The organism is Flavobacterium zepuense (assembly GCF_007097145.1).
Lineage (GTDB): Bacteria > Bacteroidota > Bacteroidia > Flavobacteriales > Flavobacteriaceae > Flavobacterium > Flavobacterium zepuense.
On sequence record NZ_VJVZ01000004.1, the window covers coordinates 57,672 to 173,014 of the forward strand.

Consider the following 115,343-nt stretch of genomic DNA (forward strand, 5'->3'; position numbering starts at 1 on the left):
ACCCTTTACAACGAGGTGTTTAAAAAACTGATTGACCTTGGCGATTTTGTAGGTGTTAAAGGTGAGCTTTTTACTACGCAGGTAGGTGAAAAATCAATCCGTGTGCATGAGTTGTCGCTACTTAGCAAAACACTACGCCCACTGCCAATGCCTAAAACAGACGCAGATGGTAAAGTATTTGACAGCTTTAGCGACCCCGAACTGCGTTACCGCCAGCGTTATGTAGACCTTGTGGTTAACCCGCACGTTAAAGAGGTTTTTGTAAAAAGAACCAAACTATTTAATGCCATGCGTAGCTTTTTTAACGATAAAGGCTATTTTGAGGTAGAAACGCCAGTATTACAACCTATACCGGGCGGCGCCGCTGCAAGGCCTTTTGTTACCCACCACAACTCGCTGGATATACCGCTTTACATGCGTATTGCCAACGAATTGTACCTAAAACGCCTTATTGTAGGTGGTTTTGACGGTGTGTATGAGTTTTCTAAGAATTTTAGGAATGAGGGTATGGACAGGACACATAATCCTGAATTTACCGCCATGGAAATATATGTAGCTTATAAAGACTACAACTGGATGATGGAGTTTACTGAAAACCTGCTGGAGCATTGCGCCCTTGCGGTTAACGGCACTGCAGATGTTACTTTTGGAGAGCACCATGTAAGCTTTAAAGCACCTTATGCACGTGTTACCATGACCGATGCTATTAAACAATTTACAGGTTTTGATATTACAGGCAAAACCGAACAAGAATTGTTTGAAGCCGCTAAAGGCATGGGCATTGCCGTAGACGATACTATGGGTAAAGGCAAGCTTATTGATGAGATTTTTGGCGAAAAATGCGAGGGTAACTTTATACAGCCTACGTTTATTACCGATTACCCTAAGGAGATGAGTCCGCTTTGTAAAGAGCATCGCGATAACCCTGAACTTACTGAGCGTTTTGAACTTATGATTTGTGGTAAAGAGGTGGCGAATGCTTACTCTGAACTTAATGACCCGATAGACCAGCGCGAGCGTTTTGAGGCTCAATTAAAGCTGTCTGAGCGTGGCGATGTTGAAGCTGCGCAATTTATTGATAATGACTTTTTACGTGCCCTGGAGTACGGTATGCCGCCTACAAGTGGCCTTGGTATTGGTATGGACAGGCTTATTATGTTCTTAACCAACAATGCATCGATACAAGAGGTGTTATTCTTCCCGCAAATGAGGCCGGAGAAAAAACAGGTAGAACTTACTGAGGATGAAAAAGCTATTGCCGAGATACTTAAAGTGAGCAGCCAGCTTGCGCTTGATGCCCTTAAAACACAGGCAGGACTAAGCGGTAAAAAGTGGGATGCAGCCATGAAAGGCCTTGCTAAACACGGCCTTGTTAAAGTAACCCTTGAGGGCGAGACTAAAACTGTTGAGTTTAAAGGATAATTCCTATTAGATATTTTATTAAAAGCTGCTATAAATTATAGCAGCTTTTTTTGTTTTAAACAATCTATAATTAATATCTTAGAAAAACATTTAAAACCATGATATGGCTATAAGCAACGAATATACATACTGGCATTTAACACCGCACGGCTGGGTAGACGGCAACTCTAAAACCGACTCCGGGAGCTGGTCAAAATCGGTGCCGTTTGATACTTTTGTTACTGTAAGGTATGAAGAGGTTTTAGAAGATGATTTCAGCATTTCCAAAAACATTGGACGTGTAGAAGTACGTAATGATGCTGCCCGTATACAGGAGCTCGAAGCTAAATTTCCGTTTGAATTTCATATATAAACTAAAGGCTGCCCATGGGCAGCCTTTAGTTTATAATAATGTATTATCTAAAAACATCTTCATCTAATGTATCCTTCTGCTTTATCTTAACAACCAGCTCTGTAATGGCTATAAGCAGGAACACGTACCCAAAGGTCTGCACGTATTCAATCAGCATTTCGCCAAAGCTTCCCGGCATCTCATTTAAGTGTGAGTGCATAAATACATCATCGTTAAAAAAGTAAGGCAGCAGTACTATAGTAAGTATTGCAAAGCAGGCAACGCCGTAACTTTTGGTTTTAAAGTACATTTCAAAATCATGTGCCAGGAACAGCCTGTTCCTGTACAGCTGCAATAGCGTAAAGGATATAATTCCTGTGGCTATTGCCGACCAGATGGTGTAATCAAAATCGCTTACAAAGTAGGTGCCTTGCTCTACAAGAAGCACATAAGCCGATACGCAAAATAACAGCGCGAATATGCTCTGAAAACTATCCGCACGCTTAGAAAGGCTGTATCTTAACGCCGCAAGGCAGCAAATTATAAGCACGATGCTTTGCATGGCATCTATAAGCGAATGCCCGGATGCTGCCTGTCCTGAAAATGCCAGTACCGCATCTTCTTTTATAAAATAGATGGCCATAAATATAAGCAGCATGTAAAATATAGCTTTCTCAATATTCTGGACGGCCTGCTTTCGCGTATCTATTAATCTATCTGAATATGTGGTTTTTTCCTTGGCCCCTGCTTTTGTAGCAGTAATGGTTTCTTTAGTAACAACAGTTTTGTCTTTACTTACCGAAACCTTAGTAATAACCCTGGTAGCCATAGTATTAGTTAATATTTAGTATGTTAAATTGGTAGTGCAAAGATAACCAATATTACACTACGTTAACAAAAACCTAACACAACTATACTATTAGATAGCCACCTTAAAAATTGCTGTTAGAGGCTGTAATTAAGGTTAACCGACCAACGATAATTTGCTTCTACCCTACCGCCCGTAAGGTTTTGGCTTATAGGGAGCATTCCGTTTAACCCTATAGAGAAATTACCCAAACCGGCCTCTACCCCTATCTTGCCAAAAAGTATATCGCCTTTGGTATCGGGCAGTTCTTCGTTAAACTGCCTGTTAGTTGCATATACCTCACCCGCAATGCCAAGCTGGGGCACAAGGGTAAGCTTGTTAGCCTGTATATGGTAAAATAAAGTACCGGCATAATTAAACTGGTTGCCAAACTGGTAATGCTGGCTGTTCTCTGTCTTAAAAACATAGTTAGCCATAGCGTTTAACCCCAGATTGCCATGTTGAATAACATATTCGGCTGCCAGGATATAATCCCAACTGCCGGTACCCACCTGAAAGCTTGGGTTAACACTGCCGTTGTTGGCGCCATCATACTTACCTGTAGGTGCCTTTACACCCCCGCCCACCTGCAGGGTATGGGTAAATGACGTGCTATCGGTTTGGGTTTGAAAGGCAGTGTATAGCCCTAAAACGGTTATATCGCCCAAGCCGTTAATTTCCTGATGCCCTGTGGACAGGTCGCGGTTGTGAAAATGGTATGGCACCTGCGCCGACACTTGTATTTTTTTAGTTACCGGCACCCTTGCCCAAACCTGCATGGTGTTGAAGTTTTCGTCTATCCACGGAGAGTTCCTAAAAATACCGTCGCGGCTGGTATAGCTTTGGTAAAAATAGCGCACTCCAACAAAATTTTTATCTATCATAGAGCTAAAGCCCATGCCCCCGCCGCTTGCCGAGCAGCCACAGGCATCGCAATCGTCAAATTCATACAGGTACTTGGAAAAATTGGGTGGTAGTGTAAGGGTGTCTTTATCGGCAGCAGCTAAAACCTGCAAGGCGGTAAGGGCTATAAGCAAGCCCATTACCGTTTTTACAAAATTAGTCTGCATGCTCTGTACCGCTTTCGTTATGTACATGGTCTACACTAAAAACAGCATCTGTATTTCCCGCTATTTTTACCAAATTGTCGCCGCCATCAATAACAGCAGCCGAGCCATCAGCAGTAAGATTATTAGCCAGTACAATTTTATTCGCACCATCTAAAAACAGGCTTACATCGGTTTTAAAATGTATGCTGGGTGCAATATCATGCCTTACACGTGCGGTGTTGGGCAGGTTAAATGTAATTTCATTGTAGTTATCGTTCCCGTTAGTATTTTGCTGATACATACTAAAGGCCTTAGCCAGTGGTACTGTGGCCGATGTAAACGTACCCTCTGTATTTACAAAACGGTAACCATTAGCCCAAACCGATGCCATGTTATTGGTTATCGCCAGACTCCAGAAGTCCTGCTGGGCTTCCAGACCCAACTGGTATTGAGCAGTATCTACCCCTACCCCAAACCTAACTTTAGTATAATCGCCGGCAGGCAATTGCTCTAAGTGCACTGTAAAGCTTCCGGCTTCTTCACTCACAATAAAGTAACTATCGGCTTTAGGGTATGTATATTCGGTACCATCAGCCTTAATAAATACCACATTACTAATAATGTAGTTAAGCCTGTTAATGGTAATGGTTTCGCCATTACCGTTAATATAAGGAGCACCGAGGTTAAATTCATTTCCGGCAAATCCGTTTTCAAAGAAAAGCTCTGCATCGCCAAAAGTACCTTCTAAATTTTGTGAGCTATCATCATCATCATTACACGATACCAAAGAAGCAGCCATGGCCATAACAGCCACAATATGTTGTAGTTTAAATTTCATTTTTGTTTGAGAATTATTAATTAAAGTATAGTTATGCGCATGCTTTACTGTAAAGCAGGCATGAGTGTATTGATAGAATTATCCATCAATAAAAAACCGAATTACTTTAAGAAATAATGAGCGGGGGATGAAAAACCGCGCTGCAATTTAACTTAGAATATAAATTGCTGTACACGGGCAGGTTTTGTTTTGTGGCTGCGGGTAAATAACAGGCAAAGCTATAATGCGCAACAGCCTGGCAAAACAAGACCTCTACCTCTGTGTGTACTGATTTTTTTTCAGATAATGGCTTTTCCTGCTCGGCGGCTTTGGCAAGCTCTTTCATTAAATGGCACTTACCGTTGCAGTGCATTTGCGGCTTTGCCTTATTTACACAAAGCTCTTTTGCTATATACTCATAATTAACAACGTAGCTAACAACCGGCAGTACCGGCTTTAGTAACATTAAAAGGGCAATTAGGGTTATAAGCTTTTTCACAGGGCAAAAGTAGTAAGCCAAAAGGGTATGATTATTATTGCGGCCTACCTATTGCAGTGCCTTTTACGAAAAGCAAAACAAATAGATTGATTATCTAAACCGATAGTGACTCCATACATATAACACTGCATCTAATATTTTTTTACCACTAATACACAAAGTATAATCCATCACCAAAACACAAAAGGCACAAGGCTTTGTGGTTAACTTTAAGCATTTTGGCTACGGCGGAACATCTCCGGGGTTTGATGGGTTTGCTTTTTAAAGAAGGTCACAAAATAAGAGGCATGCCCAAAACCCAGCTTATCGGCCACCTCATTTACCGAATAATTGGTGTAATGCAGCAGCCTGCGGGCTTCGGTTATAATGTGCCGGCGTATGATGTCGCCTGCGGTTTGCCCGGTTTCTTCCTTACATATCTTATTAAGGTAATTGGGGCTTACGTTAAGCATACCGGCATAGTCTGACGGAAGTTTCTTTTCCTTAAAATTCCGGTCGATCAGTTTTTGGAACAGGTGCATCTTTTCCTGCCGCAGCGTGGGGCTTTTGGTTTCCTGTAGCGGATTGTACAGCCGCTCCATCTCAAACAAAAAGATGTTAAGGTACGAACGCATTACTTTTTCGCTCTCCCTTCGCTCCTCTAAAAATTCGCCTGAGAGGAACTCCAACAGTTTTTGCAAATGGCTGTGCTGATGGTGCGTAAGTGCAATATCAGGTTGGGCATCCCTGTTTAAGAAAGAAAACTGACTAAGGATATTATTGTTATAGCGCAGCGAGAAAAACTCTTCGGCAAAGCATATCAGCGTTCCTGTGGTATCTTCTGTGAGCGCAAAACTACTAATGCAACCCGGTTTTATTATAGCAATCATTGTATTGCCCACGGCAACGGCCTGCCCGTCTATGCGTACTTCTCCACCGGCATTATCCAGTATCAAAAACGTGTAAAAATCGTGCTTGTGCGGCTTTGCCATGATGGGGTACTGCTGTGTGATATTGCGCAGGCTGCCCATCCAGAACTTTTTTGAATGATTACCAAATATACCAAGGTTGCAAACGGGTACTTGTACTGTTTGCATATAATAGGTATTAGTTAATGTTTTAAAACGTATGTGTTTTATACATTAACCGGCGGCCTGAAAACAGCAGATAAATTTTGCGAGGTATAGAAATTGCTATACACTCCCACGCTGCTTTTATTATTAAAAACAACTGGCAGGACTTTAAAAGTATATTCAATATCAAAAGTAAAAAACAAAACTTCAGCCTGTTGGGCAGCCGTTTTTTTATCGGAGTCAGATTTTTCTTTTTCGGCGGCTTTGGCAAGTTCTTTCATTAAATGGCACTTACCGTTGCAGTGCATTTGGGGCTTGGCCTTGTTTTCGCATAGTACTTTTGCTATATAGTCGTAATTAAGCGCATACTCCAATATTGGCAGCACCGGCCGGGCCAGCAACATAAATACGACTATAAAAACAAGGTTTTTCACATTGCAAATGTAAGTCAGCCATCAAAGTTTAAAAAATTTTAATGCACTTAATTAAACCATAGGCATTATAAAATGTCTTATAGCTATAACAATTAAAAATTAAATTATGAAAACGTTAATTTTAGCAATGGCAATGATGATGGGTGTAACAATGAGTGCGCAGCCGGGTGGCGGAAGGCATCATGATGGTAAGCACATGGAAAGGGAGCAGCGTGAACAATTAACCCCCGAGCAACGAAGCGAACTTAAAGCAAAGCATATGGCACTTACCTTAGACCTTACCGACAAGCAGCAAAAAGATGTGCAAAAACTTATGTTAACACAGGCCAAGGAAAAGCAACAGTTTATGGACCAGCATAAAGCAAATAAAGAAGCCGGTAAAAAACCTACAGACGATGAACGCTTTGCTATGCAGACCAAAAGGCTTGACGGGCAGATTGCAATGAAAAGGGAAATGAAGAAAATATTAACCGAAGAACAGTTTAAAAAGTTTGAAGCCCAAAAAGAGAAAAGGCACGAAAGAATGGGGAAACATGCAAAAAATATCAAAAGACATGATAAAAGATAAATTTTTGATGTTAAAGTTTTGTGATGTTTTGTAAATTAATTAGATTTGGAGTTATAAACACTAAACAAATATCGTTTATCATGAAAAAAATAATTGCTCTTTTCGTTATGATGGTTGGATTTGGCTTTACTGCTAATGCCCAACAAAAAAAAGCGGCTGTAAAAGCTACTGCTGCTACAACTTCTAATGTTGATGTTAAACAACAGAAAATCCAGGCAGATGCAAAAGCAGACCTAAATGCTTTAAATGCTGTTGTTAAACTTTCTGATGCTGACAAACAAAGTATGCAGGGTTTATTTGAGTACAAATACCGCGCTCACAGCGAAGGCCTAAGCCAGGAGCGTAAAGATGTACTTTCTCAAACTATAGATGCTAAAATCAGGGCTACACTAAGCGCTGACCAGGTAGCTAAACTTGATGCAAACCCTAAATTGCTTAAGCAACTTACGCACTAAGATCTTTACACCTATATAATACGAAAAAGCTCCCTTGCGGGAGCTTTTTTAGTTTTTATAATGTTGCGGCCACCTTTTGTATGGCACTTAATGTAAAATCGAGATCATCATACGTAAGGGCATCGGTTATAAACCAGGTTTCGTAGGCCGATGGCGCTATGTATACCCCCTCGTTAAGCAACCCGTGAAAGAACTTTTTAAACGTTGGATTATCGCCGTTAGCTGCCGATTTAAAGTCGGTTACCGGGTTGGCATCAAAATGAACCGATATCATAGAACCAACCCTGTTTATGGTATAAGCAATAGTAGCATTATCTAATATTTTACGGATACCGGTTTCCAGGTATGCCGTTTTTTCTTCCAGCCTTGTAAATATGGCTGCATCATTATTTAATGCCTTAAGCATTTCTAAACCTGCTGCCATCGCCAATGGGTTACCCGATAAAGTACCTGCCTGGTACACGGGCCCTACAGGTGCAAGGTAATTCATGATCTCGTTACGGGCAGCAAAAGCGCCTACTGGCAGCCCTCCGCCAATAACTTTACCAAAGGCTACTATATCGGCTTTAATGCCGTAAAGCTCCTGAGCGCCGCCCTTTGCAAGGCGAAAACCCGTCATTACCTCATCAAAAATAAGCAGGGCGCCGTTTACATCGCAAATTTCGCGTAAGGCTTGTAAAAACCCTTCAGCCGGAGGTATGCAGCCCATGTTACCCGCTACGGGTTCTATTATTATTGCAGCAATATCATTAAGGTTAGCAGCGAATAATTCTTTTATACTATCAATATCATTATATGTAGCCAGCAGGGTATCTTTAGCTGTGCCCTGGGTTACACCCGGGCTGTTTGGTGTACCAAACGTTACCGCACCACTACCCGCCTGTATTAGGAACGAATCAGAGTGGCCGTGGTAGCAACCCGCAAATTTCATTATCTTTTCGCGGCCGGTAAAGCCACGCGCAAGCCTTATGGCACTCATACACGCCTCTGTACCGCTGTTTACAAAACGTATCTTATCTATATTAGGAACCATTGCAACCGCAAGCTTTGCTATCTCGGTTTCAAGCGCGGTAGGAGTACCGAACGACGTACCTTTTTTAGCCCGCTCTATAACCGCATTTACAACAGGCTCATAAGCATGGCCCAGTATCATAGGACCCCATGAGTTGATATAGTCTACAAAGCGGTTACCATCTTCATCATAAATGTATGGGCCTTTTGCTTCTTTTATAAAAATTGGTGTTCCTCCTACCGACTTAAATGCACGTACAGGAGAGTTTACGCCGCCGGGTATTACCTGTTCTGCTTCGGCAAACAGCTGGCTGCTTCTTTGGTATAGCATAATTATTTTACTTTAAGTACCTGGCCTATAGAAATTGCGTTGCCTGCAAGCCCGTTTAATTGTATAAGCGCATCTACGGTGGTATTGTGTTTTTTAGAAATTGAGTACAGTGTATCGCCTTTAACTACAGTGTGAGAGCCATCGGTTGCGCCAACGGTATTCTCTGTTGCACTTGTTGCCTGTGCTACCGATGGCGTTGTGGCTACCGGAGCTGGAGTAACCGCAGTTTGCGTAGTATTAGCAACCGGTTTAGGGGTTGCAGGCGCTACAACCACAGCTTGTGGCGTTGTGGTAGTTGTTACCGGCTTAACCGTAGGCGTAAAATCTTTGCCTAAAACTTCGGCATCATATTGCGCCAGGTCATAACGCTCTATAAGGCCAACCAGTTTATCCGGATATTTAGGATCGGTTGCATAACCGGCTGCACGAAGCCCTTTGGCCCATGCTTTGTAATCGTCTTTATCCAATTCAAAAAGTGAAGCATAACGCCCTCTTGTGGTTAGGAACAATGAGTGATCATTAAACGATTCTGATGCCTTTGCATATTTCCTGAAACATTCCTGTTCTGAGTCATCATCATGGTATACTTTATCGCCTGTCCAGTCGGTATGGCATTTAATCCCAAAGTGGTTGTTAGCGCTAACACAAAGCGTGCCCTGCCCTGCCCCACTCTCTAATATACCCTGAGCCAATGTAATACTGGCGGGTACACCGTGGTTTTTCATGTTTTGCTGTGCTATACCTTTATAATCCATCACATATTGTTTTACCAGTTCTGAGTACACTACCGTTTTAGAGGTACTTTCCAGTACCTCAACCTGGCGGTCGTCATTCTTTTTAGTTGTACCGGCAGTTGCGGTTTTAGTTTTTACAGGGGTAGATTTCTTTTTACGGCTGGTTTTTGCCGTGCCGTTTTTAGTGGTTTGTATGTAGTGTTTTTTAGATGTACAGCTTGCCATTATAACACTAAGTAATACAAAAGCTAAAATTTTTTTAAACATATCTATCTCGTTTTTATTAGGGGTAGTTTTTTTCTTAGCAGCTCTTTGTTCATACCTGCATTGCCCTGAAGCCCGCCGGTATGTATGAGCAATATCTTTGAATTTGCAGCAAAATGGCCTTTATTAACCTTATCTATAACGCCAAAAAACAGCTTTGCCGTATAAACCGGGTCTAACAGTATGGCAGTTTTAACAAAGAAATCGTTCATAAACGTTATCAATTCTTCGGTTACCTTGCCATAGCCTCCAAAATGGTAGTCTTCTACCAGTTGCCAGTTGCCATGTGGGGCAAATTTACAAATATCATTTAATAAACCCGCACCTTTAAGGGCAGGAAAACCCATAACTTTTTGATGCCCCAATGCCGAATTTATTATACCCGCAATAGTGCCACCTGTACCCACGGCACAGCAAATGTGGGTAAAACCGGCATCTGTTTCATCTAAAATCTCTTCGCAGCCCTTAACGGCCAGTGTATTAGTGCCGCCTTCCGGCAACAGGTAAAAGTCGCCAAATTGTGCTTTAAGCCTATCTATAAAATTAACGTCGGTTTTATTGCGATAGGCTTCACGGGGTATAAAATGCAGCTGCATGCCGCATTGCTGCGCAAAGCTTAGTGTAGGGTTGTCATTTATTTTACCGGCAAGCTCTTCGCCACGTATAATGCCAATGGTTTTAAAACTATACTCTTTGCCCGCCGCCGCGGTTGCTGCAATATGGTTGCTGAATGCCCCACCAAAAGTGAGCAAAGATGCCTTACCTTCGGCTTTAGCCTGCAGGATATTGTACTTTAGCTTCCTAAACTTATTGCCCGATATGTGCGGGTGCAGCAAATCTTCCCGCTTTACGGTAATGGTAATATTATCAGGCAATAAAAGTTGCAAGGGCTGGTTCATAATGCAAAATAAACATAAATTACCCGCAGCTGCAATGGTATTGTTATAAAAAAGCCTGCACCTGCTATATCTTGTTATAGATTAAGATTTCTAATTTAAAATTTAATTATCTTTGTAGCCTTATTTGCAAGGTGATGAAAATTGAAGATGAACATTACAGCAGTCCGCTTATCGCAAAGGTCTCCTTTCATAAGGTGCTGGAAACACTGGAGGAAATTGCAGAATCTGACGTAGATTATAGATCTGATTACGCCAAGGCACTGCTACGCCATACGGCCCCCTTTCCTGAGTTACGTGACGGTATTACCGATCTTTCCTTACTGGACAAGCACGAAAAACTGATTAAAAACCTCTTAGCCGACCTTTTCCCGACCGCGCTAACTAACAACGAAATTAAGGCAGCAACTATACCTTTTTTCAACATTACTTTTAACCATTCGGAACGCTTTAAAAAAATACTTACCGATGCCGGACAGGATTTTAATATATCCATCCGTAATTTTGATGAGCACCAGTTTTACGTTTTTTGCGGCTGTCTCATATTAAACAGCTACTACGGCTATCATTTTGATTTTAGCCAGCCGTTGTTTTATGATATACCCGATGCCGATGGTGTTATGAAACATTACCGCATTATGTATAACGGCGACTTTATGGAATTTATCCCCACAGATAAAGTTGTTGATATTACCGATGAGGATGTTAAATTACTGATGGATAACTTTGATGATCTTGAGCTTTGGAAAGAAAAATTTCCTGAAGAAAGCTGGATATCTAAAGGTTTTGCCATTGTGTCGTTATTTGATGCCACTACCGAAAGTGCGATATCGAGCCTTAAAAGCAACCTGCTGGTAAGCGATGATTTTGCCGAGGTAAATGTTAGTAATTTTGAAGCGATATTCAGGTCGATCTATAAAATACCCGACCTGCGAATTGGCTTTACGGAAGTAAGCACCGATGATAACTTATTTAAGCTCGCACCTTTTGAAGGCATTAAAAGCCACCTGTTGGCCGATAAAAAAGAAATTAACTGCAATACCATGTTTTGCAGCAACACCCTTGACAGCTTATTAGAACAGCGCAAATACCTCATCATATCGGATGTTGATACATACGAGTTAAAGAACCCCGAAGAATGTGATTTGGTGCAGCATCTGCGCCAGCAAAACATTAAAAGCATTATTCTTGCACCCATCATAAAAAACGACAAATTATATGGGTTTATAGAGTTGGTATCATCCCGGGCAAAAGAGCTTAACAGCATTAATGCGAACAAGCTAACCTACATACTGCCATTTTTAACCGATACGCTCGAAAGGTATTACTCTGAGCTTCAAAATGAGGTGGATGCTATTATCCAGAAAGAATACACTGCCATACACCACAGCGTGTACTGGAAGTTTAGGGAAGAAGCGCTTACCCACGTTAATAAGCGTAATAACCGCGAGAATTTTAAAGAGATCGTATTTAAGGAAGTATACCCGCTTTATGGGCAGATAGACGTAAAAGGATCGAGCACGGCGCGTAACGAGAGTACCGAGAAAGACCTTGGTACCCAGATACAAAAACTGCTTACTCTTTTCAGGTTTATATTTAAACAGGACAAACTGCCGCTTATAGAGCAACATATTTATGAGCTGGAAGGCATATCTGAAGAGCTTACAAAAGAATTAAAAGCTGATACCGAAGCGACAGTACAAAATTACATTATAAACGAGGTACATCCCGTTATACAGCATTTTGACACGGCTAATAGTGTTATACACGATAAAATTGCCGAATACTTTAGCTCGCTGGATAATAAGGTAAAAATGGTGTACGAAAACCGTAAGGATTTTGACGACACCCTTTCTATCATTAACAAACAGATGGCCATAATCCTGGATGAAAAGCAAACCGAGGCCCAAAAGTTCTTTCCGCATTATTACGAGCGCTTTAAAACCGATGGTGTAGAGCACAACCTGTATATTGGGGCATCTATATCGCCTAAGCATACCTACAGCCCTATTTACCTAAACAACCTTAGGTTGTGGCAGTTACAGGCTATGTGCGAAATGGAGAACGCCTACTATAAGCTAAAACCATCGTTACCGTATGAGCTTGATGTTACATCGCTTATACTGGTATTCAGCTCGCCTATATCGATACGTTTCCGTATGGATGAAAAACGCTTTGATGTAGATGGCACGTATAACGCACGTTATGAAGTGGTTAAAAAACGTATCGACAAATCGAATATTAAAGGTACTAAAGAGCGTATTACCCAAAAAGGTAAGATAACCATTGTGTATACCCAAAAGAAAGAAGAGGTAGAATACAGGCGGTACATACAGTTCTTACAGCACCAAAACATGTTGGGCAACCTGATAGAAAGTTTTGATGTAGAAGATCTGCAAGGTGTAACCGGATTAAAAGCCTTACGCGTAGAGGTAGCCTACAATAATGCCGATAACGCAATAGGCAGTTACAGCTACGAAGACCTTTTAAAAGAATTATCGTCTAAGTAAAGACATGATTTCTATAACAAGAACGGCAGCCAAATGGCTGCCGTTCTTGTTTTTATAATGTTTAGGGATTAACGCATCCTGAAAGCAATAACAAATGCCGCTACCGATACCAGTATGCCTAACATAAAAATGTTATAGGTTATACGCAGCAGGTTGTATTTGCGGTTGAGCACTTTACCAAGATAGTAAAGGTCTCTTATAAGGGCGTTATACAGGTAATCCCTTTCCTTCATCATATCGTTAATTGCCCACTCGTATTCTTCTAAAGGCATTTTATAAAAATTACCAAAAAACAGCAGGTTAACCTTGCGCTCCTCTATATCCTTACGGGTAAACGTACCCGTGGTAACCTTAGGCCTTGTAGACAATATAGCAAACACAATACAGGTTGTGCTAAATGCCATCATTATAAAGGTAGGCATTATAAGGTGGGCATTAGCAGGCGCATCAAGCTTTGGTATGATACTACCCAAGGCAATAGAAATAATGATCGCATTAACCGATAGCAGTATGTTGGCCTTACTGTCGGCTATTTCGCTCAGGCGGGTATGGTTGTTAAGCGTAACCCTAAACATGGTATCAATACCACGATCTGGCCTGTCCAGCTTTTCAAGTTTCTTTTTATTCAGCTTGTCTTTAGGTACTTTTTTCTTGCCTTCTTCAAGGTCATTTATCACACCCTGCAATGCTGCAATATTGGCTTCTTTTAGGGGTTGAAGCTTTTCTTTACCATACTCGGTAAAAAAGCGGTGGTGCATCAGGAGCATCTTGCGGTTGCCTTTAGCCCACTCTAAGTCGGTAAATATCCTTTGCTGGGTTAATTTCCATTCTTCCCTTAAAAGTTCAGAAAGCAACGCATAATTATCATCGGCAAAATGCGAGCAGTCGGCATCTTTAATAATTTTTTCAAGCTGGGTTTCGGGTTCCACACCCATTTCTGTAATGCGTATAAGCTTTGCCACAGTAGCGGCCTTATCTGCCGGGTAGCCCTTTTTAAGCAGGTGCTCTTCGGCCATCTGGGCACTACGTTTTTCATGCTTCTCGGGCCCATCAATATACCCCAGGTCATGAAACCATGCAGCAAGCACAACCATTTCGGTCTCTTCCTCGCTTATACCTTCTTCTTTAGCTATAATTGCAGCGTTGTTAACCACACGCAAAGTATGGTTAAAATTATGGTATATATAATCAGGAGATAACTTATCTTTGAACAAATGAAAGGCATAGCTTTCGGCATTTTCAACAAAATTCATGGGCTAAGAATTAACACCACCAATTTATGAAATTCTTTTGGGTAAACTATAGTTCTGTAAGAAATATTAAACCTTTCTTATTCCTCTTAATTTTATCCGTTTTATGCTCCTGTGCAACCCACCACGCGCAGTATGGCAAAGAAGCCATTGCACCCGTGCCGGACAGCCTTATACCCGGCGCTTTTGAACACCGGTTCTTTCTTGTGGGCGATGCAGGTTATGCCACACACCCCAACTCGCAGCAGCTGCTTGCCATAGTAAAACAAAAAATGGCTGCTGAAGGCAAAAATGCAACCCTGCTGTACCTTGGCGATAATATTTACCCGCTTGGCATGCCCGAAAAAGGCCATAAAACCCGCGAAGCATCGGAAGCATCATTATACAGCCAGCTTGACATTGCTAAAGACTTTAAGGGCAAAACCTATATGATTCCCGGTAACCACGACTGGTACCACGGATATAAAGGATTGCAGGAAGAAGCAAAACTTACCATTGAAAGGCTAAACGATAAAGATGCTTTTTTACCCCGCAAAGGCTGTGGTATTGATGATCTTGAGATTACCGATAATATTACCCTTATTACCATAGACAGCCAGTGGTTTATTGAAGACTGGGACAACTACCCTACCATAAACGACGACTGTAAAATTAAGACCCGCGATGCCATGTTCGTGGAACTGGAAAGCCTGCTGAACAAAAACCAGGACAAAACGGTAATACTTGCCCTGCACCATCCGCTTATGAGCAATGGTACCCACGGCGGCGAGTTCTCTTTTAAAAAACAGTTTTACCCATTAAAATATAAGATACCCATGCCGGTTATAGGTTCGCTTATCAACCTGGCACGCAAGGCATCGGGTTACAGTACGCAGGACATTCAGAGCCGTGTGTACAAAACTTTAAGCAACCGCATTAAAACCCTTATACAGGATAAAACCAACGTAGTGGTAGTATCGGGCCACGACCATAACCTGCAATACCTGTTTAAAGATAACATCCACCAAATTATTAGCGGGTCGGGCTCTAAAGAAGAGGCAGCACGTGCCGCAAACCCACAGGATTTTAGTTACGGCGGCAACGGCTATGCCACGTTGGATGTGTATAAGGACGGGCTTGCAAAAGTGACTTACTATAGCACCAAAAACGGCAAGGAAGAAAAGCTATTTGAAAAAATGATGCTGCAAAAGATTCCGCCGGTTATTAACCAGTATCCTGAGAGTTTCCCTGCTACCACAACCACATCAGTCTACACGCCGGAAATGACTAAAAAGAGTGCCGTTTACCGGTTTTTCTTCGGTACCCATTACAGCAACATATACAGCAGGCCTGTTACTGTGCCTAACATTACTATAGATACGCTGTATGGCGGGCTTATTCCCGGCCGTGCCGGTGGCGGTCACCAAAGTAACTCACTCAGGATAGCAGATAAAGACGGTAAGGAATATGTTATGCGCGGCCTTAAAAAGAGTGCCACGCGTTTTTTACAGGCAGTAGCTTTTAAGGAGCGCTATGTGGGCAACGAATTTGAGAACACCTTTGCCGAAAGCTTCCTGCTTGATTTTTATACCACAACCCACCCCTACACCCCGTTTATTATAGACGATCTTGAGGAAACCGCCGGCATTTACCACACCAACCCTGAGTTGTTTTACATACCAAAACAAAACCCGCTTAAAGAGGGTAACGAACGTTTTGGCGATGAACTTTATATGGTAGAAGAGCGCCCTATAGACGAGTTTAAAGATATGGCAAGCTTTGGTAAACCTGACGGTATAGACGGCACCGATGATGTGTATGAAAACCTGCGCAAGGATGCTAAATACAAGATGGATGAACGCGCTTATATTAAAGTGCGGTTGTTTGATATGCTTATAGGCGACTGGGACCGACACGGCGACCAATGGCGCTGGGCACGCTACAAAGAAAAAGACAGTGTGGTGTACCGCCCTATCCCCCGCGACCGCGACCAGGCATTCCCTAAGTACGATGGGGCTTTGCTTTCTATATTAATGAACATTCCCGCCCTGCGCCACATGCACACGTACAGGGCCGATGAACGCAATATAAAATGGCTTAACCGTGAGCCCTACCCACAGGACCTTGCCCTGATAACCAAATCGGGCGAAAACGTATGGCTGGAAGAAGCTAAAGCATTACGGGAAGCCCTTACCGATGAAGCCATAGATAAGGCATTTGCCGCCCTGCCGCCGGAAGTTCAGGATGAAACATCAGAAGATATTAAAGCTAAAATGAAGGCAAGGCGTGCCAAACTGGAGGAGTTTGCCTTAGATTACAGGAAAGTGCTATTACGAACCGTATTGATAGTTGGTACCGATAAAAAAGAGCGCTTTGAAATAACCCGCCTGCCTAAGGGTGATACCGAAGTTAAGGTGTACCGCGTTAAAAAGGGTGAAGAAACACTGGTACAATCGCAAATATACAACCGTAAAAAAACCAAGGAGATATGGATTTACGGCCTTGATGACGATGATGTTTTTGAAGTAAAAGGCAAGGCTGATAAAGCCATTATGGTTCGCCTTATTGGCGGGCAAAATAACGACACCTACGCTATTGAAGAGGGTAAAAAAGTAAAAATATACGATTTTAAAAGCAAGGAGAATACTTATAACAATCCCGGTAAAGCAAGCCTTAAACTTACCGATGATTACGAAACCAACAGCTACTATCCCGAAAAACCGGCGTATAATGTTGTTGCAGGATACCCGTCTATAGGGGGTAACCCCGATGACGGACTTAAAGTGGGTGTACTTGTAAACTATACCGTTAACAATTTTAACCGCAGGCCGTTTTCGCAAAAACACAGCCTTAAGGTAAACGGCTATACCGCAACCGAAGGTTTTGACTTTGCCTACCGCGGCACGTTTATGAATGTGGCCAGCCGCTGGAACTTTGCTTTAGATGCGCGCTATACCAGCCCTAACTTTAGTATTAATTATTTTGGGTTGGGCAACACCACACCAAACTTTGATAAAGACCTGGGCATGAACTACAACCGCGTAAAGCTGCAACTTTTTAGCATTAGCCCGTCGTTTTTTAGCGAAAGCAGGAACGGCAGCTTTTTAGAATTTAAGGCCCCGTTTGAAACTATTGAGGTAGATGGCACCAATAACCGTTTAGTAAATGAGCCAGGGGCTATACCTGCCCGACTGTTTGAGCACAGGCAGTACGGCGGCGTACAGGGTTTGTACAGTTTTTCTAATTATGATAATGCATCATTGCCGGCATTAGGCATGGCTTTTCACCTGTCATTGGGCTGGAAAACCAGCCTTGATGAAATTAAGCGCAATTTTGCCCACATGGAAACGGGTATCAATTTTGTACACAAACTGGTGCCTGATGAGTCGCTTGTGTTTTCATCTACCGTTAAGGTAAAAATGATCTTTAACAACAACTACGAGTTTTACCAGGGGGCAACCCTGGGTGGCGATACCGATTTGCGCGGGTACAGGCGCGAGCGCTTTACCGGCAGGCAGTCGGCGTATCACAGTAACGACCTGAGATATACACTGGGCAAGGTAAAAAACAGCTTTTTACCCATGACGTATGGTATACTGGGCGGCTACGATTACGGCCGCATTTGGCTGGATGGCGAATCAAGCGATAAGTGGCATCAAAGTGTAGGTGGTGGCCTGTGGCTAAGCGCTGTGGAAGCCTTAACCGCAAGGGTAACCTACTTTAAAGGATCGGATGAGAGGGGGCGTATTGCCTTTGGGGTATCGTTTGGACTATAATTCGGATAGTTTTATACTGTACAGTTTCTTACCCTCCTTACCATCTTTTTCATCGGCAATATAAAGGTTATCATTGTCTTTAAAACAAATAGCCTCTTTTTGAGAGTAATGGTTAAGGTTGAGTTGCTTCATATCGCAACCTGCAAAATTATCAGTACCAAAGTTAGTAAGCAGCCAAATTTTATCACCACTAAGCAAAACAACTTTAGTGCCGTCGGGACTAATATCGGCGCTTGTAAGTGCGCAGGTGTGGTAGTCACCACAGGTTTTTATTGTGCCTAAAAGTTTAGCCGCATGATTGCCCGCTTTGTTGGGTACACGGTAAACGCTCACGGTGCCGTCAAAACCTTTGCTGCGGTTTTTTGTAAACAGGTAAAAGTTACCGTTCTGCACAAAAAACGATTCTACATCATAAATCCATTCTGACTTTTTAGGAGGAAACGCCTTTTGTTCCGAGTAATAAAATGTAATTTTATCTGCAGCGGTACCTAAATTACCGGCAGCCAGCTTATAAATAGCAAGATCCTTACGGTCGTTATTGTTATTTCCAAAATCGCCTATGTAAATGTTACCCTCTTTATCGGCAGCCATATCTTCCCAGTCGGTATTGGTGGCATTGGTAATGGTTACTTCTTTTGCTACGCTGCCATCATCGGCAATTTTATAGATTTTATTGTCGTTGCCGCTGTCTTCTAACGCCCATAGTTCGCCGTTAATGTATTCCATGCCTGAGACTTCTTTCAGGCTAAGTGAGGCAATTTCTTTAAGTTTTGTGGGCTCAGAAGATGAGCATGAAAGTAAGAGTATGGTAGCAGGTAATAAATAACTGAATTTCATTTGTAGGTATTTTTTGTAAAATTACTACACAAAGTAACAGCAACGCTAAACTTTATATTGTATTTAAGATTATAACGTTACTTTATGCTTCTTATTGGAGCAAACTACCAACATGCATCAAAAAAAACCATCGGTAATCCCGATGGTTCTCCACTACTAAAAAAATCAAAGTACTAAAAAAGTGTTATGCCATACTGATTAAGTATATATGTTTATGTGCCCGCGTACTGATTAACGGTGTATTAAACTGCACTAACAATCATTTATTAAAACAAACATAGTTATGTTTTAAATAAAAACAATGCGAAATGCTAAAAAAACGTTAAAATACACTTTTTACAGGACAATCTGCATATAGAACATGCTGTTAATCATGCGTTAATTGTAAACGGATTGCCGCAACCTATTGGTAACTTTATAATATAAAACCGCAAACATGAAAAAGACATCGTATTTAAAAGCTGCATTTTTTGGTATCCTTATCCCTGCCCTGCTTATTGCGTGTAACGAAAAAGATGAGCGCAAAGAGCTGGAGGCCCGCGAGGAAGCAAAAATAGGTAAGGTGTTTAACCCGGCCATACAGGGAAATGAACACGAAAACCAAACGAACCAGTTCCCATCCAGCCGAAATAAAAACGATTATAGTACAGCCGAACCTGCTGTGCCGGCAGGCGCAGATACGGCTGCTGCCCCAACTACTAACCCGGATAAGCCAAAAACAAACAGTGCTAATGCTACCACGCCTACACCTACGAGTGCTACAAGTGCAAAGCCTACAAAAGAATAGGTTATGCTTGCAAACACCGTAAAAGAAGAATATAGCGAAGCGCGCGAACTGAGAGGCCTGTTTGAAAAACAGCTTAAGGAATTGTATTGGGCTGAAGGCATTATGGCCGATATGCTTGCCGATGTAGTTGCAGAGGCATCAAGCAAAGACCTCGTGGCATTGCTGGAAAACCATTTGGACGAGACCAACCACCATATTGTAAGGCTGGAGCGGATATTTGAGTCGATTGGCATTCCTGCCGAAGAGTTGCCTTATGAAGCCGTAAGCTGCCTTATAAAAGAAGCTGAAAGCTTTATTGATAACTCCATGCAGGGCGTTGTGCGCGATGCGGGCCTTATAGCGGTACTGCAAAAAATAAAGCATTACGAGATTGCCTGCTACGGCACCATGAGGGCATACGCCCTGGCACTGCGCGAAGAGGATGTTGTTGTGTTGCTTGAGCAGACGCTTGAAGAAGAGAAAGGCGCCGATTTGCTGATGTCGGCCATTGCGGAGTCGCATATTAATATTGAAGCCGCCGATAAAGAAATATAAATTAAAAAGAAGAATTATGTCTAAACCAACTGAATTGCCTGCACAAAAACAGAACGATCAGCCGGGTGACGAATATAAAATGCACCCTGAGCCGGAGGTTATACGCCCCGGTTACAAGGGCAGCGACAAACTTAAAGGTAAAATAGCCCTTATTACAGGTGGCGACAGCGGTATAGGCCGAAGCGCAGCTGTACACTTTGCCCGCGAGGGCGCCAGTGTAGCCATTGTGTATTTAGATGAACATAAAGATGCCGAAGCCACCAAAGCCCTTGTAGAAAAAGAAGGCCAAAAATGCCTGCTGATAAGCGGCGACCTAAAGGACGAAGGCTTCTGTAAAGATGCGGTAGTCCAAACTGTGAACGAGCTGGGCGGACTAAACATTGTGGTTAACAACGCCGCGGTACAGTTTCCGCAAACTGAATTTAAGGATATTACCGGCAGCCAGGTTCGCGAAACGTTTGAGACTAACATACTGCCGTTTTTTTATATTACGCGCGAGGCTCTTAACCATTTAAAAAAAGGCGACAGCATTATTAATACCACATCGGTAACGGCATACAGGGGCAGCGAGCACCTTATAGATTACAGCAGCACCAAAGGGGCAATCGTGTCTTTTACGCGTTCTACCTCAGCCATGCTGGCCGAAAAAGGCATCCGTGTAAACGGTGTGGCGCCGGGCCCAATATGGACACCGCTTATACCGGCAAGTTTCCGACCACAGGATGTGGCTAAATTTGGGCAGGACACCCCAATGAAACGCCCCGGCCAACCCAGCGAAGTAGGCCCTGCTTATGTGTTCCTTGCCAGCGAAGATGCATCATACATTACCGGGCAGGTACTGCATGTAAACGGCGGGGAAATGACGGGGGGATAATTTTTAGTTAACGGTTGACAGTTTTCAGTTTACAGAAAGAACAGGCAACAGGCAAAATTCTAAATTACAAATTGCAAATCTCAAACAAGAAGAAATTCCAAATGAGGAAAAATTCCAAGTTCCAAATTACAAATCTCAAACAAGGAGAAATTCAAAATGAGGAAAAATTCCAAGCTCCAAATTACAAATTTCAAACAAGGAAAAGTTTAAAATTATAAATCAAACAGAGGAAATTCTCAATACTAAAGTATAATATCTCAATACACAAATAATATTAATTAATAAAATTTAGAAATCATGGAAAATAATCAGAACGACCACAATGACAATATCATAAGGCCAAATACCAATAACACTAACAGTGTTGTAAGGCCTGCCGAGGATATTAACAGGGCACATAATGAAAACAGGAGGGTTCAGGGTGACCTTGACTTAACTCCGTTTGACCTGCCGTATGAAGACCCGGCTGTTACCAACCCGGAAGAACTGGCATCGTTTCCTAAGCCGGCCGAGATCGTGAGCCAGCAGGACATTGATAATGAGAACGAAACGCATTTAATTAATACTAAAAGATCGCCCGTAAGGGAAGGCAGGAATATTATCAGTACTGATAATAACCCCAACCGCGACGGTTTTATGTAGAATTTTAAGCCATAAATATTGTAAAGAGCCTATGTGGCTCTTTTTTTATTGCCCGAAACACCTGTAAACACTACAGCTATTACGATATATTGATTTTTAGGCAGTTATATTGATAATTTAACAAAAATTACGTAACTTTATACTAATAAAATCATCCACTTATGGCAACCGATCTTAATTTCCGCCAGGATCAGGCAGATCAGGGCGTAGCAGTACAGTTAGCATATTACAATGGTATTATGCCTTATGAAGACCCTGCAATCGTTAACCCAAACGAATTGGCAAGTTTTCCTAAACATGTTAGAAGAGATGGCCACCACCACCATGAAAGCCACCTTAATCACAGGACTCCCGTTACCGATGGGCGCTACATAACCCGTACCGATAACCAACCAGGCAGGTATGGATTGTAACAACTTTACTCTAAAAAACAAAGCCCTCTTATTTGCATAAGAGGGCTTTGTTTTTTAGTAGCACGGATAACTATTTCTTATCGGCCGTAGCAACTTTTTTATCGTTAGCAATAACTGCTTTCGGGTCGTTAGCAACCTGTGGCACATCGCTTGTAAATTCGTCTACACGGGCGCGCTCCTGTTTTTTAGCAGCGGTTGCCTTTGTAGTTGTAGCTGGAGTAGTCGTTGTAGTTTCAGTTTCAGTTTTCACTTCTGTTGCAGGAGCCGCTTTTTTAGTGGCTTTGTACTCTACAACATTGTAAGTAGTTGGGTCCGGTTGTTTTATGTAACTCTGGGCAGAGGCTACGCCTATTGTAAATAGAGCCGCTAGCGATAAAATAATCTTTTTCATGATCTTTGCTTTTTTGTTATTTCAAAGATACCCCACTAAAACAGGCTTGTATGTTGTTGTTATCCTAAGACTAAGCCAAAAGCTGTTAAAAATATTCAAGTTTTAACTACCATCTGTTAAAAAATTATTCTAATATATTTTAACACTACTGCATTTTGAATATAAAAAATCGTTAAATTTACATATAACACCTTGTATATTATGGATTTAACACCGCAGATAATTATGCTGGCGCAGCGCTGGCTAAATTTAAAAAATCTTGGTGCCGGCACCGCAGATGGCATTATAGGAGACAAAACAAAAGCCGCGCTTAATAAGGCATCGGAACTCCCTAAAACCTGGACGCTGGAAAAAAAGATAGTGGGCGCCGTACAGCTTTTTGCCAAACAGGAGGGTTTTGTGCCCGGCCCTATTGATGGGCTTTGGGGTACGCAAACCCAAAGCGCTTATGACCAGCTGCGGTATAAACTGCTTTACGGACAGGAACCCGAACCCTGGCGGCCGGAAGACCGTACGCCCGTTAACCCCAACAACTGGCCGGTACAAAGCCAAAGTGCGCTAAATGCGTTTTATGGCGTGGCTAAAGAGACAGGCAATGCAAACCTGGTATCGGTAGCCGTGCCCTACCCGTTGGTTATAGCGTGGGATACCTCTAAAAAAGTAACTAAGATTACCTGCCACAAAAAAGTAAAGGACAGCCTTATACGTGTGCTTACCAAAACATTGCAGCATTATGGCCTTGCCGAAATTAAACGCCTGCGGCTGGATTATTTTGGCGGATGCTTTAACTACCGCATCATGCGCGGCGGTACATCGCTTAGTACGCACTCATGGGGTATTGCCATTGATTTTGACCCTATAAACAACCAATTGAACTGGGGCCGCGACAAAGCAACTTTTGCCCGCCCCGAATATAATAAGTGGTGGGAGTTTTGGGAAGAAGAAGGCTGGGTTAGCCTGGGCCGCGACCGCAATTATGACTGGATGCATGTGCAGGCGGCTAAGCTGGTTTCCTGATTTTATTTGATGATTGCCTGTAACAAAAATCGGCTACTGCATTCTAATTAGTTAATCAATCTAAAAAATCAACAATTACAATGACAGCACACGAAATAGATTACCGGATTTTTGGCGAAGAAATGCAGTATGTAGAGATAGAACTGGATCCGCAGGAGGCCGTTGTAGCCGAAGCAGGTACTTTTATGATGATGGAAAACGGCATACAGATGGAAACCATTTTTGGCGATGGCGGTAACCAGAACGAAGGCATTATGGGCAAGCTTTTTAGCGCAGGCAAGCGTTTGCTAACCGGTGAGAGCCTGTTTATGACGGTTTTCCTTAATCAATATAAAGACAAGCGTAAGGTTAGCTTTGCATCGCCTTATCCCGGCAAAATAATACCTATAGACCTTACCGAGGTGGGCGGGCGTTTCATCTGCCAGAAGGATGCTTTTTTATGCGCAGCCAAAGGAGTTACCGTGGGTATAGAATTTTCTAAAAAATTAGGCCGTGGGCTTTTTGGCGGCGAAGGCTTTATTATGCAAAAGCTGGAAGGCGACGGTATGGCGTTTGTACACGCAGGCGGTACACTGGCGCGCAAAGAGTTGGCAGCCGGCGAAGTGCTTAAGGTAGATACCGGCTGTATTGTGGGCTTTACCAAAGAGGTAGATTATGATATTGAGTTTATAGGCGGTATTAAAAATACGGTTTTTGGCGGCGAAGGGCTGTTTTATGCCACACTGCGCGGGCCGGGAGTTGTATTTATACAATCGTTGCCGTTTAGCAGGCTTGCCGGCAGGATATATGCAGCGGCGCCACAGGGAGGCGGGCAACAGCGCGGCGAAGGCAGCATACTGGGCGGCCTGGGCAATTTGCTTGATGGCGATAACAGGTTTTAAGCAATTAAAAACATACGACAGTAAAAAGGGCTTTGGCCCTTTTTTTTTGGCTCATAATTTGATAACTTTCCCAACACTAACCAACTGCTTATGAAATTACTTTTTACCCTTATTACCGTGCTTGGCATAAGCACACTTTTCGCACAGGAATATAAAGGCCTTGCCCAGGGCCAGCCTGCACAAAAAAATTACCTTACCACAGTACCCTATACTTTTAAGCGGGACAAGATGATCGTACAGGCATCTATTAACAACAAAACCTATAATTTTTTGTTTGATACCGGCGCACCTATGGCAATCACGGCAAAGGTGGCAAAGGAGCTGGGCATTACATCGGTAAATAAATTACAAATTCAGGATGCTAACGGTGCGTCAGACAGCCTTGCAGTGGTAAACCTGAATAATATAAAAATAGGTACCGTTACCTTTAATGGCGTGCCTACCCTGGTTGTTGATAAACTGGGGCCTTTAGAATGCCTTAATATAGACGGCTTTATAGGCAGTAATGTATTGCGCAACTCGATAGTGCAAATTTTACCGGGCAATAAAACCATTATCATAACCGACAGCCCGAAAAGCCTGAAGTTATCACGCAAAAATTCGGTTAAAATGTTTGTTGAGCCGGGGCAGGCCAGCCCGCTTGTAAGCATCAGCCTTCTTACCGATAAGATGGATGCCGATGAAACAGTGCTGATAGACACGGGGATGTCCGGCTTTTACGACCTTTCTACGGCAGTATATAAAAATGCCCAGCAATACGACTTATTTAAAACGCTGGCACAAGCTACCGGATTTTACACCCTTGGGCTTTACGGCAACTCAAAATCAGAGCTGCAATATCAGGTTAAACTACCCGAGCTTGCCATTGGTAAGTTCGGCTTTAAAAACATTACCGCCACTACCACATCCGACCTGCGCTCTCGCGTGGGTATCGAATTATTAAAGCACGGCAATATTACGCTGGATTACCTTAACGGCAGGTTTTACTTTGAGCCTTTTGGCGATAAAAAATCGGTAGACTTAGCCGAAAAGTCATGGCCGTTTAAACCCGTAGTTAAAGATGATAAAATAATAATTGGTATTGTTTGGGACGCTGCCCTTGCCGGTAAAATTGATGCCGGTGATGAGATACTAAGCTTTGGCAACCTTAATTTTAACGGAATGGATGTTTGCCAAAAATTGTTATCCGACTTTAAAGCAGTCGCCGATAATGTTGCACTGGTTATTAAAGATGCTGAGACGGGCGAGGTTAGGACGTTGCAGGTTAGCAAGGAGTAATATTCTTTTGTCTAATAAAACCACCCCACCCTGCGGGCACCCCTCCAAAAGAGGGGAAACCACGATTGCTCTCCCCCCCTATACTAAGTTTGAGTAAGCATATTTGAGTGAAGCTAAGGCCTTAAACTTCGTTGCGTTAAGCAAAATAGAAGTGGAGGCGTTAAAAATCATTTGCTGTTTGAGCGCAGCGAGTTCAAATGATTTAGCCGAGACTTCTATTTTGTAGCATAAGAAGTTAGAGCCTTGAATTTTTGGTTCTTTTGTTTCAAGACAAAAGAACAATCCTTATCTTTGAACTTTGGCTTTAGGGGTATTCTGAAAAGAATTGAGAGAGTCCCTTTGAACCTGACACAGTTTATACTGTCGTAGGGAAAAGCGTAGCATTACTACACTGTTTCAAAATCTTCCTGTTTTTTTTGGGAGACTCTATAGCCATATTTTACTTAACACCTTAAAAATATGAAAGAGTCTCTTTGGGAATCCATCCAGTTTGTAAAGAAAAATTCGCCCCTTGTACATAACATTACCAATTATGTGGTAATGAATAACACCGCCAATGCCCTGCTTGCCGCCGGTGCATCGCCTATTATGGCACACGCCCACCCTGAAGTTACCGATATGGTTGCCATTTGCAGTGCCACCGTTATTAACATTGGTACACTTGATGAGTATTGGGTAGAAAGCATGGTGCAGGCCGCTGCAAAGGCTAGCCAGATAAACAAACCGTGGGTGCTGGACCCTGTTGGGGTTGGTGCTACAAACTTCCGTAACGCTACAGCCGCGCAATTACTTGTTTTTAAGCCAACGGTTATTCGCGGCAATGCCTCCGAAATTATGGCGCTGGCTAATGTTAGCCTCTCTAAAACCAAAGGGGTTGACAGCGTACACCAAAGCACCGAAGCCATTGCCGCCGCACAATGGCTTAATCAAACTACGGGCAGTGTAGTGTGTGTATCGGGCGCGGTAGATGTTATTGTAAACGACAACAGTCAAATTCACCTAAAAAATGGGCACCCGCTCATGCAGCAGGTTACGGGATTGGGTTGCACGGCATCCGCATTAATTGGCGCTTTTGTGGGCAATAATCCGTCTGACCCTTTTATTGCTACTGCCGCCGCCATGGCATTGCTGAGTATTGCAGGCGAAATTGCCCAAAGGCAGTCGGCGGGGCCGGGAAGCCTTCAGGTGAACCTGCTGGATAAGCTGTACAACCTTACGCAGGAAGAGTTTTACCACCACTTAAAGCTGGAAGAAATTAATGGATAACCATTTTCCTTACCGGCTGTATTTAGTGGTTAGCGAAGATGCCTGCCTTGGGCGCGACATTATTTGGGTTACCGAACAGGCTATAAAAGGCGGCGTAGATGTGGTACAGCTTCGCGAAAAGCACCTTAACACACCCGACTTTACAACTTCAGCCCTCCGGCTAAAAGAAATGCTGGACGGTTATAACGTTCCGCTTATAATTAACGATACTATAGCAGTTGCACAAGCCAGCGGCGCAGCGGGAATACACGTTGGCAACAGCGACACTCCCCCCTCTAAAATTAGGCAGCTGTGGCCGGAGTGCGGCACAGTGGGCTACTCTATAGAATATTTAGAGCAGTTATATAGTCCCGAAATTCAGCACAGCGATTACCTTGGCATCAGCCCGGTTTTTAGTACACTGACCAAGACCGACACGGTTACCGAATGGGGCCTTGAAGGCATCCTTAACATACGGGCACTTACCTCTAAACCATTGGTTGCCATTGGGAATATGAACGCCCATAACGCCCGCGACGTTATCCGCGCCGGTGCCGATTGCCTTGCGGTGGTTTCGGCCATTTGCAGTGCCGATGATCCGGCGAAAGCCGCCGAAGCGATTCGCAATCAAATAGAAAAAGCATTATGAAACACTATACCTACCCTGCCGTGCTTACCATTGCAGGATCTGACCCCAGTGGCGGTGCGGGCATCCAGGCCGACCTAAAAACATTTTCGGCCCTGGGCTGCTACGGCATGAGCGTTATTACCGCCCTTACCGCCCAAAATACCCTTGGCGTAACGGGTATACACAGCATACCGCCCCATTTTGTAGCCGAACAACTGGAAACGCTTTTGCAGGACATTACCCCACTTGCCATAAAAATAGGCATGGTACACACGCCACAGTTAGCCGGTGTAATTGCCGACTGCCTGCTGCAATTCCCCAACATTCCCGTGGTGTTAGACCCGGTTATGATAGCCACCAGCGGCGACCGTCTTATAGAAAATGAAACTGTTGCCGCAATTATCCAAAAACTATTTCCGCTGGCTACCGTTATCACTCCAAATATGGATGAGGCGGCGCTGCTGGCAGGCACCCCCGTAACATCGGTGGCCGATATGCAGGCTGCCGGTAAAACAATACTCGGCCTGGATACCAATGCAGTATTGGTAAAAGGCGGGCATTTACCATCGGAACAATTAACCTCGCTGCTGTTCACTTCCCAAAGCCATCGGGTAACCGAATATACCTCTCAAAAAATTGCGACAAAGAACATGCATGGGTCGGGCTGCACCTTGTCGTCGGCCATTGCTGCCTGCCTTGCTTTAGGAGATGCTTTGCCACAGGCTGTACAAAAAGCGCAGGACTATGTGCACGGGGCAATTCTACACGGTGCCGACGTAATTACCGGCAAAGGCCACGGCCCGCTAAACCATTTTTATAACCCGCAAACCCTTAAAAAACATGAGCTGGAGTAAGCTTGCATGGCAGGAAGCCCTGCCTATATACCACAACATTATCGCAATGCCTTTTATCAAAGAACTGGCCGACGGTACACTGAACATTGAAGCCTTTAAATACTACCTGCAACAGGATGCCCATTACCTGGAATATTTTGCGCGCACCCTTGCCGTAATTGCAGCTAAGGTGCCCGATGTGAATACCATGCTGGATTTCATCCGCTTTGCCGAGGGTGCCATTATTGTAGAGCGCGCGCTGCACGACTCATATTTTGCCGAATACAATGTAATTGAAAGGGCACCGCTATCGCCCACCTGCCACCACTATGTGCATTTTATGCAAAGTACCGCTTATGCTGCCGATGTTGCTGTGGCTATGGCGGCCGTACTGCCCTGTTTTTGGATCTATAAAGAGGTGGGCGACCATATTTTACAACACCAGGTTAAGGGTGCCAACCCGTACCAGGGATGGATAGACACCTACGCCGGTGAAGAATTTGGTATAATAGTACAAAAAGCCATTTCCCTATGCGATGCCGCCGCGGCGGATGCCTCGCCCCAGCAACGCCAAAAAATGACGGAGGCTTTTGTAACGGCAAGCCGCCTGGAGTTTGCCTTTTGGGATAGTGCTTACAGGCTGGAGCGGTGGTAGTGTTTTGAATGCCTGTCAGCACTAACGCAGACTGCCTTACGGTAGTCAGATGTAACAATCTCACTTAAGGGATCAACAATATAATTACTGCGATACGAGTGAGATCGCTTCGTTGTGCCTTCTCGCGATGATGTTGCGTGAAGAATGAGTTTTACGCGTTCCATACCCACAACAGTCATCGCGAACGCAGTGCAACGGAGTGTGGCGATCTTACCCAGGATATCAACAATATAGTTACTGTGATGCGAGTGAGATCGCTTCGTCGTGCCTTCTCGCGATGACATTGCGTGAAGAATGAGTTTTACGTTCCATACCCGCAACAGTCATCGCGAACGCAGTGCAACGGAGTGTGGCGATCTTACATGTAGCCCGGTGCACCTTCTTATGGTCAAATGTAATATCACGTCCCAACGCCTACATCGTACTTGGTTTACTTAATACGCCTGTTGTTTTATGCCGGGCTGTGCGTTATTTACTATTTTATTGGGTTAGAAATTAATAAGCGAAATATCAAAAATTAAAGCTACTGTACACACCTGCAAGGATTAAACTACATTTAATCTCATAACATTATGGTTTTAAAATGAAATTATGAAACCAACTTAATTTGTATTTTTGTAAAAAATTTCTACTACTACATGAATTTAAACGGAGATATAATTATAATTGAGGACGATTACGACGACAGGGAATTTCTTGTTGAAATAATTGAGGAAGTATTAAAGAATAATGGTTACCACAACAAGATCGTGACGATTGCCGATAGTGGCAGGGTTATCGACTTTTTAAAGGAAGCGCAGGATTCGCCTTTTTTAATAATTTCGGATATTAATATGCCGGGTATGGACGGTTTTCAGCTAAGGCAGCAAATTTTTGAAGACCAGGACCTGAACGACAAGTGCATTCCGTACATATTTTTAACTACATCGGGCGATAATGTAGACCTGATGAAAAAAGCGTATGGCCTATCGATACAGGGTTACTTTACCAAGCCGAATGACTATTCCGAATACCAGGTTTTAATGTCGGATATTATCCGCTACTGGAAGGTTGCCAAGATTGCCAACAGGGTTGGCTATGACGGATAACCATCTTAAAATATTTTATAAATTGAACCGGCATTAGCCGGTTTTTTTATGCTATACATCCTACAATAATTTTTTATGTAAACAAATTCCAAAAAACAACTATCAAATTACAAACTACTTATTTCGCATTCTAAACTCACAACTCCAAACGCTGCACCCATTTACTACTTTCCCGGTGCAAAGTTACAACAGGTTTTTAGGTGCAGTACTGAAGTGGTTCTTGCAGTAAATTTTACCTGCATTTTGATTTTTGATATTTCACACCACTATTTCCGTTTTTAGCTAAAAATACGCTTTTGGGTAGTTTTAGAAATACCAAAAGTGAAACATAAAAATTAAATTATTGAAATTCAGCATTATAAAAATTCGTAAAAAAGTGATTTCAGAATCCGAAAGTGAAATATTAAGCCTTTTTACAACCGCACATTATTCCAAAAGTGAAATATTAAAGCAAAAAAGCATCAGTTTACACTGATGCTTTTAATTACAAAATTGTAGTATTTTATTTACTTTAATTCGAATTCGGTTTCCTGAACATTATTGCTTGCGGTACCTACAAAAACCTTGAAGGTTCCCGGCTCTACCAAATAGTTACCGTTATTATCGTAAAAACCTAATTCATAATTGGTTAGCATAAATGTGACGGTTTTTGTTTCGCCTTTTTTAAATGACACTAACTCAAAGCCTTTCAGCTCTTTAACAGGCCTTGAGAGGCTTGCCGAAACATCCTGAATGTACAGCTGCACAACTTCTTTACCATCATAACTACCTGTATTACTGACATCTACACTTACTTTAACCGGTTCGCCTTTGGCATATACCTTTTTATCCAGCTTGGGTGCTCCATATTTAAAGGTGGTATAGCTAAGTCCGTGGCCGAAAGCATATTGCGGGGTTTTTTCTACATCGCCGTAATGCGACCAAAACACGTTTTTGTCAGCATTTACAGGCCTTCCGGTGCTATGCTGGTTGTAATAGATGGGCACCTGCCCCACATTTCGAGGAAAGCTCATGGGCAGTTTGCCGCTTGGGTTGTAATCGCCGTAAAGTATCTGAGCCACAGCATGTCCGGTTTCGCTACCCAGGTGCCAGGCCTCTACAATTGCCGGGATGTGCTCTGCAGCCCACGGTATGGTTAGCGGTCGGCCATTATTGAGAACCAGCACGATACGCGGATTTACCTTGTAAATTTCCTCTAACAGCTCCTGCTGAAGCCCCGGCAGGTCGATATTGGTACGGCTACGGCCCTCCCCACTCTGGAAGCCATGCTCACCCAGTACCATTACCACCACATCGGCAGCTTTGGCGGCTTTCTTAGCAGCCTCAAAACCAGACCTATCCGTAACATTTAGCTGCACCTCATCTAAAAAAGTTGCCTTGCCCACTATCAGGTCGGCGCCCTTTTCGTAGGTTAGCGTGTTGCCTTTATACTGCTGCATCCCTTCTAAAACCGACACTGCCGTGTTGTCATCGGATGCTATCCTCCAACTGCCCAACGGACTGTTTTTATCGGTGGCTAGCGCCCCGATCAGGGCTATTTTCTGGCCAGTTTTCTTTAACGGAAGCAGGCTCATATCGTTCTTTAACAGCACTATAGACTTCTTAGCAACATCCAGCACTGCCTCGTGGTTGGCCTTGCTGTTTATAGTTGCTTTTTCGCGTTTTTCATCGCAATAGCGGTAAGGGTCGTCAAAAAGGCCAAGCTCGTATTTTACCCTCAGGATACGTCGCACCGAATCGTCTATCAGGGCCACATCTACCTTGCCCTCGTTAACCAGCTTAACAAGCTCGTTTACATATAGGTACGATTCCATATCCATATCCGCACCTGCCTTTACAGCCTTTTCAGAAGCCTCGGCACCGTCTTTAGCAAAGCCCCAGGTAATCATCTCCCTGATTGAGGCCCAGTCGGTTATCACAAAACCATCAAAGCCCCATTTGCCTTTAAGGATGTCGCGCTGCAAAAAGCTGTTGCCTGTTGCCGGAACGCCATTCAGGATATTGAAAGAGTTCATAAACGTGCGCACACCGGCATCTTTAGCGGCCTTAAACGGCGGAAGCACAGTATTATACAACGTAGCGTTACCGATATCTACCGTGTTGTAATCGCGGCCCGACTCGGAAAAGCCATAACCGGCAAAGTGCTTGGCACAGGCAGCGATGGTATTGGGCAACGACAAATCATCGCCCTGGAAGCCTTTTACGCGCGCTGTAGCCACTTTTGCCCCCAGATATGGGTCTTCGCCCGCTCCCTCCATTACGCGGCCCCAGCGGGCATCCCTTGAAATATCTACCATAGGCCCGAACGTCCAGTTAATGCCCGATGCCGATGCTTCATCTGCCGCTACCTGCGCCGAGTGCTTTATAGCCTCCAAATCCCAGCTTGCAGCCTCGGCTAACGGAATAGGTGCCAGCGTTTTATATCCGTGAATAACATCAAAGCCAATAATAAGCGGTATCCCCAGGCGGGTTTCTTCCACCGCTATTTTTTGTACGGCGCGCACCTGGTCTACGCCTCTCACGGTAAGCATACTACCCACCCAGCCTTTGCGCAGGTGCTCATATTTTAAGGCGGCATTACCCTCTTTAGGCGACGGCCCCGTAACATCCCAAAAGCCGTTATACTGGTTCATCTGGCCTACCTTTTCTTCAAGGGTCATCTTCGCCATTAAGGTGGTGATCTTCTGCTCGATATCCTGTTTTTTGTCCATAGTTTTCTTTTTCTGGGCCTGTGCCGTGCCTATTGCAAACAGCGCCAGCGCCACTAAAATTGGTTTATGTTTCATTTGGGTTTTGGATTATTCACTTATAAAAGAACTGGCAGGCAGGTTGGCACCGTTAAACAGGTTAGCACGCCCGGCACTGTGCCATGCAAAGCGCACATGCACAGGCTTTTCCACTTTATCACTGGTAAGCACAACGGCATCGTTTACTATTTTAGCAGTTGCCTGATGATACTCTCCATCCTGCCCCGCAATCTCAAACATATTGGCTTTGTCTTTAAAATACAGCCCTTTAGCGTTATCAAAATGCACTGTTAGCTTCCTGCCTTTTGTTTCGTGGTTTTTATATAGCGGCCCATTTACTACGCCTTTGTTTATTTGGTAATGATCATTCAATGCAAGGTTGGCAAGGCGCTCGCCCACAGGGCGTTTGTTTCGCGGATGGATATCATTTACCGGGCTAACATCGCTAATAACTACCATACCCGTTTTAGGAATCTGCTGCAAAACAAGGCGTTGCGAATTCCGTATAACAGCCCCCTGCCGCATATCACCTTCATATTTATAGGGCGCTATCTGAACATAATAAAACGAGAAATCATCCTTCCATGCACCTCTCCATGAAGCAATTAGCCCGCCTAAAGTCTTATCATACACGCTGCTGCCCACATTGCTTTCGCCCTGGTACCAAAGTACCCCGGCAAGCTTAAAGCCCACAAGCGGGTTTATCATGGCATTGTATGCCCGCCCTGCCTCTATAGGCCCCCATTTGGCGGGGGTATGTTTCGCAGCCGCAGCAGCAAGCACCTCATCTTCAGCAATATAATCGGCTGGCATCCAAATCTCTGCCGGGGTGCCTCCCCAACTGGAGTTGATGATGCCAATGGGCACATTCTTAAGGTCTTCCTGAAGGTGCTGCGCAAAGAAGTAGCCCACTGCGCTGGCGTATTTCATGGTTTCGGGCGAGCACACCTGCCAGTTGCCCTCTAAATCTAATTGGGCCGATTTTGCAGTACGTTTAGCAACTGTAAAAAACCTGATATTAGGGTAGTTAGCAGCAGCAATTTCTGCCTCGGCATTATCAATACCGGAGTTGGCTGTCCACTCCATATTGCTTTGCCCGGAGCACAGCCACACCTCACCCAGCATCACATTTTTAAATGTAACCTCGTTATAGCCTTTAAAATTAAGGGTATACGGGCCGCCCTCACCGGGAGTACTGATAGTCAGCTCCCAATTGGCCTGATTATCCGGCGTTACCTTGTATTGCTTGTTGTCCCAGCCGGTGGTAATGGTAATCTCTTCGTTTGGGCTGGCCCAACCCCACAGTTTTACCTCAGCATTGCGTTGTAATACCATGTTATCGGCAAAGAAAGAGGGCAGCGATACATTGGCTAAGGATGAGCCTGTAACCGCTAAAGCAAATAGCCTGAATAAGCGGCTTAATCTATTACTTTTCATTCAATACATTTTTTAGGAAAGAGGCCAGTTGCGCCGCCATAAGCTTATCATCTTCAATTTCGGGGTGCGAACCGCAACCATGAGGAATTACCGATTTGAATATAAACACCTTAACCTCTTTATGCCCCTTTTTGGCATTAACCAGGCTCTTAACCCTGTTAAGGCATTTTACAAACTTTTCGCTTTTATCTCCCGTAACCATTGGGCTGGTTAACAGCACTATTTGCGTGTTAGGCGCATGTTTGTAAACCGTTTGTATAAAATTCACATAGTTGGTTACATACTTATCTTCGTTAAACGGAAGGCGTGCCTTTTTCCCATCGCCCAGGCTAAAATCGTTGGTACCCAATGCAATACAGGTAACATCGGGGTTATAGCCAAATTTATAAGGCTTAGCATTGTCTTTATTCAGGTACAGGTTTTCATAAACATCGGGCATAATGGCCTCTTTATCATGCTCATCGTTCCAGTTGCGGTACATACCAATGCCCGATACAGAACTCAGCACATAATCGGCATCAACAGCCCTTGCCGCAATGGGCGCATAGGAATAATAAGCATTATGCTGATCGTACCATTCGCCTTTACCACAGGGTATTGCAAGGGTATCGTTCCCCATGCCACAGGTAATGCTGTCTCCAATAAACTCGATTTTCTTTTTAGGTTTTTCATCCTTTACCTTAAATAATTTACCATCAGCACCCTTAAAAATTACGGTGCCATTGGCAGCCTCCGTAGCTTTATAAACCGTTATGGTATGTGATCCCTCCTGCTTAACCTTTATAGCTATAGCGGTGCCTCCGGGCTTTATGGTTTCACGGCTGTAGTATTGACCATCTACCTCAATAACAGCATAGTTGTTATGCACAAAGGTATCTTTTGTGTCGAGATTTACCGTGCAGGTTGTACCCCTAAACCCAAATGTTACCGATGACGCCGACCCAATAAGCCCGATTTTATTGGCATCGAGCTGTTCGGTACGGCCCTTTGTGGTATAAACGGAGGTATCTGTAATTGTTGATGTGCCGCCTATACAGGCAAAAGCAGTCACTATTAAAAGCGATAGTAATTTGTGAGGAACAGGCATAAATGCGATAGTTAAATTTTGAGGATGCAAATTATAAAAAATCGTTTGAGTAAGCCGATATAATTACATCAAAATATAATGCAATTTAAACACTGTAGGGGCACTTAACACCATTTAACAAGCTATGCCAAAGTGTAGTTAAACCAAGGTTAATTAATACAAAAACAGACAGTTAATCCAAATAGCGTTATCTAACTTTATAGTATAATATAAAAGCAACGATTATGAAAAAGTCATTTTTAACGCTGGGAGCAGTACTGGCCTTTGGTATTGCATCAGCTCAGATTACGCCAACTACAGATCCTAACAGGACAACAGTACCTACAACTACCACGCCTACAACAACTACGCCAACAACAACAGGCACACAGGCGGATAGGGCAAGAACCGCTGCCGACAGGACACGTACAAATTCCACAAACGACAGGCGCTCACTTAGCCCTACCCCCCGTACCGATGGTGCCCCAAACACAAATGGGATAACACCAAGTACTACCACACCACAAACTACTGTGCCTCCTACTACGCCTTTAAATGTGCCAAGTACGTCGCCTACCAACCCAAACAACAATTACAGGGCAGGTAACCCGGGTACGTCTACTAATTCACAATCAGGAACTACAGGTTCACCAACAACCAATCCGGGATCACAGCAGCCTACAACTGTTACACCAAGGCCTTAATCAGCAACAAGTAATTCAAAAAACATACTGTCATGAAAAAAGTATTTTTAACGTTGGGCGCTATATTGATCTTCGGTATAGCATCGGCACAGACCGATACCACAAGTACAAAGACAACCAGTACCAAGACCACTAAAACAGAGAAGATGCGTACTGATCCTAAAAAGGATAAGAAGTCTAAAACTACGACTACTACCAGCAGCAGTACTACGGTAGCGCCGCAGGACCAAACGATGCCTGAAAAAAAGAAAACAAAGAATACCAACCCGGCAACCTCTCCTACATCTACAGGAAACACCACCGGTACAGGTACTACCACTACTAAGCCATAAGGCAATTGAGTTGAAGCTGAGAAACCCCTTTATGGGGTTTTTTCATGCCTAATTGTAAGGTAGTGTTAAAGTACACGCTACATACCTTTAGGTTTCTTATTTTTAAGTTAGGATAACCAATCAAAATTATACCGGTTTTATGGAAAAGTTAGAGAACCTTATAGTAACACCAAGTGAAAAAACGATAAGCCAGGTAGAGCGTGCCGTATCTGTTGTGGGTGGCGCTTATCTTATGTATGATGCCTTAAGAAAGGAAAAGAAAAGCCTGCTGCAAATTGCTGCAGCCGGATTTATGATATACCGCGGCATTAAAGGCTTTGTTGCCGATGTGGATGTAAAGAACGGTAGCAAGTTGTTTAAGAAACCGGCTAAACCGGCCGACTCGAACATAAACATTCATGCGAGGCTTATTGTAAAACGCCCCGTGGCCGATGTGTATAATTTTTGGCGCCATTTAGGCAACCTGCCTTTGTTTATGGAGCATTTAGAAAGTGTTACCGTTTTGAGCGATACAGCATCGGAATGGAAGGTTAAAGTGCCTGCACTTGGCAATATTGTTAGCTGGAAGGCTGAGATAGTGGCCGAAGAACCGCACCGCTATATAGGCTGGAGGTCGTTACCGGGATCTGGGATTTACAATGCTGGGAAAGTAGAATTTAAAGATGCCGGAGAATTGGGTACTTTGGTGCATGTAGTGTTCTCTTACCATTCGGCACTTGGCCATGCAGGCGAAGAAGTGGCAAGGCTGCTGAACCCCGTATTTGAAAAGATGGTACGCAATGATATCATGGGCTTTAAACGCTATATGGAAACCGGTACTCCGCAAAAGCTACAACAGGAAACGGTGGCTATATTTACTTAATAGTTATAAGTTTTAAGTTAACAGTTTACGGCTTTAGTACTCTAACCCCTCTGTAAACTGTTAACTTAAAACTGTTAACTCTCTATTTATCCCATGATATTTTTTTGATGAAAGTTTCGTGCTGAAGTTCGTCTACGATTTCCATGAAACGCTGATTGCCCGGCTTTTCCAGGATGATCTCTATGATCCAGACCTTGGATGTTTTAGTAACCGAAAAATTGGCAAAATCTACCTCTTCAGTTTCAAGCAATGTATTGATGATCTTTCGCGGGTTGGCTTTAGCCTTTGCCGTTATCCTGAGTATCTTTTTTTGGAATTTACTGGAAAATTTTCGCTGTAAAGGCTGCATCCCCCATAAAATTATGATAGAAAAAAGTGTAGTGATCCCGGCTGCAATATACATACCCCCACCTGTTGCCATACCTATACCGGCTACCGTCCACAACCCCGAAGCTGTGGTTAAACCCAGCACTGTTGCGGGTTTCCTGAACAGTATGGCACCCGCCCCAATAAACCCAATACCGCTTACAATTTGGGCTGCCACACGGGAGGGATCGAGTTCGGCATAATCCTCACCTACAATATCCATAAAACCAAACGACGAGACCAGCATAATTAATGCCGACCCCATGCATACCATCATGTGGGTACGGGTACCTGCGGCCCAGTCTTTACGCTCGCGTTCAATACCAATTACACCGCCAAAAATGGCAGCAAGGGCAAGGCGAAGCGCTATTTCTGTCCACGGTAACATCATGACGATGGGGTTTTACTATCTAAGATTTTGTAGGTTGAAAGTGCAAATAGGGTAAAGATGAGATGTGCAATTGCCAATTGCCTGTAATAGCCGTAACGATTATTATCGGGCGGATTAGGGCTTGCAGAGAACATGATTTTCCACGCGCCTACTGCCGTTGCAGCACTTGCACTGCCTACCAGCAATACCTTTACAGGCCCCGGCGAATGCAACGCCCTGCGATACAGCACCCAATAGGCTAAAACAAATAGCATCCCAACGCCATAGTGGGCAACCCACCCTGCAGCGTGTTTTTTGTTCACATCTACATCAACAGCATTGTTGCGGTCTATAAGCTTGTTAAGCAGCTCAGGCTCCTCATACTGTTGGTTCTCTTTTTTAGCCCTGTAATAGCTGTAAAGCGTCATGAACGATGTGCCCACAATACCGGCAAGGATTATCTTTAGCGGCGCTTTCATGATGCTTTATTTTGAGTGGCAGAATCATCGATGGTATCCGAATCTAATTCATCTACAAGCTTTATAAGCAGTTCTCCGGTGCGCTCAATAGTTTGGGAGATTATGTTTTCGGGCACGCCATCAAAAACCTCACGGTGGGCACAATAACGATTACCCGGCAGCTTTATATGTATAAACATAGTACCTACAGGCTTATCGGCGGTTTCGCTACCACCGGGGGCAGTAAGGCCGGTTATGGCCACGGCAATATCACTTTTAAAGAATTTGCTAAGCCTTTCGGCAAGAAGCCGTGTAACTTCAGCCGATTCCGGGGTGTACTTTTCAATGATCTCGTTTGGGATATCAAAAAGCTCTTCCTTGGTACAGGCATCATAACACACGATACCGCCCAACAGCACACCACCCGATGTTGGCGTAAGCGAAAACTCCGATGCCAGCCATCCGGCAGTGGCACTCTCGGCAAGCGCTATTTTCAGGCCTTTTTCGGCCATGCGCCTGCTGCTTATAATAATACTTTCTGAGGCCATAATAGTTAGGTTTAGTTACATTTAATTACATCAAACGACTATTAAACCAGGCCTTAGTCTGTGGCAATCCGGATTATATTGCTCTGCCTCTCCGGGGCTAAATTTGTCATCCTCTTTTTCATCGGCAGAAATTTCTTCATTATGTTCCTGCTTCAGCTTTTCTTCAGATGGTGTGGTTTCATGGCGTTGGCTATCCTGGTCGCGCTGGCTTTGATGATGGTTACTTTCCCCATACTCCTGCCCGCCGCGATTTCCTTGTCCGGGGTTATCGTTTAACTGGCTCATAGTAAAAAATTAATGAGTTAACTGGTCTTTTTTAGTTGTAACCCTTGAGTTGTTACCTGTGCTGCCGGTACCGGTTCCCTGGCCTGTACCCGATGTACCACCGCTATTAACAGGTTTACCAACCTGGCTGCTACTGTTCTCTACCTTATCGGTAATTTCTTCCTCAGTAAGGCCTGCTTTTTTAGGTTTGGCTGTACCAGAAGCTGCTGTGGCATTATTGTTTGAAGACGACCCCGCATTAGATGACGTTGCTGCATTAGCACGAATACTCCTGCCCGATGCTCCTGTACCATCATAACCCATTGCCACGGTATCATGAGGTGTCATACAGGTATCTATATAAACCGTGTCAACCCTGCCTTCGGTAGTGGTCATAGTATCGCTTTTTCGGCTACAGCCATCGCATGATGTTACTATTTGCATACCCGCAACCAACGCTGTGGCTAACAGGCTATTTTTTATGATGTTTGACTTTCTCATACTATTTGATTTTTTGGTTTGTACTACTAAAGTTATCAATACAAAACACTAAAGTGTCTTAACATTTAGGTAATTAGCAATTATATAACATTTTTAAGAAGCCGTTAACTTGTCTCATTACCACGGAATTTTGCCAGGCATTTAACCGTTAAAATAGTACCGCATAGGGCTGCTGCAATGCTGTTAGCCATTATAATAGGCAGATCGTCTTTATAAATGCCGTAAATTACCCACAATACCATGCCTACAAACAGCATGGCATAGGTGATAGCCGATATACTTTTTGTAGACCTTGTTTTTACAATTTTTATGGTTTGCGGTATGTTTGCCACGGTAACAAAACCGGCAGCTATAAGGCCTAAAATCTCAACGTTATCCATTTAGTTATCCATTTAGTTATTGTTTGTAGTTTTAGGAGGGTATCACGGTATCTTATCTTCAAACTTTTCTTTAACCTTGCGGCTTATATAGGTACTCAGGCCCTTACCGGCGGTTGCCAGCTGTTTCATTTTTTCTATAACGCGCTTACCGGCACTGGCATAGGTATAGCGGTATACGGCATTATTGTTAAACTGTACGGCAATAGCATCAGGTGTAATTTCATACCCTGTTACCCCGCTGTGGCCTTCTAAGTTTTTATACCGTTTCATAAATCATTTATAGTGCTGCTGTATAAAGTTACAGCACTTAACAGCCATGCAATAGCTTTTAACGCTTGATTAACTTGGAGTTAACAGCAGTACCCGATTTTAAAGGGTAACTTCATAAAATATTAAAACATAGATAGCAAAACAATTAAAACTCAAAACCATGAAAAAGATATTTTTATCGCTTGCTGCACTGTTTGCCTTTGGCATTGCACAGGCACAAACCACACCGGCGCAGGAACAGCCTGCTAAACAGGTACCCTCTAAAACTACCGAAGAGGTAGTGCAGAAAAACAAAAAAGAAATGGAAATTAAGCCTGACGCGGCCCATAAAAACGAACGGAAGCTTGATGGTACACAAACCCGTAAGGACGAAATGATAACCAACGATCATGTTAAGAGTACCTCTGCCCCTGAAAAGGTTACGGATACCACACAAACAGCGACTAAAAAAGCGCGAACCGCTAAAAAGTCGGCGGTAAAGAAAGCATAATTGTAAGCTGCGGCGGAGCGTTATATTTATAGCTACATAGCAAAAAAAATCAGAACTCCGGAGGAGCGGCATACGGTATGCCGCTCCTCCGGAGTTCTTGTATCAGGATGTATTCTATTTCTATAGATGTCGCTCCGCCGGAGCTTTTGAACGCTTAATTAATACGTTCCATCTTTATAATACCAACTATCCTGCTCTTTTATAAAAGTAGATGTTTCGTGGTGCACCTGTGCCTTTAAGTTGCTATCCAGGTAATACGCTTTAAATTCTACTACAGTTTCTGTAGCTGTAAGGATTTCCAGCTTGAGCCACTGGTTGCTCTTTGCCCACTCTAACATGGCTGCTTTACTGTGGTATTTGCGCTCCTTAGGCGCGGTGGTTTCCCATAAATAATCGGCTGCATGTACAGCATAGGCGCTATAGCGCGAACGCATTAACGCCTCGGCTGTTGGCGCTTTTTTTATACCTTTTATATAGGGTTCGCAGCAGGTTGTATAAGGTTGTGATGAGCCGCAATAACAATAAGCCATAATTTTATTTTTACGAAGCGCAAAGATAACTGAATATGAAATAGTATTTTAGCCATCATACTATCCATAGTTAATTTTAAGATACATGAGCAAATTATTACTTTTCGTTGTAAGCCTTTTTATACTTAGCTGCAACTCTAAAACAAAACCGATTAATGAATCTAAAAGTAAACAAACGGTAACTACTGTAAAACTTACCGGTAAGCAAATTGCCGATGGTTTAGATAAACGACATTTTTTTGACCTTACGGATGCTATCGATATTACAGAAACAAAACTTGCTGTTGAGGAATCTTATAACACCCTGCATTTTTTTGATGGAAAGATGAAAGGTGAAACGACACAATATACTGATAACCGCTTTTATGTTGTTGATTGCGAAGAGCTTTTTGAAATTGGCGGCCTTACAAAGTATCTCGATGTTGTAAAAATTTCATTCGAAAAACTTGATTTAAAGTTAGAATATTCAAACGAGAAAATTATTCAGGCTGAAAAGCACTGGAAACACACAATAATCCTTAACGGAAAGCAATACACCGCTTATGACGAAGATTTTAATGATACTGACTGGGATTTAGCATTTATTAATTTTATTGAAATGCTAAACGATCAGTTATCACGGCAGGGCAGTAACGAAGCATTTTATCCAATAAATAGTGGTAATGGCGGGAGAATGGTTTTGCTTACTCCTGAGCAATTTCAATTTGTACAGGCTAATTTTCCAAGCGATGAAAATCTCCCAAAATCCCTAAATGAATGGAGAACCATGTATAAATTTTAAGTGAGCAATTACCTAAGTCGCCATATTATATCCCACAAAAAAAGAGCCTTGCGGCCCTTTTTATTATTTCCTTATCTTTTTATTGAAGTCTTTTATCATATTAAGTGTTGACGTGTCGGTTGCAAAAACCGAGTTAAGCCCTTGTGGTTCCTGCGGCGGGTCGGCGGTAAAGGCATCGCCTTCTTTCCATTTGCCGTTAGTGGGATCGTTGGCCCCTGTGCCTGCAAAACCCCAAAAATTAAGGGCGGCAAAAGCTTCTTTATTGGCTACACTTTTTGCAAGCCTTTCAAAAATAGCTTTGTAAAAGGCATCCCTCTGGGCAACCGATGATTTCTTGTCTAAACTCTCGTTTTCCCTTGGTAACCCGAATTCCTCTAAAACTATTGGCTTGCCTAAATACTGTGCAACAGCAATATGATCATCTATATAGCCAATAGTTTTATTAATGGCTGTGGGCAATGTTTCTTTAGCCGCATCATGCTTGTACCAGCCCCAGTTTTTAGGCCATATGTGCATGGTTAAATAATCTATTTTAGGGTTGTTGTGGGTGCGCTCGTAAATGGCAATATCATCTGCCGAGCCCGCCTTACCTTCACTACCGGTACAGATAAGGTGGTTACCATCAAGGCGGTCTATAACATTTACCACATCATTAAGCCATGTTGTAAAAGCCTGCTCATTATCAGCCGTAAAAACACGCGGTTCATTAGCTATTTGCCAGGCCATGATGGTGTTATCATCAGTGTACTTAACTCTGCTATACGCATTGGTGCGGCCTAAAATGTACTCTATGTGTTTTTTAAACGCCTCCTGACAGGGCTGGCATTTATGAAATTGCTTTACATAATCCATAAACTGCGGCCATGTATTGGGCTTAATGTTAGGGTTAGGCAATGGTCCCTGGCCATTCCACTCCAGGTATTGCGCCATACCGCCACTCCACTCCCAGTTGTTGTTAAGGTACAGTACCGCATACATATTACGCTTACGCATTTCAGAAAGCAGATAATCCAACCCATCTAACTGGTTGTTATCATACTCGCCCTGCTTAGGCTGAAGCGCCGGGGTAACGGTAAAATCCTGGGTTCCTGCTTCGGCGCCAACCAATATGCGCAGGTTATCAATGCCATCGGCTTTAAGCTGGTCTAATTCGGTTGCCAGTCGGGTACGGTCACCACCGGTTTTAGCAGCCAACAGTGCCCCATACCAATAGTTGGCACCAATATAATGGTAGGGTTTATCACCTTTATAAAATTGCGTGCCCTTCACTGTAATACGCTGCGGCTCCTGTACTTTTTGTGCTGTACAAGCCACACCCGTTTGCAGAACCGCTGCACATAGCAACATCTTAAATGTATTCTTCATGTTGGTTTTATCGAATTGTTACTTTTCATTTTGGCTGAATACTAAATACTGCGACTGAAAACTATTCCGCCGGCATGGTATACATATCCGGGATATTATTTTGCAGCACCGACTCTGCCCTCTTTGTAAAATCTATAAAATCCTGGGTATTGCTTTGCCCTGCCGGGGGTACATAGTAGCCTGTAGCGGTATTATTCCAAAACATTACAAAGGCAAGCTGTACATCATTAGCCGTCATAGCGGTGTAGATATTGGTGTTGAAAAACGTAGGTATTACCGGATTGCCCGACGATACCTGCCAGCCGGTCTCGGTCATTGCGGCAACTTTGACTTTAGCGTGCGCAATGTCCGATACCATTTTAAGCTTGTTGTTTGCCGTTACGATACCATTGCTTGCCCCTATTGCAAAATCGCCGTAGTTATCCATGCCTAAAACATCTATATAATCATCGCCGGGATAGCGGCTCAGGTAATTGGCCTCGGTAGTGTAGCTGTTATCCGGTGAAAAAGCATACAGCACATTGTGTACGCTTTTCGTATCTCTTAGATATTGCACTGTAAACTGCCACGCCTGTTTGTATTGCTCCGGCGTGCAATAAGCGCTGCCCCACCAAAACCAGTTGCCATCAAACTCATGAAACGGGCGGAAAATAACCGGAATAACCTTATTATCAGTTCCTTTCAGGTTATTAAATACATCAGCAATTTTATCCAGTTTTGCTTTATAGTATTCGTGGTTTTCGCCACCCGGCAGTATGCTTGTAAAGGCATTTTGCTTTTGTTCGTCGGTCATGCTATCGGCATAAAAATCAACGCCCTCGTAAGGCTCCCTAAAGTGCCAGCAAAATATATTTACCATGCCTTTATCGTAAGCCTCTTTCGCATCCTGCGTAATTTTTAGCTCCTGCTGGTAATACCAGTTAGATGGGTCTCCGGTATTCTGGTCGTCGGTTATAAACATAAAGTCCGACCCCAATAATGCCGGGTCGCTGCCCGTAGCTTTTTTAATGTCAGATGCCCCTCCGGCATCGTTATAAAAGCTGTTAAAGGCATCCTGCTGCCCGATAAGGTATTTTGTTTGCTGAAGTTTTTTAAGGTTGTAAAACAGCGCTACAGTCTCGGCAGTAGCGTTAGGGTCGGACATATACGAGCGTATATTGTCCTGATTAAACACATCTTCTTCGGGAAATACTTCCACGGGTGGTGTTATACCTGCATAGCCGTCATCACTGCCTGAGCACGATGCCAATGTTACAAAAATAGCGCAAAAAGCAAATCTGAATAAATTTTTCCTGTTCATAATGTAGTAGTAGTAGTGAGGCACTTTAAATTAGTATAAAGTGATAATTAAATTAAAGTGAAATTACCGTTTCAATCGTTTTCGAACTACTGCTTTTTTATCAAAAAAAGATACTATTTATTCAGATTGTCAAATATTTAAGGGTATTTAATCTTTAAGCCTGGCAATAAGCTCTAAACATGCCCTTGAGTTATGATAAGGGCATTTCCAAAAACCGGCTTTATCCTTTTCTATTTTAGAATATTCTGAGTTTACACCCCATATCCACTCGCCATTTTGAGTGTCAATAATATAACCTTTCACAAATTGCCAGTTGTTTTGTGCTGCATCCAGATATTTTTGGTTGCCCGTAAGCTGCCATGCATTTACCATACCTATTAGCAACTCGCTTTGCGGCCACCAGTGTTTTTCAGCAATCAGCTCTTCGCTGTGCGGGTCGAATTCATACCACAATCCGCCATCAGCCGCATCGATACCTTTAAATGCAGCATCGGCCATAGTAACCGCATGCGTTTTGTAAATGGCAATCAGGCTTTCGTCTTGAATAACTTCTGCACACCATTGTAACAGCCATGCCGCCTCAATATCATGCCCGTACGAAATAACATCCGGTTTTTCCACCCACTCCTCATTAAAAAATAAGTGAAGATGGCCCGTTTCTGCATTAATAAAATGGTCGTTTATGGTATTAAGCAATTGCGTAATCACCTCTTTAAGATGCGCATCGGGCCAAACACGGTAGAGGTTGGCATACCCCTCTACAATATGCAGGTGGGTATTCATGGTCTTTTTCTCGTTGGCATCTTTATCGCTTAAGCGAAGATCGTCAATAGGTTTCCAATCGCGCGTAAAAGCTTCAAAATAACCAAGGTGCTCTTTATCAAAACTATGCTCCTCTATTTTTTTAAACAGTCTGATGGCAAGCTGTAATGCTTCTTCGTTATAGGAAACCGAATAAAATTCGGATAGTCCGTAAATAGTAAACGCCAGCGCATAGATCTGGTTCTTGGTATCTTTAGGAGAACCATCTGCATTCAGGCTCCAAAAAATCCCCCCAAAATGCTCATCGTAAAAATGGTTAATTATATATTGGTACGCCCTTTCGGCAATTTCAAGATGTTTTGGGTCTTTAGTAACCGCATACGAAGCAGAAAATGCCCACAAAATGCGGGCATTTAATACTGAGCCTTTTTCGGCATTGTAGTCTTTAATATTGTTATAATCTATAGTGCCTAAAAAGCCACCGTTTAGATTATCTACCATATTACGCTCCCAATATTTTAAAATGGAAAACAACTCGGTGTGCATTTCTTCTTTTAACGAAGCCATTATTATAGTTTGCTGTTGTTATCTACTTGTTTGATGATGGTTTGCACCGATCCTGACGATATAAAAGTATCTTCAGGGGTGTTAACCACGTAGTCTACTAGTTTTTCTACCGATGAAACCGCTACGTGCATGCGCGTATCTGATGATGCGTAGTAAATAAATACCGTACCATCTTCATCTGCAATCCAGCCGTTGGTAAACAACACGTTAGATACATCGCCCACGCGTTCTTCGCCTTCCGGAGCCATAAAATAGCCCGCCGGGTGGTGAATTACTTTAGAGATATCATTAAGATCTGTCATGAACATATACAGGGTATAACGCAATCCGGCAGCCGTATTACGCACGCCGTGTGCCATGTGCAGCCAGCCTTTATCCGTTTTAATAGGCTCAGGGCCAAGGCCGTTCTTAAGTTCGTAAATGGTGTGGTACACTTTACCGCAGATAATTTTCTCGTCCTGAACTACAGGGTTCTCCATATTATCTACGTAGCCAAGGCCAATACCACCGCCGCTGCCCACGTCTATAAATCCGTCCTGCGGGCGTGTATACAATGCATATTTGCCATTCACAAATTCAGGGTGAAGCACCACATTGCGCTGCTGTCCTGTCCTTGAAATAAGGTCGGGCAACCTCTCCCAGTTTACAAGGTCTTTTGTGCGAACGATACCTGCATTGGCTACTGCCATGCTGGTATCTCCTGCAGGGGCATTAGGGTCTTTGCGCTCGGTACAAAAAATACCGTATATCCAGCCGTCTTCATGTTGGGTAAGCCTCATGTCGTAAGCATTGGTATCGGGTTCTTCCAATTGCGGAATTACCACGGGCTTATCCCAAAATTTAAAATTATCTACACCGTTAGGGCTTTCGGCAATGGCAAAAAACGATTTACGATCTGTGCCCTCTACCCTGACGGCAAGAATGTAATTACCATTAAATTTTGTGGCACCCGCGTTAAAAGCTGCATTAATACCAATGCGCTCCATACCAAACGGGTTGGTTTGTGCATTAAGGTCGTACCTCCACTTTAAAGGGGCGTGGGCTGCGGTAACCACAGGGTTTATGTAGCGCGTATATACACCGTTTGTTGCTGCAAACGGTTCGTTCTTTTTTTCTATCAGTTCATTATGTGCCTTAACCAGTGCATCATAATTAGGTATGTTAACCCTGTTTTCAGTAATCATATCGCTACCCATTTGTATATTTTATTGAGGTATTAAAAATTCAGATTTAAAAGTCAGTAAGCCTGTTCCACCAGGTTTTTTTCATTACTATAAAAATTACCGCTAAAAGTGCCAGTACAATGCCAAAGCCAATCCATTTAGAGAGGATAAAGTACATAGGCAGCAGCGTTAGCAGTATTTGCCCGGTAATACCCATGGCAACGTTTGCCATATTAACACCAAAGTTTTTGTTGCGTTCTACCGTAGGGTCTTGTTGCTGTGCTATATCGCGTATGGGTTTCCAAAAGCCCCACGGCCTTACGGTTTTATAGAAGTTTACAAGCGTATCAGTATTTGTTGGAGGTGCGGCATACGAGCCCACCACACAGGCTATAAATTGTATTAGAAAAAATATCGGGAAGAAGTACAGCATACGAGTACCATCAAAGTAATGGGTCACACCACTTACTGATAGTGCCGGCGGAATGGCGCTTGCCACAATACCTGCAAACATACCCCAGAAGAAGCCGTTGGCATTAAAGCGCCACCAGTACCATTTAAGCACGTTGGCACATACAAAACCACCATATAGTCCTGCTGTTATGATATTAAATATCATGTTTACGTCTTTTATCAGAAGCCCTAAGCCTACACCAAGTATTACCATAACAATACCCGATACATATCCCATATTAATGATCTGTTTCCTGCTGGCTTCAGGCTTAAAGTATTTAAGGTAAATATCGTTTACAATATAAGCCTGACCTGCATTTAGCGTACCCGAGAAATTACTCATAAAGGCGCCCAGAAAACCTGCCAGCACAAGCCCCACCAACCCAACAGGCAGGTACTTGCTTATTACTGCCGGCATAATGCTTTCAAAATTTACCCCATCGGCTGTGTGCCCAAGGTCAAGGTCTTTAAAATATAACACGCCCAGTATGCACAAACCCATCGTCATAAAATAACGGATAGGGAGCAGTATAATAGAGATAAATCCACTCATTTTACTGGCTTCTTCGGGCGATTTTGTACTTAATATCTTTTGGCAATCGTAGTTGGGTGCAGGACCTGCAAGGCTTTTAAGCACACCACTAAAAAACATCATGGCAACTACGGCAGAGAACAGTTTGTAACCATCCCTCTCTAACTTAACCTGTGCATCGGCAAGAATATTTTGCCAGTCGAGGCCCAGTTCCATTCCAAATAACGGGTCGTCCCACCCAAGCGGCATTTTATCGGCAAGTACAATACCTGAATCGGCTAATGCATTCATCGCAATCGTACCCACAAATAATGAACATACGATCATGATCATGTACTTGATAAAGTCGGCCAATACAATACCGTGCATACCACCCACAATACTGTAGAAAGTTGCTATAAGGCAAATACTTACCCCGTAAAACTGTGCAGTAAAGTGCTTGGCAGCAATAAGCGCATCGGTATATTGTTGTGTGCCTATTGTAAACTGTTCTAAATTCTGGTCCAGGAACGGAAAAATATCTTTTATGGTTTGATACGGAATAAAAATTTCAAGGAACTCCCCTACCCCTACAAATGCATAGGCCATATAGCCTATACAAAGCATTAAGGCGAATACCACTACTATAGCATGGCTTTGGCGAACGCCTTTATCTGTAAGGCCAAAGCGCGTACCCAGCCATTCGGCACCGGTGGTAGCGTTGCTACGGCGCAGCCATTTGCTTAGGAAGACCATTAAGAAAACCTGGTTAAACACTGGCCACATCCACGGTATCCAAACGCTTTTAAAGCCGTATAAAAAAGCCATACTAACCAGTAGCATTGTGCCACTAATATCAAACATATCGCTGGCATCGCTAAGGCCCAGCATGTACCACGGTAATTTTTTACCACCTAAAAGGTAGCTGTCTTTACTTTTCTTTGCCTGGTTTTTCATGACGATGCCTATTACCACCATCATTATAAAATAAAGTGCAATTATTGAGAGGTCTATAGTTGTTAATCTCATATGGGTTTGTCGCGCAGCGCGCGATTATTTGTATAGTTTAAGTTTGGTTACGTCTTTTTGAAAAAGGGTTTGTGGCAGGTTATAAAACTTCACAAAATCATCTTCATATTTATGCCCTTTGTAAGGCGCATAGTAATGCATGTGTGGCGGGGTCATACCCTCGTTCCAGCCGTGGTTACGCCATACTAAAACATACGACAGTTTATAGTTACCTATAGCTTTTACAAGTGTTTCCGTCCACCATGTGGCATAAGGTATTTCTTCAAAACCTGTCTCGGCAATGGCCGCAAGCTTTTTGTGCTCTGTAGCCACCTCATCAATAATAGCAACCATCTTTTTAGTGTCGGTACTAAATTTTTCAAGCTTCTCCGGCGTATTACCTCCCTGATAGATATCAAAACTAACCATATCTACCCATTCGTCGCCGGGATAGTATTCCATAAAGTCGGTTTTATTGGCAATGCCCGAATCGGATGTATTATAAACGTAGATAAGGTTGTGAACCCCTTTTTTCTCAAAATACGTTACCGTGAATTTCCATAGTTCCTTAAACTGTTCAGGGGTGGTAGTATTTTTGCACCACCAGAACCAATTTCCGGTAAACTCATGATACGGCCTGTACAAAATCGGGATCAGTTTACCATCGCTACTTTTTAAAGAAAGCAAGTAATTGGCTGCATCATCCATCCAGCCTTTAAATTTTTCGTGTTGCGCCCCTCCGGGAAGTATCGAGGCTACCGTGCCGGATGCATTATCCCAGGCATCTTTACCGGTTAATGGGTTATTGATGTGCCAGCTAAAAGTGTTTATACCGCCCCTGTCATACACCTGTTTTATAAACTCGCGTTGCTTGTTAAACGGCACACCATCAATATCTTTGTCTGATTTTGTTTCTATCCTCCCAAGGTCCCAACCGTAAACCGCAGGGTAATCTCCTGTTACATCTTTAACATCGCTCCTACCCTCCTCATAACGCCAGTTAACACCGTAGGCAAGGTCGTCCTGATGGCCAAACATAAAGCCTTTCTCTTTTGCTTTAAAAAGATTTTGATACAGCGCAACCGTTTCCGCTGTGGCATTTTTGTCTACGGGAGTGTGCACAACCGCCTTGGTTTGCGATGTGCTTTTGCAGGAAACTGCAAAAAAAACTGCCAGTAGTATTGTAATTTTATTTTTCATTTATATTTGCATGTGCTTCATAAAGAATTCACTAACATTGTAAAATTCTTAAATAATTTGGTCTAATATTTACAACAGTGTAATTTTATCAACACTTTTTTGATAATGCCAAAGATATATTTACTCTTAAATCACGGTTAATATTATTTTATCAATTTTATATCATATAATTGCAAATAAATTCTGAGCAATGGACAATCAAAAGTTTCTTCGTGAGATACCACCCCTAACTAAAGGCGACAGCTTCCTGGTTTTTGACCGGTTAAAGGATACTTTTGAGTTCCCGATACACTACCACCCTGAATACGAAATTAACTTTATTTTGAATGGTAAGGGTGTAAAACGCATAGTGGGCGACCACATAGAAGAGATTGATGATGTAGAGCTTGTATTAGTGGGCCCTAACCTTTACCATGGCTGGGAATTGAATAAATGCAAGAACAAGAACATACACGAAATTACCATACAGTTTCATAACGACCTGTTTAGCGAGTCGCTTTTAGCCCGCCGAATCATGATGCCCATTAAAGATATGTTTAACCGTGCCAACCACGGCATATTGTTCTCTAAAAAAATTGGGGCAGAACTGGCGCAACGCCTTATAAACATATCTAAAGTAGACGGGATGGACTATTTTTTAGAAATGATATCAATACTGCATGACATGGCCAACTCGCGCAATCAACGTTTGCTTTCTACCTTTACCGTTGATAACGACGTTTTTGAAGATGACGACAAAATGAAGTTGGTGTACGAGTACATACAAAAAAACTTCTCCAACAAAATTACCCTCGAAGAAGTATCAGGTATTGCGAGTATGAGCCCCGTATCATTTAACCGTTTTATAAAAAAACGTACCAATAAAACTTTTGTAAACTATCTTAACGACATTCGTGTAGGATATGCGGCACGCTGGCTGGTTGAAAAAGACCTCAGTATCTCTGAAATTGCGTTTAAGTCAGGCTTTAATAATATAGCCAATTTTAACCGCATTTTTAAGAGCATTAAAAACACAACTCCAAGCCAATACCGCGATGAGTTTTATGGCATGAAACGCTTTTTATAAATCCCCTTTGATTAAAAAATACAACTGTAGGAAGTTATCTACACAACAGACAATTACACTTTAACACACTGTATTTCAAAATATTAAATATTCAAATATTCATCCCTATACTATATAGTATTGTTTTTACGCAAACGTTAGCGAAAATATTATCATCAAATGATAAAATAATATTAACAACAACGTAACAACTCCGCATAAATTTGTTTTTATCAATAAATGAACCCGAAAATTATTGATAGCTAAATTAAACCGTTTATTTTCTTAGGAATTAGTAACTAACCAAACACAAATTTATTATGGGTAACAAATTACACGACTTAGCACACTGGTGTACCAGGGGTAAGACCCTGTTTTACTTGCTAATGCTTTGCTTTGCAGGCACAATGCAGGCTCAAAACACGGTAACAGGTGTGGTGTCTGATGACAAAGGGATGACTATTCCCGGCGTTAATGTAACAGTAAAAGGCACAGCTACAGGTGTCTCTACAAATCTTGATGGGCAATACAGTATAGAAGTGCCCGAAAACGGTACACTGGTATTTAGCTTTATAGGCTTTACCACACAGGAAATTGCTGTAAAAGGCAGAAAAGAAATTAACCAGACCCTAACCGAAGAGGCAAAAACCCTTGATGAAGTGGTTGTTATTGGTTACGGCACACAAAAAAGGGATGATATTAACAGCTCTGTGTCAAGCATTAAAGCGAGAGACTTAGAAAACCTTAAGCAAACCACTGTAGACCAGATGTTGCAGGGTAAAGCAGCGGGTGTATCGGTAACCAACAACTCAGGCCAGCCGGGCAGTGCGGCATCCATAAGGGTACGTGGTACAACCTCTATATCAGGAACTAACGAGCCACTATATATTATAGATGGTGTACCGGTTTCCGGAGATGCTAAGACCATGAGTGGCAGGCCAATATCCGGCAGCGATTTTTCATCATCAGGAGGTGCCGGTAACAACGCCGTTAGCCCATTGTCTATGATAAATCCTAACGATATTCAAAGCATAGACATTCTTAAAGATGCCTCTGCAACCGCAATTTACGGATCAAGGGGTGCTAATGGTGTTATCATCATCACTACAAAATCAGGTAAAAAAGGCGATGGTAAGATAACGTACGAAGGTTACAGCTCTACCTCAACCATCTACAAAAAATTAGATGTACTTCCTCTTAACCAGTATGCCGCGTGGCAAAAGAATTTATGGCAGACATTTGGCTACAGCCTTGATGATTTCCGTCCGGAATTTATGCATCCTGAAGTATTGGGCGGCGGAACTGACTGGCAGGATGCTATTTACAGGACCGCAAACTCTTACAGCCACCAGTTGTCATTTTCAGGCGCTAAAGAAAATACATCATACTATATATCAGGTGGTTTCTTAAACCAAGAAGGTACCCTTTTAGGCTCAGGCTACAAAAGGTATAACCTTCGTGCCAATGTAGACTCTAAAGTAAAAAGCTGGCTACGCGTGGGTACCAATCTAAGTACGGGTATTACTAATGAGCAACTTACTATTAACCAGAGTTTTGGTGGTATAATTAGTAATGCATTACTTCAGGCTCCGGATATACCGGTGCGCAACCCTGATGGTACTTTTGCCGGGCCACTAGACAATGCCCTTAACTCTACTTACTTTAACCCGGTTGCCGAAGCCTTAGTAAGGAATAATAAACTGGAAAGGAAAAACTTTTTAGGCAGTTTTTATGCTGAAGCAGAACTTCTTAAAGGTTTAAAATACAGGTTTGAGCTTGGCGCTAATACGGAGTTTTCGAGCAATAAAGACTTTGTACCTACTTATGCATGGGGCGTACAGATTAACCAGTCTGCCGACCTTAACCAAAGGGATCAGAACTGGTACTCTACCAACTTAAAGAACTTACTTACTTATGATACAAGCTTAGGTAAACATAAAATAACAGTACTTGCCGGACAGGAAGCTAATGACAGCCACTGGGAGGGTACAACTATTTATGCAACAGGCTTTTTGAGTAACAATGCTTATACGCCAAACCTTGCCGATCCAGACCAGACAAGGACATCAGGATATAAAAGCAGTGCTTCATTATACTCTTTATTTGGCCGTTTCATTTATGATTTTGATAACCGATACAGCGTTTCGGCATCATACAGGGGCGATAAATCGTCTAAGTTTTATGCGGGTACTGATAGCCAGTGGGGTTATTTCCCGGCTGTTGCAGGCTCATGGAAGCTTAGTAATGAAGCTTTTATGGAAAGCACGCGTAAATACGTAGACAACATTAAGTTTAGGATAGGCTACGGTGAAACCGGTAACCAGCAAATTGACAACTTCCTTTACTCATCTAACCTTGGTCAGCAAAACTCGGGTATAGGCCCCGGTGTATTACCAATCAATTTCCCTGAGCCAAATTTAACATGGGAGAGTATGAGGCAAACCAATTTTGGTATTGATTTTTCACTTTTCGATTCCAGATTCAACGCAAGTGTAGATTTCTATAAAAAGGAATCGGATGGTTTTCTATTCCAATACCCGTTAGCATTGTTCCTTACAGGTGGTGGCGGCCAATATGGCGGTTTATCGGCTCCATTCTCTAACCTTGGTACAATGGAGAACAACGGTTATGATATAACATTAAATTACAACACAAAAGGTAGTGGCAATTTTAGCTACAACTCTACCCTCGTAATTTCGCACTACAAGAACAAGTTAACTGCAATTGATAACGGAATTGTACTTACACAAGAGGTAAACATGAATGGTTACCAGCCCTACATTGTTACCAACACACTTTTAGGATCGCCAATAGGTATGTTTTACGGATATGTTGCCGAGGGATTATTTACAACACAACAACAACTTGATACAGCGCCACTACAGTTTGGCCAGTCGGTTGGGCCGGGCGCAGGGCAAACTTCTCTGGGTGATGTGAAGTACCGCGACATCAACGGTGATAATGTTATAGATGCTAAAGACAGGACGTTTATAGGTAACCCGCACCCTAAATTCACTTATGGTTTTACCAACAACTTTAAATACAAAAATTTCGACTTGTCAGTATTCCTTCAGGGATCATATGGTAATGATGTCATGAACCTTGTAAGGAGGGCCGGTACAAGTAATGCACAGTTGTATCAAAATGCGCTACAGGGTACTCAAAACTATTATAGTGCCGACAATACCAATACCGATGTTCCAAGGGCTATAAACAGTTCAAGCAACCCCAACCTTAACATCTCTACCCGTTATATAGAAGACGGCTCGTACATGAGGATACAAAACCTTACGTTAGGTTACAACCTTCCGTCCGACCTTATTTCTAAAATAAAACTTACCAGGTTAAGGCTTTACGGCTCGGTACAAAATCTTGCCACGTTTACCAAATACAAAGGTTACGATCCTGAAATTGGCTCGTACAATCAAAATCAATTACTTACAGGTATTGATAACGGCAGGTACCCAAGCCCAAGAACAATTTCTGTTGGTGTAAACGTAGAATTCTAATAAAAAGCAAAATGAAAAGAAGATTTACAAACATATATAAGATAGCAGTGCTGGCACTGGTATTGGGCACATTATCATCGTGCGAAAAAGAATTTACAGAAAGAAGTTCTGATGACTCTTTAATTATAGACGACTACTATAATAATAATGATCAGGTAGAATCGGCCACCAACGGTATGTATGCCAGGACTTGGTTTCAGTTTGGAAACAAGTTCTTTTGGGCGGTAACAGAGGTAGGATCGGGTAATATGTACACAGGATCGAGCGATGTTAACGCCATGCGTACTTTTGCTATCAACGGTAGCGACCCGGAACTGGTTAATGGCTGGAGCTCTTTATGGGCAAACGTAGCACAGGCTAACATGATCATTAACTTTTTGCCCGACCGTGTAGGTCCCGGCGTAAGTCAGGAAGTCCTTAATAACACCGTAGGCGAAGCCTATTTTATGAGGGCTACAGCATACTTTTACCTTGTAAGGCTTTGGGGCACTGTGCCTATCATAGAAAACAACGTTGATTATCTTGACACGCCTGATATACCAACAAACAGGATTGAAGATATTTATACGTTAATTGAAAGGGATTACCAAAAAGCGATAGATAATCTTTACGAAAAAACAAGAGGCGCAACCTATACGGCCAACGCACGTGTAAGTAAAGGATCGGCTAAAGCAATGCTTGCTAAAGTATATTTATATCAAAAAAAATATAACGAAGCAAGGCAAATGGCCGAGCAGGTAATTAACAGCGGCGAATTTAAGTTGCTTGGTGGCGCAGAGCTTCCCAACAAATCCTTTGCCGACTTATTTACGTATCCTAATAATAACAATGAAGAGTCTATTTTTGCTATTCAATGGGTTACCGATGGTAACTACGGGTCTGGCAATAACAGCAACACGCAGTTTGGTATCAGCACAGCTGCAGTAACTACAAGTAATACAAGCTATGGTGGTGTGTTTGGCCCGTCTCAGGATGTGCTTGACCTTTATGATGTGACCGACAGGAGAAGGCACGAAACAATTATGTTCCCGGGCGAAAGCTATCCTGATATTAAAGTACTTTTAAACGGTACCACCCCACAGATTGGGTTTACCGTTCCTGCTGCCGACCAGATTGGTGGCCAGGGCGCCGGTGCAGCCATTAAAAAATATGTAATTGGTATTGTAAATGGTTCGGCTACAGGGCCAATAGACAACTGGGCGATGATGCAAAATAACACTTACATTATGCGTTATGCAGATTTGCTTTTAATTCACGCCGAAGCTGTACTTGCAGGAGCAGGAAACACATCAGATGCAGGAGCACTGGCATCGTTTAATGCCGTTAGGCTAAGAGCAGGCCAACCGGCGGCTACAAGCATTACATTTGAGGATATTTTTACAGAAAGAAGAAAAGAGCTATGTTTTGAAGGCGATTACTGGTTTGACCTTGGCAGGCTGCCAAGAGCTGAAGCCATTGCTATCATCGCTGCCCAAAACAGAGGTAACATGAACAGTGAGGAGCACTATACTCCAAGCGAGAATGACTTTTACCTGCCATACCCTGATAATGATGTGGCTAAAAACCCATTGTTAACACAACCACCGGTACCTTACCAGTTTAACTAAACAAAAAATTGAAAATGAAAAAATTGAAAACTAATGTGCTGCTAAGAATACTTGGAGTGTTCTTAGTGTTCGCATCGCTGGCTTCATGTAGCGATGACGATTCTGCCGGAACCGGCGGTGCCCCAACTGTGGATAGCGTAAGCCTTGCACAAAACGACTCTCTTGTAGATAAAGGCTATGCCGATAATATGTATATCATAAGAGGTAAAGGCTTCACGGGGCTGCAAAAAGTGTATTTTAATGATACCGATACTTATTTTAACCCGGCTTTTGTAACTGATACTGCTATATTAGTTACAATAGACAGGAATACACCTTATGAAAATGCACCCGATGAAATGAAGCTGGTTACCAACCGCGGTACCGTAGTTTATACATTTGTAGTTGCTCCCCCTGCCCCTATTGTGGGCAGTATTAACCCGGTTAATACACCCGATGGCGAACAGTTTACAATATATGGTTCATTCTTCTTAGACCCTATTGTAACCGTAGGTGGCGTTCCGGCAGAAATTGTTTCGAGCACGTTAACAAGAATTGTAGCTATCATGCCTGCGGGCTCTAACCGCAAAAAGGTTGCAGTATCTACAATTTCGGGCGAATCAGAATGGAGCACCGCAGTAGGTACGGCTATTTATGATGATGCTTTTTACGCTCCGTGGGATATAGAATCATGGAACAACCATGAGTATGTAACTAATGAGTCGGAGGCTTTTCAGGGCACTACATTCATTAAAAAAACCATTAATGGCTGGGATAACATCCAAGGCAACTGGAATTATGATGAAACTGCCTCTCAATACACAGGTATCCATTTCTCTATACGTTCTAACACGCCGGGTAAACTGGTACTGGTATTTAACGGAAACGGCTGGGGCGATGCAACAAAATCGTTCGAGACTACTACTCAGTGGAAAGAATACACCTATACCTGGGCAGAATTAGGAGGCGTGCCTGCGGCGCTTCAAAATATTACATTCCAGGAATTTACAGGTGAAGTCCACGATTATTATTTTGATAATATAGGCTATACAGTCGACTAAAATTTGGGTTTAGTTTTACTATGATTGCCATTCCCTGAAAGAAATTTCGGGGAATGGTTTTTATATGATTAACCGTTATAGACATCATATAATTTTAAATTCTACTCCAATTACTATAAACGCCATTAAACTTTTAATTGATGAAAAAATTACTTTCCTATTTATTTACTCTTGGGCTTAGCATTACTGCCATGGCGCAGGGCGATAACTATGTACAGGATTATACAAAATACCAGGGTCTTGCCCTTACCCCGCCTATGGGCTGGAACAGCTGGAACAAATTTGCCTGCAATGTAGATGAGAACATGATTAAGCAAATGGCCGATGCTATGGTTAGTAACGGCATGAAAGCAGCAGGCTACACCTACATTAATATTGATGACTGCTGGCACGGCGACCGTGATGCCAAAGGGTTTATCCACCCTGATGCTACACGTTTCCCGTCCGGCATGAAAGCCCTGGCCGATTATGTGCACAGTAAAGGGCTTAAGCTGGGCATTTACAGCGATGCAGGATCGCAAACCTGTGGTGGCAGGCCCGGCAGCCGTGGGTACGAGTTTCAGGATGCACTTACCTATGCCGAATGGGGTATTGATTACCTTAAATACGACTGGTGCAATACCGAAGGCCTAAAAGCCGAAGGCGCTTATAAAACCATTACGGCTGCCCTTAAAAAGGCAGGCCGCCCATTAGTGTTAAGCATTTGCGAGTGGGGTACTGATAAGCCATGGGAATGGGGACAAAATGTAGGCCACCTGTGGAGGACTACCGGAGATATTTACAATTGCTTTGACTGTATTAAAGACCACGGAACCTGGAAAGCATGGGGTGTTATGCAAATACTGGACAAGCAGGAAGGCCTTCGCCAGTATGCAGGGCCGGGACATTGGAATGACCCCGATATGCTTGAGGTGGGCAACGGCGCGTTAACCCCCGGTGAAGACAGGGCGCATTTTACTTTATGGGCTATGATAGCTGCGCCACTAATTGCCGGTAACGACCTGCGCTCTATGAGCAAAGAAACTACCGAGGTGCTTACCAATAAAGAAGTGATTGCTATTAGCCAGGACAAACTGGGCATACAAGGGTTTAAAGTATCCGGTGAAGATGGGCTGGAAATTTGGGCTAAACCGCTTGATAAAGGCGATTGGGCAATAGTGTTCTTAAACCGTGGCACATTATCAAAAAAAATAAATTTTGAATGGGCCAAACAGAAAGTGTACGATGATATTAATAAATTAGACGCTGCGTTTGCTACCACTAACTATACCATTAAAAACGTATGGGATAAAAAAGATAAAGGTGCATCTACAACTAAAAAAGCTTTTGTTGCCGATGTTCCTGCCCACGATGTAGTGGCACTTCGCCTAACTAAAAAGAAATAATATGGTACAACATTTTAAAATTGCCTTTGCAGCGGCAATGCTTTCGGCTACGTGTTTTGCGCAACCCGTTAAAGAGCATGGCCAGCTAAGTGTTAAAGGCACACAATTAACAGATAGCCACGGCAAGCATGTTATGCTGCGCGGTATGAGTTATGGCTGGAGCAGCTTTTGGCCCCGCTTTTACAATGCGGGATCGGTAAAATGGCTTAAAGATGACTGGAATGCTAATATAGTGCGTGCCGCTATGGGTGTAGAAGTTGGCAGCGAAGGCAAAACCTATAAAGAAAACCCTGAGTTCGCTAAAAAATGCGTAACGGATGTGGTAGATGGTGCTATTAAAGAAGGTATTTATGTTATTATAGACTGGCACAGCCACAATATTAACCTTAAAGAGGCAAAAGATTTTTTTAATGAAATGTCTAAAAAATACGCCCAGCAGCCTAATGTAATATATGAGGTTTTTAATGAACCCGATGAAGAAACCTGGCCGCAGGTTAAAGCTTACAGCGAAGAAATCATTAAAGTTATACGCGCTAACGACCCGGATAACATTATACTCGTAGGCTGCCCCCATTGGGATCAGGACATTAACCTGCCCGCCGAAGACCCTATTAAAGGCTATGATAACCTTATGTACACGGTACATTTTTACGCTGCCACACACAAACAGGAACTAAGAGACCGCACCGATGATGCCATAAAAAAAGGCCTCCCAATTTTTATATCAGAATCAGCAGGTATGGAAGCTACCGGAGATGGCCCGTTAAATGAGGCCGAATGGCAGCGATGGATCGACTGGATGGAAAACCGGGGCCTGAGCTGGATAACATGGTCGGTATCGGATAAGGATGAAACGTGCAGTGTATTAGAGAAATCGGCTTCTTCTACAGGTAACTGGAAAGAAAAAGACCTTAAAAAAAGTGGTAAGAAAACACGGGAATATCTAAAAAGCCTTAATAGGTAAATGATTAGAATATTTTATGTTTTAGCCCTATTACAATAAGATGAGTTAGTTTATTAGCAATTAAGCCTTTCCTTTTAGGAAGGCTTAATTATTTATTCTTATAAAGAAAGTTGTTACTATACTGGCTACCTTTATAATTTAAAAAGGCCTTTCCTGCCTTACTATCAGATATCATATACTTTTCTATCCTTCGGTTTCTTCTCACAATTATTCTTATAAAGTTAACAGCGATTAGTAGTATCGCTATACAAACAATATTTAATATCCACATAACATTCGAAATTTAAATAAAGAGCGAAAATTAGCTATAATTTAATTACTGAAATATAATTTTCACATCTCTTTAACAATTAATAATCGCTTATACAATAGTATAGCAATTTTAACAAGTACTTATCTCCATATATTTATAAATAGCTGAGAAAACGTAATGTAAACATAACTATTTTATAAATACAATTCCTACATTTTAGTTATTTTTTAGCGCGGTAATTATCAAAATTAATCATAACTTAGTTATGAGGACATTATATTAATGTGCTTATTATCTATTATAGAATTATTGTATACTTTTGCGTTTTACTCATAACACAATGAAACAAGTACTATTATTTTTTAGCGTTTGCTTATTCACAACGGTAGCATATACGCAAACAATTACACCACAGGATTTACAAGGCACCTGGAAACTTGTAAGCTTTGATGTATCAGGTGTATTAGTAGATGTTATAAATGCACGTGTTACTTTTACCCCTGAGCTACAGGGTAGTGTTCCTGCAGAAGAATTAGAGAAGATAAAAGCCGGCATGATACAAAGTATGGAGGCCTTTAAGTCTGCAAATACAGTATTTGAAGGCAACAGGATAACCCAAACTATGGGGCCAAAGGTCAATACCGGAAAATTTGCCATTGAAAACGTGGGTGAAAAACAATTTTTATTCATCAGCGAAAATGGCAATGAAGACGATGTTAAGATATATATGGACGGCAAGTTATTGCATTTTGTACAGGCAGATGACGAGCATCCCGTAAACTTTGCATTTATTAAACAGTAATCTAAAATTATTTTTATTTTTAAATAGCTGATTAGAAACCCACAACAGCGCAATTAAAAATTTTAACGAAACATTTATCCAAATTGCTTGCCACATTCAATAATGGTTGTATATTTGCACTCGAAACAACGCGGGATAGAGCAGTAGGCAGCTCGTCGGGCTCATAACCCGAAGGTCACAGGTTCGAGTCCTGTTCCCGCTACTAAGCCAAGAGGCACTATAATCAACGGTTTTAAAGAAATTTAAAACCGTTTTTTTATGCTTTATACTTTCCCTGCCATACAATCTGAACACTTTTTTGAACACGATTTAAGTTCTTCTAATAAATGATAACGCAATTTAAATCCGTTTTTAATTATTCGCCTCAATGTAAAACATAAATTTATTTCCTATTTTTACGGGCAAATAGGCTGTTTTTTAATCAACATTTAATTAGCCTATAAATAACCCACGATAAAAATAGTTGCCAAGGGCGTACGTGCCTGGTTAATTTAAAACCCCGCATTTATGAAATATCTTTTTATTTTATGGTTATTTGCAGTACATCCAGTTATGCAGGACAATTACGACTTTGAATTCAAAACCTCATCGGTAGATATTTACTTAAAAGGCTGGGCAAGACATAACAGTTCTGAGCAGGGTGGTTATGTATACTACAAGTTTGCTGCGTTAAACAATAAAGAACGTGATGTAGAAGTTTTTGAAATCCCTAAAGCCCAAAAAGACAAGTTTACACTACTTTTCAGGACTCAGTATAAAGAATGGAAAACAGCTTATGATGAGTACAAAAAAAGCAAACACTCACGCGCTAAGAATGAAATGATTAAAGTGCTCATAAAACATGAAGAAGAGTTTAGAAAACTACTTAACGATGTTCAGAAGAAAAAATACCTTAGCTACAACCCTAACCGCACTTTAGATCATAACCTGGCTTTTACCCGTCATTTTATGAACGACAGCCAACTAAGTTATTATAAAAAACAGGTAATGTAATTTAAAGTCCTATCTTTGCACCTTTATTAATGTATTGCATTAATAATCCTGATAAAACATTGTTAATCAGGCGAAGTTAGAAAATGATTTGGAGGGCAATAAATTCAGGAACAAACATACACAGGTTAAATCCCTGCCCCAAACACAAATAAGCTTCCCTAAAAGGGAAGTTTTTTATTTTAAGATCTATGGAACATAAAGCAGGCTTTGTAAACATAATAGGCAACCCAAACGTGGGCAAGTCCACATTAATGAACGCTTTTGTAGGCGAGCGCTTATCTATTATTACCTCTAAGGCACAAACTACCCGTCACCGCATTTTAGGCATTGTAAACGGTAATGATTTTCAGGTAGTGCTATCAGATACCCCAGGTATTATAAAGCCCGCATATGAGCTGCAAAACTCTATGATGGACTTTGTGAAATCGGCTTTTGAAGATGCCGACGTACTTATCTATATGGTAGAGATAGGCGAAAAAGAACTTAAAGACGAGGCTTTCTTTAATAAGATCGTCCACGCTAAAATACCGGTGCTGCTTTTACTAAATAAAATAGACAAAAGTGAGCAAAGCCAGCTGGAAGAGCAGGTACAGCTTTGGGCAGAAAAAGTACCTAATGCAGAGATCTACCCTATTAGCGCACTGCAAAACTTTAATGTAAAAGAAGTTTTTAGCCGCATACTTGAGCTATTGCCGCAGTCACCTCCTTATTACCCTAAAGATGCCCTTACCGATAAGCCGGAACGCTTTTTTGTAAACGAAACCATACGCGAAAAAATACTTATAAACTATGATAAGGAAATACCTTATGCCGTAGAGATTGAAACCGAAGAGTTTATTGAAGACGACAACATTATACGCATACGCGCAGTGATAATGGTAGAGCGTGACACTCAAAAGGGTATAATAATAGGCCACAAAGGTGCTGCCATAAAACGCGTAGGCATACAGGCCCGGGAAGATCTGGAAAAATTCTTTGGTAAACAAATACATATAGAAATGTTTGTAAAAGTAAATAAGGACTGGCGTAGCAATAGTTACCAGTTAAGGCGCTTTGGCTACAACAATAAATAAGTTAAAAGTTTAAATGTCTAAAGTCGAAAAGTTTAAGCCACCCGTTACTTTATAACTTTAAGACTTTCAACATTATGACTTTACAACTTAAAAGAGTACTTTTGCAAAAAATTAAAATAAATTAATGAACAATATCGTAGCCATAGTAGGACGCCCAAATGTGGGGAAATCTACCTTTTTTAACCGACTGATACAGCGCAGGGAGGCTATTGTAGACTCTGTGAGCGGTGTTACTCGCGATAGGAATTACGGTAAGAGTGAATGGAACGGCAAAGAATTCTCGGTAATAGATACCGGTGGTTATATAAAAGGATCTGACGATATTTTTGAGGGCGAAATTCGCCGCCAGGTAGAACTGGCTATAGATGAGGCCGATGTAATTATATTTTTGGTTGATGTTGAAGAAGGCATTACCCCAATGGATGACGAAGTGGCAAAATTGCTTCGTAAAGTTACAAAACCGGTACTTTTAGCTGTAAATAAGGTAGATAACTCTATGCGCGAAAAAGATGCTGTTGAGTTTTACAACCTTGGCCTTGGCGAATATTATACTATTGCAGGTATGAGCGGCTCCGGAACGGGAGACCTTATGGATGCCCTGGTTAAATTATTACCGGATGCAGTACCGCCAGATGAAAACGCCGTGGCATTACCCCGTTTTGCTGTTGTAGGGCGACCAAATGCAGGTAAATCATCTATCATTAATGCGCTTATAGGCGAAGACCGATATATTGTAACCGATATTGCCGGTACTACCCGCGATGCTATTGATACTACTTACAACCGTTTTGGTTTTGAGTTTAACCTTGTAGATACCGCAGGTATCCGCCGTAAGGCAAAGGTTAAGGAAGATTTGGAGTTTTACTCGGTTATGCGCTCGGTAAGGGCTATAGAGCATAGCGATATCATTATATTGGTTATAGATGCCACCCGTGGTTTTGAAGGTCAGGACCAAAGTATTTTCTGGCTTGCAGAGAAAAACCGTAAAGGTGTAGTAATACTGGTAAACAAGTGGGATCTTGTAGAAAAAGATACCATGAGCACCCGCGATTACGAACGCAAAATTCGCGAAGAGCTGCAACCGTTTACCGATGTGCCAATTCTGTTCGTATCTGCTGTAAACAAGCAGCGTTTACTTAAAGGCCTTGAAACAGCTGTAGAGATTTTCGAGAACCGTAAGCAACGTATTGCAACATCTAAGCTAAACGAAACCATGCTGCCTATTATAGAGGCTATGCCACCACCGGCTTTAAAAGGTAAATATGTAAAAATTAAATTTTGCATGCAGTTGCCTACCCCTACCCCACAGTTTGTTTTCTTCTGTAATATGCCGCAGTATGTAAAAGAGCCTTATAAGCGTTTTCTTGAAAACAAAATGCGCGAAATATACAATTTCTCAGGAGTTCCTATAGACATCTATTTCCGTCAAAAATAATTTTAACGATATATCGTAAATAAAGTCCCGACATTGTTTCGGGACTTTTGTTTTTTAAACAGCTGCTTTAACATATTTATTGCTTATTATTGCAGCAACATACTAAAAATAGTACTTTTATGTTATTAAGATAAACCTTACCATCATCAATCAACCAATCAAACCTTACCTACATGCACAAAATCTTTACGCTATTTCTATTCTTAGCCTGTACTACTATTGGCTTTAGCCAAACCATCACCCTTAAAGGAAAAATTACCGGACCCGATGATTTTCCACTCGAAGCCACTACCGTTTACCTTACATCTGTAAAAGACTCATCAGTTATAGATTACACCATTACCAACAAAAATGGTGGCTGGGAACTTAAAACCCGTAGCATAGACAAACCTGTTATGCTCAAAATATCTTACGTAGGCTTTGCTACTTACAAACAACAATTTGACAACCTTATTGCCGACCGTGATTTTGGCACCATTAAACTGGCCGACCAAAGCACCGATCTTAACGAAGTGGTAATAGAAAGTGAGGCTCCTCCCATCCGTATTAAGTCGGATACGCTGGAGTTTAACGCATCATCATTTAAGGTACGTCCTGACTCTAATGTTGAAGCGTTGCTTAAACAGTTGCCGGGCGTAGATATAGACTCTGAAGGAAAAATTACCGTAAACGGTAAAGAAGTAAACCAGATACTGGTAAATGGCAAGCCGTTTTTTGATAAAGACGGTAAAATAGCCTTAAAGAACCTGCCCTCTGAAATTATTAATAAAGTACAGGTTACCGATACCAAAACCAAAGAAGAAGAACTATTGGGCAAAAAAGCCAGCAGCGATAATGCCAGTATAAATCTTACTATAGATGAGGACAAGAACAAAGGTATCTTTGGTAAAATTATGGGCGGCTATGGCACTAACGACCGGTACGAGAGCAGCGCCATGATAAATTACTTTAAAGGCAAGCGCCGTGTCACGGTGTTGGCATCATCCAACAATATAAATTCTACGGGATTTTCTATGGATGAAATATTTGATAGTATGGGTGGTGGCCGCAATGTATACATGAGCAGCAACGGTTCCTTTGGCGTAAACGGTATTCAGTTTGGCGGCAGTGGGCAGGGTATAACCCAAAGCACAATGGCGGGTACCAGTTATAATGATGAGTGGTTTAAGAATTTTAGCAGTACCATGAATTACTTTTATAACCAGGGTGAAACCGAAAACGAAAATCGCACGCGCGAAGTTACCTTTTTACCTGACGAAGCAGGATTGGCTTCAAACAGAAGCCTTATTACCAACTCTGTATCCAGCACAAACAATACCCGCTCTGCACACAACGTGGGTACTGAATTTGAATATAAAATAGACTCTACTTCTACCCTTTTCATGGCTCCAAAATTTGTTTCAGGCAACTCAAAAGTAAGGTCGTCTGCAAACCAAACCACTACAGACCAAGATGGTAATATTAGCAACAGCAGCGACAGCGATATCTTTAATGAGTCGGATAATCGCAATTTTTCCAACAACATCAACTACAGGAAAGCCCTAAAAAAGAAGGGCCGTACCATTGGCGCATCCTTTAGCAACGATAACAATCTTGATGATGCATCAACATTAAACCAGTCTACCACCCTTTTATACGAAGACACCAACAATGATGGCATAGCAGAAGAAACGGCCGATATACGTAACCAAATAAGGTATAACAGGCAAACGCGCGACAATTATACCGGCAGCTTTGAATATCTGGAACCTATAAACGACTCGTTACGCTTAAAAGTTGGTGCTAACTACTCCCATTCACAATCCGTACAGGACCGTGTTGGGTATAATTATGATGAAGCAAGCGGGAGATATGACCAACTTAACGATTCGCTTACCAACTACCTGTCATCGGTTACAGGAACAATACGTCCTACCGCCGGTTTTGATTACAACAAGAAAAAATTCAATATTAGTGTAAACGTAGGTAGCAGTATTACTAATTTTGATAATAAGGGTACCTACTTTGGCGATACTTATACCGTAAATAAAAACTATGCGCTGCCCTATGTAGGTGCTAATTTTGGCCTAAACCTAAGTAAATCAATGCATTTGTGGACCAATTATAACTATAATGTAGAATTTCCGCAGGCAACACAAATACTTCCTATAGAGGATGTTAGTAACCCACTTAACACTTATGTAGGTAACGCAAACTTAAAACCGGAAAAATCGCATGATATTTATTTAAGTCTCAGGGACTTTGATTTTGCAACCCGCTCAGGATACGGAATTTACGGTAGCCTTAACCTTTATGACTCTCAAATAGTATCATTTACAGATATTAACAGCAGCAGCGCCAAGAGGACTACGAGCTACAGGAACGTAGCGGGTGGGTACCAATCGTGGTTTGGCATTAACTGGAACAAAACAATAAAGCGTGAAGCCCATACCTTTAGGATTAATGCAGGCTTTAACGGTAGCTATAATTTTGAAAAAGGGTTTACAAACAGCGAGCTTTTTGAGGCCAAAATAATGAGCCTTACCCCAAGGTTGGGTTTAAATTATGATTACGGCGACCTGCTAACTATTGCACCGTCATATAGTTATTCTTACAGGCAAAGTAATTATACAAATTACCCTATAAGTTCTACAAATAATTTTGTGCACTCTCTAAATTTACAAACTACCAGCTACTGGCCTAAAAATATAGTATTTGGTAACGATTTTGGATATACTTACAATTCAAATATTTCGGATGGGTTTAAAAAAGATTTCTTTTTATGGAACACCAGCCTGGGCTTTAATTTCCTCGATGATCACTTTTTGTTTAAGGTTAAAGTATACGACGTACTTAACCAAAACCTTGGCACATCGCGTGCTATCACAGCAACTACCATTCGCGATGAACAAAATACAGTATTAAAGCGCTATGCAATGTTCTCACTAACCTACAGCCTTAAAAAATTTGGCGATAAAGACAAGAAGAAACGCAGCGGTGGCCGCTTTATGATGTATTAATAAACAAGAATAGGCTGCGAATTGCGGCCTATTCTTCACTCAAAAAAGGGCCGTATTGCTACAGCCCACAACCAAATTTAAAATAACTAATTAACTAAATTTTTTGGCTTCTTTATACTGGATGGTAGCACCCCGGTTGTTATAAAAAGTAACCTTTTTTTGAAAAATAAGTGCTTTCATGAAGTTGCCCGAAACAAACAGCAGGTTGATAACCCCTGTAATAAGGAACATCATTACAGAATATTTTGGGTTGGTAAATTTCTCGTCGCCATTGCTCAAATAGCTCACCATTTCGTCGTAAGTAGACATATCTATTATTAAATACAGGCTAACAATATTTACAATTATCAGTAGTAAATAAAGGATATGTATGGTTTTAAGTTTCATTATAGTAGATTAAAAGTTAGCAAATTAATTAGCTGTAGGTCATTGGGCTAATGATGACGAAACACCGGTAGTAACACCTTTGGCAGTACTGGCATCGGCTCCCGTAATTCCTCCGTAAACACCTGTTTTATGTTTGGTCCATGATTTATCGCCACCATTGTTAAAAGTCCTGTAAAGCGAATACCTGGCTATAGATGTTGCAGACAATATTATCCGTTTATCAAGGCTATTTAAGGTACTGTCGTTTATAATATCATGCTCAAAAGCGGCAATTGCATCATAACCCTCATCATACGTGCGGTTAGGCAAAGCCTCCATGAGGTCTACAAAATCACTAAGTTCCTGCTTACCTCTGGTAGAAGCTCCGGTACTATTAATAATAGTCTGATCATTAGATGAGTTGGATATTACCCAACTTACTGTGGTAGTAGTAATACCGGTGTAGCCCAGACTTATGGCAGTAAAAGCTGAGTTTGACGTAGCCGCAGTATTTACATCTGTAACAACATTAGATACTCCCGTACCTGTACTGTTTGCAATAGCATCATCTAAAATTTCATTGTAAAGTTCTCCTGTGTAATCATACACATTATTAGCATTTGCCGGGCCTGACCCAATCCTTAAAAAAAAAGGGGTTACTTCGGCCGCCTGTGGCGTATTACTTGTATTATACAAAGCATCATCTGTACTATCGGTGGTACATGATGCAAACAAAAGAGCAAGGCATAATCCGGGTGCTAATAAAGTCTTCATAAGTAAAAAATTTAATTGTGAATTGATTTTTGTCAGTTGTATTTCGCCCGGGCAGTTGAATTCTCTGATGATTGTTTACCTAAAATTGTTTGTGGTTAACAATGTCAAAACTATAGCGGCTTAATGCTGTGCACAAGCGTTATAAAGTGCAATTCTTAAATTACACGCAACGAATTCGCGAATTGCATTTGGGAATTACAAAGAACAAATCACTATAAATCAGATACTTATTTTTATTTTAATTGAAAATCGATATTTTAAATAATTGGAATTATCTTTACGTATCAAGCAGGTTTAAAAACTCACTTTTTAACCTCTATATGTAATTGAATTGCTAATTTTTGTAGAGAAAAAGAAACTGTATTTATGATAAAAAGTAGCGCTATCTATATTTTTATACTTTTATTATTTTATAACACACTAAATGCTCAGGAAAACTCTGAGGCTTTACAAAAGAGATCGTATGATTATTTACAGGAAAAAATTGATTCTTTTGATGCAGATACTACAGGCTTAGGCGCTTATCAAAATGCCCTGCTTGCCAAGGCTAAAAAAGAACACAATTACGAAAAAATGGCTGTGGCCTATGAGAATATAGCTTTTTCGGTATCGGAGGATGTTAGCCTGCAATATGCCGACAGCATAATTATTGCAGCTAAAAGAACACATGATAAAGCCACAATTGGCAGCGGCTACCTTACCAAAGGCATCATTTACTACATTAAAAAGCAGTACAAGAAGGCATTAGACCATTATATTATTGCGAATGATTACATAGCTAACACAAATAATGCATACTTAAAGCATAAGGTTAAATACAGCATTGCCAACATTAAATTTTACCTTGGATTTTATGATGAAGCAGCCATATTGTTTAAAGATTGCAGCGATTACTTTATAAACGAAAGCGACTTGGGTTACCTTAACTCCATGCACTCACTTAGCCTGTGCTATAACAAGCTGGGTAAGTACAGCTTATGCACCGCAACCAATAATGTAGCCCTACAAAAAGCCAAAGAAACAGGTAATAAACTCTCTGAAAGCTACATTTACCACTCTGAAGGTGTAAACCAGTTTTCACTGAAAGATTATACTGAAGCTATCAAGAACATCAACAATTCTTTGCCGGAAATCATTAAAAATGAAGACTTTGCCAACGAAACAGTAGGTTATTTTTACTTAGGCAAAAGTTACCTGGCGTTAAAGGATTGGGATAAAGCCCTGAGCTATTTTAAGAAGGTTGATAAGGCTTTTTCTGAGAAAAACTACATAAGGCCCGACCTGCGTGAAAACTATGAGATACTTATAAACTACTATAAACAACAGGAAGACACAAAGTTACAACTTCATTACATCAACAAACTGATTAAGGCTGATAGCATTTTAAACATCAACTATAAATACCTCTCGGGTAAAATATATAAGGAGTATGATACCAAAGCACTGCTAACAGCCAAGGTAAACATCGAGAAACAGCTGGCCGGTAAGGAGCATCTATCTGTAATTCTGTATATTGCAATAGCTATCCTGTTTGTAATTGTTATGGTATTGCTCTACCGTTATTATACCAACCAGCAAATGTACAGGATGCGTTTTGAAGAGCTAATGCATTACAGGGACGAAGCCACCACACCTCAAACACCTGTTGTTGAAGACTTTGAAACCCCTGAAAAGAATACAGAAAGTAAAAAACCTGATATTAACCCCGAGGTTATTGCTGCCATATTAAAGCAGCTTGAAAAGTTTGAAGCCCAGAAAAAGTTCCTGCAAAAGGACCTAACGCTGGTAAACCTGGCATCTGCATTTAATACCAATGCTAATTATTTGTCGAAGGTAATAAGCTATTACCGCGACAAAAATTACATTAACTACCTGAATGACTTAAGAATAGACTACATTATAAACCTGTTAAAAACCGAAACCAAATACCGCAATTACACTATTAAGGCACTTGCTGCCGAGGCCGGTTTTAGTACAGCGCAGCATTTTAGCAAGGCATTTTTTACCCGAACAGGTATTTACCCGTCGTATTTTGTGAATGAGCTTAACAAAGAATACGAACTGACCTAAAATGAAAAAGGCTGCAAAAAGCAGCCTAATATTTCACTTTTGGACTTTGGAATTAGCTTCCAAAGTCGAAGTTTATAAAGTCATAAAATTATAAGTTGTAAAGTCGAAAGTCATAAAGTCGAAAGCCTGGATTTGGCCCCACTATATTTTCTATTATCCGACATCTATTATCTATCATCCCAATTCTAAAATCTATTTTTTACCAGCTTCCTCCGGAACCGCCGCCACTAAATCCTCCGCCGCCGAAACCTCCTCCAAATCCGCCGCCGCCACTAAAGCCACCACCGGAGCTTCCGCCACCAAAACCACCTCCGCTGCTACGGCCAAGGCTGCCCAATATAAGCCCGGTTAGGATTGATGAACCAATGTCGCTTCCGCCTCCACCACGATAATTGCCGCCTCCGCCGCCCTTACCTTTACCAAAAGCCGCTGCGATTATAATGATGATGAAAATTATAATGAACAGGATGATGCCAAAGCCACCTCCGTCATCACTTTTGCTTTCTTTACGGGTGCTCTTGTACTTGCCTTGCAGCATTTTAAAAACCGCATCGGTACCCTTATCAAGGCCATTGTAATAGCTACCGGCTTTAAATTCCGGGATAATAACCTCACGGGTCATTTCGCCCACCTGCCCGGCTGTAAGTCGATCTTCAACACCATAACCGGGAGATATCCATATCTGGCGCTCCTTCTCTGCAAGCAGTATTAAAACGCCGTTATCTTCAGCAGCTTGGCCTATACCCCACTCCTGCGCCCATTTAGGCGTCAGCAGGCCTATGTTCTCGCCATTAATGGTAGGCACGATTATAACCACAATTTGGGTTGAAGTACTGTCACTATAACGCACCAGTTTCTCTTCAAGTGACGTCTTTTCTTCGGCGCTTAATATCTTGGCGTAATCGTAAAGGCTGGTTTGAAAATCAGGTTTCTTAGGTATCTCAAACTGGGCTTTTGCCAAATTGGGCAGCAACAGTGTGAGTGCAAATACTATAAAGCTTAGCGCTGTTATTTTTTTCATTATCCTCTTGAAATTGTATCGGGCAGTTCGTTCTTATCATCATCGCTAAAAGGAAAATATTGTTTAAGACGGTCTCCCGCCCTTAGTATCCCTTCAACCAGCCCTTCTTTAATACGGTTCTCTTTAAAGTGCGACAGCACTACATCCTTGGTGCAATCCCAAAAATCGCTTTCTACAGCCTTATCAATACCCTCATCGCCTATAATGGCAAAGGTGCGGGTGTTAATACCTATGTAAAAAAGCACACCATTGCGGGCTGTAGTAGCATCCATGCCTAAAACGTGAAAAACCTCCTGTGCCCTTTCGAGCGGAGGTTTTTCAGATTCGTTCTCTATATGTATCCTTATTTCGCCCGAAGTATTTTTTTCGGCCTGTTGTATGGCTGCAATAATTGCCTGCTCATCGTCAGCGTTTAAAAAATCGGTTGTATCGGCCATAAGGCTATTTAATATTAAAGTTTACATCAACCGGCTTATCAGCACCTTCAACCGAATTGAAAAATGGTTTCTCTTTGTAATCGCCTAAGAACATAGAGTTAGGAAATTTCAGTATGTAGTTATTATATTCCTCTACACTTTCGTTAAAGCGTGTACGGGCTGTTTGTATCGTGTTTTCTGTAGAAGCCAGCTCGTCCTGTAGCTTTAAAAAGTTCTGGTTGCTTTGCAGCGCCGGATAATTCTCTACGGTAGCTAATAACCTGCCAAACGTAGATTGCACACCTGCCTGTGCCTTACCAAAAGCCTCAAGCTGCTCTGGTGTAGCGGTAGATGCATCTACCTGTATAGAACTTGCTTTAGCCCTTGCCTCTGTAACGGCAGTTAATGTACCTTTCTCAAAATTAGCAGCGCCTTCAACCGTTTTTACAAGGTTGCCAATAAGGTCGTTACGGCGTTGGTATGATGTTTCCACATTACCCCACGCTTTACCAACGGCTTGGTTTTTAGGGATCGCCCCATTTTTAATACCTACAGCCCAAAAGCCTACAATTGCTATAATAGCTACAATAATAATTACGGGTATTAACCACTTTTTCATTTTATTTTTTGTTTTAAAGTTCGTTTTTTATGTTTGTTAAGCTGGTTTTAATAGCTTCTAATTTACGGATTATTTCAAACTTATCCATAGTTTTTTTCTGGCCCTCCTTAAGGTGCACCCTGGCCCCATCTAACGTAAAGCCGCGCTCTTTTACAAGGTGGTAAATAAGCTGCAGGTTCTTAACATCTTCGGGCGTGAACATACGGTTGCCCTTAGCGTTCTTCTTAGGCTTAAGCACATCAAACTCCTTATCCCAAAACCTGATAAGGGAGGCGTTTACATTAAAGGCAGCGGCAAGCTCGCCTATGCTGTAGTATCGTTTTTCGGGGAGTTCTAAATGCATTAATCGAGAGATTGGTTTTCCTGGTTAGCTAATTTAGAAATTAAAACGTATTCTTTAGCAGAAATGTTTCCGTAATAAAAGTTTAACGGGTTTACCACCGTTCCGTTCTTATGCACTTCGTAATGCAGGTGGGGTGCCTCGCTGCGGCCGGTACTGCCCACGTAGCCTATAATATCGCCACGCTTAACCTTTTGCCCCGCCCTTGCCTTATACTTGCTCATGTGCCCGTATAGCGTTTCGTAGCCATAGCCGTGGCGTATTACAATGTGGTTGCCATAGCCCGATGAATTAGCATCGGCCACGGTTACAACACCATCCCCGGTGGCATATATGGGCGTACCGGTGCGGGCAGAAAAATCCATACCGGCATGAAATTTACGTATCTTGGTAAACGGGTCGCTCCTGTACCCAAAGCCCGATGCCACCTGGCGCAGGTCTTCGTTCTTAACCGGCTGTATGGCAGGTATCGCGGTAAGCAGCTTGGCCTTATCTTTAGCCAGCTTGGCAATTTCATCAAGCGATTTAGATTGTATAACCAGTTCTTTAGAAAGTACATCGAGCCTTTTTGTGGTATTGATAACCAACTCCGAATTGTCAAAATTTTCAAGCGACTTATAACGGTTTACTCCGCCAAAACCTGCCTTGCGCTGCTCATCAGTAATGGGCACACTGTTAAAGTAAGTACGGTACACATTGTTGTCGCGCTCCTCTACACTGTTAAGGGCTTCTTCCATAAGGGCGCTCTTGCGGTTAAGCACGTCATACTGCATTTTCATGTATTCTATCTCCCTTGCCTGCAGCCTGTCTTTTGGTGTTTCAAAAAACGGGGTGTTAAGCAATGCCACAAAACACAGGAAACCAAACAGTGCCGATGCCGCCAGGAACAGGAGTATAACACCTATTTTTTTACCCTTTTTGGTTTTTATTTTAGTAAACGCCAGGTTTTCGGGGTCGTAATAATATTTTACCTTCGCCATGTTGCTAAATTATCCTATTTTTGCACCTTACGCAAAAAAGCCTAAGGTACAAGAATACATCATAAGACGGACAAATGTAATAAATGTTACGGTTTTTTGTCTGCTTTTTCCTCCCTAACGGCATTTGTGCGTAGTTGTAACATCTAAAAACCAATTTTTCATACACCATGAAATCCCAGGATATAAGGAAGCAATTCCTGCAATTTTTTGAAGACAGGGGCCACCTTATCGTGCCATCTGCACCCATTGTAACCAAAGATGACCCTACCCTAATGTTTAACAACAGCGGTATGGCACAGTTTAAGGAGTTTTTTCTTGGCAACGGCACTCCTAAAAGCAAACGTATTGCCGATACCCAAAAATGCCTTCGCGTAAGCGGCAAGCACAACGACTTAGAGGATGTAGGTTTTGATACCTACCACCACACCATGTTTGAGATGCTTGGCAACTGGAGCTTTGGCGATTACTTTAAAAAAGAAGCCATTAACTGGGCGTGGGAACTACTTACCGAAACCTATAAGATACCTAAAGATATTTTGTATGTTACCGTGTTTGAAGGCAGCCCCGAAGAGAATGTGCCTTTTGACCAGGAAGCCTATGATATCTGGAAAGGCCTTATTGCTGAAGACCGCATACTTTTAGGCAACAAGAAGGATAACTTTTGGGAAATGGGCGACCAGGGTCCGTGTGGGCCGTGTTCTGAAATTCACGTAGATATCCGTTCTGCCGAAGAAAAAGCATTGGTACCGGGCAAAGACCTTATAAATAACGACCACCCGCAGGTTGTAGAGATTTGGAACAATGTATTTATGGAATTTAACCGTAAAGCCGACCGTTCCCTCGAAAAACTACCTGCACAACACGTAGATACCGGTATGGGCTTTGAGCGCCTTTGCATGGTGTTACAGGGTGTACAAAGTAATTATGACACTGATGTTTTTACCCCGCTTATACAAAAGATAGAAAGCATTACGGGTACTAAATACAATTCTAAAGCTGCTAACGCCGAAGAGGAGAAAGTAAATATCGCTATTCGCGTAATTGCCGATCACGTTCGTGCCGTGGCTTTTGCCATTGCAGATGGACAGCTGCCAAGTAACGGTGGCGCGGGTTATGTAATACGCCGTATTTTAAGGAGGGCTATACGTTATGGGTTTACCTTCTTAAACACTAAAGAGCCGTTTATAAACGAACTGGTTGCGGTGCTTGCTGCGCAAATGGGCGAGTTTTTCCCTGAAATTAAATCGCAGCAAACTTTGGTTACCAATGTAATTCGCGAAGAAGAAGCTTCTTTTTTAAGGACGTTAGACCAGGGATTACAATTGCTTGATAATGTAATTGCTCAAACCGAAGGTAAAGAGGTTTCGGGTGCTAAGGCATTCGAATTGTATGATACATTTGGTTTCCCGGAAGATTTAACGGCGCTTATCTTAAAAGAGAAAGGCCTTGATTATAACAAGCCGGAGTTTGATGCCGAACTTAAAAAACAAAAAGAACGTTCTCGTGGTGCTAATGAAGTTGCCAAAGGCGACTGGGTTATTTTAACTGAAGGCAATACAGAGACTTTTGTTGGGTACGACCAGCTTGAAAACGAGGTTAAGATTACCCGCTACCGCAAGGTAGATTCGGCTAAAGATGGTGTGCTGTACCAGCTCGTACTTAGCGCTACGCCTTTTTATCCTGAAGGTGGTGGCCAGGTAGGCGACCGTGGCGTGCTTAAGTCTATTAACGAGTCGATCGAAATACTGGATACCAAAAAAGAGAACAACCTTATAATACATACCACTACAGAGCTTCCTGAAAATGTAGAAGGTAGCTTTACGGCAACCGTTAACGCCAAGGTAAGGCAGGACAGCGAGAGCAACCACTCGGCTACTCACCTGTTACACCAGGCGCTACGCAGTATTTTAGGTACGCACGTAGAGCAAAAAGGGTCGTTGGTTAATGCCAATTACCTGCGTTTTGACTTTTCGCACTACGCTAAAGTAACCGATGACGAGCTACAACAGGTTGAAGATTTTGTAAACGCCCGCATACAGGAGCATTTACCCCTTATAGAGCGCAGGAACATTCCGTTTAAACAGGCGGTTGAAGAAGGCGCTATGGCTTTGTTTGGCGAAAAATATGGCGACAGTGTACGTGCCATTAAATTTGGCAACAGCATGGAGCTTTGCGGTGGTACACACGTTAAAAACACGGCCGATATATGGTACTTTAAAATTATAAGTGAAGGCGCTGTAGCAGCGGGTATCCGCCGTATAGAGGCTATTACTAATGATGCGGTTAAGAATTACTTTGCGGCCCAGGAAAAAGCCCTTGCCGAGGTTAAAGAGGCGCTTAAAAACCCGCAGGACACGCTTAAGGCAGTGGTATCATTACAGGATGAGAACACTAAGCTTAAAAAACAACTGGAGCAGCTGCTTCGCGATAAGGCCAAAAACCTTAAAGGCGAACTGGCTACCGAGCTTCAGGAAATAAACGGTGTACAGTTTTTAGCCAAACAGGTAGACCTTGATGCTACCGGCGCTAAAGACCTTGCTTACGAGCTGGGCACTCTGGGCACCAACCTGTTTATTGTTCTGGCAACTGCCGATGCCGGTAAGCCAATGCTAACATGCTATGTATCTAAAGAACTTGTGGCATCTAAAGGCTTAAACGCCGGACAGGTAGTGCGCGAACTTGGCAAGTACATACAAGGTGGTGGCGGTGGCCAGCCTTTCTTTGCTACCGCAGGAGGTAAAAACGAGGCAGGCATCCCCGAAGCGCTTGCTAAGGCGGTAGATTTTATTAAGTAATATTTTTTACAAAGCAAATGTTTGCTTTATACATTTTAAATCTCGCAAAAGTGCGAACACACAAAGAACTTTTGAAACTTAGCGCCTTTGCAAGAGAAGATAATGTTCTATTAAGAAACGTTACGAGCCGCTTTGCGCCTTTGCGTCTTTGCGAGAATATTAACTTGTTTACAATGAAGGAAAAACGCTTGCTAAGTTTGTAGATTTTGTAAAATAATATTTTTTTACAAATTAAAAATATTTGATCACATAGCTATCGTCTCGCAAAGGCGCGAAGACGCAAAGAGCATTACAAAGGCGTTTTTGCATGATATTAATGATTACAATGACGGAAAATGATATTGCTAAAATAGTTGTAGATGCCTGTTATCACATTCATGTTAAACTTGGACCTGGTTTGCTTGAATCTGTATATGAGACTATATTGTATTACGAATTAGAGCAGCGCGGTTTAAGGGTTGAACGCCAGAAGCCTTTACCATTAATTTGGAAAGACCTCAAAATGGATATAGGCTATAGGGCAGATTTAATTATAGAAAATAAGGTAATTATTGAAATCAAATCTGTCGAAAAAATTGCCCTTGTGCATCCTAAACAGGTACTAACTTATCTACGTATATCGGGCTGCAAATTGGGGCTTTTAATTAACTTTAACGAAGCCTATATAAAAGACGGCATTAAGAGGATAGCACATAATTTGTAATACAAAAACCATGCACTTCACAACCCAAATACCCATTACAAAAGGTAATCTGCCTATAGATTATAATTCACGTATTATGTCCTTGGGTTCGTGTTTTGCAGTTAATATAGGCCAAAAGTTTGATTATTTTAAACTGCGCAATACCACCAACCCATTTGGAATATTATTTCACCCATTGGCATTAGAAAAATTTATCGGCTTTGCTGTAAACCAAAAAACGTTTACCGAAGCCGATATTTTTTTTAATAACGAACGCTGGCATTGTTTTGATGCCCACTCCGACCTGAGCAGCACATCTAAAGAAGAGTTGCTTGCCAACCTCAACACAGCAACAGCGTCGGCGCATGCTGAAATTAAAACCGCCACCCACCTTATCATTACCTTAGGCACAGCATGGGTATATAGGGAAATTGCTTCGGGCAACCTGGTAGCCAATTGCCATAAGGTGCCTCAAAAGCAATTTAATAAAGAACTGCTTTCGGCTCATGCAATACAGGATAGCCTTTCAGGAATTGTCAACCTTGTAAAAGAAGTTAACCCGGCTGCACATATTATATTCACGGTTTCGCCCGTGCGCCACATTAAAGATGGTTTTACCGAAAACCAATGGAGCAAGGCTAATTTAATTAGTGCTTTGCACACGGTTTTGGCAACACCCCCTTTGGGGGCAGGGGGGCTTTACTTCCCCTCTTACGAAATCATGATGGACGAGCTGCGCGATTACCGCTTTTATGCCCAGGATATGATCCATCCTAACCAAACCGCAATAGACTACATCTGGGAGCGTTTTACTGATGCCTGGATTACCCGGGAGGCACAGCAAACCATGAAACTGGCCGACACCATACAAAAAGGGTTGCAGCACCGCTCTTTTAACCCCGATTCGCAACAGCACCGTAATTTTTTGACAAAGCTGTCAGATAAAATTGCAACGCTGCAAAATCAATACCCCCACATTACTTTTTAAGTGTATTATAACAGGGGTTTCCGCAAAATCTTCTTACATTTAAAATAAAAATGGTTAAAAAGATAGCAGTTGGTATTGTGGTACTTATACTAATTTACCTTGCCTTTAGGTATTGCGAGTTTAAGGATGACGACAGCCGCACCACGATTGAAGAAACTGCCCTTATACAACAGCAAATTAAAAATGTAGGCAAACTGGTAGTTACCGAAGGCCATTTTAGCGAAGTGCTTACCTATAAAGACCAGCAAAAATATTTAATGGACCTTGTTTCTTTCGAGAAAAAGGCCTTAGTGGTGGTTAACGCCGATGTTACCGTGAGTTTCGACCTGAGCAAGATTGAGTATGATATTGATGAGGTAAACAAGGTAATCACGATAAAAAACATCCCTAAAGAAGAGATTAAAATTAACCCCGACCTAAAGTTTTATGATGTTCAGCAAAATGGGTTTAATGAGTTTAGCGGAGACGATTACAATAAGATAAATGCACAGGTAAAAGCCAGCCTTGCCAAAAAAATAGAGAAATCTACCCTTAAGACCAACGCCCAAAACAGGCTTATAAGCGAATTATCTAAACTATTGATACTTACCAATACCATGGGTTGGAAACTGCAATACAACGGCCAGGATGTACAAACCGAGAATATAAACACACTGTTATAAAAAAGAGCACCTTTAGGATGCTCTTTAAAAATTTAATTTACACTTTCTTTTTCAAATATCAGTTCGAGGCCGCCGTCTATAAGATGGGCAACCTTAGGGCGTTTAATTTTTAAATTATCCAAATACTCTAAAACTTGTGGTAACAAAACATCATCGTTTTGTTTGTGCAGCAGCTCGGCAATTTCTACCGAAAGCAGCCAGTCGTTAGGATGGTTATTTTTTAGCGACGTAAATACATCCGCAATGGTGAAGCCTGCTTCTTTACCTTCCCTTATATTCCTTATGGCAGCATAAAGGTTTTCCAGCGCTTCCCTCTCGTCAGATCTTGCTGCTTTTATGGTTTTACTCGATGGCACATGGTTCACTAAGTCGAAACTGTTAACATCGGCAGGGCCGGAAAAAGCAGAAATCACTTTTTTACCCACAGCCATATCATAAATACCCCACTCCGGCATAAACAGCACAGTATCGTTATGCTTAACTGTACAGTCTTTAAAACTTATTAATATGATCTTACCCTGAAGGTTACGTGTACCGGTAATAATTTCACCACTAACGGTAATATCGCCTTCAAATTCCAGCGTTACCCTTAACCCTTCGTAAATATCGTAAGCTTTAAGGTCGCGCGGACTCATATCTTCAATCGCCAGGTTAATGCCTTTAAGCTTGCCTACAGGGCCGCCAAAACCTTCGGCATGGTATGAAGTATCGTGGCCCACTAACTCCTTTTCACGATGCGATAATGCCGTTTTACCGGTGGTTTGCAGGTAAACCGGTTTGCCATTTTCCTCAATTACATTAGTAAACACACCGCTTATTTGTATGCCGGTACTTAACTCAACCGTTCCTAATGCTTTAGATTTAATCAGTTTCTCCACACCGGATAATCCACCCGTGCGCAACGCCATTTTATTGGCAAACTCTTCCAACACCAGGCTAAGATGAGCAAAATCAGGCGTTACAAAAAGCTGCGGCTGTAGCTTGGTAATATCAAAGCTTTGGTAAGCAGCGTTAATATCATATGGCAGTTTTTTTACATTATCGGTCATGCACCAGGCGCTCTCACCAATAGATGAAAGCAGGCCTGCACCGTAAATTTTAGGGTCTTCAACAGTTCCTATTAGTCCGTACTCCACCGTCCACCAGTGCAGGTTACGGATAAGCGCCATTTCAGATGGTTCTTCCGATGTATCGTTTTGCAGGTCTTCCACCTTTTTCTCAATCGCATCAATATCAGCCTGTGGCGTGCCTTCGGCCTCTTTTAGTATCGATAATAAGCGTATTGCTTCGTAGATTTCATAATCCCTTGCCGATGAAATGGCCTTACAGCCGATCTCTCCAAAACGCCTAAGGTATTCGGCATACTCAGGATTGGCAATAATGGGTGCATGCCCTGCTCCCTCGTGAATAATATCGGGTGCGGGTGTATATTCTATATGTTCAAGCTGACGGATGTCGCTTGCAATTACAAGCACATTATACGCCTGAAACTCCATAAATGCATTAGGCGGTATAAAACCGTCTACTGCCACGGCTGCCCAGCCAATTTCTTCAAGAATGCGGTTCATACCATACATGCTGGGTATATTCTCTATCTCTATACCGGTTTTTTTAAGTCCGTCAAGATAAGAGTTGTGTGCCACCCTGCTTAGGTAATCTACATTTTTGCGCATAACATAGCGCCATACCGCCTGGTTTATAGGGGTATAGTCGGTATAATCCTGCGGTTTAATAAACTGCCTTAAGTGCTTTGGCAACCGGTCTATAAGCGGGTTGCTTTCAAAAGATGCATCCATGAATTTACGTGTTAGTCACTTCGTAAAATTACGAAATTCTCATATAGTAGCAATAAAACATAAAGTTTATATTTTAATTTTTGACACAATAAACTTTCTGTTACAAATTATACAAAACAAGAAAGCCGCAACAAATTGCTGCGGCCTTACTGTATAAAGTAATTAAACTGAGTTAGTATATACGTGCTGTTGTAATGGTTCTCCTCCCAACCGCCACAATCAGTATAAGCAACATCAAAAGGATAATGATTATCACAAATTAAAAACTTAAAACCTTTTAATATTTAATTACTTCCTCAAAAGTAATCCTATAAAGCCACCATAAAATTTAATTGAGCGGAAGGCCGCCTTTTTGTAGGTAAACAAAAAAAGAAGCGCACCTTTATGGGGTGCGCTTCAGGATCTAGTTTAGTAGTAGGGAATTAGTTTTTGATTTATTATCAACCGTAACTCCTTTTCCGGTTGCTATCTATATAAATCATTACTATGTGCATTGGAAAAAATATCTTCAGACATTTATTTTCCTGAACGGGTTAGCCTGCCAGCTAAACCTGCCCTGCACATTGCAACAGTACCATAGCAATTTGTGGTTTTATATTATAGTCTTTTAAAAAGTAAAAAGGTTGCGTGAAAAAAATAAAAAACATTATAAAATATCTTTCCATAAAAAAATACCCCCAAAGTATAGAACTTTTGGAGGTTATAAATTGATAGTTTGTACTATTATTCAGTAGTTTGAATTGTAACCTCGGTTTTCTTTTTAGAAACAGTTACATCATTTACTTTTTCGCCATTTTTCTTTTTAAACGATACGCCATCGCCATTAACACTTATAGAGGTTCCATCAGGATCTTTTTCTTGTGTGGTAGTTGTGGTGGTAGTGGTAGTTTTTACCGGGGTAACGGGCGTTTGCGGCTCAGGAGTTACCGGTGGCGCGGGGTTTTCTACCGGGGGCGGAGTTGGTGGTGGTGTTTCATTCTTTTTGCAGGAAGCCATAAGCAGTATGGCAAGGCCCGACATCATTACAACCTTTTTCATAAGTATTAGTTTAATTGTGTTTATATCCTAAAATTAACCAATTAAATCGTACTAATACTTAAGATAAACATAAAGTTATGTTATAAGCCCAATACGCTTAGAATGTTCAATTGCTTCGCTGCTATCTTTAAAATAACAGGTTGCCACACCCATACTTTCTATATTTTTAATCGCTAAAATTGCCTTTTCTTTTTTTGAGTGCCCTGTCTGCCTTATGTACACGGCCTTAACTGTTACCGGAAATATTTTGCATACATCTTCGTATAAAAACGGGTCGTGCTGTGAGTCGTCACCCAAAAGGGTGTATTGCAGGTGCGGATAAAACTCCAGTATGTGCTTTATTTTGTCAAATTTATGGTTGTGGTTGCCACGGCCTGTTACAAAAAAATCCATCAGGCTTGTTTTAATATCTTTAAGTAGTAAAACGGCCCGTGGCAGTTCATGCTTTTCGGTAAACTTTACAATAAACTTGTATAGGTTCCACTCGCTGCTGGAAACGTAAAAAAAGGCATTCAGTTCATCCTTTTTATTGCGGCCGGAAGTGCTCAGCGCCTGGTAGTGGGGTACAACACCTTCAAATATCTTCCGTTTATTGATATTCTTCCAAAGCAGGATGTATATTTTTTTGAACATATTACGCGTATGCGACACTAAAAAGGTATCATCAATATCGCTTATAAAGCCAAGGTCGCCCTCATATGGGCGAATATAAGTTCCCTTCTCACGTATTTCTTCGCCTTCATAAAAGGTACTAACATAATAATCGGCCCAGCCGTGCGCCAGCTCTTCTTTAATGGGGATACAAAATTTAAAATAGCCGTCTTTTAAACTTTTGGTGTGTATGCGGGTGCCGTTATGCTCCAGGTAAATATCGGCATTAGCAATGGTTTTTATGAGGAACATACGCAGTATGGAGCGCGCATTTTTAAAGCGTTTTTTTTCAAACTCATAATTCCCGGCGGTACTTTGCTTAAATACGTGCCCAAAAACTATAAATTCCTGGTCGTTGGCATATCCGCGGTATAATTTTAAAATTGGCTTCATAAAAATTTATAGGTTTGATAAGATACTGACCATTCTATTTTACCTAAATTTATTCAAAAAAAAGGAAAAATGCAGACCAAAAAGAAATTTTTGCTTATAATTAACCCTATTGCCGGCGGAAACGATAAGGCTCAGCTTGTTGCGGCTACAAAGGAATTTGCACTAAAAGAAGGTATAGAACTAATTGAATATGAAACCACGGGCGAAGATGATGAAACGGCAATAAAAAACCTTTACGACGAACACAAACCGGAGCGCATGCTTGTTGCCGGGGGCGATGGTACTATTAAAATAGCTGCCGAAGCTGTAGAACACCACGATGTTATTATTGGCGTGCTACCTGCCGGATCGGCTAACGGGTTATCGGTAGATTTGCAATTACCAAACGACCTCCAGGAGAATTTAGAGATAGCTTTCCATAACGATTATATGGAAATGGACATGATATGCATTAACGGCAAAAAAAGCCTGCATTTAAGCGATATTGGCGCCAATGCCGAACTGATTAAGAACTATGAAGGCGGAACTATTCGTGGCAAGCTGGGTTATGCCTTACAGGCTATAAACACGCTAAGCGATATGAAGGAACCTTTTATGGCGACCATCGTTACCAAAGAAAAGACTATTGAGACTGAGGCGCGCATGATTGTTATTGCCAACAGCCAAAAATATGGTACAGGCGTGACCATTAACCCAATTGGCGTTATGGACGACGGTAAATTTGAAATTGTAATACTTAAAAACCTCGACCTGCTTTTGGTAGGCAAAATTATGGCCGGTAATATGCCGTTGGATAATCCGGATGCTGTTGAAATTATTAGTACCGATGCTGCACAAATAACCACAAACAGGCCAGTTAGCTTTCAGATAGATGGGGAGTTTTGCGGTGAGGAAGATAATCTTGATGTTATCATACTACCCAAACAGATGCGCGTTGCCATACCAAAGCCAGAGGCGATTATTTAAACGGGCTGCGGGGCTTCCATGAAATAATGGGGTCAAAATAAGTAAAAAGCCTGCCGGTAAAAAGGTTGATGATGGGGTTGGTGTGCTTTATGATGCCGTAAACCTCTTCGGCTACAGCCCCAACTGAACTTTTAATTTCCATGGCCGATCGGGCAAAAATAATGTGCTTAAACTTTTTCTTTATAGCATAACTTACCATGTCATACAGCATATTTAGGTACAGCATTTTTTCTTTTTGAAGCGTGGCATCATATCCTAAAAAATAGGTGTCCATATCGGGACCGTTTTTTATCAGCGTGTTAAAGCCTATCAACTCATCATCTAAAAAATATCCGTAAAATAAAAAGTCGCTGTCCAGTTGTTGCTTAAAAACCTCAAAATGGTTTTCGGGCAAGTGAAAGGTGTTAAACGATGCATTACCTGCAACCGTTAAATACAGTTGGTAGATGCGTTCACGGTTTTGATGAATCTCAGTTTCAGATAATTTCTTCTTCTCAATACCATCGGCTTTTTTACGGGCGCGATTGTACTGCGTTCTGTATTTGGTAGAAAGGTCGGCCAGGTAATCGTCTATGCTATTCCAATTTTCGCGGATTGTAAATATCATATTAGGCTGCGTGCAAAACGTATAATACCCTTTAAATCCGGCTGCTTTAAAGTTGGGTAATTCAGCCGTATTGAAATCTTTTATGGCAAGCAGGTTAATGCGGATGCCTTTACGCTTGTATTGTTTTTTTAAGGCTGTAAGTGCCTGTTCTAAAAGTTGGAGTCCCTCAATTTCGGTAGTGGCATCGCTAAACAGATAAGCATTTTGTCCCGTAAGGGTATTGTTGCCAATAACCAGCGTTTGCGATGTAAACCTTTTAAACAGGTACTCTTTGAGGGAGAACGACTGTTTTTCCTCTACAAAAGTGTTTACACGGCTTAAATTTATATACTGGGCAAGGGCTATCCCGCAAAGGGTATCATTTTTAAACAGGCCTATAAAATGGCATTCCATATTTTCGGGAGCCGACTTTTCTAAAACGCTCAGGTAATTGCGCGATAAAAATATGTTGCTTTGGGCTAGGGTATCCCATTCAGCAGGTGAAGTTTCCGACCGGGTATATATTTTAAAATAAAGTTTTGGTTCCAAAATTATGCTGTATACTGATAGCGCGGTAAAGTTACGGTAATATAATTGCAGTGGTTTTGTTGTAAAGTTCAATCAAGTTTTTATGTATTTCAAAAATCCCCAAAACGGCCTTTGTCCTAAATAGTTAAGATTACTCTCATTGGCGTAAGCCTCGCGTTCAAAACAAATATTTCTATACGCCCGTTTGCGGTCATGGTATCGTATAAGCCGAATAAAATATTCTGAAATATACCAAATATAAAAGGGCAGTATGAGCATTTCTGCCTGTTGTCGTAGGTGTATGCATTCGTGGTTTAGTAAAGTGGCACTGTTGGCAAGCCGGGCATCCCTCACAATAATAAAAGGATACAGCGCCATAGCTGTATAACCCTGTGGTATTAAATATTTAGAGGTAATGACTATCATTATATGTAAAGTTGCTAAATTTGTGCGTATGAGCGACCAAATTTCGGGAAATAAATTAATAGAAGGCGAAGATTATTACCTATCTCCGGAAGGGTATAAGGTCTTTACCGAAAAATTTCATTTAAAAAGGGGCTACTGCTGTAAAAGCGGCTGCCGCCACTGCCCGTACGGCTTTGATAAAAAAACAGGAAATTTAAGAAAATAGTGTTCAGTAAAAGTGAACAGTCTCAGTCGCAGTTTGCGGCGCTACTGTAAACTGTGACTGAGACTGCAAACTAACAAACATGACGTTTCACGAACAAATACAAGAGGGTATACCGGCAGTTTTACCACAGCCAAAACCGTATGACCCTGCTATTAACCACGCACCAAAGCGTAAAGACATATTAAGTGCCGAGGAGAAAAAACTGGCATTGCGCAACGCGTTACGCTATTTTGAGCCGCAGCACCATGCCGAACTTATTAAAGAGTTCGCAGAGGAGCTGGATACGTACGGGCGCATTTACATGTACCGCCTTCGCCCGGACTATAAAATGTATTCCCGACCAATTGATGAGTATCCGGGTAAATGTGAGCAGGCTAAGGCCATTATGCTCATGATACAAAATAACCTTGATTATGCCGTGGCGCAGCACCCGCAAGAACTTATTACTTATGGTGGTAACGGTGCGGTGTTTAGCAACTGGGCACAGTACAGACTTACCATGAAATACCTTAGCGAAATGACCGAAGAGCAAACCCTTGCTATGTACAGCGGGCATCCTATGGGGTTGTTCCCGTCGCATAAGGAAGCGCCAAGGGTAGTGGTAACTAACGGTATGGTAATTCCGAATTATTCAAAACCTGATGACTGGGAAAAATTCAACGCACTGGGTGTATCGCAATACGGCCAAATGACGGCCGGTAGCTATATGTATATTGGTCCGCAAGGTATCGTGCACGGTACTACCATTACAGTATTAAATGGCGGACGAAAAATAGCCAAAAACGGTGAAGGGCTGGAAGGTAAAGTGTTTGTAACAAGCGGACTTGGTGGTATGAGCGGTGCCCAGCCCAAAGCCGGTAACATAGCAGGCTGCATTACCGTTTGTGCCGAGGTTAACCCTAAAGCGGTAAATACGCGCCATTCGCAAGGATGGGTAGACGAAGTTATTACCGATGCCGATGCGCTTGTAGAACGCGTAAAATTAGCAAAAGCCAATAAAGAAGTAGTTTCTATAGCCTACCAGGGTAACGTGGTAGAGGTTTGGGAAAAATTTGATGAAGCTAATATATATGTCGATTTAGGTAGCGACCAAACATCGTTGCACAACCCGTGGGCAGGTGGTTATTATCCGGTTGGGATAAGCCTGGAAGAATCGAACCGGCTTATGGCCGAAGATCCTGCTGCGTTTAAAGATAAAGTTCAGGAATCACTGCGCAGGCAGGCCGATGCTATTAATAAGCACACAGCAAAGGGTACTTACTTTTTTGACTATGGTAATGCTTTTTTACTGGAAGCATCGCGCGCAGGCGCCGATATTATGGCGGCAGACGGTATTAACTTTAAATACCCAAGCTATGTTCAGGATATTATGGGGCCGATGTGTTTTGATTATGGTTTTGGTCCGTTTAGATGGGTGTGTGCATCGGGCAAACCCGAAGACCTTGCCAAGACCGATGCTATAGCAGCGGCTGTCTTAGAAGAGATGGCAAAGACGGCTCCAGACGAGATTAAACAACAAATGCAGGATAACATAAAATGGATTAAAGGCGCACAGGAAAATAAGCTGGTGGTAGGCTCTCAGGCACGTATTTTATATGCCGATGCCGAAGGCCGCATCAACATAGCCCATGCGTTTAATAAGGCTATTGCCAATGGCGAAATCGGGCTTGTAATTTTAGGCCGCGACCATCATGATGTGAGCGGAACCGACTCGCCGTACCGAGAAACTTCTAACATTTACGATGGGTCGCGCTTTACAGCTGATATGGCCATCCAAAATGTTATAGGCGACAGCTTTAGGGGCGCTACCTGGGTTAGTATACATAACGGCGGCGGCGTAGGCTGGGGCGAGGTTATTAACGGTGGCTTTGGTATGGTTCTTGATGGTTCTACCGAAGCGTCAAGGCGTTTAGAATCAATGCTTTTCTGGGATGTGAACAACGGTATTGCAAGGCGAAGCTGGGCAAGGAATGAGGAGGCTGTTTTTGCTATAAAACGGGCCATGGAAAAAGAGCCGCTCTTAAAAGTTACCCTGCCTAATTTAGTAGATGATGCATTGCTAAATTCATAGTACAAAAAAGGATGGTTGTATATGTTGAGATGTAATTGCTATGAACAACTAATTCTATTTAAATCATGAAGACAATAAAATTGCTCTCATTGTTATTTATTACCGCCGTTGCAGCATCGTGCTCATCGGTAAGGGTGGCAGCCGATTATGATGATTCGGTTGATTTTGCCCAATATAAAACCTACGGTTATTTAAAAGATGGCGTGGATAAGGCCGAGATATCCGACCTTGACAAAAAAAGGATACTACGCGCCATAGATGTAGAATTTGCTAAAAAAGGCCTTACCAAAAGCGAAAAGCCCGATGTTTTGGTCAATATTTTTACCGATGCCAATAAAGAGGTTAACGTTAACAATTTTGGCGGTTACGGTATGGGTTTTGGCTACGGCTGGAGCGGCTGGAGTCCCGGTTGGGGTTGGGGCGGCCCGTGGGGCTGGGGTGGTAACTATACTTCGGTTAGCACTACTACCCAGGGTACGCTGTATATTGATCTTATAGATGCTTCTAAAAAAGACCTTGTTTGGCAAGGCGCAGGTTCAGGAGTATTAACCCAGGACCGTAACAAAAAGCAAGACCGCATTAATGAATTTGTAGAAAAAATAATTGCAGAGTTCCCTCCGCAAAAAGATAAGAAATAATCTTACCACGATATTAAAAAACCTCACGTTTGTGAGGTTTTTTTGTTTTAGTACATATCAGGAATTATAGTATATTAGCCCTAAAATTGCCTTAAGTAATGAAAACAACTTTCCTCGTTTTATTTCTTTGTGTAACGTCATGTATTGATGCCCAAACAGTAATCTTTGCAGACCCGGAATTGAAGGATGATATACTATTTTATCAACCTGAGCTTGATGTAAACAACGATGGCGAGATACAGGTTGATGAGGCACAGTCAGCTACACATTTAAGTTTAAGTGCAAATTATTATTCATCGGTAATTGGAATAGAAGCTTTCACACATATCACATCATTGTTTCTTCATGTACTATCTCTTACAGAATTAGATTTGTCATCATTTCAGAACATTAAGGACCTTAACCTTCGTACAAGTGTTGCAACTATTGATGTTTCAATGCTTCCAACCCTCGAAAACTTTACAATTTTTGCCAGTAGCACATCTAATGTGATTACTGGGTATATGCCAAACCTTAAAACAATCGATTTTTTACAGGCACCTATAGTAAGCCTTGATTTGACAGGGGCGGAAAATCTTGAAACTGCCTTTTTAGACAGCTACCTTTTTAATGATTTGCAGATTGGCTATAAACCGCATCTTAAATATTTATATGTATGGTCTACCAGTTTAACAAATTTAGATTTAAGCCAGTGCACTGCTCTTATAGGTGCTGAAATTAACTTAGGAAATGCAAGCCATGATGTACACGTTAATTTAAAGAATGGAGATACCGATTTCGCTGAAGACTATATGGATTTTGTTTACATAACTGATGGTAATCCTTTATATCACTGCTATATCTGTATTGATGAAGGGGAAGAGGTTACATTCACGGAAAACAGCTTTGCTCCTTGGATATTCCTGAGTCCCTATTGTACTTTTGAGCCAGGAGGGAGTCATAATACAATAACCGGTTCACTATATTTAAATGAGAGCGGAAGTTGCGAGGATGCCACTGAACTTTTAGGGTATTCCTCAATAACTATTAACGGTAACAGCGAGGTAGGTACTGTTTTTAGTAACAGTAATGTTTACAAATTTTATCCGGGCGCAGGTACTTATACGCTTACGCCTCAGGTAAACACAAGCCTATTTGAAGTAAATCCTGCTACAGCGAGCGTCTCTTTTCTGGACAATAATGATAATACTTCAACACAAAATTTTTGCTTAACTCCAATAGGTACTCACCCCGATGTTGAAATCGCACTTATTCCTCTTCAGCTACCACAACCGGGCTTTAATGCTGTTTATAAAATAGTATATACTAATAAAGGCAATCAAACGCTTAGCGGAAATATAATTTTCACTTATGATGACGCATTACTTGATTATGTGTCAGCCACTTCTGTTGAAAGCTCAGCTAATATTGGCGAAATTATTTGGAGCTATAGTGATTTACAATTTTATGAGAGCAGGGAAATACTACTTACGCTTAATGTAAATAGCCCTATGGAAACTCCGCCAGTTAATATTAACGATGTATTGAATCTTACCGCAGTTGCTAACCCTATAGATGGCGACATGACACCGGGTAATAACACTTTTGCGCTTAAACAAACAGTTGTAGGTTCTTACGATCCTAACGATATTACCTGTCTTCAGGGCAGCTTAGTTAACCCTGATAAAATAGGAGACTACCTGCACTACAATATTAATTTTGAGAATACGGGTACAGCCCCGGCAACTTTTATAGTAGTTAAAGATATTATAGATGCTGCTAAATATGATATTGCAAGTTTGCAACTTATAAATGTTTCTCATAATATGGAAGCAAGAGTTACGGGTAATAAGGCTGAGTTTATATTTAATAATATTAACCTGGCTGCCGGGGGTAAAGGCAACGTATTATTCAAAATAAAGACATTAGGCACACTGTCGGTAAATTCTGAGGTTACACAACAAGCCGATATTTATTTTGACTATAACTGGCCTGTCCTGACCAATGAGGCTAATACCGTTTTTGGTGTACTAAACACCAGAGATTTTGTAGTAGACCAATCAGTTAAAATATATCCTAACCCGGCAAATGCTGTAATTAATATACAAACTGATTCTGCAATAAATTCAATGCAGTTGTATGATATTCAGGGAAGGTTGCTACAGGCAATTTCCGGTAATGGTAACAAAGCAATCGTAGATGTTTCCGGACGTGCCAAAGGCTTATACTTCCTTAAAATCACTACTGAAAAAGGCACTAAAGTAGAAAAGGTAATGGTAGAATAATTTAGTACAGGTTCTAATTGCAAAAGCCTCACGTTTGTGAGGCTTTTGCAATTTTAGCTATTTTCTATTTCTTCCTGAACCTGCTCCCATTCTATCATGAGCTTGTCCAGTTCCTTTTTCTTTTTCTCGTAGGCTGCAAAAAACGACGCATCGCCTGTAAGTTTTTCCGGGTGTTCGGCTAAAACGCGGTCGTCTTTCTGAATTTCCCTTTCCAGTTCCTTAATCAGGCTTTCTACCTTGCTCAGTTTATTTTGCAGGGTTTTACCTTTCTTTTGTTCTTCGTAAGATAATGGTTGTTTAACCACTTTAGGCGCATCCTTAACCACATCTTTCTTTTCAACCTCGCGCATATTCTGCATATTGCGTTGCTCAAGGTAGAAGTTGATATCGCCTAAATACTCACGTATCTTGTGGTTTTTAAATTCGTACACAATGTTAGACATTCCCTGAAGGAAATCCCTGTCGTGGGAAACCAACAGCAGCGTACCTTCATATTTTTGCAATGCAGCCTTTAAAACATTCTTAGATTTAATATCAAGGTGATTTGTAGGCTCATCCATCACAAGCACATTAATAGGCTGTAAAAGCAGCTTACAAAGCGCCAAACGGTTACGCTCTCCACCCGATAGCACCTTAACTTTCTTCTCTACATCATCACCCCTAAAAAGAAATGACCCTAACATATCGCGCACTTTGCTACGGTTGGTATCGGTAGCGGCATCCTCCATTGTTTGCAAAAGAGTAATTTCGCCGTCAAGGTGTTCTGCCTGGTTTTGTGCAAAATAGCCCAACTGAACATTGTGCCCTAATTTTATAACCCCGGTATAATCAATTTCGTTAACCAAAGCTTTCATAAAAGTAGATTTACCTTGGCCATTCTGACCCACAAAAGCAATTTTGCTTCCACGTTCTACCAGCATGTCTATATTTTTAAGGATAAGCTTTTCGCCATACTTTTTTGTAACATGCTCAGCCTCTACCACCACACGGCCTGGTGTCATAGATACCGGGAACGAAATATTCATTACAGAGTTATCATCTTCGTCAACCTCTATCCTCTCAACCTTATCAAGCTTTTTAATAAGCGATTGTGCCATTGATGCCTTACTTGCCTTAGCCCTGAATTTCTCAATAAGCTTCTCGGTATGTTCAATGCTTTTTTGCTGGTTTTTTTGTGTAGCAAGTTGCTTTTCGCGAATCTCATCGCGCAACACTAAGTACTCACTGTATGATTTACTAAAGTCGTATATCTTGCCTAACGAGATTTCTATAGTTCGGTTAGTAACATTATCAAGGAACATTTTATCGTGCGATACAATTACCACAACGCCTGGATAGGTCCTTAAAAAAGATTCCAACCAAATGATACTCTCGATATCAAGGTGGTTGGTAGGTTCATCCAGAAGCAGGATGTCGTTAGATTGCAGTAACAGTTTAGCCAACTCAATTCGCATACGCCACCCTCCCGAAAAAGTATCGGTAAGCTGATCAAAATCCTCACGCTTAAAACCAAGGCCAAGCAATATCCTCTCGGTATCACCCTGGTAGTTATAACCGCCTAAAATCTCGTAGTGATGTGTGTAATCACTAAGATCTTCTATAAGTTTAGAATAAGCTTCACTTTCATAATCAGTACGGGTAACTAATTGATGGTTGATCTCTTCAATTTTACCCTCAGCCTTTTTTATCTCTACAAAAGCCTGGTAGGCTTCGTCAAGCACAGTACGGCCTGGAATAAAATCTATATCCTGCCTTAAAAAGCCCATCCTAACCTCTTTCTCAGTCGCAATAACACCACTATCGGGCTTAATGTCACCGGAAAGTATTTTCAACATGGTAGATTTTCCCGCGCCATTCTTCCCTACAAGTCCTACCCTGTCTCCGGCACCAAGCCTAAAGGTTACCTCTTCAAATAAATATGTACCTCCAAACGATACCGATAAATTATGTATATTAAGCATTATTCTATTGTCTTATTAAATCGTAAATTTGTGAAACACAAATATTTTGCAAATGTTAAAAAAAGGATCCAAACTATATAGCATTTTAACAGGAACCTGTCCGCGTTGCCATCAGGAAAGCATGTATGTAGACAAAAATCCCTACAATCTTGGCAACGTGTATAAAATGCACGAGCATTGCAGCCATTGCGGCCTGCATTATAAAATAGAGCCGTCCTTTTTTTATGGCGCTATGTATGTAAGCTATGGTTTGGGTGTTGCACTTAGCGTTGCAGCATTTATTATATCGTATGTTTTTATAGAAGCCAGCCTTAAAACATCGTTTATTGTTATCATTGCCACCCTTGTGATCCTTATGCCTATCGATATGCGAATATCCCGAAACATCTGGATAAACTTATTTGTTTCCTATCGTAAAGATTGGAAAGACCTGCCTAAACCTTAAAACGGTTCAGGTTAATTTCTCTTGGTATAACTGCTCCGTTTTCAATGGACTCATACAGCAATTTTGCCATGTATGGCCCAAGCATAACACCACGGGTCCCTAAACCATTCAGCAAATGTACGTTTTTATATTTGTGATGCGTACCAATTAATGATTTCCTGTCCTTAACCGTCGGCCTGATACCCGCTAAATGATTAACAACCATATAGTCGCATGTAATCAGTTCGCTCACTTTTTCAAGCAATTCCTGCCTGCCTGCTTCAGTTGTAGTAGCAGTTTTATCATACCATTCATACGTTGCTCCTACTTTGTAAAGATCATTACCCAATGGTAAAATAAACACTCCGCTGTTCACTGCAACATCCAGCTTAAGATCGAGGGCATGGATAATCAGCAGCTCCCCTTTAGTTCCATCAAGCGGCAGATAGTTAAAATACGGATTAGCATGCAGTCCAAAACCTTCTGCAAAAATAATATGCCTTGCCGTTATATCTTTATATGAAACATGATCATCAGAAACTACCAACTCCTCATAATTAAAACACTCTCTCATTAAGCCGCCAATACTATTAAGATAATTACAATAATTGGTCAGTAAAGAAGCAGTATCAACATAGCCGGTACCCAGCACTTCTCCAAAATTAAACGGACTCGGTAGATACTCATATTTTTTAGACATGATATGTTTGCTCAAAAAAGGTTCCAAGGATGGTTTATCCATAGCCTCAAACCACATATTTTGCTCCTCTATACTGGCAAACTTTCTATAAATAGGTAATGGAAAGTCAACTTGTGCACCTATACGCTGCTCAACATTTTTGTAAAATGGTTTCATATAATCCAGATGCAACTTAGAATCCTGCGGAAGGCTGAACCTTTTTAAAATAACCGGATTATAAAGCCCGGCAGCCACAATGCTTGAGTTGTGGGAATCATCGCTAATAAGCATAAAGCTTTTGTTGTTGAGTATACATGTTTCAGCAAAGCTTATACCTGCAAGACCGCCACCAACAATAATAAAATCTTTCATGGGTATAAAAATAAAAAACTCTTACCACAAGGGTAAGAGTTTTTATATAATTAGGAACAAATGTTAGTAATTCCACATATCCTGCTCAAAGTTACGTATCTTATCTTTGATACGTTCTGCCTCAAGCAATTGCATTTGTGCATTTTCTTTCATGTATTGTTCTATTAGCCTGTCGCCATAAACGTTCTCTTCTTTTACAATAGTACTGCTAAAGCGCCTTGAGTTAAGAAGGTGATCAAAGGTGATAGGCACAGCAGAGTTACGCTCATTAAATGACTTAGCATTATGAAGAATTTCTCGTGCTGCAGGATAAAACACCCAAAACAACTCGATAGGATCTGCCTCTGGGCCCATCCTTAACAATGTAAGTGCATCTACAGCCATTGGGCATATACCCAGTATTCTGTATTTAAGCTCACCCTGTCTTTTATCAAAATACCATGTACCAACAATTTTGTACTTGGTAACGTCCTGAGCAGAAACCTGAGAAGTTGTATAGTGCTCATCGGTAAGGATACCGGCAGTTTTTAACTCGTCCTCAGCTTTACCAGGGTTCTGGTTCATTATCTCCCTACCGTAGTCGTTAAGCTCTTTAAAGAAGAATACGCTTTGTATATCCTCACCAGTTTTTTTGGTGGTAAAGTACGAATCAGCATAAACCTCAGTCAGCTTACCATCTTTAATGGCAGTGATTAAAACATTGAATAGTGACTTTCTATCATCGCCCATAGTTTCCTCTACAGGAAAATACATTGGGAAATTAATACGCTGATCAAGGTCAATCACTTCCCATACTTTTTTGGCAAACAACACATCCCTGTCTCCTACATAACCATAAGGTAGAGGCTTATCATGATCCAATGAATCCTGCGCTGCGGTTTTCTTGCCTATCTCATCCGGTGTTTTAGCATTCAGAAGGTTAGACTGGGCGAAAGCCGGAGCCATACCTGCCAAAAATAAAGCCGCTATTATAAAATTTCTGCTATTCATTATTTTAATTTTAAACTGTAAAAGAAAAACGTTCTTTTAAACTAATTTATTGTACTTCCCAAGAGTATGAAGTAGATCTTTTTGGTTTGTAACCGCCAGCTCCTTCAATCTTAGTTTCAATATTGTTGATAGTAACGATATCACCCCTTTTAGTTTTAGCAATAGCAGCCTGTGCTTTTGCATCAAACCTGTTACCCTGAACTATCATAATAGGGTTACCAGGAACAAATAATTCAAAAGACAATACAGTTGTTTTTACATCAAAAACGAAATCAGGGAACGCTACGTTAACAGTTGAAGACGCAAGGTCATTCTTATTACCTTTACCTGAACCTTCTTTACCTCTTAATGAAGGTACCGGAGCAGGGATAGGGCGTACGTTAAATGTTTTCTTAGATGTAACAGCTTTACCATCACTCATTTTTCCTGTAACACTAATTACTGCAGTTGTACCTGCAACACTTGTTACATTCCAGTTGTATTTACCTGATGAACCAGCTTTACCAAAGCTACCAGGAGCAGAAGCCGTAACATTGTTATCAGATATACCTGCAAACGAAACTGTCATTGGGTTATCAACACCACGATATACAGAGTTCATTTTATCAGCAGAGATAGTAGCTTCGTTAGGACGAGGAACCACAACATACTTACCTTCAAATTTTAAAGGAATAGTTTTTCCATCTTCAACGAAAGTAAACTCACCATTGATGTTTTGCTCACCAATACCACCAGCAGTCATGTTGATTATCGCTTGTCCGTTTTCAAGTTTACCTGGGCCTTTAAATGATGTTGGTTTAGTATTTTCATCATACCTACCTAATACCACTTTACCTTTAACCTGTTCACCTTGGAAATAAGCGTTTTTATCTAACACTACAAGCGCAGTATAGTTAGACATTGATGAAGCATCAACCGCCGCTTTTCCTAATGCAGAATTATAAACAGACGCCTCAATAACTTTAACATTATTTTGAAGTGCAGAAAGTTTAGTTAATGATGCAATTGCAGGGAAACCTTTGTAATGGTAGTCAAGGTATTTTTTAGTAACACCTTCGCCATCTTTAACATCAGCCGTATTAAATTTACTATCAAGTTCAGCAACTAACGCTTTATATTTAGTTTCAGAACCTAAAGCTGCTTTCATGTCGTTTTTGTATTTCTCAATAGTACTAACTATTTCAGTACCTTTTTGAGAATACCCATCACCACTAAACCAGGCTTCATCAATTTTATCACCTTTATCCATTGCCTCATATGGCAATTTACCACTTTCTGTCCTTTCGATTTCTTTTGTTACATCACCCTTAAGAGTTTCAAGATATGTGTAAAAATCAGCAGAAAGAGTTTTTACTTTATCAGCAACAAGTTTAGCCGGGCCGTAGTGACCAGCATCTTCAGAAGCTTTAGCTGCTAAAGTAGAATATAATCCATCATTACTTGTTGTAGCCTCTTTATTAGAAGACTCAAACTGTTCGTTCATCAAGCCAAAAGCGGATAATACCTCTTTTGACATATTTAAGGCCATCATAGCGATGAAAACCAGATACATCAGGTTTACCATCTTTTGCCTTGGGGTTAATTTACCTCCTGCCATTTCTAATTAGTATTGTTGTTTTGTTAAAATAATATATTTTGGTTACTAATTAGCTATAATTAAGCTCTGTTTCCCATTGCAGAAAGCATACCACCGTAAACATTGTTAAGTGAAGCAATGTTTTTAGTCATAGCAGTCATTTCCGCTTGTAGTTTAGTAGCGTTTTCAGCTATAACTTTGTTAGCTTCTGCATTACGTGCAGCGCTATCAAGCTGAACTTTGTAAAGGCTGTTTAGAGATTCCATCTGAGCAGCAGCAGTAGACATTTCTTCGCTGTATTTCTTCTGAGAAGAGATAGAATCTACAGTAGGAGCAATTCCTTTTGCAGCAGATTCGAAGTTTTTAATGCTGTTACCAAGGCTTGACATAAGTTCGCCGTCGATTTTAGCCTCTTTAAGTAAGTTATCAAGTTTTTGAGAAAGAAGACCCTGAGCTTCAGCCGGGTTTTCCTTTTTAACCTCTTTTTTCTTAGCGTCACCGCCTGCTAATTCAGGATACACCAATGACCAGTCAAGTTCTTTGTGAATAGGTTCGAAAGCAGAAAGAGCAAAGATGAAAGCCTCAGTACCAAGACCTGCAATAAGCATTTCGCTCGCACCAGGCCAGTGCATTAATTTAAAAAGTGCTCCGATAATTACAACCGCCGCTCCAAGACCATAGGCCATGTTCATAACTCTTTGTGGTAGTGCCATAATAAAAATAATTTAGTTTTTAGTTAAGTTAATTAATTTAAAATATTCAAAAAATTCGAGTTGGTTACAAAATTTAATTACCCTCCGTTAGCAGTGTTTTGGGTACCCATATAATCCTGAACTGTCCTGAAGCCTATGTAGCTCCTTGCAGAATCACGATACTCCCAATCCCTTGTACTTGTTTGAAGAAAGTAAGACACATCCTTCCAAGAACCTCCACGGATTACTTTTCGGCTGTTAGCCCTGTCTGTTACATTAGGGTTCATTGTAGACACATATTCGTATGAGTTGGCATCATAAGAAGAATCAGTCCACTCTGCAACGTTACCCGCCATGTTAAACAGGTTGTAATCGTTAGGATCAAAAGAGTTAGCCTCGACAGTATACAATGCACCATCAGCAGCATAGTCGCCCCTGTTTGGTTTAAAGTTAGCAAGGAAACAGCCCCTGTCGTTTTTAGCATACGGTCCACCCCAAGGGAATGTACCACCTTGTATACCACCACGCGCAGCATACTCCCATTCAGCCTCAGATGGCAAACGGAATGAGTTTACCTGCAGCCTTTTCTTATCTTTCTGGTACGTATTCTTATTAAGCGTTCTCCATGCACAAAATGCTTTTGCCTGACCCCAGCTTACACCTACTACAGGATATAAACCATACGCTTCATGCCAAAAGTAATCATTATGCATAGGCTCATTGTATGAGTAAGCAAAGTCTTTAATCCAAACAGTAGTATCAGGGTAAACCTGAACTTTTTCAGATATAAGGTATTTACTCCTTTTTTCCCTTGTATTCTTAGATTTATCTTTTGCAGCAGACTGAATATCCATCCACTTGTAGCTAAACACAAGCTTAGAAACATCAATAGTCCTTAAACCATTGTATGATTCAGATTCAGGAAGGTACATCGAATCCATAACCTCCACATAAAACTCATCCGGATACTTTTGTGGATCCTTAATAAGTTTAGGCTTGTGGTTAAGTTTACGTCCGGCATACATATCATCACCGTCGCCAAGGCTCCAGTAATTCTCATACATATAAGTATCATAAGGCGATTTCTCTTCCCCTTCTTCTACCGCATCGTTAAAAGCATAGTCACCTATACCTCCACTACCAGGCGTTTGCCCCTGCTCATCTGCAAGTATAGCAAGCCTTGTCCTTATAGTAGAGTCTTTAACCCATTCTACAAACTGACGATATTCGGTATTTGTAATCTCGGTTTCATCCATATAAAACGCACGAACCGTTACCGTTTTTGTAGGAGCATCCTGAACATTAGCCAAATCATCGTCAGACTTACCCATAATGTAAGCACCGCCAGGAACTAAAGTCATACCATAAGGCTTTTCAGGCCTCCACTTCTTTCCTTTAACACCTACCAGTTCTCCACGGTCACTGGAACCACAGCTGATTAGTAATGATAAAGTTGCTGTTAATGCAATGAACTTCTTCATAAAATTGGGTTATTAATGTAATTCTATTTTAAGGGCGTAAACCTATTTATTTATTTTTAAAAAAACAATTTTTTTCATAAAAAAACCTCACACAAAGATAAACATTTGATAACTTGCTCTAAAACAATGCTATTTTATAACAAAAATGTTAAATTATGTTTTTTCGTTGAGCTTTCCATAATCTTTCAGGGTAGTTATTATTACATGCGCTCAGGTAATCATTGTAACTACATGGTAATAACGTATTCTTTTTTACTTTATTATCCCTGCCAACAGCCCTCGGCACCTCAATCCACCACCTGTCTGTCCTGTCACTCTTGTAAAAAACAAGCTCTTCGTCTTCGGTAGCCACTATATATTTAATATAATGCTCCCTGCTGCCAAAAGGATATTCATTAGAGCGATAATGCACCCCCTCTATAAAATACCATAGCACCTGCGCTATAAGTACCGATTCCTGACGGGTATCCTCATGATTAAAGACACCAAAGCAACTAACCTTATCACTAATTCCTGAATACCGCGCTAATGTACAAATTTCTTTGCCATCAAAACCATTTGGCATAAATTTAACAATATTTCCGGAATCGCTTGATTTTACGGCACTCATATCGATACAAACCAGATCAGCATCCCTAAAAACAGGCTCGGCAATTGTTGTATCATTGCAAACTTCACCTAACCTATACGCATCAAAATATAGTTTTTCTATAAGATCTATCTCTTCTTGCGAATTAAAATAGGTTTGATAGCCAATATTACTATAATTAAACAAATTATGTGGCTCTTCTACAATAATTTTTGTTAAATACGAACGAGACGACATCAATTCGTCTTCTTTTCCAAAATCAAAACGATTATCTATAGCCACTAAATTAACCATCTGCTCAAGCTTATCGTAAGCCCTGTATAAAGCATAAGACAAATCCTGAGAGCCACCTATAACAACTGGTATGATCCTGCTTTTTATAAGCTCTGTAACTACGCCTTTTAAGGCATAATAGGTATCCTGCTGTGTTTCGCCCGGAATAATATCGCCAAGATCGGCAATTTGCTTTACCCAGTTACCAGGAAAGAGCCCATAAAATTCTTTGCGGATATAATTAAGGTGAACATGGTCTTTATTATCGTTTTGCCCCCTGTTATCAAGCACACCTATGATAGCAATAGACACATTATCCAGATCAGGAAACTCTTCGGCGTGCAATATAGCCTTTTTTCCTAATGCCTGTAGCGAAAGGCCATCAATAAAATCCAATACCGACCGGTCTACAGGCTGTAAAAAATCGAAACCCATATATTATTTCTTTTTAACTGTGGTTTTCTTTGCTGGCGCTTTCTTAGCTGCTGCCGTTTTTTTAGCAGGTGTTTTCTCTGCTATCATACCCTTTACCTGATCTAAAGTAAGCTTAGTGGCATCTACATCCTTATTAAGCTCAATTTTCATCTTGCCTTTAAGGATAACCGAACGCCCCCAGCGGGCTTTCTCCACCTTAATACCTTCGTCTTCCCAGTTGTGTATTACTTTATCTACTTCTTTTTGAAGTTTATCTTCAATTAGCTCAGCAAGATCGGATTGCGAAAGATTATCAAAATTATATTTTTTACTTACATTGATAAATATACCGTTCCATTTTATGAATGGGCCAAAACGCCCTACCCCTTTTTGAATAGGTTCGTTTTTATAAGTACCAATAGGCGCATCGGCCTGCTGTTTTTCTTTTATAAGCTCTTTAGCCCTCTCTAAATTAACATCAAGCGGGTCTTCGCCTTTTGGCAATGAAATAAACATCTTGCCAAAACGCACATAAGGACCAAAACGGCCATTATTAACCTCCACCTCTTCACCCTGGTATTCGCCAAGGTTTTTAGGTAGCATAAATAAACCTAAGGCCTCTTCTAAAGTTATAGTACCAATATTTTGCTCCGGCAACAGGCTCGCAAACTGCTTAACCTCGTCGTCCGGCTCGCCTATTTGTGCCATCGGGCCAAATTTACCCAAACGTACACTCACAGGTTTGCCCGTTTTAGGATCGGTACCTAATATCCTTTCGCCCGACTCCCTCTCTGCATTTTTCTCTACATCTACGACATTTGGATGAAAATGGTCGTAAAAGTTAGACATCATTTTAGTCCAGTCTTCGTTACCCGATGCTATCTCATCAAAATCCTGCTCTACTTTAGCGGTAAAATTATAATCAAGAATCGTATCAAAATGATTTACAAGAAAATCGTTTACAATGGTACCAATATCGGTAGGCACAAGCTTTCCTTTATCAGACCCTACATTTTCACTAAGCTCCTGCTCTGCGATATTGTTATTTTTTAGCGTAAGCTGTCCATATTTTCTTTGCTGGCCTTCAAAATTTCCTTTTTCCACATAATTTCTGCTAATAATAGTAGAAATTGTTGGCGCATATGTAGACGGGCGGCCTATACCAAGCTCTTCAAGTTTTTTAACGAGAGATGCTTCTGTATAACGTGCCGATGGGCGCGAAAAACGTTCGGTAGCCGTAATATAATTATTTATAAGCCTTTCGTTTATCTTAAGTGCAGGCAGCATACCCTCCTGTTCTTCCTCGTCATCATCATGGCCTTCAAGGTAAACCTTTAAGAAACCTTCAAACACTAACACCTCGCCTAAAGCAGTAAATATCTCTTTATGGCTATTAGCTTCAATTTTAACATTGGTACGTTCCAGTTGGGCATCACTCATTTGAGAGGCTACAGTACGTTTCCATATCAAATCGTAAAGCCTTGCCTGGTCGCGATCTATATTAACCGTGTGGCGGCTCATATCTGTTGGTCGGATAGCCTCGTGAGCTTCCTGAGCGCCCTTACTTTTAGTTGCATAGTTACGCGGCTTACTGAATTCTTTACCGTACGAACGGATAATCTCAGCCTCGGCAGCCGTCATTGCATCGTTAGAAAGGTTTACGCTATCGGTTCTCATATAGGTTATAAGTCCCGCTTCGTACAGCCTTTGTGCAAGCATCATAGTAACACCTACCGGCAAATACAGCTTACGGGCAGCTTCCTGCTGTAAGGTAGATGTGGTAAATGGTGCAGCCGGCGATTTTTTTGCCGGTTTGGTCTCAAGGTCGGTAACTTTATATTGCGACCCTATATTTTTATTTAAAAAATCATTCGCTTCCTGTTTAGTAGCAAAGTTTTTAGGCAGTTTTGCTTTAAATGTCTTTCCTGCCTCATTGGTAAATTCGGCAGTAATACTGTAAGAACCTTCGGCTTTAAAGTTTTGAATATCGCGCTCACGCTCTACAATTAAACGTACCGAAACCGATTGTACCCTACCCGCTGATAATCCGCTCTTAACCTTCTTCCAAAGTACAGGCGATAGTTCATAACCTACTAACCTGTCCAGTACCCTTCGGGCCTGTTGTGCATTTACAAGATCATAGTTTATGCTTCGGGGGTTATCAATTGCTTTTAGTATCGCTGTTTTGGTAATTTCATGAAAAACAATACGTTTGGTTTTGCTTTTATCCAGTTTTAGTTCCTCCGCCAGGTGCCATGCTATTGCCTCACCCTCGCGGTCCTCATCGCTCGCTAACCAAACGGTTTCGGCCGATTTAGAAAGATCCCTGAGCTTTTTAACCAAAGCCTTTTTATCAGGAGAAACTTCATACTTTGGTTTAAATCCGTTAGCTACATCCACCCCTATTTCCTTAGACGGGAGGTCGGCAATGTGGCCGTAACTGGACTCTACCTGGTAATCTTTCCCTAAAAATTTTTCTATGGTTTTTGCCTTTGCCGGCGACTCAACAATCACTAAATTCTTTGCCATCATACATTTCTTTGGTCGCAAAAGTATATGTTTTTTTTAAATATTGATTTTACATTTAACCATTTTGTACACATTTTGTCAAAGTTTAACCAAACGTGGGCTATTATATATATACTATATATATAGGTGTAAAATAAAATTTTAAGCACAAACATCGGCTGTCATCTTGTCATAGTATGAAATTTATAATTATCTTTGCGGTTCTAAAAAAGCATGTGCAGTAGTGTATTATGGAAAAGATAATTGAAGAAAGCAGGCAGGGCCAAAGCCTTGTTTTAGAACAAAAGGAAGAAAACACCAAAAAACTTTTTATAGAGAGCTATGGTTGCCAGATGAATTTTTCTGACAGCGAGATCGTAGCCTCAATACTTGCCAATCAGGGCTATAACACCACCCAAAACCTTGAGGAGGCCGACCTTGTGTTGGTTAACACCTGCTCTATACGCGATAAGGCTGAGCAAACCGTACGTAAGAGGCTGGAGAAATACAATGCTGTAAAACGCATTAATCCGGGTATGAAGGTAGGCGTTCTTGGCTGTATGGCCGAACGTTTAAAAAGCCAGTTCCTGGAGCAGGAAAAAATTGTAGATATGGTTGTAGGCCCGGATGCTTACAAAGACCTGCCTAATTTATTAAAAGAGATTGGTGAAGGCCGCGATGCTATTAACGTTATACTTAGTAAAGATGAAACGTATGGCGATATCTCTCCCGTACGCCTCAACAGTAACGGTGTAACGGCATTTGTATCTATCACCCGTGGGTGCGATAATATGTGTACTTTTTGCGTAGTGCCTTTTACCCGTGGCCGCGAGCGCAGCCGTGAGCCACAAAGCATTATGGAAGAAATTGCCGACCTGCATGCGCGTAATTTTAAAGAGGTTACCCTACTGGGCCAAAACGTAGACAGCTACCTTTGGTACGGCGGCGGACTTAAAAAAGACTACATAAAAGCATCTGAAATGCAAAAGGCTACCGCAGTAGATTTTGCCCAGCTACTGGCTATGGTTGCCGAAGCCTATCCTAAAATGCGCATACGCTTTTCTACCTCTAACCCGCAGGATATGCACGAGAGTGTGCTATACGTTATTGCTAAGTACGATAATATTTGCAACTACATTCACCTGCCGGTACAAAGCGGAAGCACCCGTATATTAAAAGAAATGAACCGCCAGCATACCCGTGAGGAATATATGGCGCTTGTAGATAAAGTAATGAACATTATCCCTGATTGCTCATTATCTCAGGATATGATAACAGGCTTTCCCACTGAGACCGAAGAAGACCACCAGGACACCCTTAGCCTTATGGAGTATGTAAAATACGATTTTGGCTATATGTTCGCCTATTCTGAAAGGCCGGGAACTCTTGCTGCCCGTAAAATGGAAGATGATGTACCCGAAGCAGTTAAGATGCGCCGCCTGCAGGAGGTTGTTGATTTACAACAAAAAATAAGCGCCGAGCGTACCGCAAGGTTCATGGGCCAGGTGGTTGAAGTGCTTATAGAGAAATCATCTAAAAAATCAGATGCACACTGGAGTGGCCGTAATTCGCAAAATACTACAGTGGTTTTCCCTAAAGGACATTACAAAGTAGGCGATTTTGTAAACGTGCTGGTTACCGATTGCACTTCGGCTACACTTATAGGTGAGGCTGTGGGTTATAGTGATATGCAATAATTTTTTGATTTGTTTCAGGTTTCAAGTTTCAGGTTAACGGAACCAGTGAAAACATTTTATGAACCTCTACGAGGTACTAAAACTCGAAACCTGAAACCCTGAACCCGAAACAAAAGAACATGGAGAGCGTACAAGCTATAAAACAGCGATTTGAAATTATTGGGAACGACCCTAAGCTAAACCGCGCCGTTGAAAAAGCCATACAGGTAGCCCCAACCGATATCTCGGTGCTTGTTACCGGAGAGAGTGGTGTAGGTAAAGAGAGCATCCCCAAAATTATACATGCGCTGTCGCACCGCAAGCACGGCAAATATATTGCCGTTAACTGTGGTGCCATACCCGAAGGAACTATTGACAGTGAGCTTTTTGGCCACGAAAAAGGTGCTTTTACAGGCGCAACATCTACCCGTGAGGGGTATTTTGAGGTGGCCGACGGCGGTACTATTTTTCTGGATGAAGTAGGCGAACTACCTCTAACAACGCAGGTTAGGCTGTTGCGCGTGCTGGAAAACGGTGAGTTTATAAAAGTGGGATCGTCTCAGGTACAAAAAACAAATGTGCGCATTGTAGCTGCTACAAACGTTAACATGTTTGATGCTATAGAGAAAGGCAAGTTTAGGGAAGACCTTTACTACCGCCTTAGCACTGTGGAAATTAGCCTACCGCCATTACGCGAAAGAAAAGACGACATACACCTGTTATTCAGGAAATTTTCGTCGGATTTTGCGCATAAGTACAAAATGCCACCTATAAAGCTGGACGACAATGCAGTAGACCTGCTATTAAAATACCGCTGGGGCGGAAACATCCGCCAGCTAAGAAACATTGCCGAACAGATATCGGTACTGGAAACTAACCGTAATATTTCACTTTCTGCACTCCGAAATTACCTTCCGGAGCAGGGTAGCAACCTTCCGGCTGTAGTTCGTGATAAAAAACCCGAAAGCGATTTTAGCAACGAGCGCGAAATTTTATACAAAGTGCTTTTTGATATGCGCGGCGATCTTAACGACCTTAAAAAACTTACCATGGAGCTGATGCAAAATGGCAACAGCTCCAAAGTACAGGAAAGTAATAAGGGACTTATACAGCGCATTTACGGCCAGGACGAAAACCACCGTGAATATGAAGAACTGCCGCAGCGCAATGAGGTTTTTACCGCACCCGCCAAGCGCCCCGAGCCGGTTGCAGAGCATCATGACGACGATGACGATGACGACGACCACTACCTTTTTGCCGAAGCTGTTGAGGAGGAAGAAACCCTAAGGCTGGATGAAAAAGAGATTGAGCTTATAAAAAAAGCCCTGGAACGCAACAAAGGTAAGCGCAAGGCCGCCGCCGATGAACTCGGCATATCCGAAAGGACACTTTACAGGAAAATTAAACAATACGATTTATAGCCCATGCCACGATTCATAAACTATTTTAAATACCTTGCGGCTGTAGCCGTGCTTTTTACGCTAAGCGGCTGCTCTGTCTATAACTTTACAGGTACAGGTAAAATTGATGCTTCTACCTTTCAGGTAAATTATTTTCAGAACAATGCCGAGATCATAGAGCCGGGCATCGAGCGTACGTTTACGCTAAGGCTTCAGGATCTTATTCAGAACCAGACTAACCTTAGCCTTACCAACAGCAATGCCGATTTACTTTACGAAGGCGAAATTACCCAGTATCGCATCAGCCCTATGACGGCCACGGCAAATCAACGTGCTGCACAAAACAGGCTAACCATTACGGTTAATGTTAGGTTTACTAATAAAAAGAAAGAAGACGATGATTTTGAAAAATCGTTCAGTTTTTACTATGATTACAGCGGTGACGCATTGCCTACTGGCTCAACGTTAACTGCTGCACTCGAAGAGATTTTTGAAAGGATAACACAGGATGTATTTAATGCCTCATTGGCTAAATGGTAAATCAGTTGATGGTTTTCAGTTGCCGGTTGTCGGCAATTAATCCCGACAGTACTACTGACAACTAACAACCGATAACTAATTAATGGAAATGCGTACTTTACCAATCATATTTACACTTATATTACTTACTTTATATGTAGGCTGTAGCAGTAGCAACGGAAGCAAATACAGTTTTACGGGCAGCAACATAGGTAAGGATGTAAAGTCGTTTCAGGTAAATTATTTTCAGAATAATGCCCAGATCATAGAACCCGGCATTGATCGTAAATTTACGCAGCGTTTACAGGATTTAATAAAGGATCAAACCGACCTTAGCCTAACTAACTCTAATGCTGACCTGGTTTATGAAGGTGAGATTACACAGTACCGTGTAAGCCCCATGACCGCTACAGCCAATCAGCGTGCAGCCCAAAATAGGCTTACCATTACCGTAAACGTTAGGTTTACAAACAAAAAGAAAGAAAACGATGATTTTGAGAAATCGTTCAGCTTTTATCATGATTACAGCGGCGATGCTTTGCCTACGGGCGCTACATTAGATACCGCTCTCGAAGAGATTTTTGAACGGATAACACAGGATATATTTAACGCCTCACTGGCTAAATGGTAATTTTTAAGTCGCAGTTTACAGTATCAGTTAGCAGAAGCTACCGGACTGTGAACTAAGACTGAGACTGAAAACTAAAACTTGAATACAAAAGACTATACATACCTGCTAAATAAGCCGTACTCGTTAAACGAAAGGCATACTGCGGAACTTGAAAGTATCCTTATCGAGTTTCCGTACCTGCAAAGTGCACGCGCTATTTATCTAAAAGGCTTGTATAACAAAGATAGTTTCCGGTACAATTCAGAACTTAAAAAAACGGCGGCTTACACAACGGACAGGTCGGTGTTATTTGATTTTATCATATCAGAAGAATTTCGCAGTATTGATAAAGCAGTTCATGAGGAAAAAGAACAGGCCATAAGCCAGATATCGGTTACTGATAGCATGGTAGTGCACCCTCCGGTAGATAAACTGGAGCAATCTATAAAACTTTCTATTAAAGAAGCAGTGGCCGAAGCTGAAGAGCTTTCGGTTAAAATCCCGGAGACAGTAATTGAGTCGGCTCCCATAGAAGAGCCCCTAACCGGCAAACCATTACAGTTTGACCAGGCCGAAACACACTCTTTTGCAGAGTGGCTGCAACTATCTAAGTTAACCCCAATTGTACGTGCCGAAACCCAAAAAGAGCCCGAAATGCCTGCTGAACTGGCAAAAAAAATAAGCCTGATAGATAAATTTATAGAGGCAAACCCAAAGATTGCACCTACTAAAAACGATACATCCGCACAGGTAAATTTAGGCAAATCTCAACCGGAAAGCCCGGGCCTTATGACTGAGACACTTGCACGCGTTTACCTCGAACAAAAAAAATATACTAAGGCAATACAGGCCTATGAAATTTTAATTTTGAAATATCCGGAAAAAAGTGTTTTCTTTGCAGACCGTATTTTAGAAATAAAGAATTTACAACAAAAACAATAAATAAAAGAACATGCTTAATTTCACAATCTTTTTAGTACTTATTACAATTGTAAGCTTCCTTTTAGTGGTAGTTATTATGGTTCAGAACCCTAAAGGTGGAGGTCTTTCTTCTTCTATCGGCGGTCCTCAAATTATGGGTGGTGTACAAAAAACTACCGACTTTCTTGATAAAAGTACCTGGACACTATCTACAATACTGGTAATATTAATACTATTATCAAGCCTTAGCTTCTCTAATAACTTTTCGGGTGACACCCAGGTTATAGATGAGAGCGCAGTACCTGCACCGGCAGCTAAACCTGTTACCGCTCCTGCTGGCACCGCTACACCGGCTGCACAACCGCAAGGCACTGCAACGCCTGCACCCGCTCCGGCTCCTGCACAATAATGAGTATTTCTCTAAATAAAACCTTAAAAATGCCAGCTTGTCAACGCTGGCATTTTTTATATATGTAAATTTGGCAGATTTGCAAAATGGCACAATTTCTGACAAATAGAAAGCGTCGTAAAATTTAATAACAAACAACAAAAAATAAAGAAAAGATATGTCTTTAAACATTAAACCACTTTCAGACCGTGTCCTTATAGAGCCGGTAGCTGCAGAAACACAAACTGCTTCAGGGATTTTTATTCCGGATACTGCTAAAGAAAAACCACAAAAGGGTATCGTGGTAGCCGTAGGTAACGGCACTAAAGATCATGATATGACCGTAAAAGTGGGCGATACTGTATTGTATGGCAAATATGCAGGAACCGAATTAAAATTTGAAGGTAAAGATTACCTTATCATGAAAGAAGAAGAAATTTTTGCAGTACTATAATCCGGGAGTTTAATTTTTGAACAACATATAACAATAAACGCAACATGGCAAAAGAGATAAAATTTGATATTGAAGCACGCGACGGCTTAAAGCGCGGTGTAGATGCATTAGCTAATGCAGTAAAAGTAACATTAGGCCCTAAAGGCCGTAACGTAATCATCAGCAAATCGTTTGGTGGCCCTACAGTAACTAAAGATGGAGTATCTGTAGCTAAAGAAATTGAGCTTAAAGATACCCTTGAAAACATGGGTGCACAAATGGTTAAAGAGGTTGCCTCTAAAACTAATGACCTTGCCGGAGACGGTACTACAACTGCAACGGTACTTGCACAGGCTATTGTAAAAGAAGGCCTTAAAAACGTTGCTGCCGGCGCTAACCCAATGGATCTTAAACGCGGCATTGATAAAGCTGTAGAAGCTATTGTGGCGGACCTTGCCAGCCAGGCTAAAGTTGTAGGCTCTGATAGCGAGAAGATCAAACAGATCGCTTCTATTTCTGCAAATAACGACGAAACTATAGGTGAGCTTATTGCTACTGCCTTTGGTAAAGTAGGTAAAGAAGGTGTAATTACTGTTGAAGAAGCTAAAGGTACCGATACTTACGTTGATGTGGTAGAAGGTATGCAGTTTGACAGGGGCTACCTATCGGCTTATTTTGTAACCAATTCAGAAAAAATGGAGGCAGAATTAGAAAGGCCTTACATTTTACTATACGACAAAAAAGTATCTTCTATGAAGGATTTGCTTCCGGTACTTGAGCCGGTGGCACAATCAGGCAAGCCACTTTTAATTATTGCCGAAGATGTAGATGGCGAAGCCCTTGCTACTCTTGTAGTAAATAAATTAAGGGGTGCACTTAAAATTGCTGCTGTTAAGGCCCCGGGCTTTGGCGATAGGAGAAAAGCACTTTTAGAAGATATCGCTATACTTACAGGTGGTACCGTAATTGCAGAAGAAAGAGGCTATACGCTGGAAAATGCAACGCTTGATATGCTTGGTACTTGTGAGAAAGTAAGCATTGATAAAGATAACACTACCATTGTAAACGGTGCCGGAGACCCGGAACTTATTAAAAACCGTGTTAACCAGATAAAAGCTCAAATGGAAACTACAACATCTGACTATGACAGGGAAAAACTTCAGGAGCGTCTTGCTAAACTTGCAGGTGGTGTTGCCGTACTTTATGTAGGCGCAGCATCTGAAGTAGAGATGAAAGAGAAAAAAGACCGTGTTGATGATGCACTTCACGCAACACGTGCTGCTGTAGAAGAAGGTATTGTTGCTGGTGGTGGTGTAGCATTACTACGTGCCAAAAACGCTCTTGCAAACATTAAACCGGAAAATGCAGACGAAGCTACAGGCATACAAATTGTTGCCCGCGCGGTTGAGTCTCCATTACGTACTATTGTAGAGAACGCAGGCCTTGAAGGATCTGTAGTGGTTGCAAAAGTTGCAGAGGGAACCGGCGATTTTGGTTACAACGCTAAGACTGATGAGTATGTTGATATGCTTGCAGCAGGTATTATAGACCCTAAAAAAGTTACCCGTGTAGCGTTAGAAAATGCAGCATCGGTAGCAGGTATGATACTTACTACAGAGTGTGCACTTATAGATATTAAAGAAGATAACCCAGGCGGCGGTATGCCAATGGGCGGCGGCATGCCGGGTATGATGTAATATCCAAATTATAAAATAGTTAAAAGGAGCGTTTTTACGCTCCTTTTTTGTTATAATGAGGTTTTCCGTAAGGATTTTTGTAACAAAATATATACATTTAGCGACTTAATATTTGCACATTAAACCTTACTTAACCGCCCATGAAAAAAATCACCCTTACCACTACCCTATTACTATTTTTATTATGTTCTTTTTTACAGCTGCACGCTCAGGATGCTAAAAAAGATGCCATTGCAAAATCACTTAACGATTACTTTTTCCTTGAACGCGAAAACATCCACATACAGCTAAACAAAACCGTGTTCATGACTAATGAGCAAATTTGGTTTAAAGGCTATGTTTTCCATCGTCGCAAAAATTTACCGTTTTTCACTACTGTAAACATCTATGGCGCTTTAATGGATGAAACCGGAAAAATACTCGAAACCAAACTGTTTTATGGCAACATAGGCAGCTTTTCGGGCAGTTTTAAACTCAACAACACGTTTAAATCGGGTAAATATTACCTTCAGTTTTATACCAACTGGATGAACAATTTTACCGAAGATGAGTCGGCCGTGTATGACGTTACCGTTATTAATGCCGCCTCAGGTGCAGGCAATGCCCTTGCTAAGGCAGATCCGTCTAAAATAAACATCGATTTGTACCCCGAAGGCGGCACTATGGTTAACGGCACAGCAAACAGCATAGGTGTAACCGTATCCGATTGTAATCATGAACCATTACCGGTATCTACCGTAGAGATTGTAGATGGTGCAGGCAAGCCTTTTAAAACTGTACAGGTTAATAAGCTGGGCAATGGACGTTTTGATCTTCCTGCAAACACAGGCCAGGGTTTTAAAGCCATAGTAGCCATAGAAGGTATTAAGCACGAGCAGCTGCTGCCTACACCTCAGCTTAAAGGCATTGCATTAGAGGTTAGTAATTACGCTATTCCTGATAAAACCATGGTTACCATACGTACAAACAAGTTAACTGCTGATAGTTATGCAGGTAAACCTTTGTACATTTTAGTACACCAGGATGAGCAGGCACTTTTGTACGACCTTAATTTTAATACTGGCACCGAAGTTAAAATGGCCTTGCAAAATACCGATCTGTTTCCCGGCATTAACACTATAAGGATACTGGATGCCGACCTTAACCAGCTTGCTGAACGCCTTATTTACAAACATGCGGGCCAAACACTTACATCAACCGTAGCAAAAGCAGGACAAAATGTAGAAAACCTGGAGCTAACAGGTAAAACATCTGCGCCAAATTTAAACATCAGCGTTTCAGCCTTGCCGGATAACACCCGCAGCTTTAACGAAACAAACGATATTTTCAGTTCGTTCTGGCTCTTACCTTATATAGATGGGCATAAAAAAGTTAGTGGTAAATATTACTTTGCCAATTTTAGTAAAGGAAAAGCCTACGAACTCGACCTATTTTTAATGGGCCAAAAGAGTAAATACAACTGGACAAGTATTAAAAACAACCCTCCCCAAAATAAATTCCCATTTGATATTGGCCTTACCCTTAAAGGCAGCCTGCCTAAGAGTGCCGGCGACCCTAAAGGAACAAGAGTAAGACTGTATGCATTGTCATCAGCCCTGGAAGAAACGGTTGATGTAGATAGCAAAGGCGATTTTACTTATGAGAATATTATTATTCCTGATTCTACATTTGTAAACTTCTCAATGTTTAGAAAGGGCGAAAAACCTAAAGAACTTACATTATTGCCTCAATTATTAAATGCTAACAGGAAATTCTTTAAAATGTATACCCCTCCTATGCGTTGCTATGCTCCCGATGGCACAACTGCTTTAAGCACACCTAATATTTTTCAGGAAAACATAGAACTTGAAGAGGTTACCATTGAAGGCAAGAAATTAAAATATGCCAAAGTAAGCGGCAATGGTAATCTAAGAGGCTATAAGATTACCCAACAGGAAATTAACAGCTACAACTCATTACTTAACTTCATCAAATTCAACAGCAGTTTTGTAGTTAACGATAACTCTGTCAATGTTACGATATACTCAAGCCGAAATTCCACCAGCCTTAATGGCGCACCTCCTAAGCCTGTAATTTACATAGACGGAATGCAAGTTTATGATTATGATCTTTTAAGGACGATCTCTATGAACGAGGTTGATGAAATTTACATGAACCCACATGCTATTGTACCGTCTGTTCGTAATTTTATGGGAATTATAAGAATTTATCTTAACCATAACTATAAGCCAAAATCTAAAACTACCCTTCCGGAAATTATAGTAAAAAATGGCTATGAAAAGATTTTACCTTTTGAAAATGTTATTTACAATACTACTGATGATGAAGGTTTTGCAAGCTTTGGGGTTATTGACTGGGATGCTAACATTATGACTGATGAAACCGGGGCATTTAATCTTACCATACCTAACACCGGTCAAAAAACAATTAAATTGTGGATAGAAGGTTTTAGTGCCGATGGTAAACTGATATCGGAAATAAAAACTATTAATGTAAAATAACATTTACAGTTTATATAATAAAATGAGCGCCTTGAAGCGCTCATTTTATTATAGCATATCAGGATCATCTCCCAAAAGAATCATAATGATCTGTAGCGTATTTTTCTAATCGTGTTAAAAGCACTATGTTATCTTTTTCAAGTTGCGTTAGTTCCTTATCAACATTATTAGATACAGGCACATACCAAGGGTTAACCTCGAAAAAATAGCGTATAGAATTCTTTTTAAACGAATAACCGTGGCGTGCAAAGATGGTGTTACGAATAATTTCCAAATCTAATTTTTGAAGGTTCTTAAGTTCTTCTTCGGTTAGCTTTTGTGTGGAAGCATTAAACTTAAAAATATCTTCAGAGGCGCTTCGGTACACATCCATAACCTCTACTACCTCTTCTTCGGCATTGCCCTCTTCACTAATGGTATAGTTAACTTCCTCCTGTTTAGGATGGCTCCAGTCGGTAAGGTCAATCTCATCGCTTAGCATAAAGTTAGGATTGTACATAAACTGCTTTTGCACCAGCTCTAACGATTTAAACGGTGCCGTATCAGGATTCTTTTTATAAGAGGCCCACGAGCCTTTTAGAGTGTCATTTTGCAGTGTAAGTTCAAACCTGCCATCATATTTATTACTGCCCGGCTCATCTAACACAAACATAGTTTTAGTGCCATTATCGGTAAGTTTACCCACAAGGAGCCTTTGGTAACCTGCCACAATGCTCTGCCCGTAAACAGAATCCTTCGTTATCTTGTTTATCTTGATGCTTATTTTTTTAGCAACATCATCAGTATATTCGTGGTTTTCGTCTTCAGGGTAAATATTACCCGTCCAGATACCGTACAACTCTTTATGCGTTTCTTTTTCAGCCTCATTATAGGCAAGGTCGCCCTTAGATGATTTTTTAGTCTCAGCTTTTTCCTCCTTGCAGGAAACAATTAGCATTAATACAAAAACCGATAGTACAATTTGTTTCATGGTTTGTTATAGTTATATATTAAAATTTCGGCAATTATAAGGTTTGGCACCCAACCCAGCCAGGCAATTACCTGGTAAACATCTATAGGAGGCAAATGAAAAAGATATACAATTATTACCTTCCAGAAGCGCAACGTTACAGCAGATAAACATAAGGCAAAACTGCGTATCATCCAGTCGCGGTGCTGTAAAAATTTTCCCTTCCTGATTTTTATCATTGCCACCCATGTAGTTACCCACCAAAGTGTACCCAGCAATATAAAAGATAGTTTAGACGGAAGCCCCCCATTAGCGTGCAGCCCCATATATATACCGCTTGGCGCAGCAAAAGCCAGGATTAAAAAAACATACTGATAACCGGAAAAGCGATGGATTACCTTGCCATTACCCGCTCTTGGGATAATAAACTGTAAAAAACCGAATAACAGCACAAAAATACTGGTATACACATGGGCATAAAACAGGTATCGGTACTCCGGCAGCGAGGTAACTTCAGTTTGCTTTATTTGCAGGAAAGCTACATTGGTATTGTACGGAACATAGTAGAGTGTAATTTTTAGCATGAGCCAATAAAAATAAGCAAAGGCAGCAATAAGAATATAATTCCATTTGCTAAAGGCCTGTGCCTGTATTTTTATTCCTCTATCCATCACTTCAAAAATACACAAAAGAATACAAAGAGGTACAATAGAAAAGCCCCACGGGTTACGTGGGGCGTTTCGTTACCAACTAATTAAAAAACACCTGGATATTGTATTGCCACAACATCCTTATTTTAAGGGAAATAATTTCGGGATACTTTAAGGTAGCATCCCCTTACCTAATAACTAACCTATTAAAAAAACACTTATGCTGAATTACTACAGCATTTTGATTTTTGCTAACGCCTTTACAGTCGTAAATACCTGTAAAAAATGGAATACCAGCAAGCAAACAGGCAGTATCGCCGCCGGTATTCCGGGCAATTAACAACTTATATTTTAGAGTAATTTATTTTTGGATTATCACCACACAAAGGGTGTATCACAAAAAATCACAGGAGGCCAAGAGTAAGATATTCTAATCAAATGCCAACTATAGCATTACAATTGCAGAATATTATTTAAGAAAGATGGATTTTCCAATT

General features: G+C 41.5%; 107 protein-coding genes, 1 tRNA gene and 1 riboswitch (2 of these 109 cut by a window edge). Of the genes, 56 read left to right on the top strand and 52 right to left on the bottom strand.

Going from position 1 to position 115,343, the window contains the following annotated elements:
• Together lysS and FMM05_RS07410 are read left to right on the top strand one after the other, a co-directional pair.
• A protein-coding gene (gene lysS / locus FMM05_RS07405) for a lysine--tRNA ligase (RefSeq protein WP_143372710.1) crosses the window boundary here: on the top strand, positions 1–1,422 show its 3' portion. The gene continues 273 nt to the left of window position 1, outside the view; only the last 1,422 of its 1,695 coding nucleotides appear in the window; its start codon lies beyond the left edge, outside the window; the stop codon is at positions 1,420–1,422.
• A gap of 103 nt (positions 1,423–1,525) precedes the next feature.
• Entirely contained in the window at positions 1,526–1,774 is a 249-nt protein-coding gene (locus FMM05_RS07410; protein WP_143372711.1) for a hypothetical protein, read from the top strand.
• A 43-nt stretch (positions 1,775–1,817) separates the two neighbouring features.
• Here FMM05_RS07410 and FMM05_RS07415 read toward each other — a convergent pair whose 3' ends face one another.
• From FMM05_RS07415 to FMM05_RS07440, 6 genes are all read right to left on the bottom strand, one after another.
• Positions 1,818–2,582, bottom strand: coding sequence for a hypothetical protein (locus tag FMM05_RS07415; protein ID WP_143372712.1), 765 nt, complete (start codon positions 2,580–2,582; stop codon positions 1,818–1,820).
• 116 nt (positions 2,583–2,698) lie between these two features.
• Positions 2,699–3,670 carry a transporter gene (locus FMM05_RS07420; protein WP_235894376.1) on the bottom strand — a complete coding sequence of 324 codons (972 nt, stop codon included), beginning with the start codon at positions 3,668–3,670 and terminating at the stop codon, positions 2,699–2,701.
• Complete coding sequence (locus FMM05_RS07425; protein WP_143372713.1) at positions 3,660–4,487, bottom strand: MbnP family protein; 828 nt, start codon at positions 4,485–4,487, stop codon at positions 3,660–3,662. The genes FMM05_RS07420 and FMM05_RS07425 overlap by 11 nt, the downstream gene beginning before the upstream one ends.
• 106 nt (positions 4,488–4,593) lie before the next feature.
• Positions 4,594–4,965, bottom strand: a complete 372-nt coding sequence (locus tag FMM05_RS07430; protein WP_235894377.1) for a hypothetical protein — start codon at positions 4,963–4,965, stop codon at positions 4,594–4,596.
• A gap of 209 nt (positions 4,966–5,174) precedes the next feature.
• Positions 5,175–6,041: an AraC family transcriptional regulator gene (locus tag FMM05_RS07435; protein WP_143372714.1), complete on the bottom strand. Its 867-nt coding sequence runs from the start codon at positions 6,039–6,041 to the stop codon at positions 5,175–5,177.
• Positions 6,042–6,079: 38 nt separating this feature from the next.
• On the bottom strand, positions 6,080–6,451 hold the full coding sequence (locus FMM05_RS07440) for a hypothetical protein (RefSeq protein WP_235894378.1): 372 nt from the start codon (positions 6,449–6,451) through the stop codon (positions 6,080–6,082).
• Between the two features lie 106 nt (positions 6,452–6,557).
• Between FMM05_RS07440 and FMM05_RS07445 the strand changes: the two genes are divergently transcribed.
• The gene (locus tag FMM05_RS07445; RefSeq protein ID WP_143372715.1) at positions 6,558–7,019 is read left to right on the top strand and encodes a hypothetical protein; all 462 of its coding nucleotides are present in this window, start codon (positions 6,558–6,560) and stop codon (positions 7,017–7,019) included.
• An 80-nt stretch (positions 7,020–7,099) separates the two neighbouring features.
• Positions 7,100–7,474, top strand: coding sequence for a hypothetical protein (locus FMM05_RS07450; RefSeq protein WP_143372716.1), 375 nt, complete (start codon positions 7,100–7,102; stop codon positions 7,472–7,474).
• A gap of 55 nt (positions 7,475–7,529) precedes the next feature.
• Here FMM05_RS07450 and hemL read toward each other — a convergent pair whose 3' ends face one another.
• Genes hemL through FMM05_RS07465 form a run of 3 tightly spaced genes read right to left on the bottom strand, consistent with a single transcriptional unit; the run spans position 7,530 to position 10,713 of the window.
• A complete protein-coding gene (gene hemL, locus FMM05_RS07455) occupies positions 7,530–8,816 on the bottom strand; it encodes a glutamate-1-semialdehyde 2,1-aminomutase (RefSeq protein ID WP_143372717.1) in 1,287 nt (428 codons plus the stop codon).
• Between the two features lie 2 nt (positions 8,817–8,818).
• Complete coding sequence (locus tag FMM05_RS07460; protein WP_143372718.1) at positions 8,819–9,817, bottom strand: glucosaminidase domain-containing protein; 999 nt, start codon at positions 9,815–9,817, stop codon at positions 8,819–8,821.
• Between the two features lie 2 nt (positions 9,818–9,819).
• On the bottom strand, positions 9,820–10,713 hold the full coding sequence (locus FMM05_RS07465) for a 1-aminocyclopropane-1-carboxylate deaminase/D-cysteine desulfhydrase (RefSeq protein WP_143372719.1): 894 nt from the start codon (positions 10,711–10,713) through the stop codon (positions 9,820–9,822).
• Between the two features lie 134 nt (positions 10,714–10,847).
• On the opposite strand from FMM05_RS07465, the gene FMM05_RS07470 reads away from it, so the two are divergent.
• Complete coding sequence (locus tag FMM05_RS07470) at positions 10,848–13,220, top strand: GAF domain-containing protein (RefSeq protein WP_185965528.1); 2,373 nt, start codon at positions 10,848–10,850, stop codon at positions 13,218–13,220.
• Between the two features lie 68 nt (positions 13,221–13,288).
• Here FMM05_RS07470 and FMM05_RS07475 read toward each other — a convergent pair whose 3' ends face one another.
• Entirely contained in the window at positions 13,289–14,473 is a 1,185-nt protein-coding gene (locus tag FMM05_RS07475; RefSeq protein ID WP_143372720.1) for a Pycsar system effector family protein, read from the bottom strand.
• Between the two features lie 26 nt (positions 14,474–14,499).
• On the opposite strand from FMM05_RS07475, the gene FMM05_RS07480 reads away from it, so the two are divergent.
• Positions 14,500–18,225, top strand: a complete 3,726-nt coding sequence (locus FMM05_RS07480) for a metallophosphoesterase (protein ID WP_143372721.1) — start codon at positions 14,500–14,502, stop codon at positions 18,223–18,225.
• Here the strand turns inward: FMM05_RS07480 and FMM05_RS07485 are convergent.
• A complete protein-coding gene (locus FMM05_RS07485; RefSeq protein WP_143372722.1) occupies positions 18,220–19,062 on the bottom strand; it encodes a hypothetical protein in 843 nt (280 codons plus the stop codon). The genes FMM05_RS07480 and FMM05_RS07485 overlap by 6 nt on opposite strands.
• Positions 19,063–19,498: 436 nt before the next feature.
• Here FMM05_RS07485 and FMM05_RS07490 point away from each other — a divergent pair, with 436 nt between their 5' ends.
• The 5 genes from FMM05_RS07490 to FMM05_RS07510 all read left to right on the top strand — a co-directional run bounded on the left by FMM05_RS07490 (position 19,499) and on the right by FMM05_RS07510 (position 22,312).
• Positions 19,499–19,849 (top strand): hypothetical protein, encoded by a 351-nt coding sequence (locus tag FMM05_RS07490; protein WP_143372723.1) that lies wholly within the window; start codon positions 19,499–19,501, stop codon positions 19,847–19,849.
• Between the two features lie 3 nt (positions 19,850–19,852).
• Positions 19,853–20,383, top strand: a complete 531-nt coding sequence (locus FMM05_RS07495; RefSeq protein ID WP_143372724.1) for a YciE/YciF ferroxidase family protein — start codon at positions 19,853–19,855, stop codon at positions 20,381–20,383.
• A 16-nt stretch (positions 20,384–20,399) separates the two neighbouring features.
• Positions 20,400–21,257: an SDR family oxidoreductase gene (locus tag FMM05_RS07500; protein ID WP_143372725.1), complete on the top strand. Its 858-nt coding sequence runs from the start codon at positions 20,400–20,402 to the stop codon at positions 21,255–21,257.
• Between the two features lie 297 nt (positions 21,258–21,554).
• Complete coding sequence (locus FMM05_RS07505; protein ID WP_143372726.1) at positions 21,555–21,899, top strand: hypothetical protein; 345 nt, start codon at positions 21,555–21,557, stop codon at positions 21,897–21,899.
• Between the two features lie 161 nt (positions 21,900–22,060).
• The gene (locus FMM05_RS07510; RefSeq protein WP_143372727.1) at positions 22,061–22,312 is read left to right on the top strand and encodes a hypothetical protein; all 252 of its coding nucleotides are present in this window, start codon (positions 22,061–22,063) and stop codon (positions 22,310–22,312) included.
• Positions 22,313–22,382: 70 nt separating this feature from the next.
• Here FMM05_RS07510 and FMM05_RS07515 read toward each other — a convergent pair whose 3' ends face one another.
• Positions 22,383–22,703: a hypothetical protein gene (locus tag FMM05_RS07515; protein ID WP_143372728.1), complete on the bottom strand. Its 321-nt coding sequence runs from the start codon at positions 22,701–22,703 to the stop codon at positions 22,383–22,385.
• A 201-nt stretch (positions 22,704–22,904) separates the two neighbouring features.
• Here FMM05_RS07515 and FMM05_RS07520 point away from each other — a divergent pair, with 201 nt between their 5' ends.
• The 8 genes from FMM05_RS07520 to FMM05_RS07555 all read left to right on the top strand — a co-directional run bounded on the left by FMM05_RS07520 (position 22,905) and on the right by FMM05_RS07555 (position 30,328).
• A complete protein-coding gene (locus FMM05_RS07520; RefSeq protein WP_143372729.1) occupies positions 22,905–23,720 on the top strand; it encodes a M15 family metallopeptidase in 816 nt (271 codons plus the stop codon).
• 80 nt (positions 23,721–23,800) lie between these two features.
• Positions 23,801–24,601: a TIGR00266 family protein gene (locus tag FMM05_RS07525; protein WP_143372730.1), complete on the top strand. Its 801-nt coding sequence runs from the start codon at positions 23,801–23,803 to the stop codon at positions 24,599–24,601.
• Between the two features lie 90 nt (positions 24,602–24,691).
• A complete protein-coding gene (locus FMM05_RS07530) occupies positions 24,692–25,879 on the top strand; it encodes a retropepsin-like aspartic protease (protein ID WP_143372731.1) in 1,188 nt (395 codons plus the stop codon).
• A 296-nt stretch (positions 25,880–26,175) separates the two neighbouring features.
• Positions 26,176–26,268: riboswitch (TPP riboswitch) on the top strand.
• A gap of 70 nt (positions 26,269–26,338) precedes the next feature.
• The gene (gene thiM / locus FMM05_RS07535; RefSeq protein ID WP_143372732.1) at positions 26,339–27,145 is read left to right on the top strand and encodes a hydroxyethylthiazole kinase; all 807 of its coding nucleotides are present in this window, start codon (positions 26,339–26,341) and stop codon (positions 27,143–27,145) included.
• Positions 27,138–27,773, top strand: coding sequence for a thiamine phosphate synthase (thiE, locus tag FMM05_RS07540; RefSeq protein WP_143372733.1), 636 nt, complete (start codon positions 27,138–27,140; stop codon positions 27,771–27,773). Before thiM ends, thiE begins: the two co-directional genes overlap by 8 nt.
• Positions 27,770–28,606 (top strand): bifunctional hydroxymethylpyrimidine kinase/phosphomethylpyrimidine kinase, encoded by an 837-nt coding sequence (thiD, locus tag FMM05_RS07545; RefSeq protein ID WP_143372734.1) that lies wholly within the window; start codon positions 27,770–27,772, stop codon positions 28,604–28,606. Before thiE ends, thiD begins: the two co-directional genes overlap by 4 nt.
• Positions 28,593–29,240 (top strand): thiaminase II, encoded by a 648-nt coding sequence (tenA, locus tag FMM05_RS07550; RefSeq protein ID WP_143372735.1) that lies wholly within the window; start codon positions 28,593–28,595, stop codon positions 29,238–29,240. Before thiD ends, tenA begins: the two co-directional genes overlap by 14 nt.
• Before the next feature lie 638 nt (positions 29,241–29,878).
• Positions 29,879–30,328, top strand: a complete 450-nt coding sequence (locus FMM05_RS07555; protein ID WP_143372736.1) for a response regulator — start codon at positions 29,879–29,881, stop codon at positions 30,326–30,328.
• A gap of 506 nt (positions 30,329–30,834) precedes the next feature.
• Here the strand turns inward: FMM05_RS07555 and bglX are convergent.
• Genes bglX through FMM05_RS07570 form a run of 3 tightly spaced genes read right to left on the bottom strand, consistent with a single transcriptional unit; the run spans position 30,835 to position 35,599 of the window.
• Positions 30,835–33,114, bottom strand: coding sequence for a beta-glucosidase BglX (gene bglX / locus FMM05_RS07560; RefSeq protein WP_143372737.1), 2,280 nt, complete (start codon positions 33,112–33,114; stop codon positions 30,835–30,837).
• Between the two features lie 12 nt (positions 33,115–33,126).
• Positions 33,127–34,512: a sialate O-acetylesterase gene (locus FMM05_RS07565; RefSeq protein WP_143372738.1), complete on the bottom strand. Its 1,386-nt coding sequence runs from the start codon at positions 34,510–34,512 to the stop codon at positions 33,127–33,129.
• Positions 34,502–35,599, bottom strand: a complete 1,098-nt coding sequence (locus FMM05_RS07570) for an SGNH/GDSL hydrolase family protein (RefSeq protein ID WP_143372739.1) — start codon at positions 35,597–35,599, stop codon at positions 34,502–34,504. The genes FMM05_RS07565 and FMM05_RS07570 overlap by 11 nt, the downstream gene beginning before the upstream one ends.
• Positions 35,600–35,823: 224 nt before the next feature.
• On the opposite strand from FMM05_RS07570, the gene FMM05_RS07575 reads away from it, so the two are divergent.
• The 3 genes from FMM05_RS07575 (at position 35,824) to FMM05_RS07585 (ending at position 37,476) form a co-directional block, all read left to right on the top strand.
• A complete protein-coding gene (locus FMM05_RS07575) occupies positions 35,824–36,282 on the top strand; it encodes a hypothetical protein (protein ID WP_143372740.1) in 459 nt (152 codons plus the stop codon).
• Positions 36,283–36,314: 32 nt separating this feature from the next.
• Positions 36,315–36,614, top strand: coding sequence for a hypothetical protein (locus FMM05_RS07580; protein WP_143372741.1), 300 nt, complete (start codon positions 36,315–36,317; stop codon positions 36,612–36,614).
• A gap of 139 nt (positions 36,615–36,753) precedes the next feature.
• The gene (locus FMM05_RS07585) at positions 36,754–37,476 is read left to right on the top strand and encodes an SRPBCC family protein (protein ID WP_143372742.1); all 723 of its coding nucleotides are present in this window, start codon (positions 36,754–36,756) and stop codon (positions 37,474–37,476) included.
• An 82-nt stretch (positions 37,477–37,558) separates the two neighbouring features.
• Here FMM05_RS07585 and FMM05_RS07590 read toward each other — a convergent pair whose 3' ends face one another.
• The 7 genes from FMM05_RS07590 to FMM05_RS07620 form a co-directional block, all read right to left on the bottom strand.
• On the bottom strand, positions 37,559–38,233 hold the full coding sequence (locus FMM05_RS07590) for an MgtC/SapB family protein (RefSeq protein WP_235894379.1): 675 nt from the start codon (positions 38,231–38,233) through the stop codon (positions 37,559–37,561).
• On the bottom strand, positions 38,230–38,691 hold the full coding sequence (locus FMM05_RS07595) for a DUF2938 domain-containing protein (RefSeq protein WP_143372743.1): 462 nt from the start codon (positions 38,689–38,691) through the stop codon (positions 38,230–38,232). The genes FMM05_RS07590 and FMM05_RS07595 overlap by 4 nt, the downstream gene beginning before the upstream one ends.
• Positions 38,688–39,218 (bottom strand): CinA family protein, encoded by a 531-nt coding sequence (locus tag FMM05_RS07600; protein WP_143372744.1) that lies wholly within the window; start codon positions 39,216–39,218, stop codon positions 38,688–38,690. Before FMM05_RS07600 ends, FMM05_RS07595 begins: the two co-directional genes overlap by 4 nt.
• A gap of 30 nt (positions 39,219–39,248) precedes the next feature.
• Positions 39,249–39,503, bottom strand: a complete 255-nt coding sequence (locus FMM05_RS07605; RefSeq protein WP_143372745.1) for a hypothetical protein — start codon at positions 39,501–39,503, stop codon at positions 39,249–39,251.
• A gap of 9 nt (positions 39,504–39,512) precedes the next feature.
• On the bottom strand, positions 39,513–39,983 hold the full coding sequence (locus FMM05_RS07610) for a hypothetical protein (protein WP_143372746.1): 471 nt from the start codon (positions 39,981–39,983) through the stop codon (positions 39,513–39,515).
• A 104-nt stretch (positions 39,984–40,087) separates the two neighbouring features.
• Positions 40,088–40,363: a SemiSWEET family sugar transporter gene (locus FMM05_RS07615; RefSeq protein ID WP_221932256.1), complete on the bottom strand. Its 276-nt coding sequence runs from the start codon at positions 40,361–40,363 to the stop codon at positions 40,088–40,090.
• A gap of 42 nt (positions 40,364–40,405) precedes the next feature.
• Entirely contained in the window at positions 40,406–40,633 is a 228-nt protein-coding gene (locus tag FMM05_RS07620) for a hypothetical protein (protein ID WP_143372747.1), read from the bottom strand.
• Positions 40,634–40,793: 160 nt separating this feature from the next.
• On the opposite strand from FMM05_RS07620, the gene FMM05_RS07625 reads away from it, so the two are divergent.
• Positions 40,794–41,123 carry a hypothetical protein gene (locus FMM05_RS07625; protein WP_143372748.1) on the top strand — a complete coding sequence of 110 codons (330 nt, stop codon included), beginning with the start codon at positions 40,794–40,796 and terminating at the stop codon, positions 41,121–41,123.
• A gap of 158 nt (positions 41,124–41,281) precedes the next feature.
• On the opposite strand, the gene FMM05_RS07630 is transcribed toward FMM05_RS07625, so the two are convergent.
• On the bottom strand, positions 41,282–41,653 hold the full coding sequence (locus tag FMM05_RS07630; RefSeq protein ID WP_143372749.1) for a YchJ family protein: 372 nt from the start codon (positions 41,651–41,653) through the stop codon (positions 41,282–41,284).
• Positions 41,654–41,738: 85 nt separating this feature from the next.
• Between FMM05_RS07630 and FMM05_RS07635 the strand changes: the two genes are divergently transcribed.
• Positions 41,739–42,434, top strand: a complete 696-nt coding sequence (locus tag FMM05_RS07635; protein ID WP_143372750.1) for a hypothetical protein — start codon at positions 41,739–41,741, stop codon at positions 42,432–42,434.
• 63 nt (positions 42,435–42,497) lie between these two features.
• On the opposite strand, the gene FMM05_RS07640 is transcribed toward FMM05_RS07635, so the two are convergent.
• The 6 genes from FMM05_RS07640 to FMM05_RS07665 form a co-directional block, all read right to left on the bottom strand.
• Positions 42,498–43,799 carry a glycoside hydrolase 5 family protein gene (locus FMM05_RS07640; RefSeq protein WP_143372751.1) on the bottom strand — a complete coding sequence of 434 codons (1,302 nt, stop codon included), beginning with the start codon at positions 43,797–43,799 and terminating at the stop codon, positions 42,498–42,500.
• A 61-nt stretch (positions 43,800–43,860) separates the two neighbouring features.
• Positions 43,861–45,099 (bottom strand): glycoside hydrolase family 26 protein, encoded by a 1,239-nt coding sequence (locus tag FMM05_RS07645; RefSeq protein WP_143372752.1) that lies wholly within the window; start codon positions 45,097–45,099, stop codon positions 43,861–43,863.
• 147 nt (positions 45,100–45,246) lie between these two features.
• Positions 45,247–46,428 (bottom strand): AGE family epimerase/isomerase, encoded by a 1,182-nt coding sequence (locus FMM05_RS07650; protein ID WP_143372753.1) that lies wholly within the window; start codon positions 46,426–46,428, stop codon positions 45,247–45,249.
• 2 nt (positions 46,429–46,430) lie between these two features.
• Positions 46,431–47,612, bottom strand: coding sequence for a glycoside hydrolase family 130 protein (locus FMM05_RS07655; RefSeq protein ID WP_143372754.1), 1,182 nt, complete (start codon positions 47,610–47,612; stop codon positions 46,431–46,433).
• A gap of 46 nt (positions 47,613–47,658) precedes the next feature.
• The gene (locus FMM05_RS07660; RefSeq protein WP_143372755.1) at positions 47,659–49,584 is read right to left on the bottom strand and encodes a sodium:solute symporter family protein; all 1,926 of its coding nucleotides are present in this window, start codon (positions 49,582–49,584) and stop codon (positions 47,659–47,661) included.
• Between the two features lie 24 nt (positions 49,585–49,608).
• A complete protein-coding gene (locus FMM05_RS07665; RefSeq protein WP_143372756.1) occupies positions 49,609–50,763 on the bottom strand; it encodes a glycoside hydrolase family 26 protein in 1,155 nt (384 codons plus the stop codon).
• A 190-nt stretch (positions 50,764–50,953) separates the two neighbouring features.
• Between FMM05_RS07665 and FMM05_RS07670 the strand changes: the two genes are divergently transcribed.
• From FMM05_RS07670 to FMM05_RS07725, 12 genes are all read left to right on the top strand, one after another.
• On the top strand, positions 50,954–51,829 hold the full coding sequence (locus FMM05_RS07670) for an AraC family transcriptional regulator (RefSeq protein ID WP_143372757.1): 876 nt from the start codon (positions 50,954–50,956) through the stop codon (positions 51,827–51,829).
• Positions 51,830–52,128: 299 nt separating this feature from the next.
• Positions 52,129–55,317 (top strand): SusC/RagA family TonB-linked outer membrane protein, encoded by a 3,189-nt coding sequence (locus FMM05_RS07675; protein WP_143372758.1) that lies wholly within the window; start codon positions 52,129–52,131, stop codon positions 55,315–55,317.
• Positions 55,318–55,328: 11 nt separating this feature from the next.
• Positions 55,329–56,924, top strand: a complete 1,596-nt coding sequence (locus tag FMM05_RS07680) for a RagB/SusD family nutrient uptake outer membrane protein (RefSeq protein WP_143372759.1) — start codon at positions 55,329–55,331, stop codon at positions 56,922–56,924.
• 14 nt (positions 56,925–56,938) lie between these two features.
• On the top strand, positions 56,939–57,964 hold the full coding sequence (locus FMM05_RS07685) for an IPT/TIG domain-containing protein (RefSeq protein WP_143372760.1): 1,026 nt from the start codon (positions 56,939–56,941) through the stop codon (positions 57,962–57,964).
• Between the two features lie 140 nt (positions 57,965–58,104).
• Positions 58,105–59,349, top strand: a complete 1,245-nt coding sequence (locus tag FMM05_RS07690; protein ID WP_143372761.1) for a glycoside hydrolase family 27 protein — start codon at positions 58,105–58,107, stop codon at positions 59,347–59,349.
• Between the two features lies 1 nt (position 59,350).
• Positions 59,351–60,313: a glycoside hydrolase family 5 protein gene (locus FMM05_RS07695; RefSeq protein ID WP_143372762.1), complete on the top strand. Its 963-nt coding sequence runs from the start codon at positions 59,351–59,353 to the stop codon at positions 60,311–60,313.
• Positions 60,314–60,906: 593 nt separating this feature from the next.
• Complete coding sequence (locus FMM05_RS07700) at positions 60,907–61,368, top strand: hypothetical protein (RefSeq protein WP_143372763.1); 462 nt, start codon at positions 60,907–60,909, stop codon at positions 61,366–61,368.
• A gap of 129 nt (positions 61,369–61,497) precedes the next feature.
• Positions 61,498–61,570, top strand: a tRNA-Met gene (locus FMM05_RS07705).
• A 305-nt stretch (positions 61,571–61,875) separates the two neighbouring features.
• A complete protein-coding gene (locus FMM05_RS07710) occupies positions 61,876–62,361 on the top strand; it encodes a hypothetical protein (RefSeq protein WP_143372764.1) in 486 nt (161 codons plus the stop codon).
• A 188-nt stretch (positions 62,362–62,549) separates the two neighbouring features.
• Positions 62,550–63,434 carry a GTPase Era gene (gene era / locus FMM05_RS07715; RefSeq protein WP_143372765.1) on the top strand — a complete coding sequence of 295 codons (885 nt, stop codon included), beginning with the start codon at positions 62,550–62,552 and terminating at the stop codon, positions 63,432–63,434.
• Between the two features lie 124 nt (positions 63,435–63,558).
• Positions 63,559–64,869, top strand: a complete 1,311-nt coding sequence (der, locus tag FMM05_RS07720; RefSeq protein WP_143372766.1) for a ribosome biogenesis GTPase Der — start codon at positions 63,559–63,561, stop codon at positions 64,867–64,869.
• A gap of 173 nt (positions 64,870–65,042) precedes the next feature.
• The gene (locus FMM05_RS07725; RefSeq protein WP_143372767.1) at positions 65,043–67,868 is read left to right on the top strand and encodes an outer membrane beta-barrel protein; all 2,826 of its coding nucleotides are present in this window, start codon (positions 65,043–65,045) and stop codon (positions 67,866–67,868) included.
• 90 nt (positions 67,869–67,958) lie between these two features.
• Here the strand turns inward: FMM05_RS07725 and FMM05_RS07730 are convergent, their stop codons facing one another.
• Positions 67,959–68,255 carry a hypothetical protein gene (locus FMM05_RS07730; RefSeq protein WP_143372768.1) on the bottom strand — a complete coding sequence of 99 codons (297 nt, stop codon included), beginning with the start codon at positions 68,253–68,255 and terminating at the stop codon, positions 67,959–67,961.
• Between the two features lie 39 nt (positions 68,256–68,294).
• On the bottom strand, positions 68,295–69,008 hold the full coding sequence (locus FMM05_RS07735; RefSeq protein ID WP_143372769.1) for a hypothetical protein: 714 nt from the start codon (positions 69,006–69,008) through the stop codon (positions 68,295–68,297).
• Between the two features lie 366 nt (positions 69,009–69,374).
• Here FMM05_RS07735 and FMM05_RS07740 point away from each other — a divergent pair, with 366 nt between their 5' ends.
• Positions 69,375–71,078 carry a helix-turn-helix domain-containing protein gene (locus FMM05_RS07740; RefSeq protein WP_143372770.1) on the top strand — a complete coding sequence of 568 codons (1,704 nt, stop codon included), beginning with the start codon at positions 69,375–69,377 and terminating at the stop codon, positions 71,076–71,078.
• A 199-nt stretch (positions 71,079–71,277) separates the two neighbouring features.
• Here the strand turns inward: FMM05_RS07740 and FMM05_RS07745 are convergent, their stop codons facing one another.
• From FMM05_RS07745 to FMM05_RS07765, 5 genes are read right to left on the bottom strand one after another with little or no spacing between them, the layout of a single operon-like run.
• Positions 71,278–72,099, bottom strand: a complete 822-nt coding sequence (locus FMM05_RS07745) for a TPM domain-containing protein (RefSeq protein WP_143372771.1) — start codon at positions 72,097–72,099, stop codon at positions 71,278–71,280.
• The gene (locus tag FMM05_RS07750) at positions 72,099–72,536 is read right to left on the bottom strand and encodes a TPM domain-containing protein (protein WP_143372772.1); all 438 of its coding nucleotides are present in this window, start codon (positions 72,534–72,536) and stop codon (positions 72,099–72,101) included. Before FMM05_RS07750 ends, FMM05_RS07745 begins: the two co-directional genes overlap by 1 nt.
• Before the next feature lie 4 nt (positions 72,537–72,540).
• A complete protein-coding gene (locus tag FMM05_RS07755; RefSeq protein WP_143372773.1) occupies positions 72,541–73,134 on the bottom strand; it encodes a LemA family protein in 594 nt (197 codons plus the stop codon).
• A 13-nt stretch (positions 73,135–73,147) separates the two neighbouring features.
• Positions 73,148–73,477, bottom strand: coding sequence for a MerR family transcriptional regulator (locus tag FMM05_RS07760; protein WP_143372774.1), 330 nt, complete (start codon positions 73,475–73,477; stop codon positions 73,148–73,150).
• Positions 73,477–74,454 (bottom strand): M23 family metallopeptidase, encoded by a 978-nt coding sequence (locus FMM05_RS07765; protein WP_143372775.1) that lies wholly within the window; start codon positions 74,452–74,454, stop codon positions 73,477–73,479. The genes FMM05_RS07760 and FMM05_RS07765 overlap by 1 nt, the downstream gene beginning before the upstream one ends.
• Positions 74,455–74,621: 167 nt before the next feature.
• Between FMM05_RS07765 and alaS the strand changes: the two genes are divergently transcribed.
• From alaS to FMM05_RS07785, 4 genes are all read left to right on the top strand, one after another.
• Positions 74,622–77,249 (top strand): alanine--tRNA ligase, encoded by a 2,628-nt coding sequence (gene alaS / locus FMM05_RS07770; RefSeq protein WP_143372776.1) that lies wholly within the window; start codon positions 74,622–74,624, stop codon positions 77,247–77,249.
• A 325-nt stretch (positions 77,250–77,574) separates the two neighbouring features.
• Positions 77,575–77,952, top strand: a complete 378-nt coding sequence (locus FMM05_RS07775; protein ID WP_143372777.1) for a GxxExxY protein — start codon at positions 77,575–77,577, stop codon at positions 77,950–77,952.
• Positions 77,953–77,962: 10 nt separating this feature from the next.
• Positions 77,963–78,919, top strand: a complete 957-nt coding sequence (locus FMM05_RS07780; RefSeq protein WP_143372778.1) for a GSCFA domain-containing protein — start codon at positions 77,963–77,965, stop codon at positions 78,917–78,919.
• Between the two features lie 50 nt (positions 78,920–78,969).
• On the top strand, positions 78,970–79,581 hold the full coding sequence (locus FMM05_RS07785) for a DUF4230 domain-containing protein (RefSeq protein ID WP_143372779.1): 612 nt from the start codon (positions 78,970–78,972) through the stop codon (positions 79,579–79,581).
• Between the two features lie 32 nt (positions 79,582–79,613).
• Here the strand turns inward: FMM05_RS07785 and FMM05_RS07790 are convergent, their stop codons facing one another.
• The 3 genes from FMM05_RS07790 to FMM05_RS07800 all read right to left on the bottom strand — a co-directional run bounded on the left by FMM05_RS07790 (position 79,614) and on the right by FMM05_RS07800 (position 83,459).
• Positions 79,614–81,377 (bottom strand): aromatic amino acid hydroxylase, encoded by a 1,764-nt coding sequence (locus FMM05_RS07790; RefSeq protein ID WP_143372780.1) that lies wholly within the window; start codon positions 81,375–81,377, stop codon positions 79,614–79,616.
• A 723-nt stretch (positions 81,378–82,100) separates the two neighbouring features.
• On the bottom strand, positions 82,101–82,415 hold the full coding sequence (locus FMM05_RS07795) for a hypothetical protein (RefSeq protein ID WP_143372781.1): 315 nt from the start codon (positions 82,413–82,415) through the stop codon (positions 82,101–82,103).
• 75 nt (positions 82,416–82,490) lie between these two features.
• Complete coding sequence (locus tag FMM05_RS07800; protein WP_143372782.1) at positions 82,491–83,459, bottom strand: App1 family protein; 969 nt, start codon at positions 83,457–83,459, stop codon at positions 82,491–82,493.
• 69 nt (positions 83,460–83,528) lie between these two features.
• On the opposite strand from FMM05_RS07800, the gene FMM05_RS07805 reads away from it, so the two are divergent.
• A complete protein-coding gene (locus FMM05_RS07805) occupies positions 83,529–84,425 on the top strand; it encodes a diacylglycerol/lipid kinase family protein (protein WP_143372783.1) in 897 nt (298 codons plus the stop codon).
• On the opposite strand, the gene FMM05_RS07810 is transcribed toward FMM05_RS07805, so the two are convergent.
• Both FMM05_RS07810 and FMM05_RS07815 read right to left on the bottom strand, forming a co-directional pair.
• Entirely contained in the window at positions 84,418–85,560 is a 1,143-nt protein-coding gene (locus FMM05_RS07810; protein WP_143372784.1) for a GNAT family N-acetyltransferase, read from the bottom strand. The genes FMM05_RS07805 and FMM05_RS07810 overlap by 8 nt on opposite strands.
• A 72-nt stretch (positions 85,561–85,632) precedes the next feature.
• The gene (locus FMM05_RS07815) at positions 85,633–85,965 is read right to left on the bottom strand and encodes a hypothetical protein (RefSeq protein ID WP_143372785.1); all 333 of its coding nucleotides are present in this window, start codon (positions 85,963–85,965) and stop codon (positions 85,633–85,635) included.
• A gap of 28 nt (positions 85,966–85,993) precedes the next feature.
• Here FMM05_RS07815 and FMM05_RS20960 point away from each other — a divergent pair, with 28 nt between their 5' ends.
• The 4 genes from FMM05_RS20960 (at position 85,994) to FMM05_RS07830 (ending at position 91,143) form a co-directional block, all read left to right on the top strand.
• Complete coding sequence (locus FMM05_RS20960) at positions 85,994–86,170, top strand: DUF5522 domain-containing protein (protein WP_185965530.1); 177 nt, start codon at positions 85,994–85,996, stop codon at positions 86,168–86,170.
• 79 nt (positions 86,171–86,249) lie between these two features.
• Entirely contained in the window at positions 86,250–88,241 is a 1,992-nt protein-coding gene (locus FMM05_RS07820; protein WP_143372786.1) for a urocanate hydratase, read from the top strand.
• A 65-nt stretch (positions 88,242–88,306) separates the two neighbouring features.
• Positions 88,307–88,879 carry a DUF4136 domain-containing protein gene (locus tag FMM05_RS07825; RefSeq protein ID WP_143372787.1) on the top strand — a complete coding sequence of 191 codons (573 nt, stop codon included), beginning with the start codon at positions 88,307–88,309 and terminating at the stop codon, positions 88,877–88,879.
• A gap of 98 nt (positions 88,880–88,977) precedes the next feature.
• Positions 88,978–91,143, top strand: coding sequence for a T9SS type A sorting domain-containing protein (locus FMM05_RS07830; protein ID WP_143372788.1), 2,166 nt, complete (start codon positions 88,978–88,980; stop codon positions 91,141–91,143).
• A 53-nt stretch (positions 91,144–91,196) separates the two neighbouring features.
• Here FMM05_RS07830 and abc-f read toward each other — a convergent pair whose 3' ends face one another.
• Complete coding sequence (gene abc-f, locus FMM05_RS07835; protein ID WP_143372789.1) at positions 91,197–93,104, bottom strand: ribosomal protection-like ABC-F family protein; 1,908 nt, start codon at positions 93,102–93,104, stop codon at positions 91,197–91,199.
• A 52-nt stretch (positions 93,105–93,156) separates the two neighbouring features.
• Between abc-f and FMM05_RS07840 the strand changes: the two genes are divergently transcribed.
• The gene (locus tag FMM05_RS07840; protein WP_143372790.1) at positions 93,157–93,549 is read left to right on the top strand and encodes a DUF983 domain-containing protein; all 393 of its coding nucleotides are present in this window, start codon (positions 93,157–93,159) and stop codon (positions 93,547–93,549) included.
• On the opposite strand, the gene FMM05_RS07845 is transcribed toward FMM05_RS07840, so the two are convergent.
• From FMM05_RS07845 to topA, 7 genes are all read right to left on the bottom strand, one after another.
• Complete coding sequence (locus tag FMM05_RS07845) at positions 93,539–94,579, bottom strand: NAD(P)/FAD-dependent oxidoreductase (protein ID WP_143372791.1); 1,041 nt, start codon at positions 94,577–94,579, stop codon at positions 93,539–93,541. The two genes, FMM05_RS07840 and FMM05_RS07845, sit on opposite strands and share 11 nt — an antisense overlap.
• Positions 94,580–94,642: 63 nt before the next feature.
• A complete protein-coding gene (porN, locus tag FMM05_RS07850; RefSeq protein ID WP_143372792.1) occupies positions 94,643–95,569 on the bottom strand; it encodes a type IX secretion system ring subunit PorN/GldN in 927 nt (308 codons plus the stop codon).
• A gap of 46 nt (positions 95,570–95,615) precedes the next feature.
• Positions 95,616–97,166 carry a type IX secretion system motor protein PorM/GldM gene (gene porM, locus FMM05_RS07855; RefSeq protein ID WP_143372793.1) on the bottom strand — a complete coding sequence of 517 codons (1,551 nt, stop codon included), beginning with the start codon at positions 97,164–97,166 and terminating at the stop codon, positions 95,616–95,618.
• Positions 97,167–97,225: 59 nt separating this feature from the next.
• The gene (gene porL, locus FMM05_RS07860; protein ID WP_394345147.1) at positions 97,226–97,858 is read right to left on the bottom strand and encodes a type IX secretion system motor protein PorL/GldL; all 633 of its coding nucleotides are present in this window, start codon (positions 97,856–97,858) and stop codon (positions 97,226–97,228) included.
• Between the two features lie 77 nt (positions 97,859–97,935).
• A complete protein-coding gene (porK, locus tag FMM05_RS07865; RefSeq protein ID WP_143372794.1) occupies positions 97,936–99,318 on the bottom strand; it encodes a T9SS ring complex lipoprotein PorK/GldK in 1,383 nt (460 codons plus the stop codon).
• Between the two features lie 148 nt (positions 99,319–99,466).
• Positions 99,467–100,615 (bottom strand): formimidoylglutamase, encoded by a 1,149-nt coding sequence (locus FMM05_RS07870; protein WP_143372795.1) that lies wholly within the window; start codon positions 100,613–100,615, stop codon positions 99,467–99,469.
• A gap of 3 nt (positions 100,616–100,618) precedes the next feature.
• A complete protein-coding gene (gene topA / locus FMM05_RS07875; protein WP_143372796.1) occupies positions 100,619–103,123 on the bottom strand; it encodes a type I DNA topoisomerase in 2,505 nt (834 codons plus the stop codon).
• A 230-nt stretch (positions 103,124–103,353) separates the two neighbouring features.
• Between topA and miaB the strand changes: the two genes are divergently transcribed.
• From miaB to FMM05_RS07920, 9 genes are all read left to right on the top strand, one after another.
• Positions 103,354–104,799 (top strand): tRNA (N6-isopentenyl adenosine(37)-C2)-methylthiotransferase MiaB, encoded by a 1,446-nt coding sequence (gene miaB / locus FMM05_RS07880; protein WP_143372797.1) that lies wholly within the window; start codon positions 103,354–103,356, stop codon positions 104,797–104,799.
• A 119-nt stretch (positions 104,800–104,918) separates the two neighbouring features.
• Positions 104,919–106,199, top strand: coding sequence for a sigma-54 interaction domain-containing protein (locus FMM05_RS07885; protein ID WP_143372798.1), 1,281 nt, complete (start codon positions 104,919–104,921; stop codon positions 106,197–106,199).
• Between the two features lie 3 nt (positions 106,200–106,202).
• A complete protein-coding gene (locus FMM05_RS07890) occupies positions 106,203–106,718 on the top strand; it encodes an LptE family protein (protein WP_143372799.1) in 516 nt (171 codons plus the stop codon).
• Positions 106,719–106,806: 88 nt separating this feature from the next.
• Positions 106,807–107,328, top strand: coding sequence for an LptE family protein (locus tag FMM05_RS07895; protein WP_143372800.1), 522 nt, complete (start codon positions 106,807–106,809; stop codon positions 107,326–107,328).
• Between the two features lie 78 nt (positions 107,329–107,406).
• Entirely contained in the window at positions 107,407–108,249 is an 843-nt protein-coding gene (locus FMM05_RS07900) for a tetratricopeptide repeat protein (RefSeq protein WP_143372801.1), read from the top strand.
• Between the two features lie 10 nt (positions 108,250–108,259).
• Positions 108,260–108,637 carry a preprotein translocase subunit SecG gene (gene secG / locus FMM05_RS07905; protein WP_143372802.1) on the top strand — a complete coding sequence of 126 codons (378 nt, stop codon included), beginning with the start codon at positions 108,260–108,262 and terminating at the stop codon, positions 108,635–108,637.
• A 157-nt stretch (positions 108,638–108,794) separates the two neighbouring features.
• On the top strand, positions 108,795–109,070 hold the full coding sequence (locus FMM05_RS07910; protein WP_143372803.1) for a co-chaperone GroES: 276 nt from the start codon (positions 108,795–108,797) through the stop codon (positions 109,068–109,070).
• 44 nt (positions 109,071–109,114) lie between these two features.
• Positions 109,115–110,746 (top strand): chaperonin GroEL, encoded by a 1,632-nt coding sequence (groL, locus tag FMM05_RS07915; RefSeq protein WP_143372804.1) that lies wholly within the window; start codon positions 109,115–109,117, stop codon positions 110,744–110,746.
• 140 nt (positions 110,747–110,886) lie between these two features.
• A complete protein-coding gene (locus tag FMM05_RS07920) occupies positions 110,887–113,247 on the top strand; it encodes a hypothetical protein (RefSeq protein WP_143372805.1) in 2,361 nt (786 codons plus the stop codon).
• 64 nt (positions 113,248–113,311) lie between these two features.
• Here the strand turns inward: FMM05_RS07920 and FMM05_RS07925 are convergent, their stop codons facing one another.
• The 3 genes from FMM05_RS07925 to FMM05_RS07935 all read right to left on the bottom strand — a co-directional run.
• Positions 113,312–114,217 carry a YARHG domain-containing protein gene (locus tag FMM05_RS07925; protein ID WP_143372806.1) on the bottom strand — a complete coding sequence of 302 codons (906 nt, stop codon included), beginning with the start codon at positions 114,215–114,217 and terminating at the stop codon, positions 113,312–113,314.
• Entirely contained in the window at positions 114,214–114,867 is a 654-nt protein-coding gene (locus FMM05_RS07930; protein WP_235894380.1) for a DUF2306 domain-containing protein, read from the bottom strand. The genes FMM05_RS07925 and FMM05_RS07930 overlap by 4 nt, the downstream gene beginning before the upstream one ends.
• Positions 114,868–115,319: 452 nt before the next feature.
• On the bottom strand, positions 115,320–115,343 hold the final stretch of the coding sequence (locus FMM05_RS07935) for a hypothetical protein (RefSeq protein WP_143372807.1). It continues 360 nt past the right edge of the window; the window shows 24 of its 384 coding nt (coding positions 361–384); the start codon falls outside the window, past its right edge — the gene reads right to left on this strand; its stop codon occupies positions 115,320–115,322.

What these genes read in the sequence shown, in the direction of transcription:
- FMM05_RS07820 (WP_143372786.1), top strand. Translation starts at nt 86,250, where the DNA reads ATGACGTTTCACGAACAAATACAAGAGGGTATACCGGCAGTTTTACCA.
- FMM05_RS07785 (WP_143372779.1), top strand. Translation starts at nt 78,970, where the DNA reads ATGGTTAAAAAGATAGCAGTTGGTATTGTGGTACTTATACTAATTTAC.
- FMM05_RS07930 (WP_235894380.1), bottom strand. Translation starts at nt 114,867, where the DNA reads ATGGATAGAGGAATAAAAATACAGGCACAGGCCTTTAGCAAATGGAAT.
- FMM05_RS20960 (WP_185965530.1), top strand. Translation starts at nt 85,994, where the DNA reads ATGAGCGACCAAATTTCGGGAAATAAATTAATAGAAGGCGAAGATTAT.
- FMM05_RS07680 (WP_143372759.1), top strand. Translation starts at nt 55,329, where the DNA reads ATGAAAAGAAGATTTACAAACATATATAAGATAGCAGTGCTGGCACTG.
- FMM05_RS07565 (WP_143372738.1), bottom strand. Translation starts at nt 34,512, where the DNA reads ATGAAAAGTAATAGATTAAGCCGCTTATTCAGGCTATTTGCTTTAGCG.
- FMM05_RS07760 (WP_143372774.1), bottom strand. Translation starts at nt 73,477, where the DNA reads ATGCATTTAGAACTCCCCGAAAAACGATACTACAGCATAGGCGAGCTT.
- alaS (WP_143372776.1), top strand. Translation starts at nt 74,622, where the DNA reads ATGAAATCCCAGGATATAAGGAAGCAATTCCTGCAATTTTTTGAAGAC.
- porN (WP_143372792.1), bottom strand. Translation starts at nt 95,569, where the DNA reads ATGAATAGCAGAAATTTTATAATAGCGGCTTTATTTTTGGCAGGTATG.
- FMM05_RS07735 (WP_143372769.1), bottom strand. Translation starts at nt 69,008, where the DNA reads ATGAAGACTTTATTAGCACCCGGATTATGCCTTGCTCTTTTGTTTGCA.
- FMM05_RS07840 (WP_143372790.1), top strand. Translation starts at nt 93,157, where the DNA reads ATGTTAAAAAAAGGATCCAAACTATATAGCATTTTAACAGGAACCTGT.
- der (WP_143372766.1), top strand. Translation starts at nt 63,559, where the DNA reads ATGAACAATATCGTAGCCATAGTAGGACGCCCAAATGTGGGGAAATCT.
- tenA (WP_143372735.1), top strand. Translation starts at nt 28,593, where the DNA reads ATGAGCTGGAGTAAGCTTGCATGGCAGGAAGCCCTGCCTATATACCAC.
- FMM05_RS07475 (WP_143372720.1), bottom strand. Translation starts at nt 14,473, where the DNA reads ATGAATTTTGTTGAAAATGCCGAAAGCTATGCCTTTCATTTGTTCAAA.
- FMM05_RS07615 (WP_221932256.1), bottom strand. Translation starts at nt 40,363, where the DNA reads ATGGATAACGTTGAGATTTTAGGCCTTATAGCTGCCGGTTTTGTTACC.
- FMM05_RS07415 (WP_143372712.1), bottom strand. Translation starts at nt 2,582, where the DNA reads ATGGCTACCAGGGTTATTACTAAGGTTTCGGTAAGTAAAGACAAAACT.
- FMM05_RS07580 (WP_143372741.1), top strand. Translation starts at nt 36,315, where the DNA reads ATGAAAAAAGTATTTTTAACGTTGGGCGCTATATTGATCTTCGGTATA.
- FMM05_RS07765 (WP_143372775.1), bottom strand. Translation starts at nt 74,454, where the DNA reads ATGGCGAAGGTAAAATATTATTACGACCCCGAAAACCTGGCGTTTACT.
- abc-f (WP_143372789.1), bottom strand. Translation starts at nt 93,104, where the DNA reads ATGCTTAATATACATAATTTATCGGTATCGTTTGGAGGTACATATTTA.
- FMM05_RS07700 (WP_143372763.1), top strand. Translation starts at nt 60,907, where the DNA reads ATGAAACAAGTACTATTATTTTTTAGCGTTTGCTTATTCACAACGGTA.
- FMM05_RS07480 (WP_143372721.1), top strand. Translation starts at nt 14,500, where the DNA reads ATGAAATTCTTTTGGGTAAACTATAGTTCTGTAAGAAATATTAAACCT.
- FMM05_RS07575 (WP_143372740.1), top strand. Translation starts at nt 35,824, where the DNA reads ATGAAAAAGTCATTTTTAACGCTGGGAGCAGTACTGGCCTTTGGTATT.
- FMM05_RS07755 (WP_143372773.1), bottom strand. Translation starts at nt 73,134, where the DNA reads ATGAAAAAGTGGTTAATACCCGTAATTATTATTGTAGCTATTATAGCA.
- FMM05_RS07490 (WP_143372723.1), top strand. Translation starts at nt 19,499, where the DNA reads ATGAAAAAGACATCGTATTTAAAAGCTGCATTTTTTGGTATCCTTATC.
- FMM05_RS07660 (WP_143372755.1), bottom strand. Translation starts at nt 49,584, where the DNA reads ATGAGATTAACAACTATAGACCTCTCAATAATTGCACTTTATTTTATA.
- FMM05_RS07690 (WP_143372761.1), top strand. Translation starts at nt 58,105, where the DNA reads ATGAAAAAATTACTTTCCTATTTATTTACTCTTGGGCTTAGCATTACT.
- thiM (WP_143372732.1), top strand. Translation starts at nt 26,339, where the DNA reads ATGAAAGAGTCTCTTTGGGAATCCATCCAGTTTGTAAAGAAAAATTCG.
- FMM05_RS07890 (WP_143372799.1), top strand. Translation starts at nt 106,203, where the DNA reads ATGCCACGATTCATAAACTATTTTAAATACCTTGCGGCTGTAGCCGTG.
- FMM05_RS07910 (WP_143372803.1), top strand. Translation starts at nt 108,795, where the DNA reads ATGTCTTTAAACATTAAACCACTTTCAGACCGTGTCCTTATAGAGCCG.
- FMM05_RS07425 (WP_143372713.1), bottom strand. Translation starts at nt 4,487, where the DNA reads ATGAAATTTAAACTACAACATATTGTGGCTGTTATGGCCATGGCTGCT.
- FMM05_RS07630 (WP_143372749.1), bottom strand. Translation starts at nt 41,653, where the DNA reads ATGGCTTATTGTTATTGCGGCTCATCACAACCTTATACAACCTGCTGC.
- era (WP_143372765.1), top strand. Translation starts at nt 62,550, where the DNA reads ATGGAACATAAAGCAGGCTTTGTAAACATAATAGGCAACCCAAACGTG.
- FMM05_RS07610 (WP_143372746.1), bottom strand. Translation starts at nt 39,983, where the DNA reads ATGAGAAAGTCAAACATCATAAAAAATAGCCTGTTAGCCACAGCGTTG.
- FMM05_RS07635 (WP_143372750.1), top strand. Translation starts at nt 41,739, where the DNA reads ATGAGCAAATTATTACTTTTCGTTGTAAGCCTTTTTATACTTAGCTGC.
- FMM05_RS07605 (WP_143372745.1), bottom strand. Translation starts at nt 39,503, where the DNA reads ATGAGCCAGTTAAACGATAACCCCGGACAAGGAAATCGCGGCGGGCAG.
- secG (WP_143372802.1), top strand. Translation starts at nt 108,260, where the DNA reads ATGCTTAATTTCACAATCTTTTTAGTACTTATTACAATTGTAAGCTTC.
- FMM05_RS07595 (WP_143372743.1), bottom strand. Translation starts at nt 38,691, where the DNA reads ATGAAAGCGCCGCTAAAGATAATCCTTGCCGGTATTGTGGGCACATCG.
- FMM05_RS07790 (WP_143372780.1), bottom strand. Translation starts at nt 81,377, where the DNA reads ATGGATGCATCTTTTGAAAGCAACCCGCTTATAGACCGGTTGCCAAAG.
- FMM05_RS07745 (WP_143372771.1), bottom strand. Translation starts at nt 72,099, where the DNA reads ATGAAAAAAATAACAGCGCTAAGCTTTATAGTATTTGCACTCACACTG.
- FMM05_RS07650 (WP_143372753.1), bottom strand. Translation starts at nt 46,428, where the DNA reads ATGGCTTCGTTAAAAGAAGAAATGCACACCGAGTTGTTTTCCATTTTA.
- FMM05_RS07895 (WP_143372800.1), top strand. Translation starts at nt 106,807, where the DNA reads ATGCGTACTTTACCAATCATATTTACACTTATATTACTTACTTTATAT.
- FMM05_RS07495 (WP_143372724.1), top strand. Translation starts at nt 19,853, where the DNA reads ATGCTTGCAAACACCGTAAAAGAAGAATATAGCGAAGCGCGCGAACTG.
- FMM05_RS07920 (WP_143372805.1), top strand. Translation starts at nt 110,887, where the DNA reads ATGAAAAAAATCACCCTTACCACTACCCTATTACTATTTTTATTATGT.
- FMM05_RS07515 (WP_143372728.1), bottom strand. Translation starts at nt 22,703, where the DNA reads ATGAAAAAGATTATTTTATCGCTAGCGGCTCTATTTACAATAGGCGTA.
- FMM05_RS07730 (WP_143372768.1), bottom strand. Translation starts at nt 68,255, where the DNA reads ATGAAACTTAAAACCATACATATCCTTTATTTACTACTGATAATTGTA.
- FMM05_RS07590 (WP_235894379.1), bottom strand. Translation starts at nt 38,233, where the DNA reads ATGATGTTACCGTGGACAGAAATAGCGCTTCGCCTTGCCCTTGCTGCC.
- FMM05_RS07925 (WP_143372806.1), bottom strand. Translation starts at nt 114,217, where the DNA reads ATGAAACAAATTGTACTATCGGTTTTTGTATTAATGCTAATTGTTTCC.
- FMM05_RS07885 (WP_143372798.1), top strand. Translation starts at nt 104,919, where the DNA reads ATGGAGAGCGTACAAGCTATAAAACAGCGATTTGAAATTATTGGGAAC.
- FMM05_RS07410 (WP_143372711.1), top strand. Translation starts at nt 1,526, where the DNA reads ATGGCTATAAGCAACGAATATACATACTGGCATTTAACACCGCACGGC.
- FMM05_RS07600 (WP_143372744.1), bottom strand. Translation starts at nt 39,218, where the DNA reads ATGGCCTCAGAAAGTATTATTATAAGCAGCAGGCGCATGGCCGAAAAA.
- FMM05_RS07740 (WP_143372770.1), top strand. Translation starts at nt 69,375, where the DNA reads ATGATAAAAAGTAGCGCTATCTATATTTTTATACTTTTATTATTTTAT.
- hemL (WP_143372717.1), bottom strand. Translation starts at nt 8,816, where the DNA reads ATGCTATACCAAAGAAGCAGCCAGCTGTTTGCCGAAGCAGAACAGGTA.
- FMM05_RS07625 (WP_143372748.1), top strand. Translation starts at nt 40,794, where the DNA reads ATGAAAAAGATATTTTTATCGCTTGCTGCACTGTTTGCCTTTGGCATT.
- FMM05_RS07665 (WP_143372756.1), bottom strand. Translation starts at nt 50,763, where the DNA reads ATGAAAAATAAAATTACAATACTACTGGCAGTTTTTTTTGCAGTTTCC.
- FMM05_RS07645 (WP_143372752.1), bottom strand. Translation starts at nt 45,099, where the DNA reads ATGAACAGGAAAAATTTATTCAGATTTGCTTTTTGCGCTATTTTTGTA.
- thiE (WP_143372733.1), top strand. Translation starts at nt 27,138, where the DNA reads ATGGATAACCATTTTCCTTACCGGCTGTATTTAGTGGTTAGCGAAGAT.
- FMM05_RS07570 (WP_143372739.1), bottom strand. Translation starts at nt 35,599, where the DNA reads ATGCCTGTTCCTCACAAATTACTATCGCTTTTAATAGTGACTGCTTTT.
- FMM05_RS07465 (WP_143372719.1), bottom strand. Translation starts at nt 10,713, where the DNA reads ATGAACCAGCCCTTGCAACTTTTATTGCCTGATAATATTACCATTACC.
- thiD (WP_143372734.1), top strand. Translation starts at nt 27,770, where the DNA reads ATGAAACACTATACCTACCCTGCCGTGCTTACCATTGCAGGATCTGAC.
- FMM05_RS07675 (WP_143372758.1), top strand. Translation starts at nt 52,129, where the DNA reads ATGGGTAACAAATTACACGACTTAGCACACTGGTGTACCAGGGGTAAG.
- groL (WP_143372804.1), top strand. Translation starts at nt 109,115, where the DNA reads ATGGCAAAAGAGATAAAATTTGATATTGAAGCACGCGACGGCTTAAAG.
- FMM05_RS07805 (WP_143372783.1), top strand. Translation starts at nt 83,529, where the DNA reads ATGCAGACCAAAAAGAAATTTTTGCTTATAATTAACCCTATTGCCGGC.
- FMM05_RS07685 (WP_143372760.1), top strand. Translation starts at nt 56,939, where the DNA reads ATGAAAAAATTGAAAACTAATGTGCTGCTAAGAATACTTGGAGTGTTC.
- FMM05_RS07445 (WP_143372715.1), top strand. Translation starts at nt 6,558, where the DNA reads ATGAAAACGTTAATTTTAGCAATGGCAATGATGATGGGTGTAACAATG.
- FMM05_RS07470 (WP_185965528.1), top strand. Translation starts at nt 10,848, where the DNA reads ATGAAAATTGAAGATGAACATTACAGCAGTCCGCTTATCGCAAAGGTC.
- FMM05_RS07710 (WP_143372764.1), top strand. Translation starts at nt 61,876, where the DNA reads ATGAAATATCTTTTTATTTTATGGTTATTTGCAGTACATCCAGTTATG.
- FMM05_RS07655 (WP_143372754.1), bottom strand. Translation starts at nt 47,612, where the DNA reads ATGATTACTGAAAACAGGGTTAACATACCTAATTATGATGCACTGGTT.
- FMM05_RS07870 (WP_143372795.1), bottom strand. Translation starts at nt 100,615, where the DNA reads ATGGGTTTCGATTTTTTACAGCCTGTAGACCGGTCGGTATTGGATTTT.
- FMM05_RS07750 (WP_143372772.1), bottom strand. Translation starts at nt 72,536, where the DNA reads ATGGCCGATACAACCGATTTTTTAAACGCTGACGATGAGCAGGCAATT.
- FMM05_RS07520 (WP_143372729.1), top strand. Translation starts at nt 22,905, where the DNA reads ATGGATTTAACACCGCAGATAATTATGCTGGCGCAGCGCTGGCTAAAT.
- miaB (WP_143372797.1), top strand. Translation starts at nt 103,354, where the DNA reads ATGGAAAAGATAATTGAAGAAAGCAGGCAGGGCCAAAGCCTTGTTTTA.
- FMM05_RS07670 (WP_143372757.1), top strand. Translation starts at nt 50,954, where the DNA reads ATGGACAATCAAAAGTTTCTTCGTGAGATACCACCCCTAACTAAAGGC.
- porK (WP_143372794.1), bottom strand. Translation starts at nt 99,318, where the DNA reads ATGAAGAAGTTCATTGCATTAACAGCAACTTTATCATTACTAATCAGC.
- FMM05_RS07555 (WP_143372736.1), top strand. Translation starts at nt 29,879, where the DNA reads ATGAATTTAAACGGAGATATAATTATAATTGAGGACGATTACGACGAC.
- FMM05_RS07815 (WP_143372785.1), bottom strand. Translation starts at nt 85,965, where the DNA reads ATGATAGTCATTACCTCTAAATATTTAATACCACAGGGTTATACAGCT.
- FMM05_RS07725 (WP_143372767.1), top strand. Translation starts at nt 65,043, where the DNA reads ATGCACAAAATCTTTACGCTATTTCTATTCTTAGCCTGTACTACTATT.
- FMM05_RS07510 (WP_143372727.1), top strand. Translation starts at nt 22,061, where the DNA reads ATGGCAACCGATCTTAATTTCCGCCAGGATCAGGCAGATCAGGGCGTA.
- FMM05_RS07530 (WP_143372731.1), top strand. Translation starts at nt 24,692, where the DNA reads ATGAAATTACTTTTTACCCTTATTACCGTGCTTGGCATAAGCACACTT.
- porL (WP_394345147.1), bottom strand. Translation starts at nt 97,858, where the DNA reads ATGGCACTACCACAAAGAGTTATGAACATGGCCTATGGTCTTGGAGCG.
- bglX (WP_143372737.1), bottom strand. Translation starts at nt 33,114, where the DNA reads ATGAAACATAAACCAATTTTAGTGGCGCTGGCGCTGTTTGCAATAGGC.
- porM (WP_143372793.1), bottom strand. Translation starts at nt 97,166, where the DNA reads ATGGCAGGAGGTAAATTAACCCCAAGGCAAAAGATGGTAAACCTGATG.
- FMM05_RS07500 (WP_143372725.1), top strand. Translation starts at nt 20,400, where the DNA reads ATGTCTAAACCAACTGAATTGCCTGCACAAAAACAGAACGATCAGCCG.
- FMM05_RS07695 (WP_143372762.1), top strand. Translation starts at nt 59,351, where the DNA reads ATGGTACAACATTTTAAAATTGCCTTTGCAGCGGCAATGCTTTCGGCT.
- FMM05_RS07450 (WP_143372716.1), top strand. Translation starts at nt 7,100, where the DNA reads ATGAAAAAAATAATTGCTCTTTTCGTTATGATGGTTGGATTTGGCTTT.
- FMM05_RS07640 (WP_143372751.1), bottom strand. Translation starts at nt 43,799, where the DNA reads ATGAAGAATACATTTAAGATGTTGCTATGTGCAGCGGTTCTGCAAACG.
- FMM05_RS07585 (WP_143372742.1), top strand. Translation starts at nt 36,754, where the DNA reads ATGGAAAAGTTAGAGAACCTTATAGTAACACCAAGTGAAAAAACGATA.
- FMM05_RS07825 (WP_143372787.1), top strand. Translation starts at nt 88,307, where the DNA reads ATGAAGACAATAAAATTGCTCTCATTGTTATTTATTACCGCCGTTGCA.
- FMM05_RS07800 (WP_143372782.1), bottom strand. Translation starts at nt 83,459, where the DNA reads ATGAAGCCAATTTTAAAATTATACCGCGGATATGCCAACGACCAGGAA.
- FMM05_RS07505 (WP_143372726.1), top strand. Translation starts at nt 21,555, where the DNA reads ATGGAAAATAATCAGAACGACCACAATGACAATATCATAAGGCCAAAT.
- FMM05_RS07780 (WP_143372778.1), top strand. Translation starts at nt 77,963, where the DNA reads ATGCACTTCACAACCCAAATACCCATTACAAAAGGTAATCTGCCTATA.
- FMM05_RS07845 (WP_143372791.1), bottom strand. Translation starts at nt 94,579, where the DNA reads ATGAAAGATTTTATTATTGTTGGTGGCGGTCTTGCAGGTATAAGCTTT.
- FMM05_RS07795 (WP_143372781.1), bottom strand. Translation starts at nt 82,415, where the DNA reads ATGAAAAAGGTTGTAATGATGTCGGGCCTTGCCATACTGCTTATGGCT.
- FMM05_RS07435 (WP_143372714.1), bottom strand. Translation starts at nt 6,041, where the DNA reads ATGCAAACAGTACAAGTACCCGTTTGCAACCTTGGTATATTTGGTAAT.
- FMM05_RS07620 (WP_143372747.1), bottom strand. Translation starts at nt 40,633, where the DNA reads ATGAAACGGTATAAAAACTTAGAAGGCCACAGCGGGGTAACAGGGTAT.
- FMM05_RS07525 (WP_143372730.1), top strand. Translation starts at nt 23,801, where the DNA reads ATGACAGCACACGAAATAGATTACCGGATTTTTGGCGAAGAAATGCAG.
- FMM05_RS07420 (WP_235894376.1), bottom strand. Translation starts at nt 3,670, where the DNA reads ATGCAGACTAATTTTGTAAAAACGGTAATGGGCTTGCTTATAGCCCTT.
- topA (WP_143372796.1), bottom strand. Translation starts at nt 103,123, where the DNA reads ATGGCAAAGAATTTAGTGATTGTTGAGTCGCCGGCAAAGGCAAAAACC.
- FMM05_RS07775 (WP_143372777.1), top strand. Translation starts at nt 77,575, where the DNA reads ATGACGGAAAATGATATTGCTAAAATAGTTGTAGATGCCTGTTATCAC.
- FMM05_RS07830 (WP_143372788.1), top strand. Translation starts at nt 88,978, where the DNA reads ATGAAAACAACTTTCCTCGTTTTATTTCTTTGTGTAACGTCATGTATT.
- FMM05_RS07485 (WP_143372722.1), bottom strand. Translation starts at nt 19,062, where the DNA reads ATGAAATTCAGTTATTTATTACCTGCTACCATACTCTTACTTTCATGC.
- FMM05_RS07460 (WP_143372718.1), bottom strand. Translation starts at nt 9,817, where the DNA reads ATGTTTAAAAAAATTTTAGCTTTTGTATTACTTAGTGTTATAATGGCA.